Consider the following 102,385-nt stretch of genomic DNA (forward strand, 5'->3'; position numbering starts at 1 on the left):
ATGAGCCTATGAGCGCGTTGCTTGAGGCCGAGGATCTTTCCTATCGCACCGGCAACAGAACGCTCGTCGACGGCATCGACCTGTCGTTCGCCCGCGGCACCTTCAGCGTGGTGATCGGCCCCAACGGCGCCGGCAAGTCGACGCTCCTGCGCCTCCTCTGCGGCGAGCTTTCCCCCTCACACGGCACGGTGCGCTGGAACGGGGAGCCGCTGCGCGCGATCCCTGCCTGGCGTCTTGCCCATCGCAGGGCCGTGATGCCGCAGGCCTCCGATCTCGGCTTTCCCTTCACGGTCTTGGAGGTGGCGAGCCTCGGCACCGAGGGAATCGGCCGCGGCCTCTCCCGCCACGACCGGCAGCGCCTGGCGCGCGAGGCCCTGGAGCAGGCGGACGTGGCGCATCTTGCGCTGCGCAACTACCAGACCCTCTCGGGCGGCGAGCGGCAGCGGGTTCATTTCGCCAGGGTGCTGGCGCAGCTCGCGGCCGGGCGGACGGTGGAGGCGCGCCAGGTGCTGTTCCTCGACGAGCCCATCGCCAGCCTCGACCTGAAGCACCAGCTGACCCTGCTCGAGACCGCAAGAAGCCTCTCCCGCGACGGCCTCGCCATCATCGCGGTGCTGCACGACCTGCAGCTGGCGGCCGACCTCGCCGACGACCTGATCCTCCTGCATGGGGGCCGCCTCGCCGCCCGGGGAACGCCCGACGCCGTGCTCACCCCTGACCGCCTCGCCGGGATCTTCGGCGTGACCCTGGCCTTCCCTATCCTGCCGCCCAGCCCATGGAAGCTTGCAATGGCATAGGCGCGGCCCGACACGGAGGACCCGATCAGTCGGATGTGGAGGAAGTATCGCCGATCGATCAGTCGGGAGCTGCGGCGTACGCGCAGAAGCGATCCGCTGGAGCGGTCACGATTCTACGGTTTTCAGGAGTTTACAGATTAACCCTTCAAGAAGGGATGGTGCCCAGGAGAGGACTCGAACCTCCACGGTGTTACCCGCTGCTACCTGAAAGCAGTGCGTCTACCAATTCCGCCACCTGGGCCTGCCTGTTCGGCGAGGGTTCGTTTACGGTGCTTCTGGCGGCGCGTCAATCACCGAAAATGCGGCCGATGCGCTTTCTTCAGCCTGCACCTCCTCACAGGCCGGCGGCCTTTGACCGGCGCATGGTGCGAACCCGAAAGGCCGCGCTCGCGAAAAGCCGCTCCGGTCTTCACCCCCGAACGATGGGCCTCTTGAAGAATTAGAGCATCGGATGGGTCCCAAAAGTGGATTCCACTTTTGGGTTCGATGCTATAGAGACATTCAAAATTTCATACCCAAGCTCTGGACCGCATTCTTGTCCGGGCAGGAGAGTTTCATGATCGGTGCCCTTCGCACGCCTGAGCAGCAAATCGTCACCGTCTTCGGCGGATCGGGCTTCCTGGGTCGCTACGTGGTGAGCGGCCTGGCCCAGCGCGGCTACCGGGTGCTCGTGCCGACCCGGCAGCCGAACATGGCGAACTTCCTCCCCCTGGGGAAGGTCGGGCAGATCCACCCGATCCACGCCAACCTGCGCCACGAGGATTCGGTGGCCCACGCGGTGGCCCGCGCCGACCACGTGATCAACCTGGTCGGCATCCTGCAGGAGACGGGCCGCCAGCGCTTCGACGCGCTCCAGGCCCAGGCGCCCGCCATGATCGCGCGGCTTGCCAAGAAAGCCGTCTCCTTCACCCATGTGTCGGCCATCGGGGCCGACGCGGATTCCGAATCGGCCTATGCCCGCTCCAAGGCCGAGGGCGAGGTCGCCCTGCTCCGGGAGCGTCCGGATGCGGTGATCCTGCGGCCCTCTCTCCTGTTCGGCCCGGGCGACAGTTCCTTCAACCGCTTCGCCACGCTCGCCCGCATGCTGCCCATTCTGCCCCTGCCGGGCACCGAGACCCGGTTCCAGCCGGTCTATGCGGGCGATGTGGCATCGGCCATCGTGGCTGCGGTGGACGGCAGGGTGCCGGCGGGCCGCATCTACGAGCTCGGCGGGCCTGAGATCCGCACCATGCGCCAGATGATGGAGTTCGTGTTCGAGGTGACCGAGCGCAAGCGCGCGATCGTCTCGATGCCGAACAACATGGCCCGGGCCATGGGCGGCGTCCTGGGCATGCTCGACCGGCTGACGCTCGGCCTCATCCCGGACGAAATCGTGACCACCCGCGATCAGGCGATCCTGCTCGAGAGCGACAATGTGGTTTCGGAGAGCGCAACGGCAGATGGCCGCACGCTCCAGGGCTTGGGCATCACGCCCACCACCATCGAGGCGATCGTGCCGAGCTATCTGGTGCGCTTCCGCAAGACCGGCCAGTTCGACCTCAAGCGCAACGCGACGCAGACGATGCCGGACCTGCTCGCCCCGCGCTCAGGTGGGCCTGAATCCGACTTCCACCCGGAGCGGGCTTCCGGCCCGGCCATCGGCCAGCAGGCGAGCCGCTGAGGGCTTGAGCGGCCCGCCCGTCAGGTTTTCCCGATCGGGGCAGGGCTTTCCCGGCGCACCAGGGCTCCTTTCGCCGAGCCTCGGGTGAGCCTCTTGTGCAGGTGAACCATCATCACGGCACCGAAGACCGGCGTGATGAGGTTCAGAACCGGGATGAGCACGAGCCCTGCCACCACGGCGCCGGCGGCGAGCACCGTGCCCCGGTGCTCCGTGCGCAGGCGCGCCACGTCCTCCGCCGGCCAGAAGCGGCCCGCCGCCAGTTCGAAATACTCGCGCCCCAGGAGATAGGCATTGGCGACGAAGAACGCCCCGATGTTGACGCCCGGAATGAAGAACAGCAGCAGGGCGACGAGATTCACCAGAACCGATAGGCCAGCGAAGCGGATGCCGTAGAGGATCGCCTTGCCGAAGGGCAGAGCCCGGCCCGGCGGATCGGCTGGATAATCCTTGTGCTCCACCACCTCGGCGACGTCGTCGAGGAAGTAGCCCGCCACGATGGCCGAGACCGCCGGGAGAAGGTAGAACAGCGCCACGAAGAGCCCGAAGCCCGCGAGGAAGAACGCGAAGCTGTCGATGATCGGGTAGGTGGCGCTGAGATCATGATTGGTGAGGAAGATGTCGAAGAGCTTCGTCAGGCCGAGCCAGACCAGGACGAGCAGCGCCAGGGTCAGCCCGATCGATTTCCAGAGGATGCGCCGCAGCGCTGGCGAGAAAACCTCGCGGGCTGCCGCGAAAACCGATTGGATCAGCATCTGTCGTTCGTCTCCTGGCGGGGGATGAACCCCATGCTTTTCACGGTCGCGTGCGCATCGCCTGCTGCGGAAAGCCGAACCGGCTTTTCGCCGGCGCGGCCCTCCGGGTCCGCACGATGCACTCATGGCCACGCTTGATGCGCGGTGCGGAGCTTACTTATGAACGAAGCCGCCGCAAAGCGAGGGGTGGAGGAATCTGTGTCTTTGGAAACCGGATCGTCGATCGGCCCTGCGGCGGATCCAGACGTGATCATCGTCGGAGCGGGCAGCGCCGGCATCGCGGCTGCGCGGCATCTCCTCGCCCATGGGCTCACGGTCACGATCCTGGAGGCGCGACACCGCATCGGCGGGCGTACGCTCACGCGATCCTTCAGGGGGCATCCGCTCGATCTCGGCGCCCATTGGCTTCATGCAGGCCCGATCAACCCGCTGGTGAAGCTGGGCCGTCAGCGGCGCGAGCCCCTGCGCCGGGCGCCTGTGGAAGGGCACTTCTTCATGCGGGGTCGGCAGGGAAGCTGGGCCGAGGGCGCGGCCCTCGACCGGGCCTTCGCCACGGCCGACCGGGCCATGACGCAAGGAGCGAAGGCCAGCGAGGACCAGCCGGCCGCAAAGGTCCTGCCCCCCATGGGGCCGCAGGGACGGCGGGTCGCTTCCATCCACGGGCTCGTCTCGGGCCGGCCCCTCGGCGAGGTCAGCCTGCATGACTTCCCGAGCATGGAATATGCCGACAACCTCTTCATCGCCGGAGGGCTTGGGGCCTATATCGGCCGCCTGGCGAAAGGTCTGCCGATCCGTCTCGGCACCGCTGTGCGGCTCATCGACTGGTCGGGAGACGGCGTGCGGGTCGAGACCGCCGCCGGAACGCTGCGCGGGAAAGCCGTCATCGTGACCACGCCCATGGCGGTGCTGCAGCAGGACGCGATCCGCTTTGCACCCGCCCTGCCGAAGGCCGTCCAGGAGGCGATCCACGGCTTCACCCAGGGCGTCTACGAGCATGTGGTGCTGCACTGGCCGGATTCGCCCTTCCGCGGGGCGGATCGCCTGGCGACCCTCACCGGCAGGCACCGGGAGCCGCCGGGGCTCCTCACCCGCATCGACAACACCCCGCTCCATTTCTTCGAGCTCGACCAGCCCACCGCCGCCGACCTCGACCGGCGCGATGCTCACGCGCCGCATCGCTATGCACGCGCGGTGCTGGCGGAGCATTTCGGCCATCGGTCGATTCGAAATCTCGCAGCCCTGCACAGCACCGCCTGGCGCCACGATCCCCTGTCGCGCGCCTCCTGGGCGGTGGTGCCGCCGGGTCTCTATCCCATCCGCGACATCCTGAAGGCGCCGGTGGGTGAGCGGATCTGGTTTGGCGGCGAGGCGCTGTCGCGCGCGCAATGGGGCACGGCGGGGGGCGCCTGGGAGGAGGGCGAGCGGGCCGCCGGCGAGATCGTCGCGAAGCTTACCGGTCCTCGTTCTGCAGGCTGAGATAGGTGGAGGTGAACTCGCCCGTCTTCTTCAGCCGCTCCCAGTCGAGAATGGTGAGCGCATTGCCCTGAAAACGGATCAGCCCTTCCTTGCGCAGCTCCTGCAGCACCCGGTTCACGTGGACGGTCGAGAGCCCCAGCGTATCGCCGAGCTCCGCTTGGGTGATGGGAAACTGGACCGTGTCCCCCTCGGCGCGGCCGACGGCCTTGAGGCGCAGGTAAAGCTCGCAGACCAGATGCGCCATATGGGCCGTGGCGGAAAGACGGCCCATGGCGGTCAGCCACTCCCGGTGAATGGCCCCGTCGATCAGGGTGTTCAGCCAGAGCATCCGGGTCAGGTGCGGGTATTCGTCGGTGATCTTCTCGAGGGTCGCATGCGGGACGGCTGCGATGCGGCAGGTGGTGAGCGCCAGAACCCCGTGATCCATCGTCTTCAGGAGGAAGCTGTGCAGATCGAGAAAGTCGCCCGGCACGTGAAGGGCGGAGATCTGCCGCCGTCCGTTCGAGACGATCTTGTAGCGGGCGGCAAACCCGTCCAGGAGCAGGGAGCTCTCGGTCGGGCGGTCGCCCTCGCGCACGATATCCTCATCGGCTTCCACCACCCGAACGCGAGAAATCGCGTTGTCCAGCACTCTCTTCTCTTCATCGGAGAGCTGATCGCGCTGTTCGAGCTTCAGGATCAGGGGGTTGGTCATACGGGTCATTGCTGAGGATAGAAACAGCCCTGTTCTGGCCAAACTCCGTTCTTAGCCGCACTCACATATGTTTATGCTCAAGATGGTTTTCGGTTGCATCGGGAGGCCGCCCACACCTTCACATTCGGGAGAGGAATGGAGGCGCAAAGCCTTCCTGTCCGGCGTCAGGTCAGAAGGGCCTGGATCACAGCGGCCGGAGCCTTCTCGCCATAGGGTTTGGCAATGAACACGGTATCGTCCGGCAATTCATCGCACTCCGGCTTGAGATGCCCGGAGGTGATCACGACCAGGATGTGAGGCCACCGGCGCCGGACCAGGGCTGCGAGTTCGAGCCCGTCCATGGCGCCTGGCATCTTCACGTCGGTGAACAGGACCTGGATATCCGCGCGACGCGCGAGCATCTCCTGCGCGGCTTCCGCATTGACCGTCTCGATCACCTCGAACCCGGCATCCATGAGGGCATCGGCCGTTGCCATGCGGACGAAGAGCTCGTCCTCCACCAGGAGCACAACAGGTCGCAGGGGAGACGAAGGGGATTTCATCAGGACAGGTTTCTCGCGCCGGATGAAAGGGGTCGGAAGAATGCGGACCGACTCGCACCTCGTATTGATTAACATATGTTAGACTAACGCCGGAGCAAGAGCATCCGTTCGGAAATTCACGGATGTCCGGGCTTTCACCCCGGTTCTGCAGCGGGTTCAGAGCATGCTGGGCAGCACGCGGTCCGGCGGCTTGTGGCCGTCCACGAAGGCGCGGATGTTGACGATCACCTTCTCGCCCATGGCGACGCGCCCCTCGTGCGTCGCCGAGCCCATATGGGGCAGGAGCACCACCTTGCCCTGCTTGGCCAGCCGCACGAGGCGCGGATTGACGGCCGGCTCCTCCTCGAACACGTCGAGGCCCGCGCCCGCGATGGCGCCGGCTTCGATGAGCTTGGTGAGGGCTCCTTCGTCGATGATCTCGCCGCGGGCGGTGTTCACCAGGATCGCGTCGGGCTTCATGAGCTTGAGCCGCCGCGCCGAGAGCAGGTGATAGGTGGCGGGCGTATGCGGGCAGTTCACGGACACGATGTCCATGCGGGCCAGCATCTGGTCGAGGGATTCCCAATAGGTGGCCTCGAGCTCCGCCTCGATCCTCGGCGGCACGTGGCGGCGGTTGTGGTAGTGGATCGACAGGCCGAAGGCCCTGGCCCGGCGGGCGAGCGCCTGGCCGATGCGGCCCATGCCCACGATGCCCAGGCGCTTTCCGGTGATGCGCCGCCCCAGCATCCAGGTGGGCGACCAGCCGGCCCACTCCCCGTCGGGGATGACGCGCGCGCCCTCCGGAAGGCGGCGGGCCACCGCCAGGATCAGCGCCATGGTCATGTCCGCCGTGTCCTCGGTGAGGACCCCGGGGGTGTTGGTGACGGTGATGCCCTGGGCCACCGCCGCCGCCACGTCGATGTTGTCGACCCCGTTGCCGAAATTGGCGATGAGCTTCAGGTTGGGTCCGGCCTGCCCGATGACGGCCGCGTCGATCTCGTCGGTGATGGTGGGAACCAGCACGTCGGCCGTCTTGACCGCCTCCGCGAGTTCTTCGGCTGAGAGCGGCTTGTCCTCGAGATTGAGGCGGGTGTCGAACAATTCGCGCAGGCGCGTCTCGATCACGTCCGGCAGGCGGCGGGTGACAACGACCAAGGGTCTTTTTTTCATCGGCCTAAAAACCCTCAGCACTGAAAAAGCCGCGAAGTGGAAAGAGTTTCACGCTCTCTTAACCCCGTTTCGGCGATCAAAGGTGACGACCCGCCGCGTGGCGGCATTCGTCAAGCTTCTCTACCAGAGCCTGCCATCCAAGACAAAGTCATGATCGGGAAAACCATGCGCAAGACCGTCCTTGCCCTTGCTGTCGTGAGCCTGACCGCCGGAGCGGCTTTTGCCCAGCAGCAGCCTCCGGGCGGACGCCTGGGCACCGGCCTGCCCGTGCCCCGCTATGTCAGCCTCAAGACCGACCGGGTGAACCTGCGCGAGGGACCCTCCAAGGACCACCGGACCGCCTGGGTGTTCCAGCGCGCGGGGCTCCCCGTGGAGATCATCGCCGAGTACGAGACCTGGCGGCGCATCCGCGATTCGGAGGGCACCGAGGGCTGGGTTCTCCATTCGCTCCTCTCGGGGCGCCGCACGGCCCTCGTCATGCCCTGGGCCAAGGGCAACCAGCCTCCGATCAGCCTCTTCGACCAAGCCGACGAGAAGAGCGGCGTGGCGGCTCATCTCCAGCCGAGCGTGATCACCAACGTGAAGGGCTGCGACGGCAAGTGGTGCCGGGTGATGATCACCATGGAGGGCGCCCGCGACGTGGACGGCTACATCCAGCAGGAGAAGCTGTGGGGCGTCTATCCCAACGAGACGGTCGAATAAACTTTTACCGATTTCTCAAGAATTGCCGGGGTAGAAGGCAACAACGTAACCCGATCCGCGGAAGCCTCCTCCATGAGTCTGAACCTGAGTTTCAAGCTGCTCCCGATCCTTGCCATCGCGTTGGGCGTCGCCTCCCTGGTCGTTCCCCGTTTTCTCAACGTCTTCGTGGCGATCTTCCTGATCGTCTACGGCCTCGTGGGCTACGGCTTCATCCGCTGAAAAGTTAAGAGCCCGCTCTCCACACTGTCATTCCGGGGCGACCTTTGGTCGAGCCCGGAATCCATAAGCACGGCGTTTCAAGAAGGCGAACTGCGTTGCGCCAGTTTCTGCAGCGTTAGCGGTTATGGATTCCGGGCTCCGCTGCGCGGCCCCGGAATGACAGTGTGGCTCAAACGACCCGGCGCCCCAGGAGGCGCGGACCGAACACGTTGAAGGCGAGCCCGAGCACGATGATCGCCCCGCCGACGGCCTCGATCGGATGCATGGCCTCGCCCAGGATCAGGGTCGAGCCCAGGATCCCGGCAACCGGCACGAACAGGGCAAAGGGCGTCACGGTGGCGGCCGGGTGGCGGGAGAGCAGATAGGCCCAGATCCCGAAGGCAAACACCGTGGTGGGATAGGCGAGATAGGCTACCGCCGCGAACGTCCCGTCGTCCATCCGGGTCAGCGCGGCGATCACCGCGGCAGGACCGTCGAGCCATAACGACAGGCCCAGCAGCGGCAGCGGCGCGACCAGGCTCGACCAGACGATATAGCCCAGCATGTCGACCCGGCCGGCGCGCTTGGACACGATGTTGGCCACCCCCCAGCAGGCGGCGGCGATCACCGTCATGACGAAGGGTCCGGCGCCCCCGCCGGTCATGCGCGGCCAGGCGATGAGGACGAGGCCGAAACCGGCAACAACGCCGCCCATCAGCTGATGCGGCCCGGGCCGCTCGGCCATGAGGAGGGCCGCGAAGAGCACCGTGAAGAAGACCTGCGCCTGCATGACCACCGAGGCGAGGCTCGCCGGCATGCCGAACGCGATGGCGGCGAAGAGCAGCCCGAACTGGGCGACGCCGAGGAAGAAGCCGTAGGCCACCACGTTCTTCCAACTGGTCTTCGGGCGCGGAACGAAGAAGACGGCCGGGATCGCGGCGAAGAAGAAGCGAAGGGCCGCCAGCAGCAGGGGCGGCGTGGTGCCGACCCCGAGCTTGATGACCACGAAGCTCAGGCCCCAGATGGCCGTGACGAGAAGGGCGACGAGGATATGGCTGAGCGGCATCTGGAACATCGAACCCAAAAGTGGAAGGCACTTTTGGGATTGATCCTATGCTCAATCCCTTAAGCGGCGCCTCGTCTGAGGCGGACCCAGCGGGCCGCGCTAGCGAAAACCGGGGCCACTTTTTCGCCCGATGCGGTCAATCCCGGACGCCGCTTCAGGAGATGATGCTCAAGCACCCTTGCGGCGCAGGCGCACGATCACTTCGACGCCGGCCACTTCCATGCCGTCGGGCGGCTGCGGCAGGTCGGCGACGCTCAGGCCCGAGATCGGCATGTCCACGAGCTCGCCCTCGTCCTCGAGGAAGAAATGGTGGTGCTCGGTCGGGTTGGTGTCGAAGTAGGCCTTGGCGCCGTCCACCGCGAGCTGTCGCAGGAGGCCGGCTTCCGTGAACTGGTGCAGGGTGTTGTAGACGGTCGCAAGCGACACCGGCACGCGGGCGCGGGTCGCCTCGTCGAAGAGCATTTCGGCCGTGATGTGCCGGTCGCCCTTGCCGAACAGGAGCCAGCCCAGGGACACGCGCTGGCGGGTCGGGCGCAGGCCCACGCGCCGCAGCTTGTCCCGCAATTCGGACACGGGGCAGCCCTTCCGGTGAGCCGGAGCGGTGGTGGATGCGATGTAGGCGGACAAAGGATCGGTCATGTCACGGAACTGAATGGACGAATGCGCGCTTCTAACATCACGATAATAAGAAAGCGAGAGGGTTGCCGCAAGGCTAGCCCAAGGGCGACATTTGGAATGACAGGCTCTCGAGATGATCCTCGGGGATCGAAGAATCCGGCTCGGGTCCCTTTGATGGACGGCCAAGCCTGTGCTACCAGAGCCGCACCATGGCCCCGAGGCTTTCTTGAGGCCCATTCGAGACGCTAGGGAAAGGATCGGCACCCGGCATGGCCCGCCAGTCCAGCTTTAATTATGAAGAGCTCCTTGCCTGCGGGCGCGGAGAATTGTTCGGTCCCGGCAATGCGCAGTTGCCGCTCCCGCCCATGCTGATGTTCGACCGCATCACCTCCATCGGCGAGGATGGCGGCGCCTACGGCAAGGGCCATGTGGTGGCGGAACTCGACGTGCGGCCGGACCTCTGGTTCTTCCCCTGCCACTTCAAGGGCGATCCGGTGATGCCGGGCTGCCTCGGCCTCGACGCCCTCTGGCAGATGACCGGCTTCTTCCTCGGCTGGGGCGGCTCTCCGGGCCGCGGCCGGGCGCTCGGCGTCGGCGAGGTGAAGTTCTCCGACCAGGTGCTGCCCAGCGTCAAGAAGGTGGTCTACGGCGTCGATCTCAAGCGGGTCTTCCGGTCCAAGCTGGTGCTCGGCATCGCCGACGGCTGGCTCGAGGCCGACGGGCGCCGGATCTACGAGGCCAAGGATATGCGGGTCGGACTGTTCCAGGCCGAAGCCCCAGTCGGCGGCTAGCGCATCCCAAGAAGAAGCAATGGATGGATCCCGAAAGTGCAAATCCACTTTTGGGTCCGATGCTCTGGAATTCATCACGGCGTCGGCGATCGGGCCAACGCCGTGCCCACATCCTGTTGACAAAGCCTGCTTTTTTCGGAAAACCGGCCTCACTGCTCGGCGGCAGGGGCCTCTGGTTTTCGCATTGTGCCGTCAACCAATCGCAGGCTCACGGTTGAGATTGAGCAGGGTCGGCCTTACGTCTCCGGGACAGGCCGGCAGTGAAGGTCCTTAGAAGAGGTAGGCTATGAGGCGCGTCGTCGTCACCGGAATGGGCATCGTGTCGTCCATCGGCAACAACACGCAGGAGGTGCTGGCCTCTCTGCGGGAAGCGAGATCCGGCATCAGCAAGGCTGAGGATTTCGCGAAATACGGCTTCCGCTGCCAGGTGCAGGGCGCCCCGAGCCTGAACCCCGAGGAGATCGTCGACCGCCGCGCCATGCGGTTCCATGCCAAGGGCACGGCCTGGAACCATGTGGCCATGGACCAGGCGATCCGGGATGCCGGCCTCGAGGAGAACGAGATCTCCAACGAGCGCACGGGCATCATCATGGGCTCGGGCGGTCCCTCCACCCGCATCATCCTGGAAGCTGGCGACATCACCCGCGAGAAGGGCCCCAAGCGCATCGGTCCGTTCGCGGTGCCCAAGGCCATGTCCTCCACGGCTTCGGCGACGCTGGCGACCTGGTTCAAGATCAAGGGCGTGAACTATTCCATCTCGTCGGCCTGCGCGACCTCGAACCATTGCGTGGGCAATGCCTACGAGATGATCCAGTACGGCAAGCAGGACGTGATGTTCGCCGGGGGCTGCGAGGATCTGGACTGGTCCATGTCCAATCTCTTCGACGCCATGGGGGCCATGTCCACCAAGTACAACGACACCCCGGCGCGCGCCTCGCGCGCCTATGACGTCAACCGCGACGGCTTCGTCATCGCCGGCGGCGCAGGCGTGCTGGTGCTGGAGGAGCTGGAGCATGCCAAGGCCCGCGGCGCCCGCATCTACGGCGAGATCGTCGGCTACGGCATGACCTCGGACGGCTACGACATGGTGGCCCCCTCGGGCGAGGGCGCGATCCGCTGCATGCGCATGGCCCTGAAGGACGTACACAACCCGGTCGACTACATCAACCCGCACGCCACCTCGACTCCCGTGGGCGATCAGAAGGAGATCGAGGCGATCCGCACGGTCTTCGGCTCCGGCGACAAGTGCCCGCCGATTTCTGCTACGAAATCGCTCACCGGCCATTCGCTCGGCGCCACCGGCGTGCAGGAGGCGATCTATTCGCTGCTGATGATGAACAACGGCTTCATCTGCGAAAGCGCCCATATCGACGAGATCGATCCGGAATTCGCCGACATGAACATCGTGCGCAAGCGCGTCGACGACGCCAGGATCGACACCGTCCTGTCGAACTCCTTCGGCTTCGGCGGCACCAATGCCACACTCGTCTTCAGCCGCCACAACGGGTAAGGCTTAAGTCATCAACCTGAGACAGGTCCGTGCGATGTCCCGGTTCTTCCAAGGGGACGTCGCATGGACATGCCTGACCACACCACAATTTTCGGCTCGCGATGCACACTTTCATAACAATTGGCGTCGCACCCTGGAGCCGATGCAGAGGGGGATCCACGTGACCGGTCTGATGCAAGGAAAGCGCGGCCTCATCATGGGCGTCGCGAACGACCACTCCATCGCCTGGGGCATCGCCAAGGCGGTGGCGCAGCATGGGGCGGAGCTCGCCTTCACCTATCAGGGCGAGGCGCTCGGCAAGCGCGTGGCCCCGCTGGCGCAGTCGCTGGGCTCCAACCTTGTGGTCCCCTGCGACGTGGAGGATCTCGCCTCCGTGGACGCGGTGTTCGACACCCTCGACAAGCATTGGGACGGCCTCGACTTCGTGGTCCATGCCATCGGCTTCTCCGACAAGTCTCAGCTCAAGGGTCCTTACGTGGATGTCACCACCCGCGAGAACTTCTCGCGCACCATGGTGATCTCCTGCTTCTCCTTCACGGAGATCGCCCAGCGCGCCGCCAGGCGCATGCGGCAGGGCGGCTCGCTCCTGACGCTGACCTATGGCGGCTCCACCCGGGTCATGCCGAACTACAACGTGATGGGCGTGGCCAAGGCGGCGCTGGAGGCGAGCGTACGCTACATCGCCAACGATCTCGGGCCCGCCGGCATCCGCTGCAACGCCATCTCGGCCGGTCCCGTGCGGACGCTCGCGGGCGCGGGCATCGCCGACGCGCGCCTGATGTTCACCTATCAGAAGGCCCATTCGCCCCTGCGCCAGAACATCACCATCGAGGATGTGGGGGGTGCTGCCCTCTATATGCTGTCGGATCTTTCCCGCGGCGTGACCGGCGAGATCCACTACGTGGATTCCGGCTACAACATCATCTCCATGCCGCGGCCCGAGGTGCTCAAGGCCCAGGATGCCGCCGGCGTGACGGGCGAGGAAGACTGACGCCGGACCTTTCCCGCCGATCCCGGATCGATGCCCGAACATTTTTGAGGCCGACCGTCGCAAGACGGCCGGCCTTTCGACGTTCGGTCCGGCTGCCCTCCGAAACCCTATCAACATCCTTAACGAAGCTGCTTCGCGGCGGACAGCATCCGCGTTCCCTCCGCAAGCAAACGCAGCGAGGCTTCGGAAGCCGTAAAGGAAAGGTCGATTGCCTACTTAATTAACCCTTGCAACTGCAAGATATCCTGTGCCGCATGGACAGATGGACCCATGTCGGTCAAGATTTTCGTCTTCATCTTGCAGTATTATCAAGCTCGCTCAATGCATCGCAACCAATCCATCACTCCTTTCTCAGGAGGTCGTCTTCATCGCGAGACGGTATTCGATGCTGCCTGCAATGTTTTCTCTGAAAGGGAGAGTTTATACCGTTACGCGATCGAGCTGAGCCACCAGATCCCGTGGGTCTCCGACGCGGAGGGGAACATCCTTTATGTGGGGCCCGGCTGGGCGGAGACGATCGGCCATCCCCTGGAAGACCTGCTGGGGCATGGCTGGATGCAGTTCGTGCATCCGGACGACGCCGCCCGCCTGAAGCAGGCCCGGCGGGAAACCCTCACATCCGGTGCATCCTATGAATGCGAGTACCGGATCAGGACGACTGAGGGCAGCTATCGATGGTTTCGCTCCAGCGCCGGAGCACGCCGGAACGAGGACGGTGCGGTCATCCTCTGGTACGGCACCACCCAGGACATCCATGACCGCAAGCTTGCCGAACTGACCCACCAGGGACATACCCGGGTTCTGGAGATGATCGCCGCCGGACGGGCGCTCGGCGACGTGGTGACGGCGCTCTGCTGCCTGGCTGAGGACCAGATCTCCGGCGCGCGCTGTTCGATCCTTCTCTTCGATCCGTCGCGACAGAGGCTCCGGTATGGAGCAGGCCCCAACCTCCCTCCCGCCTACAACGCCGCCGTCGACAACCTCGCCATCGGGCCGGATGTCGGGTCATGCGGCACAGCCGCCTATCGCCGCAGCAGCGTGATCGTCTCCGATATCGCCAGCGATCCGCTCTGGGCCCCATGGCGCGATCTCGCCCTGCAGCACGGCCTGCGGGCCTGCTGGTCGAAGCCGATCCTCTCGCGCTCCGGCGAGGTGCTCGGCACCTTCGGCTTCTACTATGCCGAGCCGCGGGTCCCGACGCAGGCCGAGATGGAGAGCATCGACGCCGTGCCGTATCTGGCGGCCTTGGCCCTCGAGCGACAGCGGGGCGAGGCGGCCCTGCGCGAGAGCGAGGAGCACTACCGCTACTCGGTGGAGCTGAACCCCCAGATCCCCTGGACAGCGGACAGTCAGGGCAACATCCTCAGCACCTCCACCCGCTGGAACCAGCTGATGGGGATTCCAGCGGACGATACCGTGGGCTCCGGCTGGGCCCGGGTCGTGCACCCCGACGATCTGCCTTTGGTCCGACAGAAGTGGATCGAGGCCGTCCGCACGAGTGAGCCGCTGGACGTGGAATGCCGCGGCCGCCTGGTCGATGGAAGCTACCGCTGGTTCCGGAGCAGGGCGATCCCGCGCTTTTCCGAGGACGGCGCGGTGATCCGCTGGTACGGGACGGTCGAGGACATCCATGACCGCAAGCTCGCCGAGGAGCAGCTGCACCGGGCCGCCTATCACGACGATCTCACCGGCCTCGCCAACCGGCGGTTCTTCCGCGAACGCCTCAAGCAGGTCCTGGACGCGATTGCGGACAGGTCTCATACGGTCGGCCTCCTGGTCATGGACCTCGATCACCTCAAGCAGATCAACGACCGATTCGGCCATGATGCCGGTGACGATCTCCTGAAGGAGTTCGCCCAGCGCCTGCGGCAGGCGGTGGACACCACCGCGGTCGTGGCTCGCTTAGGAGGCGACGAGTTCGCCGTGATCCTGCCCGGCGCCGCCGGCGAGGAGGATGTGGCCGCAACCGCCCGGACCATCCTGTCGCGGATGCAGGCGCCGCTCAAGCGCGGCGGAAAGGCGCTGGACTGCCGCACCAGCATCGGCGGCGCGATCGCGCTCGGGTCCGGAACGAGCCCCGAGGAGCTTCAGAAGCAGGCGGATCTCGCCCTCTACCACAGCAAGACCTCCGGCCGCAGCGCGTTCAAGATGTTCGTCCCGGCCCTGCGCCAGGAGGCGCAGAAGACGGCCTCGGCTCTCGAGGTGGCGGCAAAGGCCCTGGGAGCCGACTGGATCATGCCGTTCTACCAGCCCAAGGTGGTGCTGGCCTCCGGCGCCCTCGGCGGATTCGAGGCCCTCCTGCGCTGGCGGCATCCGCGCGGCGGCATCCAGTCGCCGGAAAAGATCGCCCCGGCGTTCAACGACACGGAGCTCGGCACCGCCATCGGGGAGCGCATGCGCTCCTGCATCCTGAACGACATGCGCCGCTGGCTCGACGATGGCCTTCCCATCGGGCGGATCGCCATCAATGCCTCGGCCGCCGAGTTCCGCCGCGGCGATTATGCGGAGCGCGTGCTCGAAGAGCTGGACCGGACAGGGGTGCCGGCCCGATGTCTCGAGGTGGAGGTGACCGAGAGCGTGTTCCTCGGCTCCGGCGCCGAGTTCGTGGAACGGGCCCTGCGGACTCTCAGCCAGGAGGGCGTCACCATCGCGCTCGACGATTTCGGCACCGGCTACGCCTCCCTGTCCCACCTTAAGCGCTTTCCGGTGAACGCGATCAAGATCGACCGGACCTTCGTGGCCGGCCTTGAAACGGATGCGGGAGATGCCGCTATCGTGAGAGCCGTGCTGAGCCTCGGGCACAATCTCGGGATCGAAGTGGTGGCCGAGGGCGTGGAGACCGCCTTCCAGACCTCCCTCCTACAGCGCATGAGCTGCGATCTGGTCCAGGGCTATCACTTCGGACGCCCGATGCCGGCCGGCGACGTACCGTCCTTCATCACATCCTGGCAGGGGATGTAACTCCTGTCCCGTGCCGCTTAATCCGGCACCTCGTCATAGGACAGGGCCCAGCCCGATCCGGTGAAGCAGCACCGTCCGGGCGGGGCGCTCCCCCGCCAGATCAGGCTGCGCACGAATTCCATCCCGCCGCTCTCGAAGGCGGCCTGCAGCGCCTGTCTCTCCTCTCCCGGCTGCGACAGGCGGCCTTCCGCACAGACGAAGGAAACCTGGCCGAGCCACTGCACCGCAAGGCCGGCACTTTTCCGCGTCACGCACAATCCCGCCCCATGAAGCGAATGCGTCCCGCCCCCCGGACTCGGCCTCGGCCGCGGAACGCCGAGAGGGAAGATGAGCCGGCCATTCGGCTTGAGGTGATCGATCCAGGCCTCGGCCGGCCGCTCGACGGCGAAATTCACGTAGACCGCATCCACATCCTCGCGCGGCCATTCGGCACCGTCGCCCTGAACGACGGTGGCGTTGGATCGATCCGCCAGATTGTCCCCGGCGCGCTCGGCAAGAACGGGATCGAACTCGACCGCGAGCACATGTCCTTTTGCACCCACGAGTTGGGCCAGAAGCGCCGTGTAGTAGCCCGTTCCCGCACCGATATGAGCCACGCGCTCGCCCTCGCGCAGGGACAGGGCATGCAGGCAGCGGGCATGGAGGGACGGGCTGCCGTTGTTGACGCCGTTTTCCGACGCGAGGGCGAAGAGCGCGTCCTGATAGAGCACCGCCGGGTCGTGCGATGCGACGGTCTCGTAGCCTCTTGGCCCGCGCGACATCAGCCAGGGCGGCGCGCCGAGGAAGCGCTCGCGCGGAACGGCGGCGAAGGCCTCCTCGAGTCTGGGATCGTCCGCAATGCCTGAGAGCGCGAGAATCTGCTTGGCGTAGGCGCGCCGGATCACGGCCAGTTCGTCCTGGCTAAAAGCGGAAGTCATCGGGCATTCCTCATCTGCGGCGGCGATTGTCGGCGCAAGCAGCGCCAAGTGCAACTGAGTAGCCGGACATCATGATCAGGCCGATCTTTCACGAGTGTGCGAGACGGCAAACCTTGGCCTTGCCATCGCCACGATCCGGCGTCACGAGGGGCTTCCCTCCCGTCGAGTTGGTTTTGTCATGATCCTGTCCCGCCGCACCCTTCTGGCCGGTCTTGCCGTGTCCGGCACCGGCATTCCCGCCTTCGCGCAAGCCGCGCCGGAGCCGCAGCTCGTCCCCATCGAGCTGGTGGAGGACACCCTCGCGCTGCCGTGTGCCGTGCGGCTCGGCCACCCTCATGGCGACGTGATCATGATCGAATACTTCGACTACAACTGCCCCTGGTGCAAACGGTCGGCCCAGGATCTGCCACAGCTCCTGAAGGCGGAGCCGGACCTCTCCTACGTGCTGGTGAATTTCGCCGTGCTCGGCGTGCCCTCGGTGACGGCCCACAAGGCGGCGCTCGCCTATCTCCAGCTCCAGGGCCCCGAGCGCTATCTCGACCTGCACCTGGCGCTCTTTCGCCTGCGCGGCGCAGTGGACGGGGCACGGGCACTTTCGGAAGCGGAGCGCCTCGGCGGGGACCGCAAGCGCCTGGAAGAAACCGCCGATGCCGAGCGCACGACGCAGTGGATGAAGGACACCCTCAAACTCGGTGACTCGCTGGGCTTCGTCGCCACCCCGTCCTTTCTGGTCGCCACGCAATCCTACGTCGGCGGCATGACGCTTGCCCAGAAGCGCGAGGCGATCGCGCAGGCGAGGGGCTAACGCGCTCCCATCGAGCCGCCGTCATCACCGGCCCTGTGCCGGTGATCCCGATTGCATAAAGCGCTTCCGCCTCACATCATCGGAATGGCCGGGACGAGCCCGGCCATGACGGAAAGGTCTCACCCGGTCACCCTTATAAGGGAAAGTTGCGGCCTATCGGGCGACCCATTAAGCCTCGGAGCGCATGTCGCTCATCCGCTCCTCCCTCCTGGTCGGCCTCGGCTCCGTCGCCTCGCGCATCCTCGGCTTTGCGCGTGATGTGCTGTTCGCGCAGGCCTTGGGGGCAGGCCCTGTGGCGGATGCGTTTCTCGCAGCCTTCCGCCTGCCGAGCCTCGTGCGGCGCATCGTCGGCGAAGGCGGGCTCAACCCGGCGCTCGTGCCCGCCTTGAGCCGCCTGGAGCCGGACGAAGGGGCGAAGGTGGCCGGCGACGTGCTTGGCGTCTTCGCCCTTGCGCTGCTGGCGCTCACGGGACTGGTCGAGATCGGCGCAGGCCTGCTCGCCTTCCTCCTCGCGCCGGGCCTGCACGACGATGCCGGGACGCTGGCCCTGGTTGCGCTCTACACCCGCCTGTCCTTTCCGATCGTGATCTGCGTGACGCTCGCCTCCATCGGGGCGGCCGTTCTCAACTGGCGGGGGCGCTTCACCGCAACGGCGCTTGCGCCGCTGGCGGTGAACGGCGGTCTAATCCTGGCACTCGTGGTGCTTGAGACCGGATTCGAGCTTCCTCTCGCCCTGAAGGCTGCATGGCTCGCGGCCGCCTCGACCCTCGCCGGGCTGATCCAGCTCGCCCTCGTGGCCGCAGCGCTCCTGCGGGGCGGCCCACGCCTTGTCCGTTTTGGCCGTCCTCGCTGGTCGCCTCTCCTGAAGAGCCTGCTGCTTGCCGGGCTTCCCGTGCTGGCGGCGAGCGGCGCGGTGCAGATCTACTTTCTCGCCGCCACCCAGATCGCCTCGTTCTGGCCCTCCGGCGTGTCCTGGCTCTATTACGCCGAGCGGGTGATGCAGCTGCCGCTCGGCCTCATGGCGGGCCTGAGCGCGGGCCTGCTTCTGCCGGAGCTGGCCCGGCGCCACCAGGCCGGCGAGCGGCAGGCGCTCGTGAGGGCGCAGAACCGGGCCTTCGAGGTGGCACTTCTGCTGGCCCTGCCGGCCGGCGCCGCCCTGTTCATCCTCGCCCGCCCCGTCAGCACGGTTCTCTTCGAGCGCGGCGCCTTTGGGTCCGTCGACGCCGAGGGCACCGCCCTGGTGCTCATGGCCCTGAGCCTGGGCCTGCCCTTCGCCACCGTGGCGAAGGTCCTGAGCCAGACCCTCTTCGCCCTCGGCTCCCTGAGGACGGCTCTCGCAGCTGCCGGATTCGGCATGGCCGTGACCGTGGCCGCCTCCCTCCTCCTCGCCTGGCCGCTCGGCCCGACCGGGATTGCGCTGGGGGTCAGCCTCGGGTGCCTTGTTCACGCGGGCGCGGTGATCCTGGGACTGCTCCGATTCGGCCTCTGGGCGCCGGGGCGGCAGAGCCTGAGCCGCCTCGTGCGGATGAGTGCGGCAACGCTCCTCATGAGCCTGGGGCTCCTGGGCGCCAGAAGTGCGCTTCCCGAGGCGGAGCCCCTGGTGCTGGCGGCTTTCTGCCTCGGCGGCTTCACCCTTTATGCGCTGGCCGCCCTGGCGACCGGCGCCGTGACCCGCGATGACTGGGCCTCTCTCACGAAAAAATCGTCAGAACCCTTGCGTCCCGACGCGGGCCTGTCATAACCCGCGCCGCAGAGAAGCATGTTCCGGCAACGCGGGCTCACCGCCTTCGGGCAGGACGATGCATTGAAAAAGGATCTGGGGCAGATTGCGGGTTCATCCGGCTCGCATGCGCGCCCCATGGGAGTTCAAGGCGATGGCGCAGTTCAAGGAGCTGGTGTTCTCGGGCGTTCAGCCCACGGGAAACCTTCATCTCGGGAATTATCTCGGGGCCATCAAGCGCTTCGTGGCCATGCAGGAGAACTACGACTGCATCTACTGCGTCGTGGACATGCACGCGATCACCCTGCCGCAGAATCCTGCCGACCTCACCCGTCAGATTCGGGAGGTGACCGCCGCGTTCCTCGCCGCCGGGATCGACCCGAAACGCCACATCGTCTTCAACCAGTCGCAGGTGCCTCAGCACGCGGAGCTCGCCTGGGTGTTCAACTGTGTTGCGCGGCTGGGCTGGCTCAACCGCATGACCCAGTTCAAGGACAAGGCCGGCAAGGACCGGGAGAACGCCTCTGTCGGCCTCTACGCCTATCCGAACCTGATGGCCGCCGACATTCTGGTCTACCGCGCGACCCATGTGCCGGTGGGCGAGGACCAGAAGCAGCATCTGGAGCTCACCCGCGACATCGCCCAGAAGTTCAACAACGACTGGTCCGAGTCGATCGCCGCGCACGGCTTCGGCGATGCCTTCTTCCCGCTCACCGAGCCCATGATCCAGGGCCCGGCCACCCGGGTCATGTCGCTCCGCGACGGCTCGAAGAAGATGTCGAAGTCGGATCCGTCCGATTACTCGCGCATCAACCTCACGGACGATGCCGACACCATCGCCCAGAAGGTGCGCAAGGCGAAGACCGATCCCGAGCCGCTGCCCTCCGAGGTCGAGGGCCTCAAGACCCGGCCCGAAGCCGAGAACCTCGTGGCGATCTATGCGGCGCTCATGGACACCACTCCCGAAGAGGTGCTGCGCCAGCATGGGGGCGCGCAGTTCTCCGGCTTCAAGGCCGCGCTGGTCGACGTGGCCGTGACGAAGCTTTCGCCGGTCGCCGACGAGATGCGCCGCCTCATGGCCGATCCCGGCCATATCGACGCGGTCCTGGCCGACGGCTCCGCGCGGGCGCGGGCGCTGGCCTCCGTCACCATGGATGCGGTCAAAGATATCGTGGGATTCGTGCGCGCCCGCTGACCTCATGCGCTGCTTAAAAGAGCGTCATGCGACCCGCTTGCCGTTGACCCAAAGGCAGGGCAGCATCCGGGTTCATCAGGAGAGCGTTCCGTGAGCGACAAGCGCCGATCCTACGAATCGGGCCACAGGCCGAAATTCATGGTGGTGGTCGACAAGACCCCGGAATGCGCCCGGGCGGTGCACTTCGCCTCGCGCCGTGCGGCCCGCACCGGCGCCAGCATGGTGATGCTCGCCGTCGTCGACCCGCCCGACAATTTCGAATGGATCGGCGTGGGCGAGGCCATGATCGAGGAGGCAAGCGAGGAAGCCGAAAAGCTCCTCGATGCGGCCGCCCGCGAGGCCCGCAACGCGGCAGGCGTCGAGCCCGAGCAGATCATCCGCGTCGGCACCCGGGCGGACGAGATCATGAAGCTGATCCAGGAGGACGAGGACATCTCCTTCCTGGTGCTCGGCGCCGGCAGCAGCAAGGAGGGCCCCGGCCCCCTGGTGTCGACGCTGGGCGGCCGCGCCGCCGCCTCCTTCCCGGTCCCCATCGTCATCGTGCCCGGCGGCCTGTCGGACGAGGAGATCGACGCGTTGGCGGGGTGACTGATCTTCACGGCCCATGCACCGCAGCCCCGGGATGACGCGCCCGCATATGTTCTCCCCTTGGAATCCGACCCGATTCGATCCACATTGGGAGAGGAATCTGTTAGAACAATTCTAAATCCACCACTCGGCCGGCCTTGAACCGGCGCAGAGGACAAGCGACGATGTTCATCCAAACCGAAGCCACTCCCAATCCCGCCACCCTGAAGTTCCTGCCCGGCCGCGTGGTCATGCCGGAGGGCACCTTCGAGGCCAAGACCTCCGAGCAGGGTGAAGTCTCCCCCCTGGCCCAGCGCCTCTTCGCCGTGCCGGGCGTGACCGGCGTGTTCTTTGGCTACGACTTCGTCACCGTCACCAAGGCGGACGGCGAGTGGCAGCACCTGAAGCCGGCGATCCTCGGGGCGATCATGGAGCATTTCATGACCGGCGCGCCGCTCTTCGCCAACGGCTACGGCGCCACGCAGGAGGACAGCGAGGAGTTCTTCGACGAACAGGATGCCGCAACCGTCGAGACCATCAAGGAGCTGCTCGAGACCCGCATCCGCCCGGCGGTGGCGGGCGACGGCGGCGACATCACCTTCCGGGGCTTCAAGGACGGCACGGTCTACCTCGTCATGAAGGGCGCCTGCTCGGGCTGCCCGTCCTCGACCGCAACGCTCCGCCACGGCATCCAGAACCTGCTGCGCCACTTCCTGCCGGACGTGCGCGAGGTTCAGGCGGTCTGACGACCGTCCGATCCTGGACCGGATGCTCGGTTATCGAAGCGCGGCTTTTTCAGCCGCGCTTTTTCTTTGAGGACTTCCCTAGGCCGGGTGAGGTTCACAGGCTCCACTTGCCGATCGCGCTCAGGGCGATGGCCAGGGAGGCGATCTGCATCGCATTCGTCATGGTGCCGTCGGCGGCAAGCCGACCGGCTTCCTGAACCGGCACCCGCACCACCTTGATCTGCTCGGTCGGGTCGTTCAGCGTCCTGCCGGACAGGCGCACCCCTTGCGCCAGCACGGTATGGCAGAAGTTCGTATGGGTCGCGGGATTGGGCGAGTGCTTGCCGAAAAGGCGCCAGCGCTCGGCGACATATCCCGTCTCCTCTTCCAGCTCGCGGGCCGCCGCCGCGAGCGGGGACGGATCCTCCGGGTCGATCGCCCCCGCCGGCACCTCGAGGGAGACGCCCCCATAGGCATGGCGATATTGCTCGACCAGGATGAGGTGATCCTCGTCGTCGAGGGCCACCACGTGAACCCAATCGGGATAGTCGAGCACGTAATAGGGCGCCACCTCCACGCCCTCGGCGGTCACGCAATCGTCGGCGCGAAGCCTGACCCAGCGGTCGCGAATCACGTCCCGCGAGCTCCTCACGGTCCAAGGCCTGGGTTCAGCGGATGCGGGTTTGGGCGGGGTTGTCATGGATCGATCATGGCACCGGCCTTCCAGCCTGCTCAAGCTGAAATTCCCCGGCCGCATGACGCAAGCATGAAACCGGGTTTCCTCCGGTCCGCTTCATGCTCTAAAGGAATCTTTAGACCTGACGGAGACAGATGTTGCGCGTCCTTGCCATCGATACCGCCCTCGGCGCCTGCTCGGCCTGCATCGTCCAGGCCGGAGAGACCGTGCCGCTGGCCGCCGACACCATCCCGATGGAGCGCGGCCATGCGGAGGCCCTGATGCCGCTCCTCGACCGGCTCTCCGCCCAGGTGGACGGCGGCTTCGAGAGCCTCGACCGGGTTGCGGTGACGGTCGGGCCCGGCAGCTATACGGGCTTGAGGGTCGGGATCAGCGCCGCCCGCGGCATCGGCCTTGCGGCCGGCATCCCCGTCGTGGGCGTGGCCACCCTCTCGGCCTTCCTGGCGCCGCTCATGATCGGCGACAGGCGCGGGCTTTTCACCGCTGCCATCGATGCCAAGCACGGCCACCTCTACATCCAGGCCATTGCCCCTGGCGGGCGCGCCATCATCCCGCCGGGGCTGATGACCTATCGCGATGCGATCCGGCTTCTCGGCTCGGGGCCGATCATCGTGGCCGGATCGGCCGCCCCCATGCTGGCGGCCGAAGCCCGGATGCAGGGCGTCGAGGCCCAGATCAGCGACATGTCGGCTTTCCCCGACATCGCCTGGGTGGCGCGCCTCGGAGCGCTCGCCGATCCGGCCCAGGCCCTGCCGAAGCCGCTCTACCTGCGCGAACCCGACGCCAAGCCGCAGGATGGGGCGCGGATCGCCAGGCAATAAAAAATCTGGCGATGAGAATTCTCGAACGCTTCCTCCATCCGCCCGCCCCTCATGTGGGGCCCGTGGGCTCCGATGCCGCCGCGCGGCTCGCGGCGATCCACGCCTCGGCCTTCCCACGCCCCTGGAGCACCCTCGACTTCGAGCGCCTGCTCGGGGAGCGCGGCGTCATGGCGGATGGGCTCTTCCTCGGCCGCACCACCAAGCCGTCAGGCTTCGTCCTGTCGCGGATCGTGCTCGACGAGGCGGAGATCATCACGGTCGCCGTCGCGGCCGAGGCGCGCGGGAAGGGCCACGCACGCACCCTCCTCACGCACCATCTCGACGCCCTGTCCCGCCGCGGCGTCGCCCGGGTGCATCTGGAGGTCGAGGAGGGGAACGGACCGGCCGTCGCCCTCTACCGCCGGGCGGGATTCCGCGAGACCGGGCGGCGGGAGGGCTATTACCGCAAGGCCGACGGAGCGAAGGCCTCCGCCCTCACCATGGCGCTGGACCTATAGCCCCGTCCGCTCACCTACCGTATAAGGCTGCCCAAGGAGTCGCTTAACCTTGGCCACACGCAACAGCACATCCGCCAGAACGCGCCGGTCGGACGCCATCGAGCGCGCCTGCCGCAACAAGGGCCTGCGCATGACGGGTCAGCGCAAGATCATCGCGCAGGTTCTCGATGCGGCCGAGGATCATCCCGACGTGGTGGAGCTGCATCGCCGCGCGGCGCAGGTGGACGACCGCATCTCCCTGTCCACCGTCTATCGCACCGTGAAGCTGTTCGAGACGGAAGGCATTCTCGAGCGGCTCGATTTCCGCGACGGGCGCTCGCGCTACGAGCAGGCCGCCCGCGAGCACCACGACCACCTGATCAATCTCGAAACCGGGGACGTGATCGAGTTCCGCTCGGAGGAGATCGAGGCGCTGCAGAACGCCATCGCCAGGCGGCTCGGCTACAAGGTGGTCTATCACCGGCTCGAACTCTACGCGGTGCCCCTGGACAAGGACGACGCGTGACCAAAATCGCCGTCGCCTTCAGGCTGCTGCTGCTCGGCCTGTGCAGCCTGGTGCTCGTGCCGCTGCAGATGCTGGCGCTTCGCCTCGGCTGGTCCGCCACCCTGCACGTGCTGCCGGTGTGGTTTCACCGGGTGCTTGTGAGGATCTTCAACGTGCGCGTGATCGAGCGGGGCACGCCGCCGGGCAAGGCGCCGACCATCGTGGTGTCGAACCACGTCTCCTGGCTCGACATTCCGGTGATCGGCTCGCTGCACCCGCTCTCGTTCATTGCGAAATCCGAAATCGAGGGCTGGCCCGTGGTGGGCTTCATGGCAAGGCTCCAGCGCTCGGTCTTCATCGACCGCCAGCGCCGCAAGGCCACGGCGGAGGTGAACGATGCGCTGGCCCACCGGCTGGTCAAGGGCGAGGTGATCGTGCTGTTCGCGGAAGGCACCACGAGCGACGGCAACCGGCTCCTGCCGTTCCGTTCCTCCCTGGTGGGCGCGGCCCAGACGGCGCTCATGCACGACAGCGTCGAGCGCGTGCTCCTGCAGCCGCTCGCCATCACCTACACCCGCCGTCACGGCCTGCCCGTGACCCGGCGCGACCGCCCGTTCATCGCCTGGTACGGCGACATGGATCTCGCGTCCCACCTCAAGCTGTTCATCCGGGGCATTCCCCTCGACGTGGTGGTGACCTGGGGCGACCCGATGCCCTTCAACGGCAGCCGCAAGCAGGCGACCGCCTTCGCCGAGGCCGAGGTGCGGCGGGCGCTGAAGGCGGGGTGACGTCGGCAACGTCCCCCACGTCGTCAGCGGCCTTTGCCGGTGATCCACGTCTTCCTTTCCGCTTTACCCAACCTCATCCTGAGGAGGATTGCGCCAGCAATCCATCTCGAAGGAGGATCCAGTGCTCTCTGGAAGCTCCTTCGAGACGCCTGCTACGCAGGCTCCTCAGGATGAGGAAGAGGATGTGATGATGGGCCTTGAAGACATGGATGGCCGGAACAAGTCCGGCCATGACGATGTGGGTTTCATGACCGCGCCGCCTCCGCTGCCGATTGCGCCCTCGCCTCGTCCAGAAGCCAGGTCCTGAACGCCGCCAGGGCCGGCCGGTCCGCCGTGGCCTCGGGGCAGACCACGTAGTAGCGATAGGCGCCTTTCACCTGCTGCGGGAAAGGCTGCACCAGGCGGCCGGCCTGGAGATAGTCGCCGATGAGCACGCTGGTGGCCAGCGCGACGCCCTGGCCGGAGGCGGCCGCCTGCAGGCAGAGATAGGTATGGGTGAAGCGCGGACCGCGGGAGGTGTCGATCCCTTCGACGCCCAGCGCCTTCAGCCAGCGGTCCCAGGTGGTGTAGTCCGGCACGCCCCCGACGGCTTCGTGGATGAGGGTGTGATGGCGCAGGTCGGCGGGCTCGCGCAACGGCCGTTCCGGATGGCTGAGCAGGGCCGCGCTGCACACGGCGAAGAAGACCTCCTCCATCAGCAGGTCCGTGCGCAGGCCAGGGTAATCGCCGCGCCCGAAGCGGATCGCGATGTCCACGTCCTCGCGGGCGAAATCGGTGAGCTGCATGGAGACCGAGACGCGGACGTCGAATTCCGGATGGCGCTCGTGGAAGGTACCGAGCCGGGGGATGAGCCAGTTCGACACGAGGCTCGGCATGGCGCTGACCGTGATCACATGGGAGGCCTCCGGCCGCAGGGCCTGGGCGGTTGCTTCGTCGAGCCGGTCGAGGACGTCGGACAGGGAGGCGGCATAGCGCTCGCCCAAAGGCGTCAGCACCACGCCGCGGCTCGGCTGGCGCAGGAAGAGCGGCCGGCCGAGCCAGGCCTCGAGCGCTTTCACCTGCTGGCCCACGGCGCTTGCGGTCACGGCGATCTCGTCACCGGCCTTTTCGAAACTGAGGTGGCGGGCCGCGGCCTCGAAGGCGCGCAAGGCATTGAGCGGGGGAAGGCGACGGCGGGACATGGCGGACCCTTGAGGTGCTCTGCCCAAGTTCTGCTTGGGCAGGAGGCAAGAACTTCTCGTTTGCCCTGAGCCTATCACAGGAGCACATTCATCTCCAGTGAAGCGCCCTGAAGGAGAACCATCATGGCGATCGGATATGCCGCAGCAAATCTTGGGCTCCACACCACCCACCGCAACCATGGGAACACGATCATGAACCTGCTTCTGCGCTATGAGGCCTGGCTCGACCGGCGCAGGACCTCCAAGATCCTGTACGAACTCGACGATCACGCGCTTGCCGATATCGGGTTGTCGCGGGCCGACGTGGAGGGCTTGAATGAGGCCTCCTGGCAGGATCACCTGCCGCCCATGAGCCGGTAGTCTCACCCGGAAAGGTCCCCGATGAAGCTCTATTCAGGTCCCTTGAGCCTCTTCTCCCGCAAGGTCGAGATCGCCCTTTACGAGAAGGGGCTCGCCTTCGAGCGCATCGCGGTCGCCTTCAGCCAGACCAAGGGCTACGCTCCGAAGCACCCGGACGTGCTGGCCCTCAATCCCAAGGGGCAGGTCCCAGTCTTCGTCGACGGGGATCTGTCCCTCTACGACTCGACGGTCATCCTCGAATATCTGGAGGACGCCTATCCGGAGCCGGCGCTCTACCCGAAGGATCCGCGCGAGCGCGCCCGCTGCCGGCTGTTCGATCTCTTCGCCGACGAGGTGATGCTCGCGCCCCTGCGCTTCCTCATGCACCGGACCGAGCCGAAGCCGGATGATCTGGAGCGCTGGGACGCGAAGGAGCTGAAGGCCCGGGAGGCCGAGCCGGCGCTTGCAGGCCATTTCGCCGCGCTCGACGCCAAGCTCCGAGGCCGCGACTTTCTCTGCGGCGCCTTCTCGGCCGCGGACATCGCCGTGTTCATGACCGTGTTCTGGACCCGGCGTCTGGGCGGACCTTCCCTGAAGGGATATGAGACCCTGGCTGGTTGGTATGATCGGCTCAGCACGCGTCCGGCCTTTGCCAAGGTCGTGTCCGAAATCCTCGCAGCAGATGCGGAATTGTCGGCCCCGGTCGAGGGCGCGTTCCGGGAGTGAGAGACATTTTGAACATATCACTCCTCGTCATGGCCGGACTTGTTCCGGCCATCGACGTCTTAGAACCTCAACGCTGCAAGAGACGTGGATCCCCGGGACAAGCCCGGGGATGACGACAGAAGCTTTCTAAGGACTGGAGCAAACGAAAATCCTTGAGCCAAACGGCCGCTATTCTCTTGCGCGCGCAAAAGGCTTAAAAGGGCGCCACATCTTCGCCCGCCCGATTGTTTCAGCAGACAGGCCGACCTCGTGAAAAAAGTCTTCGTCAAATCCTATGGCTGCCAGATGAACGTCTATGACGCCGAGCGCATGGCCGACATGCTGGCGACGGAGGGCTACAGCGAAACCAAGGCCATGGAGGAGGCGGACCTCGTCATCCTCAACACCTGCCACATCCGCGAGAAGGCCGCCGAGAAGGTCTATTCCGAGCTCGGGCGTGTGCGAGAGCTTAAAAATGAGCGCGAGGCCGCAGGCTACGAGACCAAGGTCGTGGTGGCCGGCTGCGTCGCCCAGGCCGAAGGCAAGGAGATCCTGCGCCGGGCGCCCGCCGTCGATGTTGTGGTGGGACCTCAGAACTACCACAACCTGCCGGACCTGCTGAAGAGGCCGCGCTCGGAGCGCGTCGTCGACACGGAATTCCCGGTCGAGGACAAGTTCGACCACCTGCCCAAGCCCACGAAGACCGCCATCAGGAACCGGGGCGTGTCGGCGTTCCTGACGATCCAGGAGGGCTGCGACAAGTTCTGCACCTTCTGCGTGGTGCCCTATACCCGCGGCGCCGAGGTCTCGCGCCCGGTGGCCAAGATCCTGGACGAGGCCCTGCGTCTCGCCGATGCGGGCGTGTGCGAGCTGACGCTCATCGGTCAGAACGTGAACGCCTATCACGGCGAGGGACCTGACGGCGCCGTGTGGTCCCTGGGGAGGCTGCTGCATCGCCTGGCCGGGATCCCCGGCATCGCGCGGCTGCGCTACACCACCAGCCACCCGCGCGACATGGACGACGAGCTGATCGCCGCCCACCGCGATCTGCCGGCCCTGATGCCCTACCTGCACCTGCCGGTGCAGTCCGGCTCCGACCGCATTCTCGATGCCATGAACCGCCGGCATACGGGCGACGAATACCGCCGCCTGATCGAGCGCATCCGCAACGCCCAGCCCGATCTGGCGCTCTCCTCCGACTTCATCGTCGGCTTTCCCGGCGAGACGGATGCGGAATTCGAGGACACCATGCGGCTCGTGGCGGATGTGGGCTTCGCCAGCTCGTTCTCGTTCAAGTACAGCCCCCGCCCCGGAACGCCCGCTGCGGACATCGAAACCCAGGTCTCCGAGGCCGTGAAGGCCGAGCGCCTCGCGCGGCTGCAGAATCTTCTGGAAATGCAGCGGCAGGCCTTCAATCGCGGAACCGTTGGGCGGACTCTCGACGTTCTCTTGGAGAAGCCGGGTCGTCACCCGGGCCAGATGGCCGGCAAGTCGCCTTACCTGCAGCCCGTGCAGTTCGAGAGCGACCGCCATGCCGTCGGCGAGATCGTGACGGTGCGGATTGTTCAAGCAGGCTCGAACAGCCTGTTCGGGGAAGTTTCCGAGCCCGGCAGCCAAGCCGCGGCCTAGATCCTTGCCCAGGGAGGCCCCATATCCGTCTGCCGCAACGCCTGCGGCAGCGATTCAGAGGAGAGGCATTTGAGCCCAGCGGACAACGCGACCGCACGTGCACAAAAGGGACGCAACCCCGGCGGCTTGCATCCTGGCGTCGTCGAAGAGGCTGAAATCATCCTCACCTTCGACGACAACCGCCTGGCCAGCCTCGTTTTCGGACAATACGACCAGAACCTCGCTCATCTGGAGCGGCGCCTCGACGTGACCGCCATCGCCAATGGCAACCGGGTCACCGTGAAGGGAACGCCGGAAGCCTCCGAGATGGCGCGACGGGTCCTGGAAGGCCTGTACGAGCGCGCCCGCCAGGGCGGAGGGCTCGGCACCGGCGATGTGGACGGCGCCATCGAGGAGAGCACCCTCCAGGGCAGCCTCTTCCCGGCGGCCGAGGAGCAGCCCGCTCCAGGGCTCACGGCCTTCGACCAGATCTCCACGCGCCGTCGTGGGCCTGTTCGCGCCCGCAACGCCGCGCAGAACACCTACCTCAAGGCGCTCAAGACGAACGAGCTCGTCTTTGCCGAGGGCCCTGCGGGCACAGGCAAGACCTGGCTGGCGGTGGGCTATGCCGTGTCTCTGCTCGAAGCCGGGAAGGTCGACCGCCTGATCATCTCCCGGCCGGCCGTCGAGGCGGGCGAGCGGCTCGGCTTCCTGCCCGGTGACATGCGCGAGAAGGTCGATCCCTATCTGCGCCCCATCTACGACGCGCTCTACGACTTCATGGAGGCGCGCCACGTGGACCGGGGCCTGCAGACCGGCATGATCGAGATCGCGCCGCTCGCCTTCATGCGCGGCCGCACCCTCACCAACGCTCTGGTGCTGCTCGACGAGGCGCAGAACACCACGTCCATGCAGATGAAGATGTTTCTCACCCGCCTCGGCGAGGGCTCGCGGATGATCATTACCGGCGACCCGACGCAGATCGACCTGCCGCCGGGGCAGAAATCGGGTCTGGTCGAGGCCGTGCGCATCCTGAACGGGGTCGAGGGCATTGCCCGCGTGACCTTCAAGGAAGCGGACGTGGTGCGCCACGACCTCGTGCGCCGCATCGTCACGGCCTACGACAAGGCCGCCCGCGAAGCGCCGCCGGAGCCACCGCGCCAGGATTACCGGGACCGCAGGCCGTGATCTCCCTCGACATCATGATCGAGGCGGGCGACTGGGACCGCCTCGAGGACGTGGAGGCCCTGGCCCGGAAGGCGGCGCAAGCGGCGCTGGCCGTCACCTACGAGGCGGACGGCGAGTTCGAGGCGAGCGTCATGCTGGCCGACGACGCCCAGATCCGGGAGCTGAACCGCACCTGGCGGAACAAGGACAAGCCCACCAACGTGCTGTCCTTCCCGGCCCCGGAGCAGCCGGGCTCAGACGGTCCTCGCCATTTGGGCGATATTGCTTTAGCGTACGAAACCCTGGTGCGCGAATCCGAGGAGGAATCCAAGGAGCTCGCGCATCATTTCGCCCATTTGATCGTTCATGGAGTTCTGCATCTCCTCGGCTACGACCACGAGGTCGAGGCGGAGGCGGACATCATGGAAGGTCTCGAGGTCAAGGCGCTCGCCACCCTTGGCATCGCCGACCCCTATCGCGATATGGCGGCATAACCGGCTGACAACCCACGGCAATGAACGAAGATCGAAGTCGTAGCGAACGCCCTGTCCGAATCCTCACCGAGACAGACGACACACGCGACCACTGGTACGACCGGGTTCTGACCCGTCTCGGCCTGAAGCCCCGCGAATCCATCCGTCACGATCTTGAGGATGCTCTCGCGGAGACCGTCGAGGACACGGACTTCTCGCCCCAGGAGCGGGCGATGCTCAAGAACGTGCTCTCCTTCCACCGGATCCGGGTGGAGGACGTGATGGTGCCCCGGGCCGACATCGTGGCGGTGGCGTCCGAAACCAACCTCGGCGAACTCCTGAACCTCTTCCGCACGGCCGGCCACTCGCGCCTGCCGGTCTACGGCGACACCCTGGACGATCCCAAGGGCATGGTCCACATTCGGGACTTCCTCGATTTCATCGCCATGCGCGCTGATGGCGGCGCCTCGGAAGCAGGCGCCGGCGACGAGACGCCCCCGCCGAGCCTCGGCCAGATCGACCTGTCGATGACGCTGGCCTCCGCCAACATCCTGCGCCCGGTGCTGTTCGTGCCGCGCTCCATGCCGGCGATCGACCTGCTGGTGCGCATGCAGGCGACGCGCACCCACATGGCCCTGGTGATCGACGAATACGGCGGCACCGACGGTCTCGTGTCCATCGAGGATCTCGTCGAGATGGTGGTGGGCGACATCGAGGACGAGCATGACGAGGATGCGACCCTGACCATCATCGAGGCGGCCGACGGCACCTATGTCGCCGACGCCCGCGCGAGCCTCGACGAGGTCAAGGAGACCCTCGGCGTCGACCTCACCGAGGAGGAGGGCGCCGAGGACATCGACACCATCGGGGGCTTCATCGTGACCCTGGCCGGCCGCGTGCCGTCCCGCAGCGAGGTCATCGTGGGTCCGGCCGGTCTCGAATTCGAGGTTCTGGATGCGGATCCCCGGCGCGTGAAGCGGCTTCGCATCCTCCGCCGTACCGTGGCCTCCACGGAGGTGGAGATCTCTGAGGGCCAACCGGTCGCGCCGCGCCCTGAAAGCGCTGCCGCCGAATGAGGCTTGTGGCAAAGCGCGTCACCCTTACGCGTGGGTGGCGCCGCTGGCTCATGGCCTTTGCGGGCGGGGCCGTCGGCGCCCTGGCCATGCCGCCCTTCGGCTTTCTGCCGGCCCTCGTTCTGTCCCTCGTGCCGGCGATCTGGCTCCTGGACGGCACCGTCATGGACAGCCCGTCCCGCTGGGCTCCTCTCAAAGCCGCGGCGCTGCTGGGCTGGTGCTGGGGCTTCGGCTATTTCGTTGCCGGACTCTGGTGGCTCGGGGCCGCCTTCCTCGTAGAGGCCGACCAGTTCGCCTGGGCCATGCCCTTCGGGGTCCTGGGCCTGCCGGCGCTCCTGGCTTTCTTCCCGGCCTTCGGCTTTGCCCTCGCCCGCCTGCTCTGGCTCCCCGATGCCCGGCGCATCCTCGCCTTTGCCCTCGGCCTGACTGTCGCCGAGTGGCTGCGCGGGCATCTCTTCACCGGCTTTCCCTGGAACAGCCCCGGCATGGCGCTCGGCCAGAACCTCTGGCTGATGCAGTCGGCCTCGCTGGTCGGTCTCTACGGCCTGACGTTCCTAAGCCTCTGCATCGGCGCCGCTCCGGCCGTCCTGCCGACCGGATGGACGGCCCGTGCCCGCTGGACGGCGCCGGCCCTGGCGGCGGCAGCGCTTCTGGGCCTGGCAGGGTTCGGCTTCTGGCGGGTGCCGGCTCAGGCGTCCGCCACGGTTCCGGAGGTGCGGCTGCGCATCATGCAGCCGAACCTGCCCCAGGATGCCAAGTTCAACCCGCGCAACCGCGACGCCATCATGCGGCACTACCTGTCCCTGAGTGCGGGGCCGGGTCAGAATGGCACTGCACCGACGCACATCGTCTGGCCGGAATCGGCCTTTCCGTTCCTGCTCCACCGGGATGCGGGCTCGCTCGCGCAGATCGCGGCTCTTCTTGAGCCCGGCTCCGTTCTGATTACGGGTGCGGCCCGCATGGACGAACCGCTGCCCGGCGAGGCGGCGGGCAAGTTCTACAACGCGATCCAGGTCATCGACGATCAGGGCACGATCCTGGGCTCCTACGACAAGGTGCATCTGGTGCCCTTTGGCGAGTACGTGCCCCGGTTTCTCTATGCCCTGATCCGAGCCTTGGGCCTGCGCCAGTTCGTGCACATCCCGGGCGGCTTCGAGCCTGCCGGGAAGCGGATGGCGCTCGCCATTCCCGGTCTTCCGGCCGTGGCGGCAACGATCTGCTACGAGGCGATCTTTCCGGGAGAGATCCTGGGCGACGGCCCGCGTCCCGATCTCATCCTGAACGTGACCAACGATGCGTGGTTCGGACAAACCCCTGGGCCTCACCAGCATTTCGCCCAGGCCCGCCTGCGGGCCGTCGAGGAAGGCCTGCCGCTGCTGCGCGCAGCCAATACGGGGATCTCCGCCGTCATCGATCCGTTCGGACGAATAGTGGAGAAACTTCCACTGGCAGTTGAATCAGCTATAGACTCAACTCTTCCAGTTGCGGAACCTGCCACTGTTTACAGCAGATGGGGCAAGTTTTCTTTGACGGTTACGCTTCTCATCTGCTTAATGCTGCTGGTTGTACGTCGTGGGAAACATTCAACTTTTCCTTAAGTAACCCATGACCTTGCGTTGCATTGGATCCGGTGAGGAAGTGGGGCCATATGAAAAAGTCGACGGGCTCTATCGATAAGGAAGTGGGAAGCCGCGTGCGCATGCGCCGCGTGTCCATCGGCATGAGCCAGGAAAAGCTTGGCGACATGCTCGGGCTCACCTTCCAGCAGGTTCAGAAATACGAAAAGGGCATGAACCGCATCAGCGTGGCCCGTCTGATCGAAATCGCCAGGATCCTCGGCGTCGACATTCATTTCTTTCTCAACGGCGTCACGAGCACCAAATCCGCGCCCGGCTTCGCGGAAGAAAATCCTCCCGCCTATGTGGCCGATGTGATGTCGACCCCGGAGGGGCTGCAGCTCGTCAGGAATTTCACCGGCATCAAGAACCCCAAAGTCCGTAAAAGCATCGTCCAGCTCGTCGCCTCGCTGGCCGCACAGGACGAATCGGAACGTTCGTCATAAAGAACACGTTCGCTTGACCTTTCCCCAAGCCTGCGGCATGAGCATGGTTTCAGACCGGCGGGGATCCGCGGTCCCCGTTTTTCCATTGCCTGAAGGAATTCCGTCGTGCGGCGTTCGAGCTTTCTCTTTACCAGCGAATCAGTGTCCGAGGGGCATCCGGACAAGGTCTGCGACCGGATCTCCGATGCCGTGGTTGATGCCTACCTGGCTGCCGAGCCCGAGGCCCGCGTGGCCTGCGAGACGCTTGCCACCACCAACCGCGTGGTCATCGCCGGCGAGGTGCGCGGCCCCGAGTCGATCACCAAGGACAAGGTGATCGGCCTCGCCCGCGACGCCATCAAGGACATCGGCTACGAGCAGGACGGCTTCCACTGGAAGAACGCCGAAATCGACGTGTACCTGCACGCCCAGTCGGCCCATATCGCCCAGGGCGTCGATGCCTCCGGCAACAAGGACGAGGGCGCGGGCGACCAGGGCATCATGTTCGGCTATGCCTGCAACGAGACGCCCGAGCTGATGCCGGCGCCGATCTACTACGCCCACAAGATCCTCGAGAACCTCACCGCCGCCCGCAAGGGCAAGGTGGGCGATGCGGCGAAGCTCGGCCCCGATGCCAAGAGCCAGGTCACGGTGCGCTACGAGAATGGCCGGCCCGTCTCGGCCACCCAGATCGTGCTGTCCACCCAGCATCTCGACGAGAGCCTGTCCTCCGAGGACGTGCGCGCCATCGTCGAGCCCCATATCCGCCAGACCCTGCCCGAGGGCTGGATCTCGCCCGACACCATCTGGCACGTGAACCCCACCGGCAAGTTCGTGATCGGCGGCCCGGACGGCGATTGCGGCCTGACCGGCCGCAAGATCATCGTCGACACCTATGGTGGTGCGGCTCCCCACGGCGGCGGCGCCTTCTCCGGCAAGGACCCGACCAAGGTGGACCGCTCGGCGGCCTATGCCGCCCGCTATCTCGCCAAGAACGTGGTGGCTGCGGGTCTCGCCGACAACTGCACCCTGCAGCTCTCCTATGCCATTGGCGTGGCCAAGCCCCTGTCGATCTACGTGGATCTGCACGGCACCGGCAAGGTGGACGAGGGCAAGCTCGAAGCGGTGCTCATGGACGCCATGGACCTCTCGCCCCGCGGCATCCGCACCCATCTCGGCCTCAACCGGCCGATCTATGCCCGCACCTCGGCCTATGGCCATTTCGGCCGCAAGCCCGATGCGGACGGGGGCTTCTCCTGGGAGCGCACGGACCTCGCCGACCGCCTGAAGGCCGCGTTCCGCTAATCGCTGTTCTGGCAGGCCGAACACCCTTCGGCCCCTCTGAGACCCACCACAAAGAGCCGGTTCCCCGTCAGGCGGACCGGCTCTAAATGCATTGTCCGGCATAAAGACACCGGGTTTACCAACCCCTTCGTGCTGTCTTCAGGAGCATGTGTCCCATGAGCGAAGCCTCCGAACGCGCCGGTGCCTTCTTCGGGCGCCGAAAGGGCAAGAAGCTGCGCGCCGGACAGGACGAGCTCGTCCAGACCCTGCTGCCCGCGATCCGCGTGGTCCCGGGCAGCGACATTCCAGGCCAGTTTCCGAACCCGATGGCCCGCGAGACCTGGCTCGAGATCGGCTTCGGCGGCGGCGAGCACCTCGCCGCGCAGGCCCGCGCCCATCGCGACGTCAACATCATCGGCTGCGAGCCCTTCGTGAACGGCATGGCGAAGCTCCTGGCCGTGATCGAGCACGAGCGCCTCGACAACATCCGGGTCTGGGACGACGACGTCACCGACCTGCTGCCGACCCTGCCCGATGCCTCCTTCGATCGGGTCTACATCCTCTATCCCGACCCCTGGCCCAAGCGCCGGCAGCGCAAGCGCCGCCTCGTCTCGGACGAGACCCTGGAGATGCTCGCCCGCGTCATGAAGCCAGGCAGCCAGCTGCGCTTTGCCAGCGACATCGATGATTACATCGCCTGGGTGCTCGCCCGCGCCTTGCGCTCCCCGCATTTCCGCTGGACAGCCGCCCGCGCCGACGATTGGCGAGTTCCCTACGAGGGCTGGCCCGGCACCCGCTACGAGGCCAAGGCCATCCGGGAAGGCCGCGTGCCGAGCTATCTGACCCTCGTTCGGGTCTAAAGCGCGTCGCAGGACGTTAGCCTCTTCTTCCCTCCCCCTTGCGGGGAGGGGCAGGGGGGTGGTCAGACCGGGTGAAACCTTCCCGTCATGGCCGGGCTTGTCCCGGCCATCACAATCGGAAGCGAGCAGCGCTTTTCGGATCGGGATCACCGGCACAAGGCCGGTGATGACGAGGTGTGAAAGGCCTCGCCGATATCCATCGAGCGTATCACTCCGACTGTCCGACTCCCACCCGGCCGCTACGCGGCTGCCCCTCCCCACAAGGGGAGAGATGGGCGCCGAGCGTTCAAACATCTTCCTGAACCACGCGCTCGTCGCTCACCACTGCCCCATCGACGAGATGGATGCGTCGGTCGGCGCGGCCTGCGATGTCCATGTCGTGCGTGACGGCGATCACCGTCTTGCCGCGCTTCTTCACGAGGTCGCGCAGGATCTGGAACACCTGTTCGGAGCTCTTGCTGTCGAGGCTGCCGGTCGGCTCGTCGGCGAGCACCACATGGGGATCGTTGGCGAGCGCGCGGGCGACGGCGACCCGTTGTCGCTGGCCGCCGGAGAGCTGATCCGGCTTTTTTTCCAGATGTCCCGCAAGGCCCAGCTCCTCGAGCAGACCAGCGGCGCGGCCGCGCATTTCGTTCGAGGAGAGACGACCCGCCTTGCGCATGGGCAGCTTCACGTTCTCCAGAACCGAGAATTCCGGCAGCAGGAAGTGGAACTGGAACACGAAGCCCAGCATGTCCAGCCGCAGGCGGGCAAGCGCGTCATCGCCCAGGGACGGCGTATCCTGTCCGGCAACCCTCAAGGTTCCGCTCGTCGGGCGATCGAGGAGGCCGAGGAGATAGAGGAGCGACGACTTGCCCGACCCGGACGGGCCGGTGATCGCAATGAACTCGCGCTCGCCCACCGTGAGGGACACGTCCCGCACGAGGGTCACCGGCACCGTGGCGGGCAGGATGCGGGTGAGGTGCGCGGATTCGATGAGGGGGCTCATGTGGCCCCCCGGATGATGTCCACCGGATTGAGCCGCGCCGCCTGCCGGGCCGGGAGATAGCCGGCCACCCCGGACGAGATCAGCGCGAAGGCCGACGCGATGGCGTAGTGCCAGGGACTCCAGAACAGGGGCAGGCGGGTCATCTCGCGGCCGATGCCCGCGCCCGAGACCTTGAACTCCACCTGGGACAGGGCAAAGCACAGCAGGAAGCCGATGAGCCAGCCGGCCAGCGAGCCGGCCATCCCTAAGGCCAGCCCCTCGACGAGGAAGAGGCGGCGCATGTTGCCCTGCGTGAAGCCCAGCGACTTCAGGATGGCGATGTCGCGCGCCTTCTCGTGGGTGATGGTGGAGATGATGTTGAAGATGCCGAAGCCCGCCACCAGCAGGATCGCCCCCACCACCGTGTACATGACCACGTTGCGCACCACGAGCGCCTCCAGGATCGACTCGTTCGCCTCCTGCCAGGGCACGGCCTTGTAGCCGAGTTCGGCCTCGGCCTGGCGGGCCACACGGGGCGCCGCCTCCGGATCGTCGAGGCGCAGGCGGATGTCGTTGATGGCGTTGGGCCGTTCGGACAGGATCTGGGCGCTCTTCAGGAGCACATAGGCCTCGCCCTCGTCGCGGGCGCTGTTGCCGGTGTGAAACTGGCCGACGATGCGAAAGCCGCGGGACTGTCCGGTGGGTGCGACCACCTGGATCGTGGTGCCCGTGGAGGCGCCGATCCGGCGCGCAAGGCTGTCGCCCACCACGATGTTGTTGCCGCCGGCGCGCAGAGCCTCGAAGCTCCCCTCCACGAAATCACCCGCCACCGACGAGACCCTCGCCTCGGTCTCCGGCTCGACGCCGATGACGGACACGCCCACATCGCGGCCCGCATAGCGGATCACGCCCTGCGTGCGCAGGCTCTGGGCCATGCGGCCCGGCACCCAGGAGCGTAAGGAAGCGGTGGCGGCAGCGGGATTCAGGATGCCGCGGCGGTCCTCCTTCGGCCGCAGGCCCTCGAACTGGGCGGCGGCGAACAGGTCCTCCGCCGGCTGCCGGCGCGCCGTGCGGCGCTCGTCGGTGATCTGCACATGCGGCATGGTGTCGACGAGCTGGGCGATGAAGTCCTTCTCGGTGCCCTGCATCAGGGCCGCCATGGCGATGGAAAAGCCGACGCCAAGGGCCACTCCGAGGATCGCCACGATGGTCTGGCGGCCGCGTCCGGCGATGTGGGTGAGGGCGAGCTCGAGGATGAGGCGCATGTCTCACCTCTTTTCCGAAACCTTCGTCCCGTCCGCGAGATCGTCCGGGAAGGGAGCGATGATCCGGTCGGCCTCGCTCAGGCCCTCCAGAACCTGCGTATGGCCGGCTCCGCGGATGCCCAGCTTCAGGTCGCGCCGTCGGGCGACGCCGCCTTCCGCCACGAAGAGGCTTGTGCCGCGAAGAGCGCTGCTGGGCACGAGCAGAGCCTCGGACGCGACGCGGGCGATCACGTTCACCTCGACCGTCATGCCGATCCGCAGGGGCGTGTCATCCGGCAGGGCGAGATGGATCCGGTAGGTTTTGGCTACCGGATCGCCCTTCGGGGTGATCGAATCGACCTTCGCCTCCAGCACCTGGTCCGGAAAGGCATCGGCCTTGAGGACGGCGCGCTGCCCCACCGCAACGCGGGGGATGTCCTCCTCGTTCACGTCAGCCTCCACCTGCAGGGGCTTGGGCTCGCCCACCCAGAACAGAACCGCCCCGGGTTCGGCCACCTCCCCGACCTCCCCGTCCTGGCGCAGGACTACGCCGCTCACCGGTGCCCTCAAGGCGTAGGATTCGAGACGCGTTTCCTGGCCGGCGATGAGAGCCTCGATCTGCCCGAGTTCGCTGCGGGCCCGGTCCAGCGCCTGCTCGCTCGCCACCCGGCGCTCCATGAGGGCGGTGATCCGCTCGTATTCGGTCTGGGTGAATTTCTGCCGCGCCCGCAATTCGGCGAGCGCCGCCTCGGGCTGCCGGCTGTCGAGGCGGGCGAGCACGGCCCCGCGTTCCACCGCCTCGCCCTCGCAATTGCACAGCTCGACGATCCGCTCCCGCAGCAGCGGCGTCACCTTGGCCCAGGTGCGGGGCTCGACGATGCCTGTGGCATAGACGATCTCGGCGGCCTCGCCGCGCTTCGGCGATACGAGAGCGACCTCCGGCGGCCGGCTGAACCGCCAGAAACCGGCAGCGGCCGCCAGCAGCAGGGCGAGAAGGATGAGAAGGCGGGACAGCTTCACGACACGGTTCCCGAGCGACAGGTCCATCTATCACAATCGAAGCGTGGCGGCGATTGAGGAACTTTCCGGAGATGTCTGCCCGACCGGATCGAACCCAGCGGAAGGGCGAGCCGGGCAGGCTTGCTGCAGGACCCTTGCTTTTTTTGGCTTGAATCGCTATAAGTTCGCCGTCAGCTCTGGTTGCAGCGTCAAGCTGCTGGTCAAGAGTGGGCCCCACCGGGTCCGCTCTTTTTTATTGCTTGAACGCCGGAGCGTGCGGAGAGCCATGACGAACGAACGCGACAAGCGGCTGATTACCGAGAACGGCGTAGCCGCCCGAGTGGCGGCCATTGTCGAGCCCGTGATCGAGGATCTGGGCTTCAATCTCGTGCGGGTGCGGGTCACCCCCGCGAACGGATGCACCGTGCAGATCATGGCCGAGAGGCCGGACGGCACCATGTCGGTGAGCGATTGCGAGACCGTGAGCCGGGCGATTTCCCCGGTGCTGGACCTCGAAGACCCCATCGATACGGCCTATTACCTCGAGATCTCCTCGCCGGGGATCGACCGGCCCCTCGTGCGCGAGAGCGATTTCGTGCGCTGGAACGGCTATGACGCGAAGATCGAGATGGCCGTGCCCCTGGAGGGCCGCAAGCGTTTCCGGGGTTTTCTCCGCGGCGTCGAGAACGGGATGCTCGTTGTCGAGTTGCCGGACGTGAAGGAAGGCCTCGACCCCATCGCGCGCCTGCCCCTGACGGATCTGGGCGAGGCTCACCTCGTTCTGACCGATGACCTCATCCGTGAATCGCTGCGCCGGGGAACGGCGCCGACCACGGACGACCTTGATGAAGACACTGATGTGGTGGATGCGCCCGATGAGCCGCAGAACCCATCCAACGACGCATGATCCGGTGAAGCGGATCCCGGTTCGCCGGCAGGATCGTGCGATAGAACAAGAGAACAGGGGTGGGATGCGGGTATCGCAGCCACTCTGAGACGAAACCGAATGAAGGAGCGACCTCGATGGCTATCAGTGCCAACAGGCTTGAACTCTTGCAGATCGCCGATGCGGTCGCCCGCGAGAAGGTGATCGACAAGCAGATCGTCCTCGACGCCATGGCTGACGCCATCGCGAAGGCGGCCCGGTCCCGCTACGGCGCCGAGACCGACATCCATGCCGAGATCAACCCCAAGACCGGCGAGCTGCGCCTGGCCCGGCACCTGCTGGTGGTCGAGGACGGCGCGGTGGAGAACGACTCCCGCGAGATCACCCTGGCCGAGGCCCGCACCCGCCACAACCCGGCGGCCCAGGTGGGCGACGTGATCGCCGACACCCTGCCGCCCTTCGATTTCGGCCGCATCGCGGCGCAATCGGCCAAGCAGGTGATCGTCCAGAAGGTGCGCGACGCCGAGCGCGACCGCCAGTATCAGGAATACAAGGACCGGATCGGCGAGATCGTCAACGGCGCGGTCAAGCGCGTCGAGTACGGCAACGTGATCGTCGATCTCGGCCGCGGCGAGGCCATCATCCGCCGCGACGAGCTGATCCCCCGCGAGACCTTCCGCCCCGGCGACCGCATCCGCGCCTATCTCTTCGACGTGCGCCGCGAGGCGAGAGGCCCGCAGATCTTCCTGTCGCGCACCCATCCGCAGTTCATGACGAAGCTCTTCTCCTCCGAGGTGCCGGAGATCTATGACGGCATCGTCACGGTCCAGGCCGTTGCCCGTGATCCGGGCTCCCGCGCCAAGATCGCCGTGATCTCGCGCGATTCCTCCATCGATCCCGTCGGCGCCTGCGTCGGCATGCGCGGCTCCCGCGTCCAGGCGGTCGTCGGAGAGCTCCAGGGCGAGAAGATCGACATCATCCCGTGGTCGCCCGATCAGGCCACCTTCATCGTCAATGCGCTCCAGCCCGCGGAAGTGGTCAAGGTGGTGCTCGACGAGGAGGCCGACCGCATCGAGGTGGTGGTGCCCGACGACCAGTTGTCGCTGGCCATCGGCCGCCGAGGTCAGAACGTGCGCCTGGCTTCGCAGCTCACCGGCTGGGACATCGACATCCTGACCGAGGCCGAGGAATCGGAGCGCCGCCAGAAGGAATTCGCCGAGCGCACCGAGCTGTTCATGAACGCGCTCGACGTGGACGAGGTCGTAGGCCAGCTGCTGGCCTCGGAAGGCTTCCGCTCGGTCGAGGAAATCGCCTATGTGGATGCTGGCGAAGTGGCCAACATCGAGGGCTTCGACGAGGACACGGCCGCCGAGATCCAAAACCGCGCGCAGGAATATCTGGCCCGCATCGAGGCCGAGAACGACGCCCGCCGCCAGGAACTGGGCGTTTCCGAGGATCTGAAGGAGATCGACGGCATCACGACCGCCATGCTGGTGGCCCTGGGCGAGAACGACATCAAGAATGTCGAGGACCTGGCCGGCTGCGCCACCGACGATCTCGTCGGCTGGACCGAAGGGCGCGGCCCCGACGCCACCCGCTACAAGGGCGCCCTCGACGGCTTCGACCTGTCCCGCGCGGACGCCGAGAACATGATCATGGCCGCCCGCGTGAAGGCCGGCTGGATCGAGCAGCCCGAAGAGACGGTGGAGACCGAGGGATCGGCCGAAGAGGCCGAGACCGAGGCTCAGCCGTCCTAAAACGGCGATGAGGAAGCGAGGTCAGCACCCGTGCCGCGGCATGAACCGGAGCGCACCTGCATCGTCACCCGTGAGGCGAAAACGCCCGCGGGGCTGATCCGCTTTGTCCTCGGGCCCGACCATCAGGTCGTGCCCGATCTCAGGCACAAGCTGCCGGGCCGCGGCGTCTGGGTGACGGCGCGCCACGACATGGTGGAAGAGGCGGCCAAACGTCGCCTCTTCGCCCGGGCCTTCAAGGCCGAGGCCAAGGTTTCCGAGACCCTGGCCCAGGACATCGAGCGGCTTCTCCGGGACGATCTCCGCCAGGGCCTCTCTCTCGCCAACAAGGCAGGATCGGTGATCACCGGCTTCCATAAGGTCGAGTCGGCGATCACGGATAAGCCCATCGTTGCCCTTATTCATGCCGCAGAGGCGGCCGAAGATGGGCGAAGAAAATTGGCGAACCCGTTGCGAAAACGCCTCGGCGAGGCAATATCTAGCTTTCCGGTCATCCAAGAATTGTCGAACGACGAATTGGATTTGGCATTAGGCCGGTCAAATGTGATACATGCTGCCCTCGTCGCGGGCGCTGGGAGCGACGGCTTTCTGAACCGATGGCACCGTTACCGCGTCTTTCGCGGCATCGGCGCCGATCAAACTGGCCTCGGAGACGAGACCGGCGAACCCACGATTTTGAAACCCGCAGGAACTGAGGCGGAATGAGCGATACGAAAAACCAGGGCGACAAGACTCTCCATGTGTCGTCCAAGACGCTTTCTTTGAAGCGACCCGTCGAACAGGGCGTGGTGCGCCAAAGCTTCTCCCATGGCCGCTCGAAGGCAGTCGTGGTGGAGACGGTCAAGCGTCGCCCTGCTGTTGGCCCCGGCAGCGGAGCCAAGGAAGACAGACCCGCGCCGCAGCAGGCAGCGGCCCCTGCGCCTGCGCCCAAGCCAGCGGCTCCAGCGCCGAAGCCGGCAGCGCCCGCTCAGGGCGGCCGCCCGCAGCGGTCCGCTCCGAACACGCCCCGTTCCGGCGGCATGGTGCTTCAGACCCTCTCCGAGCAGGAGCGCGACGCGCGTATGAATGCGCTCGTCGATGCCCGTCGCCGTGACGAGGAAGACCGCAAGAGGCAGGCCGACGAGGCAGCCCGCCGCGCCGAGCGCGAGGCCGCCGAGGCCCAGGAGCGCGAAGCTGCCGAAGCCCGCAAGCGCGAGGAAGAGGAACGCCGTCGTCAGGACGAGGAGCGCAAGCGCCGCGCCGAGGACGAGGCTCGCCGCCGTCTCGGCGAAGAGGCCGCTCCGCGCGCTGCCCAAAGCCCCGCCCCGGCGGCCCGTTCCGGCGCCCCGCGCCAGGAGGGTGGCCGCTTCGAGGGTCCCCGTCCGGATCGTCCCCGTTCCGATGCACCGCGTCCCGCCGGCGCCCGGTCCGATGGTCCGCGCCCCAGCGGCCCGCGTTCGGATGGTCCCCGTCCGGGCGGCTATGGTGGTCCCCGCAGCGGCGGTGGCACCATGGGAGGCCGTCCGCCGAGCCTGAACCACATGGCGCGTCCTGCCGCTCCGGTCGTACCCGATCCGGAAACGGCAAAGCCGAATGTCCGCACGGCTCCTCCCGTTGCCGCCCGCGCTCCCATGGTGGATGACGAGGAGGGCGCACGCACCATCCGCCGTCCTGGCGTTCCCGCGAAGCCCGCCGCGCTGCCGAAGACTCCCAAGGCGGCTCCCGGCGAAGAGAAGCGCCGCGGCCGTCTGACGCTCGCCAACGCGACCTCGGGCGAGGACGAGCGCACCCGCTCGCTCGCCGCCTTCCGCCGCCGCAATCAGCGTCTCATGGGCCACCGCCAGGTGGAACAGAAGGAAAAGATCGCCCGCGAGGTGACGATCCCGGAGACGATCACCATCCAGGAGCTCGCCAACCGCATGTCGGAGCGCGCCGTGGACGTGATCAAGTTCCTGATGAAGCAGGGCGAGATGCACAAGATCACCGACGTGATCGATGCCGATACCGCGCAGCTTGTCGCGGAAGAGCTCGGTCATACGGTGAAGCGCGTTGCCGAATCTGACGTTGAGGAAGGCCTGTTCGACACCCCGGACGTGGACGAGAACCTCGTCACCCGTCCGCCGGTCGTCACCATCATGGGCCACGTCGATCACGGCAAGACCTCCCTGCTCGACGCGATCCGCAAGACCAACGTGGTGTCCGGCGAAGCCGGCGGCATCACGCAGCATATCGGTGCCTACCAGGTGACCTCGCCGCTCGGCGGCAGGATCACCTTCATCGACACCCCCGGTCACGCGGCCTTCACGGCCATGCGCGCCCGCGGCGCCAAGGTGACGGACATCGTCGTCCTGGTGGTGGCGGCCGATGACGGCGTCATGCCCCAGACCATCGAGGCGATCAATCACGCGCAGGCGGCCGGCGTGCCCCTGATCGTGGCGATCAACAAGGTGGACAAGCCCGACGCGAACCCGCAGCGGGTGCGCACCGAGCTGCTGCAGCACTCCATCGTGGTCGAATCCATGGGCGGCGAGACCCTCGAGTTCGAGGTGTCGGCCAAGACCGGCGACGGGCTCGAGACCCTTCTCGAAGGCCTTCAGCTGCAGGCTGAAATCCTCGAGCTCAAGGCCAATGCCGAACGCTCGGCGGAAGGCACCGTCATCGAGGCGAAGCTCGATCGCGGCCGCGGTCCCGTGGCCACCGTGCTCGTGCAGCGCGGAACCCTTCGCACCGGCGACATCGTCGTGGCCGGGGCCGAATGGGGTCGCGTGCGTGCCCTGATCAACGATCTCGGCGCCAACGTGAAGGAGGCTGGTCCCTCCGTCCCGGTCGAGGTTCTGGGCTTCAACGGCACGCCGGAAGCAGGCGATCGCGTCGCGGTGGTCGAGTCCGAGGCCCGTGCCCGCGAAGTCACCGAGTACCGCACCCGCCAGAAGCGCGAGCGTCAGGCGGCCCGCATGGGCTCCGCCGGACGGACGCTGGCCGACATGATGCGCGACCTCAAGGCCGGAGCCGGCCGCAAGGAGTTCCCGCTCGTGGTCCGCGCCGACGTGCAGGGCTCGGCGGAAGCGATCGTCGGCGCGCTCGAGAAGGTCGGCAACGAGGAAGTGGCGGCCCGCATCGTCCAGGCCGGCGTCGGCGGCATCTCGGAATCCGATGTCACCCTGGCGGAAGCCTCGGGCGCCATCATCCTGGCCTTCAACGTGCGTGCCCACAAGGAAGCGCGCGAGGCGGCCGAGCGCGCCGGCATCGAGATCCGCTACTACAACATCATCTACGACCTCGTGGATGACGTGAAGGCGGCGATGTCCGGTCTGCTCGCTCCGACGCTCCGCGAGGAGCGGCTCGGCGAGGCGCAGATCCTCGAGGTGTTCAACGTGTCCAAGGTGGGCAAGATCGCCGGCTGCCGCGTCCTCGACGGCGTGGTCCAGCGCGGCGCCCATGTCCGCCTGATCCGCGACAACGTGGTGATCCACGAAGGCAGGCTCTCGCAGCTGAAGCGCTTCAAGGACGACGCCCGCGAGGTCACCTCGGGTCAGGAATGCGGCATGTCCTTCGAGAGCTACCAGGACATGCGCGTCGGCGACCTCATCGAGTGCTACCGCGTGGAAGAGGTGAAGCGGTCGCTGTAAGGCCACCCTTCCCTGCTTCAGTGCCTGAACATTGCGAGATCACCGGGCTTGTCCCGGTGATCTCGCTTTGATGGGCGCAAGACCTACCCTCGCGCAAGTCTTACCCCCGCGAGAGGCCGGGACAGCCCGGCCGCACATCCCGCAATGGTCCGGTCCAACCCCGGAGATCAACGATGGCCAAACGTTTCGAACAATCCACTGGACCCTCCCAGCGCCAGCAGCGCGTGGCCGAGCTCGTGCGCCACGCCCTCGCCGAGGTCCTCTCCCGCGGCGACCTGCAGGACGACGTGCTGACGAAGAACGTCATCACGATCCCGGAGGTGCGCATGTCGCCGGACCTGAAACTGGCGACGGCTTACGTCATGCCGCTCGGGGGCCGCGAGCTGGATGCGGTTCTCAAGGCCCTGGAGAAGAACAGGAAGCTTCTGCGTCAGGAGGTGGCCCGCCGGGTCAACCTGAAATTCGCCCCCGACCTTCGCTTCCGCCGCGACGAGAGCTTCGACGAGGCCGCCCGGATCGACGCGCTGCTGCGCTCCGAGCGCGTGGCCCGGGACACGTCCAGGTCCGACACCGACATCTCCGACGACGACAGCGAGCAAGAGCGATGAGCGAGGAACGCCCGCAGCGCAGGCCTCACGGGGATCGCCCGAAGAAGCGCGACGTCAATGGATGGATCATCCTCGACAAGGGCGTGGGCATGACCTCGACCCATGCGGTTGCGGTGGTCAAGCGCAGCCTCTCGGCCAAGAAGGCCGGACATGCCGGCACCCTCGACCCGCTGGCCTCCGGCATCCTGCCGATCGCCTTGGGGGAAGCGACCAAGACCGTGCCCTTCGTCATGGACGGGCGCAAATCCTACGTGTTCACCGTGGCCTGGGGCGCTGAGACGAACACGGACGACACCGAGGGCGAGATCGTCGAGCGCACCGACAGGCTGCCGGATCCCGCCGAGATCGAGGCGCTCCTGCCCCGCTTCACCGGTCAGGTGCAGCAGGTGCCGCCGCGCTTTTCCGCCATCAAGATCGCGGGCGAGCGCGCCTACGACCTGGCGCGTGACGGCGAGGTGGTGGAGCTGCAGCCGCGCACGGTGGAGATCGACCGCCTGGCCCTCGTTCATCACGACGGCAACCGCTCGGTGATCGAGGCCGATTGCGGCAAGGGCACCTATGTGCGGGCCATCGCCCGCGACCTCGGCCGGACGCTCGGCTGCCTCGGGCACATCGCGGCGCTCAGGCGTACGCGGGTCGGTCCGTTCACGGAACACGACGCCGTCACCGTCGACGATGTCACCACCGACCCGGCGGCCCTGCGCCCGGTGGAGACCGCGCTCAACGAAATCCCGTCGATTGCCGTAAGCCGCGACATGGCCGCTCGCCTGATGCGTGGCCAGTCCATCATCCTGCGCGGACGCGAGGCGCCCCTGTCGGGCAAGGTCTACGCCACCTGCAACGGTGTGCTCATCGCCGTGGGCGACGTGGAGCGCGGCGAACTCGTGCCGCACCGGGTGTTCAATCTGGGCGGTTAGAAAAGACCTACCCACTGTCATTCCGCAGCGGCCAGAGGCCGAGCCCGGAACGACAGCGAAGCACTTTTCAGACATGGAAATGGCCGGGACAAGCCCGGCCATGACGTCGAAGGAAATTGATTGGCTTACCGGTCGGCCTTCAGCCCTTGAGCCGAGCGCGTCAGGAACTTCTGCGTGATGGGCTCGATCATGTCGTACACCGCCTGAGCGGTTTTCTCCTCTTCGCGCAGGCTCTCCTGGAGAGCCGGGATGAACTTCTGGTTCCCGGACGCTTCAGCCATGACGATCAGGGACTTGTACGACGCGATCTCGAAATTCTCGAAGGCGTGGTTCGCGAAGGTGTTCTTCAGAACCTCGTCGGCCATCGGCATGTGGCCGGCCGCCGCCAGGTTGGCCATGAACTGGGTGGCCATGTCCTTCAGGATCGAGCGATCCGCACCGAACGTGTGCAGCATCTCGTCGATACGGCGGATCTGGCCTTCGGTTTCGGTGATGTGCCTGCGCAGGAGGTCCGACATCTCCGGATAGTTCTCGAACCGCTCGACCTGCCGCTCCATGAGCTGAATGGCCTGTTTCTCGAGGGCGTGGGCGTTTTCCAGACCGGTGATGAAGATGTTCCGGATGTCTTCCGAGGACGTAAGGTCGGCCATGCCTGTAGTGGTGGCAGTCATGATGTCGGTTTCCTCTCTTGGGGGTGTCTGGTTCACCAACCGTGACCTGGAAAACTTGTTCCGCCGGACATTGCCTCAAAACGGCGCATCTTATTGCTCCGCTTGAGAAAAACGATTTCTCTGGCACTTGCCCGCATTTCGTGTATGGTGCGCCATCTTTTCTGAGGCTCTAGCCCAGAGAGACGCGTCCTGGTTCGGACCGCGCTGGACGACATCCCGGCCCGGCCCTTCCGGACGAACCGGACCTGAAGCCTTAAAAGTTCAAGGTCTCCTGACAAAACCAACCTGAAAGGACTGACGATGTCGATTACGGCTGAGCGCAAGAACGCGCTTGTGAAGGAATTCGCCCAGAAGGCTAGCGACACCGGCTCCCCCGAGGTGCAGGTCGCCATTCTGACCGAGCGGATCAACAACCTGACCGGTCACTTCAAGACCCACAACAAGGACAACCATTCCCGTCGTGGCCTCCTGAAGATGGTGTCGGCGCGCCGTTCGCTTCTCGACTACCTGAAGAAGAAGGACGAGAGCCGCTACCGCACCCTGATCGAGAAGCTCGGCATCCGCCGCTAAGCTTCGATCCAAGACTTCCGTCCGGAGCCCGGCTCCGGACGGCTTTCGGGCATGATCCGAAAAAGTGGAATCCGGTTTTTCGACCAGATCATGCCCAACACAAGAACAGAGCGGATGCTCAGACAAGGTCAGAGCGCTTCGCTCGACACTGGCGAGACCGCAAGGTCCCGGTGTTCTCTTAGGAGGCGGCAGACGCGATGACCATGGCAGGATCGCAAGAGGCTTATGCAGGCGGGTTTGGGCCGCAGCGGAGCCTCTTGCCGTCTTGCTCATGGCATCGAGCCCCCGCCCCTGCTGTCATGAAAGACGAAAAAGCATGTTCGATACCCAACGCGAAGAACTGATCTGGGCCGGCCGCAAGCTCGTGCTCGAAACGGGCAAGATGGCCCGCCAGGCCGACGGCGCCGTCGTCGCCACCTACGGTGAGACCACCGTTCTCGCCACCGTCGTGTCGGCCAAGGAGCCGAAGCCCGGTTTCGATTTCTTCCCGCTCACGGTGAACTACCAGGAGCGCACCTATGCCGCCGGCCGCATCCCGGGCGGCTATTTCAAGCGCGAAGGCCGTCCGACTGAGAAGGAGACCCTGGTCTCCCGCCTCATCGACCGCCCGATCCGTCCCCTCTTCGTCCAAGGCTACAAGAACGACACCCAGGTGGTCGTGACCGTGCTCTCGCACGATCTTGAGAACGATCCCGACATCGTGGGCCTCGTTGCCGCCTCCGCGGCCCTGACCCTCTCGGGCGTTCCCTTCATGGGTCCCGTGGGCGCGGCCCGCGTCGGCTATATCGGCGGCCAGTACCGGCTGAACCCGCCGCTGCAGGAGATGGACCAGACCTCCCTCGACCTCGTGGTCGCCGGCACGGCCGATGCCGTGCTCATGGTCGAATCCGAGGCCAAGGAACTGGCGGAAGACGTCATGCTCGGCGCCGTGATGTTCGGCCACAAGCACTTCCAGCCGGTGATCGAGGCCATCATCCGCCTCGCCGAGAAGGCCGCCAAGGAGCCGCGCGACTACCAGCCTGCGGATTCGTCCGAGGTTGAGCAAGCCGTTCTCGCCATCGCCGAGACCGATCTGCGCGAAGCCTACAAGATCACCAAGAAGCAGGACCGCTATGCCGCCGTCGACGCCGTGAAGGCGAAGGTGATGGCCGAGCTTCTCCCCGCCGACGGCGAGCCGAAGTTCGATCCCGAGAAGGTCAAGGCTGCCTTCAAGGAAGTGCAGGCCAAGGTCGTGCGCTGGAACATCCTCGACACCGGCTCGCGCATCGACGGCCGCGACCTCAAGACCGTTCGCCAGATCGTGTCCGAGGTCGGCGTTCTGCCGCGCACCCACGGCTCGGCCGTGTTCACCCGCGGCGAGACGCAGGCTCTCGTGGTGGCGACGCTCGGCACCGGCGAGGACGAGCAGTTCATCGACCAGCTCGAGGGCACCCGCAAGGAAACCTTCCTGCTGCACTACAACTTCCCGCCCTATTCCGTCGGTGAGACGGGCCGCATGGGCTCGCCCGGCCGCCGCGAAATCGGCCATGGCAAGCTCGCCTGGCGCGCCATCCACCCGATGCTGCCGGCCTCTCACGAGTTCCCCTACACCATCCGCGTCGTGTCGGAGATCACCGAGTCGAACGGCTCCTCGTCCATGGCCTCCGTCTGCGGCGCCTCGCTCGCCCTGATGGATGCGGGCGTGCCCCTGCGCCGTCCGGTGGCGGGCATCGCCATGGGCCTCATCCTCGAGGGTGAGCGCTATGCGGTCCTGTCCGACATCCTCGGCGACGAGGATCACCTCGGCGACATGGACTTCAAGGTGGCCGGAACGGAAGCCGGCATCACCTCGCTCCAGATGGACATCAAGATCGCCGGCATCACGGAAGAGATCATGCGCGTGGCGCTGGACCAGGCTCAGGCCGGCCGCACGCATATCCTCGCCGAGATGAACAAGGCGCTCACCGCACCGCGCGCCGAGCTCGGCGAGCATGCCCCGCGCATCGAGACCATGCAGATCCCGGTCGACAAGATCCGCGAAGTCATCGGTTCGGGCGGCAAGGTCATCCGCGAGATCGTGGAGAAGACCGGCGCGAAGATCGACATCAACGACGACGGGCTGATCAAGATCGCGTCCGCCGACGGCAAGTCGATCAAGGCGGCCTACAACTGGATCCGCTCCATCGTGGCCGAGCCCGAGATCAACACGATCTACGAGGGCACGGTCGTGAAGGTCATGGAGTTCGGCGCCTTCGTGAACTTCTTCGGTTCCCGCGACGGCCTCGTGCACATCTCGGAGCTCGCCAAGAACCGGGTCGGCAAGGTCACCGACGTGGTCAAGGAAGGCGACAAGGTGAAGGTGAAGTTCCTCGGCATGGACGAGCGCGGCAAGGTCCGCCTCTCCATGAAGGTGGTCAACCAGGAGACTGGCGAGGACATCACCGAGCAGCTCAAGGCCGAGCGGGACGCCGAGCGTGCCCAGCGCGACCAGCAGAAGGCTGCCGGCGAGTAAGATCGCCTCACGCTTCAGACGAAAAGAAAGCGCGGTGAAAGCCGCGCTTTTTTGTTGCTTCAGCCTGGACTCGACGAACTCATGATGAACGCACCAAACTCCCCACCTCCGGGATGATCCAGCTGCCCAGGGGCGCTGCCCGGCCGCGGATGGAGACGATCTGGCGATTGCGGCTGGAGAGGTCGAGGCCGGCGCGGGTGGCGAGATCCTCGGAGATCACCAGTTCCACGTCGAGTTCCTTGGCTAGCCCCTCCAGGCGGCTCGCCGCATTGATGGTGTCGCCCACCGCCGTGAGGCTGGTGGCCTGGCCGTAGCCCATCTGGCCGACGATGGCGGGACCCGCGTGGAGGCCCATGGCGATGCGCAAGGGATGCTCGAACTCGCTGGCGTAATCCTCGTTCAGGCGGGCGAGCCCCGCCTTGATCCTGAGCGCGGCATCGAGGGCCTGGCGTGCCGCCTCCTGCGGGGTCGTGCTGAGGCCGAACAGGGCCAGAACCCCGTCGCCGATGAACTTGTCGATGTAGCCGCCCGCATCCTCCACCGCCTCGCCCACCGCCTCGAAGTAGCGGTTGAGGATGAACACCGTGTCGAAGGGCAGGCGCGTCTCGGTGAGGCCCGTGAAGCCGCGCAGGTCGCAGAACAGCACCGCCACCTCCCTCTCCTGCCCCTGGGCCCGGCCGCCGCGCACCAGCGCCGTCACGCCGTTGCGGCCCGTGGACAGGATCGGCACCACGGTGACGTGATGGGTGGGCCGGAACTGGCAGGCGAGCCTCACATTGGGGCCTGCCTTGATGCGCGCCAGCGTGCCCCGCTCCTGCGCGGTGGGCGGCGGCTGGTCCTGCAGGCCGTCGATCACCCGCACCCGGCAGGTGGAGCAGCGGCCCCGCCCGCCGCAGACGGAGATGTGCGGGATCCCGGCGGTGCGGCTGGCCTCCAGAACGCTGAAGCCCTGCGGTACGGTGGCGATCTGATCGTTGGGGTAGCGGATGCGGACCCGCCGCGACCACAGATTGGCGCTGCGCATGATGCGGCCGGCGATCGTCAGGGCCAGGAGACCGCCGAAGACAGCGTAAAGGCCAGGACCGATCAGGGGCAGGAGATCGGACGCGGGAGCCGCGCGCCCGGTAAACCGCCCCGGCGCCGCGGCGATCTCCTGGCCGGCTTCCGCAAAGCCGAGCAGGGCCAGAAGAGGAACCAGGATGGCTCCCGTGTAGAGCAGCAGCGCCCAAGCGGGAAACCAGGGTTTCGGGCGCAGCCAGAAATAAACCCCCAGGCATCCATGCAGCCACGCGATGACGAGCGTGACCGCCTGCCGGGCTCCGGCCTCGGGGCTGAGAAGCCAGAGATTGCGCACCACCTCGGGATAGCCGGAATCATGGCCCGTCAGAGCCCATTCGATCCGGGTCCCGGTCACATGGGCGATCAGCAGGAAGGGCAGGCTCAGGCCCAGACCCAGCTGCGCCGCCTCGCGGACGGGCATGCGCAGGGTCCGGCGGCGGTAGAGCGCCTGCAGGGCGAGCAGGAAGTGCAGCACGAGGGAGCCGTAGAGCAGGACAGTGCCCACCGGGTTGCGCCACAGGCGGTTGAACCAGGCGCGCCCGGCCTCCATGGCGTCGATGGACACGAGCCCCAGGGCGTGGTTGCTGAAGTGGGTGAGCAGAAAGATCGCGAGCACGAGGCCCGACAGCAGCCGGATTTCCCGCCAGGGAATCGGGGCTCCGGGCAAAGCCGCCTCGGATGCCGGTCTTGTGCTGGTTTGCTTCATGGGCGGATGAGAGGTCCCGATCCTGGGTCGGCGGCATTGCGTGTGCTATGCAGGTGCAGCCCCTCGGGCCAAAGTCAAATCACCTTCCCTGGACTTGGCCTTGAATCGGTTTATTCCCAAGGCTGCCCAAACACGCCGCGAATCATGTCCCACATCATCACCAGCCTCAGCGACCTCGAAGCGCTGTATGGCGAGGTCAACAAGGCCTCGCTCCTGAAGGAGACGGACCGGCTCGTGCCGGAATACCGCGCCTTGATCGAGGCCGCGCCCTTCGCGGCGCTGGCGACCCGCGGGCCGGAGGGGCTCGACTGCTCGCCCCGCGGCGACGGGCCGGGCTTCGTGCGCATCCGGGACGACAAGACCCTCCTCCTGCCGGACCGGCGCGGCAACAACCGGATCGATTCGCTGAAGAACATCGTGCGCGACCCGAGCGTCGCCCTGCTCTTCCTGATCCCCGGCATCGGCGAGACCTTAAGGGTGAACGGGCAGGCCGTGATTTCCGTCGAGCCGGGCCTGCTGGAGAGTTTTGCCGTTGACGGCAAGCCGCCGAGATCCGTGATCGTGATCACCGTCGATACGGTGTTCTTCCAATGCGCCCGCGCGATCCTGCGGTCGGAGCTGTGGAATCCGGCCCGCCACGTGCCGCGTGGGAGCCTGCCGAGCGCCGGTCAGATCCTGGCCGCGCTCACGAACAACGAGGCGGGCGGCGAGGCCTACGACAAGGCTCTGCCCGAGCGGCAGCGCACAAGTCTTTACTGACGGTTTTGTTATCGCGGCAGCGTCGGGAGCGCACAACCGGGGCCACTTTTGCGCACGACGCGCTTGACCTCGCGTCCCCTGCCCCTGAAAAGGCAGGTCTCGTTTTTTTCGAAGTGAGGCTCAAGGACATTCCATGACGATCCAGCGCATCAAGCCCGGCCCGCGCATGAGCGGCGCCGTCGTTCACGGCAACACGGTCTATCTCGCAGGCCAGGTCGCCCACCAGAGTGCCGGCCAGAGCGTCACCGAGCAGACCAAGGAAATCCTGTCCATCATCGACAGCCTGCTGGCCGAGGCCGGCACCGACAAGTCGAAGATCCTGATGGCCAACATCTGGATCACCGACATGGGCACGTTCCAGGAGATGAACGCCGTGTGGGATGCCTGGGTGTCTCCCGGCAACACCCCGGCCCGCGCCACCGTCGAGGCGAAGCTCGCGACGCCCGCCTTCAAGGTCGAGATCGCCGTCATCGCGGCGAAGTAAGGTTTCCAGGCAAAAAAGAAGCGGGCCAAAAGGCCCGCTTTTTCGTTGAAGTCCTGTCGCGCTTACGGGCAGGGATGACGCAGGCCGTCATAGCCGAGATAGGTGCCCGAAGCCGGGTCATAGGACCGGTAGCGCTGGGCGCAGTAGGCAGCATTGCCGCCATAGACCGGAGCGGCCTGAGCCTGTGACTGAGCGATGGCACCGCCGATGATGGCGCCTGTGGCCAGACCGAGAGCACCGGCCGCAAGGGCATTGCCGCGGTCGCGACGGTAGTAACGACGGTCACCGTAATAGCGACGATCCCCGTAGTAGCGGCGATCGCCATAGTAGCGCCGCTCAACATAACGCGGGCTACCGCCGTAATAGCGACGGTACTGCACGTAGTCGGCGTTCACATCGCCCGTCTTGAAGGCGGCGGCGAGTTCGTTGATCGGCGCGGTCCGCGTCTCGGCGGCAGAAGCAGGAGCGGCAAGGCCGAAGGCGGCGAGAGCGGCCGTGGCGGCCGCAGCCATGAAGAATTTACGCATGGGATCTCCTCCAATGTTGGGAGGCGAACGCAAAAAGGCGCAAGGTCGTTCCGTATGTTGGGAATTTCGAGCTATCTCTCGCGGGAACGTGAGGAGCGCAGGTCACCGGATGAAGCCTCAGATCTGATCGGCGAAACCCGCCTTCCCTCCATTCTCCCCTGCCCGGTCGGACAGAGATCCAGGATCGCGCAGCGCTGACAGGCCGGGTTCTTGAAGAAGCAGCAGCGCTGGCCGTGCAGCATCATGACTTCGTGGTTGTCGTAGACCTGTTGCGCATCCCAATCCTCCGGCAGAAGCGCGGCGAGCACCGCATGGGACGGCCCCACCGCCGTCGATTGCGGGATGAGGGCCGTGCGCTGGGCAACGCGATGATGGTGGCTGTCCACGGGAAGGGCCGCCTTGCGCAGCACCGAGAACGAGAGCACCGCCGCGCTCGTCTTCGGACCGATGCCTGGAATGCTCTCGAGCCAGGCCCGCGCCTCCTCGACCGGCATGTCCTTCAGGAAATCGAGCGAGAGGCTGCCATGGCGCTCCTCGATGGCGTGCAGCACCGCCTGCAGGCGCGGCGCCTTCTGCTCGGGCCAGGTCACGCCTTCAATCGTCGCCTCCACCTCCTCGGTCGGCGCGTTCATGAGCGCGCGCCAATCCGCATAGCGTGCCCGCAGGGCCTTGAAGGCGCGGCCGGAATCCGCATTGCGGGTGCGGTGCGACAGAAGCGAGGAGACCAGCTCGCTTACCGGATCGAGGGTATGGAAGTAGGGAATCGGACAGCCATAGACCGCGCAGAGGCGCTCATGGATGACGAGCGCCTTCTCCTTCAGGTCCTGCAGGTCCGGATTCATCCCGAGGCAAGTCGCGAATCGGCGGGGCGGTTCCACAACGCTGTCATCACCGGCCCTGTGCCGGTGATCCCGAGCGGAGAGACGCCGCGCTTTATGTGATCGGGATGGCCGGGACAAGCCCGGCCATGACGTCGGAGTGTCATTCCCGGCCGGAGCGCAGCGGAGGGGAAGGGAATCCACGATTGAGCGCAAACGCTATGGATCCCCTTCCCGCACTTCGTGTGCCGGGGATGACAGCGTCGAGCTACAAAATAAACCGGCTCAGGTCCGTGTTCTTCGCCAGCTCCTCCACCTCGCCGCGCACATAGGCGGAGTCGATCTTCACCGTTTCGCCGGAGCGGTCGGGCGCCGTGTAGGATACGTCGTCGAGCACCCGCTCCAGCACGGTCTGCAGGCGGCGCGCGCCGATGTTCTCGACCGTGTTGTTCACCTCGACGGCCACTTCGGCCAGCGCATCGATGGCATCGTCCGTGAAGACGAGGTCGACGCCTTCCGTCTTCATCAGCGCGACGGATTGCTTGATCAGGCTTGCCTCCGTCTCGGTCAGGATGCGGCGGAAATCCTCGACGGTGAGCGGCGAGAGTTCCACGCGGATCGGCAGGCGGCCCTGCAGTTCCGGCAGCAGGTCGGACGGCTTCGACACGTGAAACGCACCGGACGCGATGAACAGGATGTGGTCCGTCTTCACCGATCCATACTTGGTCGACACGGTGGTGCCCTCGATCAGCGGCAGCAGGTCGCGCTGCACGCCCTCGCGGGAGACATCGGCACCGGTGCGTCCCTCGCGGCCGGCGATCTTGTCGATCTCGTCGAGGAACACGATGCCGTTGTTCTCCACCTGGCGCAGGGCCTCCTGCACGATGGCATCCTGGTCGAGCATCTTGTCGGCCTCTTCCATCACGAGCGGCTCGTAGGCCTCGCGCACGGTGGTGCGGCGCGTCTTGCGCTGTCCCCCGAAGGCCTTGCCGAACATGTCGGAAAGATTGATCGCGCCCACCGACGCGCCCGGCATGCCGGGGATCTCGAACATGGGCATCCCCTGCCCTCCGCCCGACTGCAGCTCGATCTCGATCTCCTTGTCGTCGAGCTCGTTGGCGCGCAGCTTGCGGCGGAAGGAGTCGCGGGTGACGGCGCTCGCCGTGGTGCCGACCAGCGCATCGAGCACGCGCTCCTCGGCCGCGATGTGGGCTTTGGCCTGCACCTGCCGGCGGCGCTCCTCCTTCACGAGGCCGATGCCGATCTCCACGAGGTCGCGCACGATCTGCTCCACGTCGCGGCCCACATAGCCCACCTCCGTGAACTTGGTCGCCTCGACCTTGAGGAAGGGCGCGCCCGCGAGCTTGGCGAGACGGCGCGAGATCTCGGTCTTGCCGCAGCCCGTGGGCCCGATCATGAGGATGTTCTTGGGCGCCACCTCTTCGCGCAACGAGCCTTCGAGCTGCTGCCGGCGCCAGCGGTTGCGCAGCGCAATGGCGACCGCGCGCTTGGCGTCGTTCTGGCCGACGATGTAGCGGTCGAGTTCGGAAACGATTTCGCGGGGGGAAAAGGTGGTCATGGGATCTCTTGGCTCTTTGTCGTCATCCCCGGACTTTGTCTGGGGATCCACGTCCTGTGACGTGGCGGTTCTCAAGACGTGGATGGCCGCAACACGTGCGGCCATGACGGGCGATCAGGCTTCCAACGATTCGATCACGATATTCGCGTTCGTGTAGACGCAGATCTCGGCCGCAATGCCGAGGGAGCGGCGCACGATGGCCTCCGGGTCCGTCTCGTATTCGGCCAGCGCCCGCGCGGCCGCGAGTGCGTAGTTGCCGCCTGAGCCGATGGCCATGATGCCGTTTTCCGGCTCCAGCACGTCGCCGGCGCCCGACAGCAGCAGGCCCACCTCCTTGTCGGCCACCAGCATCATCGCCTCAAGACGCCGCAGGTACCGGTCCGTGCGCCAATCCTTGGTGAGCTCGACGCAGGCGCGGGTGAGCTGGCCGGGATATTGCTCGAGCTTGGCCTCGAGCCGCTCGAACAGGGTGAAGGCATCGGCCGTGGAGCCGGCAAAGCCGCCGATCACCCCGCCCTTGGCGAGGCGGCGGACCTTTTTCGCATTGCCCTTCACCACGGTCTGGCCGAGGCTCACCTGCCCGTCGCCGCCAATGACGACGCGGCCGCCTCTCCGGACCATGAGGATCGTGGTGGCATGCATGCGGGGGGTGGCGTCTTCGGACAAGGCAGGGCTCCGGCAGGCGGAAAAGGGATGGTTACAAGCAACTCGCGCCTACCAAGGCCCACCGGCAGCCTCATCCTGAGGAGGACCGTCAGGTCCGTCTCGAAGGACGAGGCGTCTCCAGTGCTCTCTGGACCCTCCTTCGAGACGCCGCTGCGCGGCTCCTCAGGATGAGGGGGTGTTTGGTAGACGCCTGAACCCTGACTTAATCACTCGTCCGTCAAAAGCAACGCGGGTGGCATTTCTCCCCGCGGCTTGCTAGAACGCCCCGTCTCTTGTTCCGCAAAGGATTTTGATGATGCGCTCCGCGAGCGTCAGCCGTCGCACCGCCGAGACCGATGTCGCCCTGTCGATTGCCCTCGACGGCACCGGCAAGGCCGAGATCTCCACGGGGGTCGGCTTCCTCGACCACATGCTCGAACTGTTCGCCCGACACGGCCACTTCGACCTCTCCGTGACGGTGACCGGCGACCTGCATGTGGACCAGCATCATACCACCGAGGACACCGGGATCGCCTTGGGTCAGGCCATCCTGAAGGCGCTTGGCGATAAAAAGGGCATCACGCGCTATGCTGACATCCATCTGCCGATGGACGAGACCCTGACGCGCATCGCCCTCGACATCTCGGGCCGTCCCTTCCTGGTGTTCCGGACCACCTTCCCGACGGAGAAAATCGGCGTCTTCGACACCGAGCTGGTGCGCGAGTTCTTCCAGGCGTTCGCCATCCAGTCAGGCCTGACCCTGCACGTGGAGACGCTCTACGGCGAGAACAGCCACCATATCGCCGAAAGCTGCTTCAAGGGTCTGGCACGGGCCTTGCGTCAGGCCGTGGCACTGGACCCAAGGGAAGAGGGCCGCGTTCCCTCCACCAAGGGTACGCTCTAGATCCATCGGCGCATCGTGCGGAAAAGTGGTTCCGGTTTTCCGCTCCGAACGATGCGCCATCTTAGGAAGTGGAGCATCAGATGGATCTCAAAAGTGGTGTCCACTTTTGGGTTCGATGCTCGAAGAGACGCCTTGCCTGGCGAGATCATCGTCGTCACTTCATCGGGCAAGGCCTGAGGAAACGTCGCCATGACCACCTATACCCTGCACCTCCCGCGCGATGCGCGGCCAGGTGATCCGAGCGCTTTGGACGAATCCGAGCTCGTGAAGGATGCCTTCTCCTGGGGGGCCTTCTTCTTCACCTTCCTGTGGTTCTTCGTCCATCGCCTGTGGCTCGCGGGCCTTGCCGTGCTGCTCCTGGTGCTGACCTTCGGCGGCCTCATGGCCGTGCTGGACGTGCATCCCCTCGCCGGCTCCATCGCCCAGCTGCTGCTGCAGAGCCTGATCGGGCTCGAGGCCAACAGCCTCAGGCGCTGGACGCTCGCCCGCCGCGGCCGCCCGGCCGTCGATGCGGTGACGGCCGCCGATCAGGACGAGGCGGAGGCGAAAGCCTTTGCCCGCTGGCTCGATGCCAAGGCGGCGCCCCTGCCCCGCAGCCCGGCGCCGGTTCTGTCCACCCCCCGGCGGTCCGAGCCGGTGATCGGCCTCTTTCCCGATGCGGAGCGTCCCCGGTGAGCGTCGTCATCATCGATTACGGGTCCGGCAACCTGCACTCCGCCGCCAAAGCCTTCGAGCGGGCGGCGCGGGAGGCGGAGCTCGACCTGTCCATCACCGTGTCGTCCGACCCGAATGCTGTCGCCAAAGCCGACCGGATCGTGCTGCCGGGCGTCGGCGCCTTCGCCGATTGCCGCCGCGGCCTCGATTCCGTGCCCGGCATGGTGGAGGTGCTGCAGCGGCGCGTGCATGAGGACAAGCGTCCGTTCTTCGGCATCTGCGTGGGCATGCAGCTCATGTCCACGCGAGGCCTGGAGCATACGACCAGCTACGGCCTCGACTGGATCAAGGGCGACGTGAAGGCGATCACGCCGAGCGATCCTTCGCTCAAGATCCCGCATATGGGCTGGAACACGCTGACGCTGGCGAAGCCGCATCCGCTCCTCGACGGCATCCCCACCGGGCCTGACGGGCTGCATGCCTATTTCGTGCACTCCTATGCCCTGACGCCGGCGGACCCGACCGACGTGGTCGCCACCACCGATTACGGCGGGCCTGTCACCGCCATCGTCGGGCGCGACAATCTCGTCGGCGCCCAGTTCCACCCCGAAAAAAGCCAGGCCCTCGGCCTCAAGCTCATCGCCAATTTTTTGAGGTGGCGCCCGTGATCCTCTATCCTGCCATCGACCTCAAAGAGGGCCGCTGCGTCCGCCTCATCCAGGGCGACATGGACCAGGCCACCGTCTTCAACGACGATCCTGCCGACCAGGCCGCCACCTTCGAGGCTCAGGGCTTCGCGTGGCTGCACGTGGTCGACCTTGACGGGGCCTTCGCCGGCAAGCCGATGAATGCGGCGGCTGTCGAAGACATCCTCAGGCGCATAAACATTCCTGTGCAGCTCGGCGGCGGCATCCGCGACATGAAGACCGTCGAGGGCTGGCTTGCCAAGGGCGTGTCCCGGGTGATCATCGGCACGGCCGCCGTGCGCGACCCGGATTTCGTGCGCGAGGCCGCCCGGCTCCATCCCGGCAAGATCGCGGTGGGCATCGACGCCAAGGACGGGCTGGTGGCCGTGGAGGGCTGGGCCCAGACCTCGACCCTCTCGGCCGAAGAGCTCGGCCGCCGCTTCGAGGATGCGGGGGTCGCCGCCATCATCTACACGGACATCGCCCGCGACGGCATTCTCAAGGGCCTCAACTTCCCGATGACGCTGGGCCTCGCCCGTGCGGTCTCGATCCCGGTCATCGCCTCCGGGGGCCTCGCCTCCATGGCCGATATCGAGCGCCTCACCCAACCCGACTGCGCCGTGCTCAACGGCGCCATCTCCGGTCGCGCCCTCTATGACGGGCGCATCGACCCGGTCGAGGCGCTGGCGCTGCTGCGCTCCGTGCGCAAGGAACCCGCCTGATGCTGAAAGTGCGTCTCATTCCCTGCCTCGACGTGAAGGACGGGCGCGTCGTGAAGGGCGTCCAGTTCGTCGACCTTGTCGATGCGGGCGATCCGGTGGAAGCCGCGAAGGCCTATGACGCGGCCGGCGCCGACGAGCTCTGCTTTCTCGACATCACCGCCAGCCACGAGGCGAGGGGAATTCTGCTCGACGTGGTGAGGCGCACGGCGGAGGCCTGCTTCATGCCGCTCACCGTGGGCGGCGGCGTGCGCAGTGTCGAGGACATCCGCAACCTCCTGCTCGCCGGCGCCGACAAGGTGTCGATCAACACCGCCGCGGTGAAGAACCCGGATTTCGTGCGCGAGGCTTCGGAGAAATTCGGCAACCAGTGCATCGTCGTGGCCATCGATGCGAAGAAGGTCTCAGGGGAGGGTGAACCTCCACGCTGGGAGATCTTCACCCATGGCGGCCGCAATGCCACCGGCATCGACGCCATCGCGTTCGCCAGACAGGTGGCGGAGCTCGGGGCAGGGGAGTTGCTGGTCACCTCCATGGACCGGGACGGCACCAAGGGCGGCTACGATCTCGCGCTCGTGCGCGCCATCGCGGACGCGGTCTCGGTGCCCGTCATCGCCTCTGGCGGCGTCGGCAACCTCGATCACCTGGTCGACGGCGTCGAGAAGGGCCATGCCAGCGCGGTGCTCGCGGCTTCGATTTTCCACTTCGGCACGCATACGATTTCGGAGGCCAAGGGCTACATGGCTAATGCAGGACTGAAGATGCGGCTGGATGAGCCGGCGCACAGCGCTTCAAACCGGACAGCATGAAAGAACTCAGTCCATGACGGTCTCCAACGAGGACGATCTGAACAAGCTCCAGGAGATCGGCAGGATCGTCGCCAATACCCTCGAGGCCATGGCGGCGGCGCTCGAGCCGGGCATGACCACGGCGGAGCTCGACCTGATCGGGCGCAAGCTTCTCGAGAAGGCCGGCGCCCGGTCGGGCCCGGAGCTTGTCTACGATTTTCCCGGCGCCACCTGCATCAGCGTGAACGAGCAGGTCGCCCATGGCATTCCCGGCTCCCGTCGGATCGAGGCGGGGGATCTCGTCAACATCGACATCTCGGCGGAAAAGAACGGCGTGTTCGCCGATACCGGTGCGTCCTTCGCCGTTCCGCCGGTCACGAACGCCACCAAGCGGCTGTGCCGCGATGGTCGCCGCGCCATGTGGATCGGTCTGCGTCAGGTCGGGGCCAACAGGCCGATCGCCGGCATCGGCCAGGCCATCGGACAATTTGCCGAGAAGAACGGCTACACCCTCGTACGCAATCTCGCGAGCCACGGCATCGGCCATTCCCTGCACGAGGAGCCGAAGGAGATCGCCACCTGGCCGGACCGCTCGGAGCGCCGGATCATGAATGAGGGTCTCGTCTTCACCGTCGAGCCCTTCCTGTCCCTGGGGGCGGAATGGGCCCAGGACGGCGACGATCCCTGGACCCTGTTCAGCGAGCCGCGCGCGCCCACGGTCCAGTACGAACACACCGTCGTTGCCACCCGCAACGGCCCCCTTGTCGTGACCCTGCCCGGATGATGCGGCTATGACCACCTTCACCCTCGACGACCTCGCCCGCATCGTGGCCGAACGCGCCGCCGCGCCCGCGACCGAGTCCTATACGGCCAAGCTCATCGAGGGCGGCCCGGCGAAAGCCGCCAAGAAGCTGGGCGAGGAGGCGGTGGAAGCGGCCATTGCGGCCGTCGAGGGGGACCGCGAAAACCTCACGGCGGAGGCGGCCGATGTGCTGTATCATCTTTTGGTCGTGTTGCAGGGCGCAAACATTCCGCTAATTGACGTGATGGCCGAACTGGAGCGCCGCACGGCGCAGTCGGGTCTTGCAGAGAAGGCCGCGCGCAAGACCTAAAACTCGAGAGGTGGTTCGCATGGACCAGCCCAACGTGGTTTCTGCCCCAGAGACCGATGACGGCCTCTCGCCCTACCGGGTCTTTTCCCGCGACGAATGGGCGAAGCTGCGTGCCGACGCGCCGATGACCCTCACCGCCGACGAGGTGATGCAGCTGCAATCCCTCAACGACCCGATCTCCATCGACGAGGTGGCGGCGATCTACCTGCCCCTGTCGCGCCTGCTCTCCCTCTACGTCGCGGCAACCCAGGGCCTGTTCAAGGCGACCCAGCGCTTTCTCCTGGCCGAGAAGGACGCCAAGGTGCCCTACATCATCGGCGTGGCGGGCTCGGTGGCAGTGGGAAAATCCACCACGGCCCGCGTGCTCAAGGCGCTGCTCGCCCGCTGGCCCAACACCCCGAAGGTGGACCTCGTCACCACGGACGGCTTTCTCCTGCCCAACGCCGAGCTGACGCGGCTCGGGCTCATGGAGCGAAAAGGCTTTCCGGAGAGCTACGACACGGGCAAGCTCCTGCACTTCCTCGCCGACATCAAGGCCGGCAAGCGCAACGTGAAGGCGCCGCTTTATTCCCACCTCGTCTACGACGTGGTGCCCGGCGAGGAGACGACGGTCGACCGGCCGGACATCCTCATCGTCGAGGGGCTCAACGTGCTCCAGCCGGCGCGTATGCCCAAGGACGGCACGGCCATTCCCTTCGTGTCCGACTTCTTCGACTTCTCGGTCTATATCGACGCCGACGAGGCCGACCTGCACCGCTGGTACGTGAACCGCTTCCTGCGCCTGCGCCACACCGCCTTCCGCGATCCGCTGTCCTATTTCCGGCGCTATGCGGAGCTGCCCGAGGCGGAGGCGATGGCCATCGCCGATGGGTTGTGGAACCGCATCAACCTGCTGAACCTGCAGGAGAACATCGTGCCCACCCGCCAGCGCGCGAGCTTGATTCTCAAGAAAGGGGCGAGCCACCGGATCGAGACCGTGGCGCTGCGACGGTTGTGATCCGTGACTTCAAAACTTGAGCCATCGCAACAGCTGGAGATCCGGAAGGCCGCTCACGCGGACATGGCGGGTTTTCTCGTCCTCCTCCAACATCTCAACCCAAGCGATCCGTCACTTGCTCAAAACGATGCGGAAGTCATTTGGCAAGATCTCTTGGGGCGATCTGGTGTTACAATCTACGTGGCGGAACTGGCAGGCGAACTCGTCGGTACCTGCACGCTTGTTGTGGTGCCGAACCTCACGCGTGCCGGCCGCTCCTATGCTCTCATTGAGAATGTCGTCACGCATAATGCTTATCGTGGCTTTGGCATCGGACAGGCCGTTCTAGCCGCTGCCATTGATCATGCTTGGCGCGAAAACTGCTATAAGGTCATGCTCATGACAGGTCGGAAGGACGAAGCCGTCATGCGTTTCTATGAAAAAGCGGGTTTCAGGCGTGACACGAAGACGGGGTTTGATCTGCGACGGGATTGATCCTGACATGAAGCGTTTCGCCAAGGCACTGGCTGTTCTCAATATCTTGGCTCTCACCGCCACGTCAGCACTTGTCTTGCTCCTCGGCCAAAGCTCCATTGCCGAAATGGTCGACATCGCATCCTATGTAGGTCTTGGAATGGGAGCCATCGGAGCCCTCATGTTCTTCGGCTCGGCGCCCGGAGTGAATGCGTCGACAGGGATGGCCGCCAGTGCGGCGGATCAACCGAGCCGGATCATGGATGCGCTCTGGGGCGACAAGGCATCGAGCGTTTCGACGGGAGCCCTGTTCGTCCTCGGCGGCATCACCTGGCTCGCGGTCGCCTGGCTGCTGGCCGGGCTGTTCGGCACGAGCACCTGAAGCCAACCATTTCACAACCTTGAGCGTTGTATCTCCGAAAAGGAGGATGCATGGCCACGCAGCCCGTTGACGACAAGCTCAAACGCAGCGCCGAGCACGCGCAGGAAGCGGCCGAGCAGACCCAGGAGGCGGCGGAGAGCACGCAGGAGGCGGCGGAGCACACCCAGACCGCAGCCAAGACGACTGCCAAGGCCACCGTTCAGCTGAAGGACAGCGCCGACCGGCGCACGGAGCTTGCCGCCAACCGCACGGTCTTCGCCGCCGAGCGCACCTATGCCGCCTGGGTGCGCACCGGCCTTGCCGCGCTTGCCTCAGGCATCGGCGCGCAGAAGCTCCTCGCGGGCGTGGTGCCGGACTGGATGATCCTCTCGACGGGCTCGGTCCTGATCCTGTTCAGCGCCTTCTGCTTCGCGTCCGCCGTCTGGCGTCAGGTCTTCACGGGCTCGCAGCCGCCGCACCCGGACGTGCAGCGCCTCCCGCCCTTCCTGCTCGTGATCTTCAACGGCTTCCTGGCGCTCGTATCGCTGGCGGCCCTGTTCGGCCTGTGGTTCGGGCAGACGGGTGGGTGAGGCCGTCGAAATAGCCTCCGATGTCATCCCCGCGCAGGCGGGGATCCATAACCACGACGTCTCAGAAAGAGACGAGCAGCGTCGTGCATTGATTTTACAATGTCGGCGGTGATGGATCCCAGGCTCGGCTGTGCGGCCCCGGGATGACAGTGTGCATCAGCCCAGCAAGCCCTGCTGCTGCGCCAGCTCCTTGAGGCTCACCTGCGGGCGGGCGCCGAGATGGCTGATGATTTCGGCGGCAGCCAGGCCTCCGAGGCGGGCGCAGTCGGTCAGCTCCAGGTTCAGGGTGAGACCGGCCAGGAAGCCGGAGGCGAAGAGGTCGCCGGCGCCGGTGGTGTCGACCACGCGCTCCACGGGGAAGGCCGGCACGGCCCTGGTCTCGCCGCGGCTCACGATCAGGGCGCCGTCGGCCGAACGGGTGATGGCGCCGAGCACGTTCTCCTCGCGAAGCGCCGCGAGCGCGGTGTCGGCATCCGACGTGCCGTAGAGACTCTGCAGCTCGTGGATATTGGCGAAGAGGATGTCCAGGCTGCCGTCGCGCATGAGGCCCAGGAACTCGTCGCGGTAGCGGTCGACGCAGAAGGCGTCGGACAGGGTCAGCGCCACCTTGTTGCCGGCTTCATGCGCGATCTTCACCGCCTTCCGGAAAGCCTCCTTGGCGGCCGGCGGATCCCACAGATAGCCTTCGAGATAGACGATGCTGGACGCGCGCACCGTGTCCGGGTTCACGTCGTCGGGCGTGAGGTTCTGGCAGGCGCCGAGATAGGTGTTCATGGTGCGCTCGCCGTCCGGCGTCACCAGGATGAAGCTGCGGGCGGTGGCCGGGCCCTCCTCGGCGGGCTTCACGTCGTAATAGACGTCGATGGCCTTGAGGTCGTGGGCGAAGAGGCGGCCGGTCTCGTCGTTCTTCACCTTGCCGATGAAGCCCGCCTTCACGCCGAAGGACGCCGCGCCCGCGGCGGTGTTGGCGCCGGATCCCCCCGACACGATGATGGCCGGGCCCATGTCGCCGTAGAGCTCTTCGGCGCGTGCCTCGTCGATGAGCTGCATGGCGCCCTTGTGGACCTTCTTCTGGAGGAGGAAGGCCTCGTCCGTATGGGCGAGCACGTCAACGATGGCGTTGCCGAGGGTGAGGACGTCGATGCGGGTCTGGGACATGAGCCACCGGGTTTGAGACAAGACGGGGCGCTTTCGCATCCGGGGCAGGGGAGGTCAAGGGCTGGGTTTTCCCTCCCCCATGCGGGGAGGGTGGGCGCGGCAGCGCTCGGGTGGGGGTGGTGCGACCGGGTGAAACCTTCCTGTCATCACCGGCCCTGTGCCGGCCATCCCGATAAGAAGAGTCTTGCGCTCGAAGCATTCGGGATCACCGGCACAAGGCCGGTGATGACGTGTAGGACGAGTGTTGACGCTCTTGTCGAGCGCAGCGCTCCGACATTGCGACCCCACCCTCAATCCCTCCCCGCAAGGGGGAGGGAAGAGGCGTTTTCGCTTGTCACTTTGCGCTCCCGCTCCTGTGCCTGGTCGAGCAACGCGATCATCCGGTCGAGTTCGTCCTGTGTCAGGCCGCGGATCTCCCGCGCCAGACGATTGGCCAGCAGCGTGGCCTTGGGGTCGGTATTGGCCGTATCGATCTTCACCCGGGGATCGGAGAGGTCGGCGAGGCGCGTGAGTTCGTCGGCCTCGTCCCAGATGATGTGGAAGTACTGCAGCACGCCCTGGATGAGGGTCCAGGTCGGCTTGCCGCGCTCGCCGCGCTCCAGCGCCGAGAGATAGGCGCTCGAGACGCCCAGATGAGCGGCCATGTCCTTCAACATGCGCCCGCGCTCCCGGCGCAGCTGCCGCACCCGTTCACCGAAGGGAGTCATTGTCCTAACCCAGAGCGTTCCCACAAAAGTGGTTGCCGGTTGTGTGAGAGAAAGCGCAGCAGACCGACATCAGCCGGAGCCCCGCCGGCGGCGGAGCCTGACATAGAGTGCACCGGATCCGCCATGCTGGGGAGAGGCCTCCTCGAAGCCGATGACGAGGTGGCGCAGGTCGGGAAGCCGCAGCCAGTGCGGCACCATGCGGCGCAGGACGCCCCGTTCCTCGAACAGGCTGTTGCCGGCGGCAGCGCCGCCCTTGCCGGTGATCACGAGCACGAGGGCATGACCCGAGCTCTGCGCGCGCCGGAGGAAGCTCAGAAGGGCGAAATGCGCCTCCTCCTGGCGCATGCCGTGCAGGTCGATGACGCTGTCCACGTCCTTGCGGCCCCGGCGCAGGGCCTGGAGCGTTCTGCGCTCCACCGGGGCCAGCGGCGGCAGGGCGGGTGTCTGGGGCGGGAGAGGGGGCAGCACGGACACGGGAGCGGCTCTCTGCGGGGCAGGGGCGGCGGGGTTGTTCTCGGTCTCGGGCTCAGGCGGCAGAGCCTTGCCCTGCATGGGCTTCACGTGCCTGGCCACATGGGACCAGAGCCGCTTCTCCTCGGAGCTGAGCTGGCGGGTGCGGCTTTTTCGGGTCATGAACGGGGTTCGGGCTGCAGGACCACGAAGCCCACGGGATGGCGCAGGAGCCCGGCGCGGCGGCCCGCCTCCTCGCCGCTGCCGAAGAAGAAATCGCCCCGTGCCGGCCCGACGATGGCCGAGCCCGTATCCTGCGCGATCATGAGCCGCTGAAGCGGCTCCGCCCTGTCGAGGGTCACGGGCAGTTGACCGTCGAGCCAGACCGGCAGGCCGTAGGCCCAGAGCGATCGGTCGACGGCAAGGCTCCGGCCGGGCACGAGCGGATGGCCGGCGCCGCCGATGGGACCGTCCTCGGGCGCCAGCTCCGCGGCCTCGCGGAAGAAGATGTAGGACCGGTTCTGCCGCATCAGGGTCTTGGCCGGCTCCGGATGCTCCTTGAGCCAGCCCATGAGCTTTTCGAGGGTCATGGATTCCAGATCCATCTCGCCCTGCTGGACCAGAACCCGTCCGATGGAGGTGTAGGGACGCCCGTTGCGGCCGGCATAGGCCACCCGCATCACGGAGCCGTCGGTGAGGCGGATGCGGGCCGAGCCCTGCACATGGATGATGAAGGCTTCGCCCGGCTCGCTCAAGTACACGATGGGCTTGGAGAGGGCGCCCAGGGCACCGTCCTCGATGGCGGCGCGGTCCGGATAGGGCTCGTAGCCGTTGCCCGTACGCCGTGCCGCCTGAAGGCCCTTCTCGATTCCGGGCAGGGTCTCGCCTTGGGGAATGGTGACGAGGTCCTGCGGCCGGTCGAGCAGGGGAACCCGGTAGATGGCGTCCGGGGTGCGCGAGCCCTGGAATTCCGGTTCGTAATAGCCGGTGAGAAAGCCCCCGCCCGAATGGGGGACCACTCTATGAGGCCGGAAATGGGTCTCGAAAAAGCGCTTCGCCCCCGCCTTGTCGGCCTCGGGCCTCTTCAGGGCTTCGCGGCACACCGCGAGGAGATCTCCTTGAGGCGCTTGCGCCGGCCGCAGCTCGGCGGACGCGGCCTCAAGCGCCCGGCAGGAGCGCAGGAAAGCCCGGTAGGCGGCCGCGTGATCGTCCGACTCCCAGCCGGCGAGATCCCGGAAGGCGAGGGGCTCCAGGCGTGCGACGTTCTTCAGGGAAGGTCCGGCCGCGGCATCGGACATGCTCAGCGTCCAGGCGACCAGGCCGGCAAGGAGACAGACGAAGAGGACCCGCCCGGCATCTCTCATTGCCCCGCTTCGGTCGCCACGAGCAGCCAGTTGGGATCGCGGCTGCCGAGCGTCCGGGCGAAGGTCCACACGTCGGTGACGTCGGCCACGGTCTCGAGGCTGCCGTCCACGACAGTGCCGGAGGAATCGCGGGTGGCGGTGATCAGCTTGGAGAGGAAACGCACCACGATCTGGGCCGACTTGCCCTGAAGCTCGGCCCCGGCCATCTCGGCCTTGTCGATGGACACGAAGGTGGTTTCCACCGTCTCGCCCCGGCGCTCGCGCTCGGTGATGGCGCGCTCGAAGCCCTCATAGACCTCGCGGGAGAGAAGATCCTTGAGGGTATTGCGGTCGCCCTGCGCAAAAGCCGTGACGATCATTTCGTAGGCGGACTTGGCGCCTTCGAGAAATTCGGCGGCATCGAAGTTCGGCTCGATCCGCACGATGCCGTCCAGCGCCTGAGCCGTGGCCGTGCCGGGCTCGGCGATGCCCTTCCAGCGCTCCGCCGGAGGGATGTCGGCGGCAGGACGCGGGCCGTTGGCTCCGGGAAGGCGCACCACATTGTGATCGGGCTCCGCCGGCGCATTGCCCGGGCGCAGGGGGGCATCCCGGCGCGCCATCGGATCGAAGGGCGGCTGTTCGCTCCCGGTCTTCTGCCCCAGCACGGAGCGGAGGCGCCAGATCACGAACACGGCGAGAACGATGAAAATAAGGGTCGTGATGTCGAAGGAGTCCTGCATCGTCGATCCGTTGTGAGCCTGCCCGCGCCCGGTTGCTGCCGGGCGTTGTGTCGAGGAGGTGAAGGTGTCATCCTTCGCATATGGGGTCTTGAGGTCGTAACATCCACCTCTGCCCCGGACAAGCGAATGAGTTGGCTCAAAATCTTGCTTCGCGCATGAGAAGCATGGTAGCGCGAAGATCCATGGCCCGCCGCTAGCCGACGCCTCAGTTGACGAGGCGTTCCGCCCGGGCTCGACGAGACACCCCTAGGGAGCATGAACCCATGGCCGAGAATGCGGCAAACAACGCAGCGCCTTCGCTCAACGCCCTTGCGCAGTACTGCAAGGACTTCTCCTTCGAGAACCCCAACGCACCCCGCTCCCTGCAGCAGCAGGCGGAAGGCCCGCAGATCAACCTGCAGGTCAACGTGAACGCCAAGCAGCTCGCCGAGGCCGATTTCGAGATCGACCTGACCCTCGAGGGCGATGCCAAGATCGGCGGCAAGGACGTGCTGTTCGCCTTCGAGCTCACCTATTCGGGCGTGTTCCGGATCCAGAACATCCCGCAGGAGCAGCTGCACCCGGTGGTGATGATCGAGTGCCCGCGCCTGCTCTTCCCCTTCGCCCGCCAGATGGTGGCCGATGCGGTGCGCAACGGCGGCTTCCCGCCCCTCTACATCGACCCGATCGACTTCGTGGCCCTCTACCGCCAGCGCGCCGCCGAGGTGCAGGGGCAGGAGAACGGCGCAGGTCAGACGCTGTCGTAAGCGTCGGGCTCGACATCGCAGGTTCTAAGGGTCGGGCGAGGCGGGAGCTTCGCCCGATTTTTAGTTCATGCAGACCTGTTCAGGGACTGTCCGGCAATTCTTGACCTTCGTCATCACCGGCCTTGTGCCGGTGATCCCGATTGTAAAGGCTTAGCGCTCTTCAAAACGAGATGGCCGGGACAAGCCCGGCCATGACATCCAAAGTACTCACTGACAAAGTACTCACTGATGTGAGATTCTTTTCGCCTTACGAAGAAGCCTCCGGCTTCGTCTCGCCGAGGTACTCGCGCCAGATCGCGCTCGGCCCGATGGACTGGATGAAGGCCTCGTGGGCGGCGCGCTCGGCCTCCGTCAGGCGGGAGATCAGGATGCGTGGCTTCGCGTCGCGGGCGGCCCGTTCCGCCGCCGCGGCGCTCCGGCGGGCGGTCGGCTGCAGCGACAGGTCGAAGCCCACCTGCCGGCCGCCGATCAGCTCGATATAGACCTCGGCCAGGATTTCGGCGTCGAGGAGCGCCCCGTGCTTGGTGCGCCGGGAATTGTCGATGCCATAGCGGGCGCAGAGCGCATCGAGGTTGTTGGCCGCACCCGGATGCTTGCGCCGGGCCATGCTGAGCGTATCGACCGCGTCGGCCAGGCTGAACGGGGGGTGTCCGGTGCGGGCCAATTCCGCGTTGAGGAAGCCGATGTCGAAGGCGGCATTATGGATCACGAGGCGGGCATCGGCCACGAAGGCGGCGAACTCGTCCGCGATGGCCGCGAAGACGGGCTTGTCGGCCAGGAACTCGTCCGAGAGCCCGTGCACCGCGAAGGCTCCGGGGGAGACCGGACGTTCCGGGTTGATGTAGACGTGGTAGCTCTTGCCCGTCGGGATGTGGTTGAGCATCTCGACGCAGCCGATTTCGATCACCCGGTCGCCCTTGGCCGGGTCGGTGCCGGTGGTTTCGGTATCGAGAACGATTTCACGCAACATCACAAAAACTCTTCATCAAAAACGGTGACGCCGTCCGGGACGGCCGGCGAGACAGGCGAGGATCGAGCGAACCTGCGCCTCGGCGGAGGCGAAGCCGCGGCTGGTGTCGACCAGGAAATGCGACCGGGCGCGCTTGTCTGCGTCGGGCATCTGCCTGGCCAGGATGGCAGAAAACTTCTCCGCCGTCATGCCGGGACGGGCGAGCACCCGCTCCCGCTGCACGGGCGGCGGCGCCGTGACCACCAGGACGGCGTCGCAGCGCCCGTCGCCTCCGGTCTCGAAGAGCAGAGGAATGTCCAGGACGGCCAGGGGGGCGAGGGCGGAAACGGTCGCGAGAAAACTCTCCTCTTCCTCCCGCACCAGCGGATGCACGATGGCCTCCAGCGCCCGCATGCGCTCCGGATCGTTCAGGACGGCGGCGCCCAGCTTGATGCGATCGACGGCGCCGTTCGCCACCGTGCCGGGAAAGGCCTTTTCGATCAGCGGCGCGGCGCGGCCCCGATAGAGCCTGTGCACGGTGGCATCCGCATCGTGGACCGGCACGCCGAGGGTGCGGAAGAGATCGGCGGTGGCCGACTTGCCCATGCCGATCGAGCCGGTGAGGCCGAGGACGAAGGTCATGTGGAGCGCCCGATGTCGGCGAGGATCAAGGCCCGCAGATCGGGCGTGACCTCGGGCGTCACGCCGAACCAGCGCCGGAATCCGGGGACCGCCTGATGCAGCAGCATGCCGAGGCCGTCGACGGTTCGCAGGTTCTGTGCGGCGGCGGCGGCCAGGAGCGGCGTTTCCAGAGGCGCATAGACGATGTCCGCCACCACGGCGTTGCGGGGGGCGCGGGAGAGATCGAGGGCCAGGGGTGGCTGGCCCGCCATGCCCAGCGACGTGGTGTTGACGATGAGATGGGCGTGGGGGATCACCCGCCCGAGCGCCTCCCAGGCCGAGGTTTCGAGCGCGACCGGACTGCCCGGCCTGAGATCGCGGACGAGGTCTTCCGCCTTCGACAGGGTGCGGTTCGCCACGAAGATGCGCTTGAGGGGCCGATCCTGAAGGCCCGCCACCACGGCCCGGGCGGCACCGCCGCCGCCGAGCACGAGGGCGGTCTCCACATCCTGTTCCCAGCCTGTCCCCAGGCTGGCATCGAGATTGCCGATGAAGCCGAGCGCATCCGTGTTGTCGCCCCAGAGCACGCCGTCCTCGACCCAGAGCGTGTTGACGGCTCCCACCCGCTGCGCCCGCCCGGTCCGCCGGGCGACGGCGGCAAAGGCCGCCTCCTTGTGGGGCAGGGTGACATTCCCGCCGGCATAGCCCTGCGCGTGGAAGCCCGACAGAAAATCCCCGAAATTCACAGGCGCCACATCGACGCGCTCGTAGGAGCCGTCGAGACCATAGGTCTTCAGCCAGTGGCCGTGGATCAGCGGCGATCGGGAATGCTTGATCGGATGGCCGACGACGAAGGCCTTCGTCATGAATTCTAAGTCCTAAAGAGCAAGGCAGCCGAGACGGCGCAGGGCTGCAAGAAGCGGCAGAAGAGGGAGCCCCAGGATCGTCGATTGATCCCCTTCGACCGCTTCGAAGAGATGGATGCCAAACCCTTCGAGCTGGTAAACGCCGACGCTTTTGAGCACATCGGGACCGGCGAGGTCGAGATAGAGGCCGATAGCCTCGTCCGTCAGGGGCCGCAGGGTGAGGCGGGCGGCTTCCGAGAAGCGTTCGACCACCTGTCCGCCGATGGCGAGAGCGCCCGCCGCATGGAGGGTGTGCTGCCGCCCGGCGAGGCGCTTCAGCTGGAGACGGGCCGCGTCGCGATCGGCGGGCTTGTGAAACACCTCATCGTCGCAGGCGAGCACCTGATCGGCCCCGAGCACCACCCGCTCCGGGTGGCGCCGGCTGACCGCGAGGGCCTTTTCCGCCGCGAGGCGCCCGGCGAGCGCCGGCGGATCGAGGCACTCGTGCGCAGCGGCCTCTTCCACGGCTCTCTCATCGATGCCGGAGACCTGCGTCTCGACCGGGAGCCCGGCGCTCACGAGCAGGGTCAGGCGGGTGGCGCTGGTGGAGGCCAGCAGCAGCTTTTCCGAATGGGTCCAGAGCATGGGCATCGCCTACTCCGCGCGCTGGCGCTGGCGACGGTCGCGGTGAAGATCGATGATCGCAGCCGCCGTCTCCTCGATGGAGCGCCGCGTCACGTCGATCACGGGCCAGCCGTTGCGTGCGAAGAGCCGCCGGGAGGCCGCCAGTTCCTCGGCCACCGCCTCGCGGTCCACGTAGGAGGTGTCGTCATCGGCGTTCAGGCTCAAAAGCCGGTTCTGCCGGATCTGCACGATGCGCTCGGGCGTGGCCACGAGGCCGACGATCAGGGCCGTCTTGGCCGTCTCCAGGACGGCCGGCGGCGGCACGCCGGGGACGAGGGGGATGTTGGCGGTCTTGAGGCCCCGGTTGGCGAGATAGACCGAGGTCGGGGTCTTCGAGGTGCGGCTGACCCCCACCAGGATCACGTCCGCATCGTCGAGATCGTGCGGCAGATGCCCGTCATCGTGCATGAGCGTGAAGTTCATGGCGTCGATGCGCTTGAAATATTCGGCGTTCAGCATGTGCTGTGCGCCGGGACGGGCGGTCGAATGGGTACCGAGATAGGAGGAGAGGAGGGCGTGGACGGGCTCGAGCACGGAGAGATGCGGCGAGCCGGTGGCGCGGCAGACCTCCTCCAGGCGGCTGGCGAGGTCCTGCTCCACGAGGGTATAGAGCACGATGCCGGGCGCGGTCTCGATCTCGTGGATCACCCGTTCGAGCTGCGTGGTGGAGCGCACGAGCGGGTAGACGTGCTCGATGGCGGCCACGCCTTCATATTGCGCCACCACCGCGCGGGCGACGGTGATCAGGGTTTCGCCCGTCGAGTCGGAGACGAGATGGAGATGGAAGTAGCTGCGTCCCACGGCCCTGGTTCCCCGCGTCTGGCGCATCGTGCGGAAAAGTGAATCCGGTTTTCCGCTTAGGACGATGCGCCGTAAAAAATAGAGCATCGGATGGGACCCAAAAGTGCAAATCCACTTTTGGGTCCGATGCTCGACAAGGAGTCGATCAGTGTGGATAAAGCGCCGGGGCCGGGAGGTCCAGCGCAGGGGGCTGTGGGATACGCCGCAAACCATCAACAAGGCTCGTCCATGTGCGAGTCTCGGGACGGCCATTTGGGAGAATCCGGCACGAATCACCCCCCAAGGTCCATCTTCAGTTTTGGTTAACCTTCGTTAACGGGCTGTTAAGCTTTAAGATTCCGGAAAGGATTGTGGCGGGCCTGGCCCCATCCCTTAACGAACCATTAAATCCCGTCCCGTGTGGACCGCCTGTGGACGGGGTTGCGGCTTTGTGATTCACGGCCCAAGAGAAACAACAGATTCTAAGATTCAAAGATTCTTCTTTTAAGAGAGGCCCTGTGAGCACACGTTCCACCAAGGCGATTTTGCGCGTGCTGAACGGCGAGCCGGTCTGGCCTCTGCCGATCTGGATCATGCGTCAGGCCGGCCGATATCTGCCGGAATACCGGGAGACCCGGAAACAGGCAGGATCCTTCCTGGATCTCTGCTACAACCCGAGGCTCGCCGAGGAGGTGACGCTTCAGCCGATCCGCCGCTACGGCTTCGATGCCTCGATCCTGTTCTCCGACATCCTGGTCATCCCCCATGCCCTGGGCCAGGAGGTGCGCTTCGTCGAGAACGAAGGGCCGAAGCTCGATCCGGTCACCGAGGCGAAGGATTTTTCCAGGCTCGCCGACGAGCTGCCGCTGGAGCGGCTGGGTCCCGTTTTCGAGACCCTCGATCGTCTGAGCAAGAGCCTGCCGAAGGAGACCACGCTTCTCGGCTTCTGCGGCGCGCCCTGGACCGTGGCGAGCTACATGATCGCCGGCAAGGGCACTCCCGACCAGGCGCCCGCCCGGATCACCGCCTATCGCGACCCGGCCTTCATGGACGCGCTCATCGACCGGCTGGTGCGCGCCTCCACGGCCTATCTTGTCCGCCAGATCGATGCGGGCGCGGAAGCCGTGCAGATCTTCGAGAGCTTCGGCTCCGCCCTGCCGCCGGCTCTTTTCGATCGGCTGTCTGTCAACCCGATCCGCCGCATGGTCGAAGGCCTCAAAAGCGCACGGCCCGACGCCAAGGTGATCGTGTTCGTGCGCGGCGGCGGGGCGAACCTCCATCGCTTCGCATCCGCCGGAATCGGCGATGCGCTCGCGCTCGACTGGACGCTCGATCCGGCCCTTGTGCTCCCGACCCTGCCGAACACCCTCGCCACGCAGGGCAACCTCGATCCCCTGGCGCTCATTGCCGGCGGGCAGCCGCTGGAACAGGGGATCGATCACATCCTCAGCGCGGCCCGCGGCCGCCCGCATATCTTCAATCTCGGGCACGGCATCCTGCCGGAGACACCGACCGAGCACGTGGGGCAGATGATCGCCCGCGTGCGGGGGGCTTGATGTAAAATGCTGTATCTGTGGCTCAAGGCGTTTCACGTGATCGCCGTCATCGCCTGGATGGCCGGCATGCTCTACCTGCCGCGCCTCTTCGTCTATCACAGCGAGACCCCCAAGGGCTCGATCCAGTCCGAGACCTTCAAGATGATGGAGCGGCGCCTGCTCAAGGCGATCATCAACCCGGCGATGATCGTCACCTGGGTGCTCGGCCTCTATCTCGTCTGGGACGGCGGCTGGTACACCTCCGGCTGGCTGCACGGGAAGCTGCTGCTGGTGCTGATCCTGTCCGGCCTGCACGGCGTCTATGTGCGCCGGCTGAAGGAGTTCGCCGCCGACAGGAACACCCGTCCGGCGAAGTACTATCGCATCCTCAACGAGGTGCCGACGGTTCTGATGATCGGCATCGTGATCCTGGTGATCGTGAAGCCTTTCTCATCCTGACGATGTCAACCCTGGGGCTGCGCAGCAGAGCCCGGGATCGCTGGACGCGCATGGCGCTGGTTCACCTCTCCCTCAGGGAGAGGTTGCGCCTGAAGGCGCAGGTGAGGGGTTACAGCCGCATTCCGCACCCGATCCCGGATCTTCGCTGCGCCCCGTCAGGGATGATGCTCAAGAGGTCGTGTTCCAAAGCCTCTTGAGATTCTCGTCGAAAAAGGCTAAATAAGAATTCTCTTCCTCAAAGACAGGTGCGCTGCACGGGCCCTCAGGGCTCTTCAGTCACGGTTCGTGAACCCGGCGGCCCTGTCGAACGTTTCCCGATCTCCTTCCGCGTCCAGCCCAACCTGCCCGCGACCTTACCCCGAGAGTGTTCCCCGATGAGGGAAATCAAGCTTCAAGACCTGAAATCCAAGACACCGACCGAACTCATCGCCTTCGCCGAGGAGCTCGAGGTGGAGAACGCGAGCACCATGCGCAAGCAGGAGCTCATGTTCGCCATCCTCAAGCAGCTGGCGGCGCGCGAGGTGGAGATCATCGGCGCTGGCGTCGTCGAGGTGCTGCAGGACGGCTTCGGCTTCCTGCGCTCGGCCGATTCGAACTACCTGCCCGGACCCGACGACATCTACGTCAGCCCAAGCCAGATCCGAAAGTTCGGCCTGCGCACCGGCGACACGGTGGACGGCCCGATCCGCGGTCCCAAGGAAGGCGAGCGCTACTTCGCCCTGCTGAAAGTGAACACGATCAATTTCGAGGATCCCGAGAAGATCCGGCACAAGGTTCACTTCGACAACCTGACGCCGCTCTTCCCGCACGACCGCTTCAAGCTCGAAATCGACGATCCGACGCGCAAGGATTTCTCGCCGCGCATCATCGACATCGTGTCGCCCATCGGCAAAGGCCAGCGCGCCCTCATCGTGGCGCCGCCGCGCACGGGCAAGACCGTGCTGATGCAGAACGTGGCGCAGTCGATCACCACCAACCATCCCGAGTGCTACCTCATCGTGCTGCTCATCGACGAGCGCCCGGAGGAGGTCACCGACATGCAGCGCTCCGTGAAGGGCGAGGTCGTGGCCTCCACCTTCGACGAGCCGGCGACCCGCCACGTGCAGGTGGCCGAAATGGTGATCGAGAAGGCCAAGCGCCTCGTGGAGCACGGCCGCGACGTGGTGATCCTGCTCGACTCGATCACCCGTCTGGGCCGCGCCTACAACACGGTGGTGCCGTCCTCAGGCAAGGTGCTCACCGGCGGTGTGGACGCCAACGCCCTGCAGCGCCCGAAGCGCTTCTTCGGTGCGGCGCGCAACATCGAGGAGGGCGGTTCGCTCACCATCATCGCGACCGCGCTCATCGACACCGGCTCGCGCATGGACGAGGTGATCTTCGAGGAGTTCAAGGGCACCGGCAACTCGGAGATCATCCTGGACCGCAAGGTCGCCGACAAGCGCACCTTCCCGGCCATCGACATCACCCGGTCCGGCACCCGCAAGGAAGAGCTGCTGGTCCCGTCGGACACGCTCAAGAAGATGTACGTGCTGCGCCGCATCCTCAATCCCATGGGCACGGTGGACGCCATCGAGTTCCTGCTCGACAAGCTCCGTCAGACCAAGTCGAACGGCGATTTCTTCGACTCCATGAACACCTGAGGCGGACCATCCGGCTGCGAATTCCGGCCCCATCCTCCTCAAGGAGGGTGGGGTTTTTTGTTTTGGAGCTTCCGGTGCACTCTGGACCATCCTTCGAGACGCAGACATGTCTGCTCCTCAGGATGAGGTGAGAGTTCGTGACTCAGGAAGATCACGTGGGGCAGGGCTTCTGGTTTCATATCCTGCGTTGCTTTGACGGCAGCTACTATGTCGGCACGAGCCGGTTGGATGCTCTGGAGACATGGGTCAGCCAGCATCATTCGGGCTTGTCCGGGGCTATACGGCCAAGCGCAGGCCGGCGAGGCTCGCGTAGTTCATGCGTTTCGACCGCATCACCGATGTCACCGCACATTAGCGTTGAGTGAAACGCTGGACGCGTGCCGAGAAGGAAGCCGTGATCCGTGGGGACTTCGACCTGCTCCATGAGTTGGCGAAGAGACCACCTATCCACCATCATAAAATCACCGCCCTCATCCTGAGGAGGTCGCTTAAGCGACCGTCTTAGGATGAGGGTACAGGGAACGCCGGAAAGCTCCTTTCCGGGATTTGACTTCAGAACACCCCCATGAGCGCCAGCACGATCAGGGTCAGCACGGCTGAGATCAGGAGCGAGCCTGCGCAGCCCAGTCGGTTCGAGAAGAAAAAGAACATCGGCGCTCCAGCAATGGCGAAACCTTGCGCATGGTCATCCTTCAGGGCGCGAGGAGCCCCGGCCGATGATGCCGCTTGCGAGCACAACGCCTGACGTCGCCAGAATTATCCCGATCCAGGCTGCGGGACTTGGGATTTCGTTCAGGGCCGGAATGGCGAGCAGGGCCGCCAGCACGATGGACAGGGGCGGTACGGCTGCCGCCCGCGAGGCGCCGAGACGGTCGATGGCGATGCCATAGAGCACGATCCCGGCGACGCCCGCGACGAGACCCTGGAGCACCGCCTGGAGAAGAACGGGGCCCGCCAGGCCATCGCGGAATGCCTGGAGCAGCGACGGCGCGCCGAAAGGCAGAAGGATCAGGAAGGACCAGAGGGCGATCAGAGCTGCGGCCTGAAACGCCGACAAGCCAGAGCGGCGATAGGCATGAGTGTAGATGCCCCACAGGAAGGCGCCGGTGAGCAGCAGGAGATGGCCCCGCCAGGCCCCGCTGCCCGCCACGAGCACCCCGTATCCCCCGATGCCGGCAATGCCGATCAGGATCAGAGCGAAGCCGAGGATCCGCACGCCTGCGAGCCGCTCGCCGAAAACCAGCCAGCCGATGAGGGCCACGAAGAACGGCATGGTGCCCGGCAGAAGCGGACCGATCTCCGCCGCCGGGGCGAACTGCATCCCTAAGGCGACGATGAGGAAGAACGGGGCGCCCGAGCCGAGAAGGCCGATGCCTTTCAGCAGACCCAGGCCTTCGGGAAAGATGCCGATGCGCCAGGCAACGGGCGCCAGCACCAGAGCCGGCACTCCGAAGCGCAGCAGGCCCACGGCGGCGGGTGGCAGGTCGTGCGTGACCGCATGGCGGGTGGCAACGGCCCAGAGCGCCCATATGGTCACCGTGGCCAAGGCCGCCAGCCAGCCGACCAGCACAGGCCGGGCAGACGGACGCGATGATGCGGAGGCGAGATCGGACATGAAGAGACTCCTTCCATGGTCACGAGCATAGACTTGCGGGGCAGGGCATGTCCTTGCGAAGTTTGGCTTGCGGTGGGCCCGATCTTGGCAGAATATTGCGCTTGAACGATCCTGAGTGAGCTTATGCCCTATATCGATCTCGACGGCATCGATCTGCGGATCCTGTCCGCTCTGCAGGCCGACGGCCGTCTGACCAACCAGGAACTGGCCGATCAGGTCGGGCTCTCACCCTCGCCATGTCTGCGCCGGGTGCGGCGTCTGGAGCGCGAGGGCTTCATCCGGGGCTACCGGGCCGTGCTCGATCGGGAATCGGTTGGCCTGGGGCTCACCGTTTTCGTCGAGATCAAGGTCGAGAAGCACTCCCGCGACAATGCGCAGGCCCTGCAGGAGGCGCTCCTGGCCATGCCCGAAGTGGTGGCGTGCCACATGGTCTCGGGCTCAGCCGATTTCATCGCCGAGATCGTAGTGGCCAACCTCAAGGCCTATGAGCGGCTGCTCACGGAAAAGCTCCTGACCCTGCCGATGATCGGCGACATCCGCTCCAACTTCGCGCTCACCCGGGTGAAATCCGATGCCGCCCTGCCGCTGACCCATCTGAAGCGGGAGGCGGAGAAGCGGGAGCCGGATTGCTGAGGCGGCCTTCTATCCGGCGCTGCCGGGCTCCGACGCCAGCATCTCCCGCACCCGCACCTTCAACCCCTCCGCATCCGTCACTGGCAGCGAACAGCGCTGGCCGGCGCAGACGAGGGCCTGGGCCTGAGCACCCGAGGCGGCAAGCGCTTTCGCCGGATGGTTCTCATCGAGCGCTTCGTCCGGCTGCAGCCAGCGGACGCTGCGGTCGGGATAGGGCACCTGCAGGGCCGCCTCGTGCAGGGCTCCTGCGTCGTTTCCCGTGACGAGGATGCTCAAGCCCCGCAGGTGCAGGTCGAGGGCGTTGAGGATCGAGGTATGGCCGAGGGGCGAAGCGCGGGCTACGCTCACGAGCGCCCCGAGGGTGTCGGTGGCCCTCTGGATGTCGCCCTCGGCCTCCGTGAGCTGCGCCAGCCGCACGAGGGCCTCGGCGAAGACGCCATTGGCGTTCCGCACCGCCTCGTCATGGGTCGGCTGGGGCCGCACCACCAGGGGGTCGGCGCCCTGGGCGGTCATGGCAAGGCAGCCGGTCTCCTCCACCCTGAACTCCGTCAGCAGCACGTCGCGCCAGGTTTCAGCATCCCGCAGATAGGCTGCATCCGACGTGGCCTCGAAGAGGGCGAGGGCGGCCCGCATCATGGCGGCGTGGTCGAGGGCGAAGCCCGGGAAGATGAGCGCGCCGCCGCGCCAGGAATGGCCGAGCTGGCCGTTCCGGCTCATCGATCCGGCCACGAATCGATAGGCTCGGGCCGCGAGGGCGATCCAGTCGGGCCGGCCGAGGAGGGGAGCGGCCCGCACCAGGGCGCCGATCATCAGCCCGTTCCAGTCGGCCAGCACCTTGTCGTCGAGGCCGGGCCGCACCCGGGCCTCGCGCCGCTCTAGGAGCTTCGTCCTCAGGGCGGCCAGACGCTGTTCCACGTGATCAGGTGCCTCGCCGGAGATCAGCCGGTTGGGGATGTTGTGGCCCTCGAAATTTCCCGCTTCCGTGATGTCGTAGACTTTTGCGAAGAACGCCGCGTCCTCCTCACCCAGGGCCTCGCGGATTTCGCTAAGGCTCCAGACGTAGAAGCGGCCCTCCTCGCCCTCCGAATCCGCATCGAGGCTGGACGCGAAGCCGCCCTCCGGCGTGGTCATCTCGCGCTCGAGCCAGGTGACGATGCCCTCGGCCGCCTGCCGGAAGAGGGGGCGGCCGGTTTCCGCAAAGCCCAGGGCGTAGAGCTCCAGGAGCTGGGCGTTGTCGTAGAGCATCTTCTCGAAATGCGGCACGAGCCAGCGCTCGTCCACGGAATAGCGGGCGAAGCCCCCGCCGAGATGATCCTGGATGCCGCCGAGCGCCATGCGCTCCAGGGTCAGGAGGAAGCGATGCCGCGCCGCGCCGTCGTTGCTGCGGCCGGCGTAGCGCAGGAGATATTCGAGGATCGGCGGGTTCGGAAACTTCGGGGCTCCCTTGAGCCCGCCATGCTCCGTGTCGATCAGCTCCGTCAGCCGCAATCCCATCCGGTCGAGATCGGCAAGACCGAGCACGCCGCCGTCGCCCGCCTCCACCTTGGCCAGATGCTGCTTGATGGCATCGCGGTTCTTGGAGATTCGCTCGGGCTCCGCATGATAGAGGCGGCTGATCTCGCGCAGCACCTGGGGGAAGCCAGGGCGGCCGAAGCGCGGCTCCTTCGGGAAATAGGTGCCGCCCCAGAACGGCTCGCCCTCCGGGGTCAGGAACATGGTGAGCGGCCAGCCGCCGGGCTCGCCCAGGAGGTGCAGCGCGCTCATGTAGACATGGTCCACGTCGGGCCGTTCCTCCCGGTCGACCTTGATATTCATATAGAGCTCGTTCATGACCTCCGCGACGGCCGGATCCTCGAAGCTCTCGTGCGCCATCACATGGCACCAGTGGCAGGCGGCATAGCCGATGGAGATCAGGATCGGCTTGCCCTGCCGCTTGGCCTCGGCCAGGGCCTCGGGGCCCCACTCCCACCAATGGACAGGATTGTCCCGGTGCTGCAGGAGATAGGGGGAACTGGCCGCTTCAAGACGATTCATCGGTCCTGCTCCTGATTCCGGGGTAACCCGGCGGGGATGATCGATCCGGGTTGAACCGGACCCGGGTGCTCTTTTGTTTTAGGGCTCCGCCAGGGTTAAATCCTCTTCTCTTCAGGAGTTTCACGCGCATGCGGTCCGACGACACGATCTTCGCCATTGCTTCCGGCCACGGCCGGGCTGCCGTGTGCCTGATCCGGATCAGCGGGCCGGGCTGCCGGGGCCTCCTGGAGCAGATCACAGGCGGGGTGCCGGAGCCCCGCAGGGCGGTGGTGCGGACCTTGCGCAGCCCCCAAACCGGCGACCCCCTCGACCAGGCCCTCGTGCTCTGGATGCCGGGGCCGGGGAGCTTTACCGGCGAGGACCAGGCCGAGCTGCATATCCATGGCGGCCTCGCCACCCGTGCGGCCGTGCTGCGGGCCCTCTCGTCCGTCGAGGGCTGCCGCCCGGCGGAGGCCGGCGAGTTCACCCGCCGGGCCTTTCTCAACGGGCGGATGGACCTGTCCCAAGTCGAAGGCCTTGCCGACATCATCGATGCCGAGACGGAGGCTCAGCGCCGGCAGGCCATGCTCCAGCTCGGCGGACATCTCGGGAATGCCGCCGAGGGCTGGCGCGAGAGCATCCTGCAGGTTCTGGCGCTGCTCGAGGCAAGCCTGGACTTTTCCGACGAAGGCGACGTGCCGGAGGATCTTGAGGCCGACATCGTCCGCATGATCGACCGGGTCCGGGGGGAGATCGGCCTTGCGCTCGCCAACCGCAGCGGAGAGCGGCTGCGGGAGGGTCTGACCGTCGTGCTCGCGGGCCCGCCCAATGCGGGCAAGTCGACCCTGCTCAACGCCCTCGCCCGGCGAGACGTGGCGATTGTGTCGCCCATTGCCGGAACGACGCGCGACGTCATCGAGGTCCATTGCGACCTCGGCGGGTTGCCGGTGGTCATCGTCGACACCGCGGGCCTGAGAGAGAGTAGCGACCTCATCGAGCAGGAGGGTGTCTCCCGGGCCTGGGCCCGGGCGCAGGATGCAGACCTCGTCCTCTGGCTCATGCCTCCGGACGAGGAGGAAGGCGCGCCTCCGCCCGCCCGGCGCCTGTTGAAAGTGGGGACGAAAGCGGACCTCAGCCGGACGCGGCCCGATTGCGACCTGACGATCGCGGCAGCGACCGGGGAGGGGCTGCCGGAACTGATCGCCCGTCTCGAAGCGGAGGCGGCAAGCCTCATGGGGCAGGGTGATCCGGTCATCACCCGTGAGCGCCATCGAAAGGCCTTGGAAAGGGCCCATGCATCCCTGGACCGGGCCGACGCCCTGCTGATCGGGCGCGGGCCTTTGGAGCTCGCCGCCGAGGAGGTGAGGCTCGCAGCCCGCTCCATCGGCGAGATCACCGGCCGGGTGGATGTGGAGGACGTGCTCGGCCGCCTGTTCTCCAGTTTCTGCATCGGAAAATAGCCAGGCTGGCGACGGGGGCCGATAACCATCCGGAAAATCGACCAGGCTCCTGATTTCGACTGTTCACGAATCGGTGGAACGGTGCTGAATCCGCTCTGGACGGCCTGTGGAAAGGTTGTGCGGAGCTGGGGATCGCCCGGAATGTTTCACGTGAAACATTTTGCCCTTTTGACCTTCGACCCGCCGCCTCGTAGACCCCGATGATGGAAAGCGTCATGAGTACTGTATTCGATGTGATCGTCGTAGGCGGCGGCCATGCCGGGGCCGAAGCGGCTGCGGCGGCCGCGCGCATGGGAGCGAAGACCGCGCTTGTGACGCATAAGCTGTCGACGGTGGGCGCCATGTCGTGCAACCCGGCCATCGGCGGCCTGGGCAAGGGCCATCTCGTGCGCGAGATCGATGCCCTCGACGGCATCATGGGCCGCATCGCCGACAGGGCCGGCATTCAGTTCCGGCTTCTCAACCGCCGCAAGGGACCTGCCGTGCGCGGACCCCGCACCCAGGCCGACCGCAAGCTTTACGCCCGCGCCATGCAGGCGGAGCTCCTGAATACGCCGAACCTGACCATCGTCGAGGGGGAGGCCGACGACCTCATCGTCCGCGCGGACCGGATCGCCGGCCTGCTGCTCACGGACGACCGTGAGCTTGGAGCCGGTGCCGTGGTCATCACCACCGGCACCTTCCTGTCAGGCCTGATCCATATCGGCGAGAGGAAGATCCCGGCCGGCCGCATGGGCGAGCGGCCATCCCTCGGTCTGCCCAAGACCTTTGCCAGGCTCGGCTTCGCGCTGGGCCGCCTCAAGACCGGCACCCCGCCCCGCCTCGACGGCCGCACCATCGACTGGGCCGGCGTCGACAAGCAGGCGGCGGATGACGAGCCGGTGCCGTTCTCGCTGCTCACCAGCCGCATCGACAATCCGCAGATCGAGTGCGGCGTCACCCGCACAACGGCCAAGGTGCACGACCTGATCCGGGCCAACCTGCACCGCTCGGCCATGTATTCGGGCGAGATCCAGGGGACGGGTCCACGCTACTGCCCGTCCATCGAGGACAAGGTGGTGCGCTTCGGCGACCGGGACGGGCACCAGATCTTCCTGGAGCCGGAGGGCCTCGACGACACCACGGTCTATCCCAACGGGATCTCCACCTCCCTGCCGGAGGACGTGCAGCTCGCGTTCCTGCAGCACATCCCAGGCTTGGAGAAGGTGCGCATGCTCCAGCCGGCCTATGCCATCGAGTACGACTATGTCGATCCGCGAAACCTGACGTTCGGGCTCGAGACCAAGGCCGTGCAGGGGCTCTTCCTCGCCGGCCAGATCAACGGCACCACCGGCTACGAGGAGGCGGCAGCCCAGGGTCTTGTGGCCGGCCTGAATGCCGCCCGCCGGGCTGCCGGCCAGGACGGCATCGTGTTCGACCGGGCCGAATCCTACATCGGCGTGCTCGTCGACGACCTGATCACCCGCGGGGTGAGCGAGCCCTACCGCATGTTCACCTCCCGGTCCGAGTACCGGCTCAGCCTGCGCATCGACAACGTGGACGAGCGGCTGACCGGCAAGGGGGTGGAGATCGGCTGTGTCGGGTCGCAGCGCGAAGAGCATTTTCGTCGTTCTCAAGAGGATATTCGCGAGACCCGGCAGCGACTTCAGACGCTGGCCGTGACCCCCCAGGAGGCGGCGCGGCACGGGCTCGAGCTCAACCAGGACGGCATCCGCCGCTCGGCCTATCAGCTTCTCTCCTATCCCAATATCGGCTGGTCCCACCTGCTGCGGATCTGGCCGGATCTCGGCTCGGTCAGCGCTCCCGTTCGTGAGCGCCTGGAGACGGACGCCACCTACGCGGTCTATCTCGATCGGCAGCAGGCGGACATTGCCGCCTACCGCCGCGACGAGAGCGTTGTGCTGGAGGAGAGCATCGACTTCCAGGAGCTGCCTGGACTGTCGAACGAGATCAAGGCCAAGCTCGATCTGGTCCGGCCGAAGACCCTCGGGCAGGCCGCCCGCATCGAGGGGATCACGCCCGCAGCCCTGACCCTTCTGGCCGCCCATGCCCGCAAGGCGCCGGGCCGCTCTGCTCGTTCCGTCGGAGCGGGGCAGGCATGAGCTCGGCAGCCAGGACTGCATCCGACCTCAATGTTTCACGTGAAACATTCGAGAAGCTAGAGCTGCTCGAGCGGGAGCTTCGCCGCTGGCAGGCGATCAAGAACCTCGTCGGTCCGGCCACGCTCGACCAGATCTGGGAGCGCCACATCGTCGATTCGCTCCAGCTCCTCGACCTCGCGCCCGACGCCAAAACGTGGCTCGACCTCGGCTCAGGCGCCGGTTTTCCCGGCCTCGTTCTTGCCATCGCAGGGGCGGAGAGGGGGCTGAGGGTCCATCTGGTTGAGAGCAATTCGCGCAAATGCGCCTTCCTTCGGCACATCTCCCGGCTGACCGGCTCAGCCGCGACCGTGCACGAAGCGCGATTGGAGACAGTGATTCCCGGCTTCGTCGGCAAGGCCGATGTGGTCTCGGCCCGCGCCCTGGCGGCACTGCCACAGCTCCTGGACTGGACCGCGCCGGTGTTGAAAGCGGGGACTATGGGCCTCTTCCCCAAGGGCCGCGACGTCGAGATCGAATTGACCGAGGCCCGGAAAAAGTGGACATTCGAGGCGGAGACCCTGCCGAGCTTGACCGATTCCAACGCCAGGATTCTTCGCATAACCTCCATCGAGAGCCATTCATGATGACCGACCGCAACGGACCCGAAGCAGGCGCGCGTGGGGTGAAGCCGCGCGTTCTCGTGCTCGCCAATCAGAAGGGCGGCGTCGGCAAGACCACGACGGCGATTAATCTGGGTACGGCACTCGCGGCCATCGGCGAGAAGGTGCTGATCATCGATCTCGACCCGCAGGGCAATGCTTCGACGGGTCTCGGCATCGACCGCAAGAACCGACAGATCTCGACCTACCATGTACTGGCCGGCGAGGCGTCCCTGGACGAGAGCATCACCGAGACGGTGGTTCCCGGATTGTCCGTCGCGCCCTCCACTCTCGACCTCCTGGGTGTCGAGTTGGAGATCGCCCATGAGCGAAATCGGGCCCATCGCCTCCGCTCGGCTATTCAAGAGCTTTCGGCCTCCGAGGTAAGCGAACCTTTTACCTATATTTTGATCGATTGCCCGCCATCGCTCAATCTCCTGACCATCAACGCCTTGACCGCAGCTGACGCGGTTCTGGTACCGCTCCAATGCGAATTTTTTGCTCTGGAAGGTCTCAGCCAGCTGCTCAAGACGGTCGAACAGGTCCGTTCGGCCCTGAACCCGGACCTGACCATCCATGGGGTCGTGCTGACCATGTTCGACCCGCGCAACAACCTCTCGGGGCAGGTGGTGGCGGATGTGCGCCAGTTCATGGGCGCCAAGGTCTATGAGACCATGATCCCGCGCAATGTGCGCGTGTCGGAGGCGCCGTCCCACGGCAAGCCGGTTCTGCTCTACGATCTGAAATGCGCCGGCTCGCAGGCCTATCTGCGGCTGGCCTCCGAAGTCATCCAGCGCGAACGCGCGCTGCGCGCCGCCTGAGAGTATTGAGAGACGACAATGGCTGAAGAAGGAAAGTCGCGCCTTGGCCGTGGATTGGCCGCTCTGATCGGCGAGGTCGGGGAGGAGATCGGCACCCTCGAGCGCAAGGGCTACACGCCGAAATCCGTACCGGTTGAGTTCCTGCGCGCGAACCCGCGCAATCCGCGCAAAGTGTTCGACGACACGGATCTGAGCGAGTTGACCCAGTCCATCAAGGATCGCGGCATCATCCAGCCCATCGTCGTGCGGCCCCTGCCCAACCACAGGGACGAATACGAGATCGTCGCCGGCGAGCGCCGCTGGCGCGCCGCCCAGAAGGCGGGGCTGCACCGGGTGCCGGTGGTGGTCGTCCAGATCGACGACAAGACCTCGCTCGAATACGCGATCCTTGAGAACGTCCAGCGTGCCGATCTCAACCCCATCGAGGAGGCGGAGGGCTACTCGCGCCTGATGGCCGAGTTCTCCTACACCCAGGAGAACCTGTCGAAGATCATCGGCAAGAGCCGCAGCCACATCGCGAACATGCTGCGCCTCACGGAGTTGCCTGCCCCGGTGCGCAAGCTGCTGATCGAGCGCAAGCTCACGGCTGGCCACGGCCGCGCCCTGCTTTCCGTCGGCGACCCGGTCCAGGTGGCCAAGCGCGTCCTCGACGAGGGCATGAGCGTGCGCCAGGTGGAGGAGATCGCTCAGAACGATTCAGGGAACCCGTCGAAGGGGGCGGCTAAAGCCGCCAAGCCAGGACCGGTGGAGAAGGACCCCGACACCCGCGCCCTGGAAAAGGCCCTGCAGGACGTGCTCGGCCTCACCGTCAGCATCGACCACAAGGGCCATGGCGGCGAATTGCGCATCAAGTACAAGACCTTGGACCAGCTGGACGGCCTGTGCCGTCGGTTGAACCCCTAAGAAGACCAGCCCGGTCCGCCGAGTTCCGGCCAGGTCACGGCTCAATAACCTGTTCCTTCAGTTGATCGGATATTGTTACAGTCTGGCTGAATGCTAGCATTCCCTGAACCGATCATCTTCAGGGGGACGCATGCTCAAAGCGGTCAGCAGAAACGAAGTTGAGACCGTCAGAAATCTGGTATTTTCAGAGTTCAGTCGGTCAAACCATAAGATCAAGAGGCGTCGGATCAGCTCTCCTGGCGGAGTCATTGCAGCCGATCTGTACTGGCTCCCTCAGTTGGGCCTGTGGGGTCATTTTAGTGACAGGGCTTATGGACAATTAGGCCAATGGAACTGCGCCTTCGGAACGTCAGTCGGATCCGACAACGACACCTTGTATTCAAGCATCGAGATCAATCTCGCTGTCGATCCCCTGGACCGTGTGATCGCCGGCCGGGCCATCAAGGACAATGCGAAGGGCTATTATCTGGGCCATAAGGGTCTGCTCGGCGGAGGGCGAGGTGGGCAAATGTCCATGCAGAGCTTCCGCAACTCCATCAAGGGGTGGGTCCCAGAAGCGATCGAGCTGGAGAGCGGCAAGGAAGAATATGTCTTCGTCATTGGTCAACCAGGTCAGGTCGGGTTCCTGCAGAGGCTAAAAGCCTTTGTCGATGAAGCCGAACGTCTGCGGGCTTATGCCCGAACTCTCAAGGGAGCAGGCTCGCAAATCAGCACCAAGCCTGAATCGAGCTCCGGTTCCCAATCGGGACACTTCCGTTCTGAAAACGCTCAGGATGGGACCGGCACCGGCCGTCCTTACACTTCCGTTGAGATCAGGAGATTGCACGGGCGGGTCGTCAACGCCTTACAGGAAAAGCTTGGTCGGAGAGCCATCAACAGCACCTACAACGACATGCGCCCGGATCTTTATATCAAGAACGCTTCAGGCGAGATGGAAGTGTTGTTCGAGGTGAAAGCGTCTTCAGACACGCAAAGCTGGTTTACGGCTCTGGGCCAGCTCCTGGTTTATGGAGCATCTCAGTCGAAGACACCCCAGCGTATTCTGGTTTGTCCAGCCGTGCGAAGCGATCCGAATTTCAGAAGGGCTCTGCAGGATCAAAAGATATCGGTGATGACCTTTCAGGAGAGCAAAGAGGGCATTGTCTTCAATGGCATCGAAGATCTGAAGAAGAAACTGAGAGCGACCTGAAGCGACTTACCGCCGCGCCGCCCGGGCTATGTCGAGCAGGGTCTTGGCTGCGATCGTATCGGCGAGATCGGCCATGCGGCGGGTCTGCAGGAGGCTCGTCTGCAGGAGCGCGATGGCGCCCTGCAGGCTGTCGCCGGTCCAGCGCTGGAGATGACGCTCGACCAGGGGTTTTCTCCGGAAGTGCAGGCTGCGCAGGGTCTCCATGACGGCCGGTATCGGGCGCCCTTCCTCGACGGAGAGGCGGGCGGTGAGCAGCATCAGGGCGTGGCGCAAAGCGGCGCCGAGCAGCACGCTGGCATTCACCCCCTCGGCGGCGAGACGCCGGGAGCCGGTCTCGAGGCCCGTGCCCTCGCCGGCAAAGGCGGCGTCCACCACCGCATCCATGGCGAGGCTGGAGACGTCGCTCATGATCGCGTCCACGTCGGCGAGCGTGATCTCCCGCTGGCCATGGGCATAGAGCATCAGCTTGGCGAGCTCCCCGCGGGTGGCGAGCCGGTCGCCGCCGAGGCTCGCGATCAGGGCCGTGCGCGCGTCGCGCTGGATCGAGAAGCCGTTGGCCTTCAGGGCTTCGTCGACCACCGTGCCGAGGTCGCGCCCGGTATCCGCATAGCAGGGCAGGGCCAGGGCCTTCTGCGAGCGCTCGCAGAGGGTGCGCAGGGGCGAGGATTTCTGCAGGTCGCCGCCCTCGATGACGATCACCGTATCCTGCAACTCGCCCTTCAGGACGGCATCCACGGCCGGGGCGATGTTGCGCGAGGTGGACTTGATCCAGATCGCGCGCTTGCCACCGAACAACCCCATGGTGCCGGCTTCGTCCGCCAAGCGTCCGGGATCCGCCGCGATGTCGTCGCCATCGATGCGGATCAGCTGAAACGGGTCGGCCGCATCATCCACGGACCGCTCGGCGACCAGGCGGGCGCGCTCGTTGATGAGGCCCATATCGGGCCCGTAGAACAGGAATACGCCGATGCGCGGATCGGGACGCCGCAGCGCCCCCTCCACGTCGCCGGCTTTGACCGCCACCATGGCGTCAGCTTCGGGTGGCGAGCACCGCCGACAGCCGGGTTCTCACCTGATCGGCCAGATCCTTGGCGAGCCTGATCTCGGCGTCCCGTGCCGCCCGGATATTGGCGAAGCGCTGCGGGAACCGGTCGAAGCTCGCCGTGGAGGTCGCCGTGCCCTGGGAGATGGCCGTCTTGCCGTCCAGGCTGGTCAGCGTGTAACGCAGCGTGCCGCCGACGATCACGGAACTCGCCGTGCCGAATTCCGAGTCGACAATCGGGCTGGTCTGAGACTCCGTGAAGGCCAGAGCCAGCCTATAGCGCTTCCGCGTCGCCGATCCCGAGCCGTTCAGCGCGTAGATCAGCTCGCTGCGCAGGTAATGGCCCGCATTCGCCAACCGAGGCGTCCAATCCACCTCCGGCACCTCGATGGAGGCAAGCTCCGTCTGGAGCGATTGCCCAGAGGTCGTCGGGCCATGGAGAGGCCTGAAGCAGGCGGACAGACCCAGAGAGAGGCCTGCCACGAAGACAACGCGGGCAAGGCCCTTCAGGTTAAGCGACGACATTCACGATCCTCTGGGGAACGACGATGATCTTGCGGGCGGGCTTTCCGTCCATGGCCTTCTGCACGGCCTCGAGGGAAAGCACGGCTGCCTCGACTGTAGCCTGATCCGCGTCGCGGGCAACCGTCACGTCGGCACGCTTCTTGCCGTTGACCTGCACCGGCAGGGTGACCGTGTCTTCGATCAGGAGCGAGCGGTCCACCTCCGGCCAGGGAGCGTCGGCGACCAGCCCGGATTGACCCAGAGACTCCCAGCACTCCTCGGCCAGATGCGGCATCATGGGGGCGAGCAGCTGCACGAAGACGCGCCCGGCCTCGGCAAAGGCCGTGCCGACGCCCGGCTCGTCGGTGCTTTTCGCCTGGTTCGCCAGGTCCTGCAGGGCGTTGGCGAGCTCGTAGAGATGGGCGACGCAGCGGTTGAAGCGCAGGCGCTCCACATCCTCCTCGACGGCGGCCAGCGCCTTGTGGGCGGCCTTGCGCACGGCAAGGGCGATCGGACCCTCGGCGGACGCGCCGTTGGGGCCTGCCATCCGGTCCGCGATCTCGCCGATCAGACGCCACACGCGCTGGACGAAGCGGCCTGCGCCCTGCACGCCTTCTTCCGTCCAGATCACGTCGCGCTCCGGGGGCGAGTCGGAGAGCATGAACCAGCGGGCGGTGTCGGCGCCATAAGAAGCGATGATCTCGTCCGGATCGACCGTGTTCTTCTTCGACTTCGACATCTTCTCGATGGAGCCGATCTCGATCGGAGCGCTGGTCTCCACATGGAAGGCCTTGCGCACATTGCCCTCGGATTCGAAGCACACATCGGAGGGCAGCACCCAGCCGCCGCTCTGGTCCTTGTAAGTCTCGTGCACCACCATGCCCTGCGTGAACAGGCCGGCAAACGGCTCGTCGAGGCCCGCATGGCCCGTCTTCGTCATCGCGCGGGTGAAGAAGCGCGAATAGAGCAGGTGCAGGATCGCGTGCTCGATGCCGCCGATATACTGGTCCACCGGCAGCCAGGAATCCACGGTCTCGCGGTCGGTGGGCTGATCGGTCAGAGTCGGGTCGGTGAAGCGCGCGAAGTACCAGGACGAATCCACGAAGGTGTCCATGGTGTCCGTTTCACGGCGCGCCTTGGCGCCGCATTGCGGGCAGTCCACATTCTTCCAGCTTGCATGACGATCGAGCGGATTGCCCGGCACGTCGAAGGACACGTCCTCCGGCAGCACCACCGGCAGCTGGTCCTTTGGCACCGGCACCACGCCGCAGGCGTCGCAATGGATCACCGGGATCGGGCAGCCCCAGTAGCGCTGGCGCGAGATGCCCCAGTCGCGCAGGCGGAAATTCACCTTGCGCTCGGCCACAGGACGGTTGCCGCGGGTCTCGGCTTCCAGACGGCGGGCGACCTCTTCTTTCGCTTCCGCGATGGTCATGCCGTCGAGGAAGCGGGAATTGATCATCCGGCCCTCGCCGTCATAGGCCTCGTCGGTGATGATGAAGGCAGCCGGGTCCTGGTCCGGCGGACAGACCACGGGCGTGTTGCCCAGGCCGTACTTGTTGACGAAGTCCAGGTCGCGCTGGTCATGCGCCGGGCAGCCGAAGATGGCGCCGGTGCCGTATTCCATCAGGATGAAGTTCGCGACGTAAACCGGCAGGGTCCAGCTCGGGTCGAACGGATGCTCGGCCCGGATGCCGGTGTCGAAGCCGAGCTTCTCCGCCTTGTCGATGGCCTCCTGGGCCGTGCCGACGCGCTTGCACTCCTCGATGAAGGCGGCCAGTTCCGTATTCTTCTCGGCCGCGGCCCTGGCCAGCGGATGATCGGGCGCAACCGCCATGAACTTGGCGCCGAACAGGGTGTCCGGACGCGTGGTGTAGATCTGCAGCTCGGTCTCGCCGCCCGGCACGGTCTCAGGCTTCAGGGCAAAGCGCACCAGCAGGCCTTCCGAGCGGCCGATCCAGTTGCGCTGCATCAGGCGCACCTTCTCGGGCCAGCGGTCCAGGGTGTCGAGCCGGTCGTCCAAATCCTGGGCGAAATCGGTGATCTTCAAAAACCACTGGGTCAGCTCGCGCTGCTCCACCAGGGCGCCGGAGCGCCAGCCGCGCCCGTCGATCACCTGCTCGTTGGCGAGCACCGTGTGGTCGACCGGGTCCCAGTTCACCTTGGCGGTCTTGCGGTCGACGAGGCCGGCCTCCAGGAAGTCCAGGAACATGCGCTGCTGATGCCGGTAATAGCTCGGATCGCAGGTGGCGATCTCGCGGCTCCAGTCGATGGCCAGCCCCATGCTTTGCAGCTGCGCGCGCATGGTGGCAATGTTGGCGTAGGTCCATTCCTTCGGGTGGACCTTGTTCTGCATGGCGGCGTTCTCCGCCGGCATGCCGAAGGCGTCCCAGCCCATCGGGTGGAGCACGTTGAAGCCGCGGGCGCGCTTGTAGCGCGCCACCACGTCGCCCATGGTGTAGTTGCGCACGTGGCCCATATGGATGCGCCCCGACGGATACGGGAACATCTCGAGCACGTAGTATTTCGGACGCGGGTCGTCGTTGTTGGTCCTGAACAGGTCGCGGTCGTTCCAGACCTTCCGCCATTTCAGCTCGGCTTCCTTGGCGTTGTAGCGCTCGGGCCTCATTTTTCTCTAGTATCCGTCGTTTGAAAGGGTCAGGCGGCTTGCGCCGCCATGGTGCGGCGGACTAGGACACAGCTCTCCCGCGCGGTCAACGGGTTCGCGTGGGAGATCGTGATGATCAGCTTGGTGTGCTTTCCCTCCCCCTTGCGGGGAGGGGTAGGGGTGGGGGTCGTAAAGTCGGAGCGCTGCTCTTCAGCGATTAAGCTGCAGGGTTGATACAGCGCCTGATCTTTAAGCCATTCACCTGGTCGAACCACCCCCACCCTTTGTCCCTCCCCGCAAGGGGGAGGGGGGAGAGGCGGGACCATATAGAGCGAAAGAAGACTCCATGAGCGAGAACGACGCCGTCGGTGGCCTGAGGCAAGTGCAGGAGAGCATCCAGCGCGCGGCGTCGGACTATGGGCGGGACCCGTCCTCCATCACCCTGGTGGCGGTCTCGAAGACATTTCCCGCAGAGGACATTGAGCCGGTGCTTGCCGCAGGCCAGCGGGTCTTCGGCGAGAACTACGTGCAGGAGGCGAAAGCCAAGTGGCCGCTCTTGCGCGAGCGCTATGCCGACGTGGAGCTGCACATGATCGGCCCGCTCCAGTCCAACAAGGCGCGTGAGGCGGTGGAACTCTTCGACGTGATCCACACCCTCGACCGGCCGTCGGTGGCGGAGGCGCTGGCCAAGGAGATCGCCCGGCAGGGGAGGACGCCGCGCCTGTTCGTTCAGGTGAACACCGGCGAGGAGCCGCAGAAGGGCGGGGTGGTCCCCACCGAGGTCGATGGCTTCCTTGAGGCCTGCCGCACGAAGCATGGTCTGACAATCGAGGGCCTCATGTGCATCCCGCCGGCCGAAGACCCGCCGTCGCCGCATTTCGCGCTCCTCAACACCATCGCCCGGCGGCATGGGCTGAAGGCGCTCTCCATGGGCATGAGCGCCGATTTCGACGCTGCGATCCAGTTAGGCGCCACCCATGTGCGGGTGGGCAGCGCGATCTTTGGGAGCCGCACGAAGGTGTAACGTACCGACTTCGCTATGCGTGGCATTGCATCTGCATGCCATCGCGGTTAAGCTTACGGCCTTGATCCACCATTCGAACCGGGGAGGGCTGCATGTTGGAAGCGATGCATCAACGCAAGTTCGGCCCCTGGAACGCCCTGCAGCAGCTTGTTGCAGGGCCGGCCATCGAACGGATCTGACGGTTTTTCAAACCGCCTTCATCTCATTCTGGTCAGCTCTGAACGGCTTTTCGTGCCGCGGTTCCGCAAGGAAGCGGCGCGTCTGACACGTTCAAGACTTCAGCGCGCTCCCAGGGCTTCGGACCCCGAGCGCCGCACCGGTGAGATCCTCCTATGACTTCCCTGAGCCTTCGCAATGTCGGCGTCGTTGCCCACACGCCCCTGTTCCAGAACCTGAACCTCGTCATCGGCGAGGGCGACCGCCTCGGCCTTGTCGCGGCCAACGGCGCCGGCAAATCCACCCTCCTGAAATGCCTTGCCGGTCTGACCGAGCCCACCCACGGGGACATCATCCGCTCACGCGGTTTGCGTGTCGCGCTGGTGGAGCAGGACGTTCCAGCCGGTCTCCTCGACCTGTCGTTCCATGACGTGCTGCGCGGGGCGCTTCCCGCGGACGAGCGGGAGAGCCAGGAATGGCGCGTGGACATGGTGCTCGACGAGTTCGAGACACCTGCCGATCTGCGCAACCTCCCGCTGTGGGCGCTCAGCGGCGGCTGGCAGCGCCTTGCGCTGATCGCGCGGGCTTGGATCGCGCAGCCGGACATGCTGCTGCTGGATGAGCCCACCAACCATCTCGATCTCGAGAAGCTCTTCAAGCTGGAGGCGTGGATCAACAATGCGAGCTACACCGCGCCCATCGTGGTGGCGAGCCACGACCGCGACTTTCTCGACGCCTGCACGAGCAGGACGCTCTTCCTGCGCCCTGAGGAATCCATCTCCTTCGCGCATCCCTACCGGCGCGCCCGCGATCTGCTGGAGGCGCACGATGCGGCGGCTCAAGTGCAGCGGGAGAAGACCCTGCGCGAGGTGAAGCGCCTGCGCGAGAGCGCCTCGGCCTTGCGCAATGTTGGCATCAACAGCGGCAGCGACGCCGCGCAGATCAAGTCGGCGCAGATCAAGCGCCGGGCCGACGCCTTGGAGCAAAGCGCGCGTTCCCTGCACAGGGAACGGCCGGGCGAGATCCGGCTCGGCAACCGCGGCACCCATGCGCGCGTGCTGGTCTTGCTGGAGAACGTGACGGTGGAGGCGCCGGACGGGCGCAGGCTCTTTTCGATCCCCAAGCTCGAGGTGGCGCAGGGCGACCGCATCGTGGTGCTGGGCCGCAACGGCGCGGGCAAGTCGCAGCTCATCGGCCTGCTGCACCGGTCGATGCTTGCGCCCGAAGGCCTGCCCTGCATCCGGGTGAGCCCGAGCCTCGCTCTCGGCTATGTGGATCAGGACATGCGCCAGCTGCCCGACACGGCAACGGCGCACGACTTCATCCTGTCGGGGTTCCGACTGGGCGATCAGCGCAGCCGCGCGGTTCTGGCAGAGGCGGGCTTTTCCATCGAGCGGCAGGGGCTGCCGATCGCAAGGCTGTCGCCGGGCCAGAAGGCGCGGCTCGGGCTTCTGGCGCTGCGCCTCTCCGAGCCGAACTTCTACCTCATGGACGAGCCCACCAACCACGTGGACATTCCGGGCCGGGAGCAGCTGGAAGCGGAGATCCTTGACGCGGAGGCAACCTGCATCGTGGTCTCCCACGACCGGAGCTTCGTGACCGCCATCGGCACCCGCTTCCTGCTCATCGACAAGGGAAAGCTGCGGGAGATCGACGGGCCGGAGGCGTTTTACGAGAGCATTCTCGGATAAACGGTGCTTGCCGCACTGGAACACGTCATGCCCGGCATGACGTGTTCCTCCGCGTTATGAATCGCAACCCTCATCCTGAGGATGATTGCGCCAGCAATCCGTCTCGAAGGAGGCTCCAGTGCTCTCTGGACAATCCTTCGAGACGCCGCTTTCAGCGGCTCCTCAGGATGAGGGCTGAGGGAGACGCGATGGTTTGAAAACGTGGACGGTTATGACGGCGGATGGTTAGCCAAGCCGCTGAAGCACAGCCCGCGCCATCACGTCGGCGCTGCCGGGGGCGAATTCGAGGTAGAGATACGGATCGATCAGCTCCAGCTCCATCAGCATGAAGCCGGTGGAGCGAACGAGTCCGTCGACGCGGGCGTAAAGCGGCGTCTGCGGCAGACAATCGACGTAAGCCTGCGCGGTGTCGATCACGGCCCGGCTCACCTCCACGCGCTCATAGGTGATACCGTATTGCGGATTGGCCCGCCACTCGCCGGCTTTGAGCACACGGCGGACGGCGTGGGAGAATGCGCCGTCGATGAAGGTCATGGTGGTCTCGCCGAGGGCGCCGATATCCTCCTGGAATTCCTGCACCAGCATGTCGCCCGTTGCGCCTTCAACGGGCCATTGGGCACGATCCGCCCATTCCAGCTTCTGGATGCCATGCCCGTTCTGGCTCGAAACCGGCTTGAGCACGGCCGTTCTCCAACCCTCCTGCTCCATCACCTGCGCAACGGCTTTCCGGCTCGCGTCGGCCAAGCGGATGGTTCTGGGAACGGCCAGTCCTGCGGCGGCCATCTCGAGCAGGTAGGTCTTGCGGAAGTTCCAGCGCAGAAGCCCGGGAGGATTGAGGAGGCGCGTGTTCCTGGCCTCGATCGCATCGATCCAGGCGAGGAAGCGGCCGGGATCATCGTAATAGTCCCAGCAGCACAGGGGCAGCACCGCGTCGGCGGCCGCGAAGGTTTCCAGCGATGTCGTCTTCCAGGGCAGATAAGCCGCTTCCATGCCTTGAGCCTTCAAGGCGCCGAGCAGGGCCTCCAGGTTCGGCGTCGGGTGCGGATACTCGGAGCAGGTGGCGATCAGGATCATGCGGTCAGCCCAGGATCTCGATGCGCGTGTTCGGCCCGATCCGCTCCAGAAGGCGGCGGATCATGCGGCGATCCACGGCGACGCAGCCTTCCGTGGGCAGGAAGCCGGGGCGGGCGAGGTGGAGGAAGATGGCGCTGCCGCGACCCCGTCTGATGGGGCCCCGGTTCCAGGCGATGTCGAGCACCACGTCGTAGAGATGGTCGTCGCGCCACATCTTCTCGTGGCCCGTGGGACAGGGCAGGGGCACGAGGCGGTTGTAGCGGCGGTCCCGCACGTCGTCGGACCAGCCGTCGCCGGGGCGGATCGCCCGCAAGGGCAGGCCGGTGCGCGGACGCGGGCTGTGGTCGGCCCGGTAGAAGGCCTGCAGGATCCTGAAGCGCCCGACCGGGGTGGCGCCGTCGCCCTCGCGCTTGGCATGGGAGGTGCCGGAGCGGCCGAGCGCGCACGGCATCACGAGATTGCCCGCCTGGAGGCGCCCGCGCCGGTGATCGAGCGGGGAGCGGAAAACACGGATAACATTGACGCGAGAGTGTTCCATCGGCAGTGGAAGGGCCCGAGGCCCCCCTTGTTGTCAAGCTGGGAATGACTACTCTTATGCGTCGAGCATGATCCGAGGCTCAAGGCTCGCGCCGGCATTCAGCTTGAGCCGGCGATGTTCGATCCGGATCATGAGCGGCGACAAGGGGTGAACGAACCGGATCGGGACTTGACGGTTTTTCGCTTTCGGAATGCCGCTTCTGCCAATTTGCGGTTCATCGTGTGAAGGGTTTGAGATGTCGAATGCCAGCCGCCTCCTCGTCGTCGATGACGATCAGGATCTGCGCGACACCCTAGCCGAACAGCTCGGATTCCATGACGAGTTCCAGGTCACCACGGCCGAGACGGCCAATGGCGCCATCGAGGCGGTGAAGGGCGACCGAATCGATCTGGCCATCATGGATGTGGGCCTGCCCGACATGGATGGGCGCGAGGCCGTGAAGGTCATGCGCCAGAACGGCTTTCGCAGCCCGATCATCATGCTCACCGCCCAAGGGTCCGAAACCGATACCGTCATGGGGCTGGAGGCGGGCGCCAACGACTATGTGGTGAAGCCCTTCAAGTTCGCCGTGCTGCTTGCCCGCATCCGGGCGCAGCTGCGCCAATACGAGGCGAGCGAGGACGCGGTGTTCCAGATCGGCCCCTACATCTTCCGTCCGGGCTCCAAGATGCTCACCACCGAGAAGGGCTCCAAGCTCAAGCTGACGGAAAAGGAGACGGCTATCCTGCGCTATCTCTACCGGGCCGGCCAGGCCGTGGTCGGGCGCGACACCCTGCTGACCGAGGTGTGGGGCTACAATTCCAACGTCACCACCCATACCCTCGAGACGCACATCTACCGCCTGCGCCAGAAGATCGAAACCGATCCGTCGAACGCCAGCATCCTTGTGACGGAGCCGGGCGGCTACAAGCTGATCCCGTAAAACCAGCATCATGGCCCTCGATGACGACATCGCCACTTTGAGCCAGGCTCCCCTGTTCAACCTGCTGGAGAAGGACGCCCTGCGGCTTGTGGCCTTCGCGTCGGAGACGCGCAGCTACCGCGAGGGCGACGTGCTGTTCCGGAGGGGCGACCGTTCCGACGGCGGCTACGTGGTGACCCGCGGGTCCATCGCGCTCGATGCCACTGATGACGGCTCGCCGGCCGCCTTCGTGGCCGGCACCGGCGCGCTGATCGGGCAGGCGGCCCTGTTCGCCCGCATCGAGCGCCGCGCCACGGCCACGGCGCAGGAGCCCTCCGGTATCATCCGCGTGACCCCCAGCCTCATGCGCCGGGTGCTGGAGGAGTTCCCGGATGCCGCTGCGGCCATCCACGAGGCCATGACCGAGGAGCTGACCCGCCTCACGGAGGGCCTGGAGCGCGTGCGCCAGCAGCTCATCGCCATCGACGGCGAGGAAGTTCCGGCCACGTCACCGGACGACGGCAAGGCTCAGGATTGATGCTGGGTTTCGCCAGGCTTATGCGGACGCCTGATCGAGCGGAATCGAGATCGTGCACGTCACGCCGGACGGGTTGAAGCTGATCTCGACGGATCCGCCGAGCTCCTGCGCGAGACCGCGCTGAATCAGGCGGGTGCCGAACCCGCGCTCGGACGGCGGGCGGACGGCGGGGCCGTCGTTCTCGCTCCAGCGCAACGACAGGGTCCGGCCATCGCCGGCATGATTCCACCGGATGGCAACCCACCCGGCCGGTTCCGAGAGTGCCCCGTATTTCAGCGCATTCGTGAGCAGCTCGTGAATGGCCATGGACAGGGGCAGCACCTGATGCGGCGGGAGCCGGACCGGGGGGCCGGACAGGCGGAAACGCTGCAGCCCAACCCCCTCGAAGGGCAGGATCGCCTTCTGCACGATCGTCTCCAGCTCGGCGCTGTCCCATCGTTCCTGGGTCAGAACGTCGTGAACGCGCGCAAGGGCCATGAGACGGCTCTCAAGCCTCTCGTGAGCGTGGGCCAGGGATTGAGCATTCTTGAGCGACTGGAAGGCGATGGACTGCACGGTCGCCAGGGTGTTCTTCACCCGGTGGTTCAGCTCGTTGATCAGGAGAGTCTGATGGCTGATCGCCTTCCGCTGATCGGCCAGGGTGTCGTCGAGCTCCAGCTGCGAGCCGATCAGCTCGGCGAAGAGCTGCAGGGTCTTCAGGGTCTTGGGGTCGGAAAGTTTGGCCGGCTTCGGGTCGAGGGCGCAGATGGTGCCGAAGACCTCCCCCGAGCGCAGGATGATCGGCACCGCGATGTAGCTCTCGAAGCCGTACATCTTAGGCGTCCGGTGGGTGCTGTAGAACGGGTCCGTGCTGGCCTGCTCGATCACGATGGGGGTGGTGGAGGCGCAAATCTCCGAGCAGAAGGTGGTTGCGACTTGAAGCGTCCCGCCCACCGGGAGCCTGAAGCCGATGCGGTCGAGCACCGCGCAGGCCGTCCATGAGGTTTCTGTCACGCGGGCAACGGCCCCGAATCCAAGGCCCGTGCTGTCGAGCAGGAGTTCCAGAATGGAGGAGACGGCCCCGATGCGGCCGACGGCCTCGACAGCCGCGCTGTCGTCCTGGACTGCGCCCGGTTCATCGCGGGCGGCGGCATTCCCCTGTGTCATGGGGAAAACCATAACAGAGTTTTCCCATGATGAAACAGCCGCGCCGCAAAGCTTTTTTGGCCTGGGAGCCTCAAAGCTCCAGCACCGCCGTCACGGGCGCGTGGTCGGAGGGGCGGTCCCAGCCGCGGGTGTCGCGGGTGACGTCGATGGTGCGAAGCGTGTCCTTGAGGCCCTTTGACAGCCAGATATGGTCGAGCCGGCGGCCCTTGTCGGCAGAGGCCCAGTCCGGCGAGCGGTAGCTCCACCAGGAATAGATCTTCTCCGGCTCCGGGCGCATATGCCGCATGGCGTCGATCCACTCCGCCTCCTGGCGCAGCTCCTCGAGCGCCTGCGTCTCCACCGGGGTATGGCTCACCACGTCGAGGAGCTGCTTGTGGCTCCATACGTCGTGCTCGTATGGCGCCACGTTGAGGTCGCCGACGAGGATCGCAGGACCCGCGGCGGGCCTGGACCTGCTGCCCCAGCTGCGCATCTCGGCCATGAAGTCGAGCTTGTGCCGGAATTTCTCGTTGAGCGCGGGATCGGGAATGTCGCCGCCGGCCGGAACGTAGAAGTTATGGATCGTGAGACCTGCCGCGGCCTTCGCCTCCCGGCTCAAGGTGACGCTGATGTGGCGGGCGTCCTGGCGGCCGCACATCTCCATCACGCCGGTCTCGGAGAACGGATAGCGGGACAGGATGGCGACGCCGTTGTAGCCCTTCTGGCCCATATGGACCACGAAGGGATAGCCGAAGGCCTGCAGGTCCTTCAGGGGCAGCTTGTCGTTCGGGCATTTGGTCTCCTGCAGGCACAGGATGTCCGGGCGGCGCTCCTTCAGGAAGCGGCCCACCTGATCGATGCGCAGGCGAACGGAATTGATGTTCCAGGTCGAGACGGTCAGTTGCACGGGGAAAGGCCCTTCGGACGAAGACCCTTTCCGGCTACGACAGAATTCGCCCGGAGGGAAGGGCACCCCGTGTCATCCCCGGCGGTCCGCAGGACCGGGAAGGGGATCCACCCGCGTCCACAGCACTATGGATTCCCTTCCCCTCCGCTGCGCTCCGGCCGGGAATGACGCCCGGTCTCACCAGTTGAGACCGTGGCTACCGGTTGTTGCCGGTGCCGATGACGGCCTCGTACTGGATCTTGAACAGGTCCTGGTCGATCCGGCGGCCCCGCTCGACCTTGTCGAGCACCACCATGGTCTGGAAGCCCTGGGCATCGATGATGCGCCACTGGTTCAGGCTCTCCACCTGAGGGTCGAAATAGAGCGTGATGCGCGAGGTGCCGCCGAGCGTCGAGGAATCCTCCAGGTTGATCCGCACCGCATCGCCGTCATGGGCGATGCCGGTGATCTTGATGTCCTGGCCGAGATTGACCCGCTCGCGCAGGAGGAATTTCAGGGGCGTCTGCGAGATGGAATAGAGATCCTGGGTGGCGAGCTTGCGGTCGCGCACCGCCACCGAGCGGCCGTCGGCGATCACTTGGAGGGTGGCCGGCGGATCGTACTCGAAGCGCACCCTGCCGGGACGCTGGAGATAGAGCGTGCCGCCCTGCCGGCGCCCGTCGCCGCCCACTTGCGTGAAATCCGCCACCATGGTGCTCAGGTTCGTGAAGAAGGCGTTGGCCCGCTCCACCACCACGCTGCCGGGCAGCGGCTGGTTGAGGGCCACCGGAACGGCCGAGGCGGTGACGATGGGCCTGGGCGCGATCGCAATGGGCTCGGGAGTCGCTTCGCGCTCCTCCACGGCCGGGCGGCTCGGCGGAAGGGGAGCCGTCGCGGCGAGCACCTGCTCCCCATTGGCGGGTCTCGCGATCACGGGCCGGGCCGGCTGTGCTGCATGGTGCGGGGATCCCGCCTGACGGAAGGAGGCGGTCGGCAGGGGAACGGAGGATCGGCTGAAGACGTGGAGGGCCGGTCGTACAGGGGGAAGGATCATCTCGATCGGCAGCGTCTGTCCCACGGCCGGCAGGATGCCCGCACAAGCGGACAGGGCCGTGACCAAGGCGACGAGGGGGAGGGGACGCATCCGAAGGATCTCCTGACCGGAACGATTATGACCGCTGCTTGGCCATTGCACATGGCTCAACAATGACGCAGGGCCGCGGCCAAGGTTCCAGCGAGCATCGGACCCATGAGTGGATTTGCACTTTTGGGATCCATCCGATGCTCCTTCTCTTAGCTGGCGCATCGTTCAACGCGGAAAACCGGTTCCCACTTTTCCGCACGATGCGCTTTAGGAGTTTAATCGTCTCCTGCTCCCGGAGATTCAAGCAGAATCTCTCGTTTTCCGGCGTGGTTTGCGGGTCCGACGATGCCCTCCTGCTCCATGCGCTCCATGAGCGAGGCGGCCCGGTTGTAGCCGATCTGCAGGCGACGCTGGATGTAGCTCGTGGACGCCTTCTTGTCCCGCAGCACCACCGCCACCGCCTGGTCGTACAGGTCGCCGCCCGGCGCCCCGAACTCGCCCTGGTCGAACACCGCCGCGTCGGGAGCAGCCCCGCCCTCGTCCTCATCGGCCGTCACCGCCTCGAGATACTGCGGCCGCCCCTGGCGCTTCAGGTGCGCCACCACCTTCTCCACCTCCTCGTCGGAGCAGAACGGCCCGTGCACCCGCGTAATCCGCCCGCCGCCCGCCATGTACAGCATGTCGCCCTGGCCTAAGAGCTGCTCGGCGCCCATCTCGCCCAAGATCGTGCGGCTGTCGATCTTGGACGTGACCTGGAACGAGATCCGGGTCGG

104 protein-coding genes and 1 tRNA gene (1 of these 105 only partly in view) are annotated in these 102,385 nt (G+C 66.0%); 65 read left to right on the forward strand and 40 right to left on the reverse strand.

Annotated elements, in window-relative coordinates; translation table 11 throughout:
- Together AC0QTX_RS07945 and AC0QTX_RS07950 are read left to right on the forward strand one after the other, a co-directional pair.
- A protein-coding gene (locus AC0QTX_RS07945; RefSeq protein WP_474603285.1) for a FecCD family ABC transporter permease crosses the window boundary here: on the forward strand, positions 1–12 show its 3' end. Its footprint begins 1,071 nt before the window's first position; 12 of the gene's 1,083 nt are visible here — the last part of the coding sequence; its start codon lies beyond the left edge, outside the window; its stop codon occupies positions 10–12.
- The gene (locus AC0QTX_RS07950) at positions 9–797 is read left to right on the forward strand and encodes a heme ABC transporter ATP-binding protein (RefSeq protein ID WP_474603286.1); all 789 of its coding nucleotides are present in this window, start codon (positions 9–11) and stop codon (positions 795–797) included. Before AC0QTX_RS07945 ends, AC0QTX_RS07950 begins: the two co-directional genes overlap by 4 nt.
- A 156-nt stretch (positions 798–953) precedes the next feature.
- Here the strand turns inward: AC0QTX_RS07950 and AC0QTX_RS07955 are convergent.
- A tRNA-Leu gene (locus tag AC0QTX_RS07955) sits at positions 954–1,038 on the reverse strand.
- 315 nt (positions 1,039–1,353) lie between these two features.
- Here AC0QTX_RS07955 and AC0QTX_RS07960 point away from each other — a divergent pair.
- Positions 1,354–2,457 (forward strand): complex I NDUFA9 subunit family protein, encoded by a 1,104-nt coding sequence (locus tag AC0QTX_RS07960; protein ID WP_474603287.1) that lies wholly within the window; start codon positions 1,354–1,356, stop codon positions 2,455–2,457.
- A 20-nt stretch (positions 2,458–2,477) separates the two neighbouring features.
- On the opposite strand, the gene AC0QTX_RS07965 is transcribed toward AC0QTX_RS07960, so the two are convergent.
- Entirely contained in the window at positions 2,478–3,209 is a 732-nt protein-coding gene (locus AC0QTX_RS07965) for a sulfate transporter family protein (protein WP_474603288.1), read from the reverse strand.
- 159 nt (positions 3,210–3,368) lie between these two features.
- On the opposite strand from AC0QTX_RS07965, the gene AC0QTX_RS07970 reads away from it, so the two are divergent.
- On the forward strand, positions 3,369–4,685 hold the full coding sequence (locus AC0QTX_RS07970) for a flavin monoamine oxidase family protein (RefSeq protein WP_474603289.1): 1,317 nt from the start codon (positions 3,369–3,371) through the stop codon (positions 4,683–4,685).
- Here AC0QTX_RS07970 and AC0QTX_RS07975 read toward each other — a convergent pair.
- The 3 genes from AC0QTX_RS07975 to AC0QTX_RS07985 form a co-directional block, all read right to left on the reverse strand.
- On the reverse strand, positions 4,660–5,379 hold the full coding sequence (locus AC0QTX_RS07975) for a Crp/Fnr family transcriptional regulator (protein ID WP_474603290.1): 720 nt from the start codon (positions 5,377–5,379) through the stop codon (positions 4,660–4,662). The two genes, AC0QTX_RS07970 and AC0QTX_RS07975, sit on opposite strands and share 26 nt — an antisense overlap.
- A gap of 164 nt (positions 5,380–5,543) precedes the next feature.
- Positions 5,544–5,921 (reverse strand): response regulator, encoded by a 378-nt coding sequence (locus AC0QTX_RS07980; protein ID WP_474603291.1) that lies wholly within the window; start codon positions 5,919–5,921, stop codon positions 5,544–5,546.
- 156 nt (positions 5,922–6,077) lie between these two features.
- A complete protein-coding gene (locus tag AC0QTX_RS07985) occupies positions 6,078–7,070 on the reverse strand; it encodes a 2-hydroxyacid dehydrogenase (protein WP_474603292.1) in 993 nt (330 codons plus the stop codon).
- A gap of 165 nt (positions 7,071–7,235) precedes the next feature.
- Here AC0QTX_RS07985 and AC0QTX_RS07990 point away from each other — a divergent pair, with 165 nt between their 5' ends.
- Together AC0QTX_RS07990 and AC0QTX_RS07995 are read left to right on the forward strand one after the other, a co-directional pair.
- Positions 7,236–7,772: an SH3 domain-containing protein gene (locus tag AC0QTX_RS07990; protein ID WP_474603386.1), complete on the forward strand. Its 537-nt coding sequence runs from the start codon at positions 7,236–7,238 to the stop codon at positions 7,770–7,772.
- Between the two features lie 72 nt (positions 7,773–7,844).
- Positions 7,845–7,991, forward strand: coding sequence for a DUF3096 domain-containing protein (locus AC0QTX_RS07995; protein ID WP_474603293.1), 147 nt, complete (start codon positions 7,845–7,847; stop codon positions 7,989–7,991).
- 169 nt (positions 7,992–8,160) lie between these two features.
- On the opposite strand, the gene AC0QTX_RS08000 is transcribed toward AC0QTX_RS07995, so the two are convergent.
- Positions 8,161–9,036: an EamA family transporter gene (locus AC0QTX_RS08000; protein ID WP_474603294.1), complete on the reverse strand. Its 876-nt coding sequence runs from the start codon at positions 9,034–9,036 to the stop codon at positions 8,161–8,163.
- Positions 9,037–9,204: 168 nt separating this feature from the next.
- Entirely contained in the window at positions 9,205–9,675 is a 471-nt protein-coding gene (irrA, locus tag AC0QTX_RS08005; RefSeq protein ID WP_474603295.1) for an iron response transcriptional regulator IrrA, read from the reverse strand.
- Between the two features lie 248 nt (positions 9,676–9,923).
- Between irrA and fabA the strand changes: the two genes are divergently transcribed.
- The 4 genes from fabA (at position 9,924) to AC0QTX_RS08025 (ending at position 15,907) form a co-directional block, all read left to right on the forward strand.
- Entirely contained in the window at positions 9,924–10,445 is a 522-nt protein-coding gene (gene fabA, locus AC0QTX_RS08010; RefSeq protein ID WP_474603296.1) for a 3-hydroxyacyl-[acyl-carrier-protein] dehydratase FabA, read from the forward strand.
- Between the two features lie 286 nt (positions 10,446–10,731).
- Entirely contained in the window at positions 10,732–11,955 is a 1,224-nt protein-coding gene (fabB, locus tag AC0QTX_RS08015) for a beta-ketoacyl-ACP synthase I (RefSeq protein ID WP_474603297.1), read from the forward strand.
- Between the two features lie 160 nt (positions 11,956–12,115).
- On the forward strand, positions 12,116–12,946 hold the full coding sequence (fabI, locus tag AC0QTX_RS08020; RefSeq protein WP_474603298.1) for an enoyl-ACP reductase FabI: 831 nt from the start codon (positions 12,116–12,118) through the stop codon (positions 12,944–12,946).
- 270 nt (positions 12,947–13,216) lie between these two features.
- Positions 13,217–15,907, forward strand: a complete 2,691-nt coding sequence (locus tag AC0QTX_RS08025) for a bifunctional diguanylate cyclase/phosphodiesterase (RefSeq protein WP_474603299.1) — start codon at positions 13,217–13,219, stop codon at positions 15,905–15,907.
- Between the two features lie 17 nt (positions 15,908–15,924).
- Here AC0QTX_RS08025 and AC0QTX_RS08030 read toward each other — a convergent pair whose 3' ends face one another.
- The gene (locus AC0QTX_RS08030; protein ID WP_474603300.1) at positions 15,925–16,824 is read right to left on the reverse strand and encodes a protein-L-isoaspartate O-methyltransferase family protein; all 900 of its coding nucleotides are present in this window, start codon (positions 16,822–16,824) and stop codon (positions 15,925–15,927) included.
- Between the two features lie 94 nt (positions 16,825–16,918).
- On the opposite strand from AC0QTX_RS08030, the gene AC0QTX_RS08035 reads away from it, so the two are divergent.
- The 5 genes from AC0QTX_RS08035 (at position 16,919) to AC0QTX_RS08055 (ending at position 21,857) form a co-directional block, all read left to right on the forward strand.
- On the forward strand, positions 16,919–17,629 hold the full coding sequence (locus AC0QTX_RS08035; RefSeq protein ID WP_474603301.1) for a DsbA family protein: 711 nt from the start codon (positions 16,919–16,921) through the stop codon (positions 17,627–17,629).
- Between the two features lie 184 nt (positions 17,630–17,813).
- Positions 17,814–19,370, forward strand: a complete 1,557-nt coding sequence (gene murJ, locus AC0QTX_RS08040) for a murein biosynthesis integral membrane protein MurJ (protein ID WP_474603302.1) — start codon at positions 17,814–17,816, stop codon at positions 19,368–19,370.
- A 133-nt stretch (positions 19,371–19,503) separates the two neighbouring features.
- Positions 19,504–20,544, forward strand: coding sequence for a tryptophan--tRNA ligase (trpS, locus tag AC0QTX_RS08045; protein ID WP_474603303.1), 1,041 nt, complete (start codon positions 19,504–19,506; stop codon positions 20,542–20,544).
- Between the two features lie 90 nt (positions 20,545–20,634).
- Positions 20,635–21,132 (forward strand): universal stress protein, encoded by a 498-nt coding sequence (locus AC0QTX_RS08050; protein WP_474603304.1) that lies wholly within the window; start codon positions 20,635–20,637, stop codon positions 21,130–21,132.
- Positions 21,133–21,296: 164 nt separating this feature from the next.
- Positions 21,297–21,857, forward strand: a complete 561-nt coding sequence (locus AC0QTX_RS08055) for a NifU family protein (protein ID WP_474603305.1) — start codon at positions 21,297–21,299, stop codon at positions 21,855–21,857.
- A gap of 94 nt (positions 21,858–21,951) precedes the next feature.
- Here AC0QTX_RS08055 and AC0QTX_RS08060 read toward each other — a convergent pair whose 3' ends face one another.
- On the reverse strand, positions 21,952–22,470 hold the full coding sequence (locus AC0QTX_RS08060; protein WP_474603306.1) for an NUDIX hydrolase: 519 nt from the start codon (positions 22,468–22,470) through the stop codon (positions 21,952–21,954).
- 200 nt (positions 22,471–22,670) lie between these two features.
- On the opposite strand from AC0QTX_RS08060, the gene tsaB reads away from it, so the two are divergent.
- From tsaB to olsA, 4 genes are all read left to right on the forward strand, one after another.
- Positions 22,671–23,354: a tRNA (adenosine(37)-N6)-threonylcarbamoyltransferase complex dimerization subunit type 1 TsaB gene (gene tsaB / locus AC0QTX_RS08065; protein ID WP_474603387.1), complete on the forward strand. Its 684-nt coding sequence runs from the start codon at positions 22,671–22,673 to the stop codon at positions 23,352–23,354.
- A gap of 11 nt (positions 23,355–23,365) precedes the next feature.
- Positions 23,366–23,851 (forward strand): GNAT family N-acetyltransferase, encoded by a 486-nt coding sequence (locus AC0QTX_RS08070; RefSeq protein WP_474603307.1) that lies wholly within the window; start codon positions 23,366–23,368, stop codon positions 23,849–23,851.
- Positions 23,852–23,981: 130 nt separating this feature from the next.
- Positions 23,982–24,356, forward strand: a complete 375-nt coding sequence (locus AC0QTX_RS08075; protein WP_474603388.1) for a Fur family transcriptional regulator — start codon at positions 23,982–23,984, stop codon at positions 24,354–24,356.
- Complete coding sequence (olsA, locus tag AC0QTX_RS08080) at positions 24,353–25,123, forward strand: lyso-ornithine lipid O-acyltransferase (protein WP_474603308.1); 771 nt, start codon at positions 24,353–24,355, stop codon at positions 25,121–25,123. The genes AC0QTX_RS08075 and olsA overlap by 4 nt, the downstream gene beginning before the upstream one ends.
- A 245-nt stretch (positions 25,124–25,368) precedes the next feature.
- On the opposite strand, the gene AC0QTX_RS08085 is transcribed toward olsA, so the two are convergent.
- On the reverse strand, positions 25,369–26,304 hold the full coding sequence (locus AC0QTX_RS08085) for a transcriptional regulator GcvA (protein ID WP_474603309.1): 936 nt from the start codon (positions 26,302–26,304) through the stop codon (positions 25,369–25,371).
- A 123-nt stretch (positions 26,305–26,427) separates the two neighbouring features.
- Between AC0QTX_RS08085 and AC0QTX_RS08090 the strand changes: the two genes are divergently transcribed.
- The 10 genes from AC0QTX_RS08090 to trmB all read left to right on the forward strand — a co-directional run bounded on the left by AC0QTX_RS08090 (position 26,428) and on the right by trmB (position 35,854).
- Positions 26,428–26,664: a DUF1127 domain-containing protein gene (locus AC0QTX_RS08090; RefSeq protein WP_474603310.1), complete on the forward strand. Its 237-nt coding sequence runs from the start codon at positions 26,428–26,430 to the stop codon at positions 26,662–26,664.
- A gap of 21 nt (positions 26,665–26,685) precedes the next feature.
- Positions 26,686–27,369 (forward strand): glutathione S-transferase family protein, encoded by a 684-nt coding sequence (locus AC0QTX_RS08095; RefSeq protein ID WP_474603311.1) that lies wholly within the window; start codon positions 26,686–26,688, stop codon positions 27,367–27,369.
- 249 nt (positions 27,370–27,618) lie between these two features.
- Positions 27,619–28,977: a tRNA (N6-isopentenyl adenosine(37)-C2)-methylthiotransferase MiaB gene (miaB, locus tag AC0QTX_RS08100; protein ID WP_474603312.1), complete on the forward strand. Its 1,359-nt coding sequence runs from the start codon at positions 27,619–27,621 to the stop codon at positions 28,975–28,977.
- 69 nt (positions 28,978–29,046) lie between these two features.
- Complete coding sequence (locus AC0QTX_RS08105; RefSeq protein ID WP_474603313.1) at positions 29,047–30,144, forward strand: PhoH family protein; 1,098 nt, start codon at positions 29,047–29,049, stop codon at positions 30,142–30,144.
- 14 nt (positions 30,145–30,158) lie between these two features.
- The gene (gene ybeY / locus AC0QTX_RS08110) at positions 30,159–30,617 is read left to right on the forward strand and encodes an rRNA maturation RNase YbeY (RefSeq protein WP_474603389.1); all 459 of its coding nucleotides are present in this window, start codon (positions 30,159–30,161) and stop codon (positions 30,615–30,617) included.
- Positions 30,618–30,637: 20 nt separating this feature from the next.
- Positions 30,638–31,672 (forward strand): hemolysin family protein, encoded by a 1,035-nt coding sequence (locus tag AC0QTX_RS08115; RefSeq protein WP_474603314.1) that lies wholly within the window; start codon positions 30,638–30,640, stop codon positions 31,670–31,672.
- Positions 31,669–33,267, forward strand: a complete 1,599-nt coding sequence (gene lnt, locus AC0QTX_RS08120; RefSeq protein WP_474603315.1) for an apolipoprotein N-acyltransferase — start codon at positions 31,669–31,671, stop codon at positions 33,265–33,267. Before AC0QTX_RS08115 ends, lnt begins: the two co-directional genes overlap by 4 nt.
- 50 nt (positions 33,268–33,317) lie before the next feature.
- Entirely contained in the window at positions 33,318–33,731 is a 414-nt protein-coding gene (locus AC0QTX_RS08125; RefSeq protein WP_474603316.1) for a helix-turn-helix domain-containing protein, read from the forward strand.
- 105 nt (positions 33,732–33,836) lie between these two features.
- Complete coding sequence (gene metK, locus AC0QTX_RS08130; protein ID WP_474603317.1) at positions 33,837–35,015, forward strand: methionine adenosyltransferase; 1,179 nt, start codon at positions 33,837–33,839, stop codon at positions 35,013–35,015.
- A 155-nt stretch (positions 35,016–35,170) separates the two neighbouring features.
- Positions 35,171–35,854 (forward strand): tRNA (guanine(46)-N(7))-methyltransferase TrmB, encoded by a 684-nt coding sequence (gene trmB, locus AC0QTX_RS08135; protein WP_474603318.1) that lies wholly within the window; start codon positions 35,171–35,173, stop codon positions 35,852–35,854.
- Positions 35,855–36,140: 286 nt separating this feature from the next.
- Here trmB and AC0QTX_RS08140 read toward each other — a convergent pair whose 3' ends face one another.
- From AC0QTX_RS08140 to AC0QTX_RS08150, 3 genes are read right to left on the reverse strand one after another with little or no spacing between them, the layout of a single operon-like run.
- Positions 36,141–36,842, reverse strand: coding sequence for an ABC transporter ATP-binding protein (locus AC0QTX_RS08140; protein WP_474603319.1), 702 nt, complete (start codon positions 36,840–36,842; stop codon positions 36,141–36,143).
- The gene (locus tag AC0QTX_RS08145) at positions 36,839–38,086 is read right to left on the reverse strand and encodes an ABC transporter permease (RefSeq protein ID WP_474603320.1); all 1,248 of its coding nucleotides are present in this window, start codon (positions 38,084–38,086) and stop codon (positions 36,839–36,841) included. Before AC0QTX_RS08145 ends, AC0QTX_RS08140 begins: the two co-directional genes overlap by 4 nt.
- Positions 38,087–38,089: 3 nt before the next feature.
- Positions 38,090–39,112 (reverse strand): efflux RND transporter periplasmic adaptor subunit, encoded by a 1,023-nt coding sequence (locus AC0QTX_RS08150; protein ID WP_474603321.1) that lies wholly within the window; start codon positions 39,110–39,112, stop codon positions 38,090–38,092.
- A gap of 238 nt (positions 39,113–39,350) precedes the next feature.
- Between AC0QTX_RS08150 and rimP the strand changes: the two genes are divergently transcribed.
- The 6 genes from rimP to truB all read left to right on the forward strand — a co-directional run bounded on the left by rimP (position 39,351) and on the right by truB (position 46,837).
- Positions 39,351–39,971, forward strand: a complete 621-nt coding sequence (gene rimP, locus AC0QTX_RS08155) for a ribosome maturation factor RimP (RefSeq protein ID WP_474603322.1) — start codon at positions 39,351–39,353, stop codon at positions 39,969–39,971.
- A 116-nt stretch (positions 39,972–40,087) separates the two neighbouring features.
- A complete protein-coding gene (nusA, locus tag AC0QTX_RS08160) occupies positions 40,088–41,707 on the forward strand; it encodes a transcription termination factor NusA (RefSeq protein WP_474603323.1) in 1,620 nt (539 codons plus the stop codon).
- 30 nt (positions 41,708–41,737) lie between these two features.
- Positions 41,738–42,409 (forward strand): RNA-binding protein, encoded by a 672-nt coding sequence (locus tag AC0QTX_RS08165; RefSeq protein WP_474603324.1) that lies wholly within the window; start codon positions 41,738–41,740, stop codon positions 42,407–42,409.
- Positions 42,406–45,312, forward strand: a complete 2,907-nt coding sequence (gene infB / locus AC0QTX_RS08170; protein ID WP_474603325.1) for a translation initiation factor IF-2 — start codon at positions 42,406–42,408, stop codon at positions 45,310–45,312. The genes AC0QTX_RS08165 and infB overlap by 4 nt, the downstream gene beginning before the upstream one ends.
- 173 nt (positions 45,313–45,485) lie before the next feature.
- Entirely contained in the window at positions 45,486–45,920 is a 435-nt protein-coding gene (gene rbfA / locus AC0QTX_RS08175; protein WP_474603326.1) for a 30S ribosome-binding factor RbfA, read from the forward strand.
- Entirely contained in the window at positions 45,917–46,837 is a 921-nt protein-coding gene (truB, locus tag AC0QTX_RS08180) for a tRNA pseudouridine(55) synthase TruB (RefSeq protein ID WP_474603327.1), read from the forward strand. The genes rbfA and truB overlap by 4 nt, the downstream gene beginning before the upstream one ends.
- A gap of 125 nt (positions 46,838–46,962) precedes the next feature.
- Here truB and AC0QTX_RS08185 read toward each other — a convergent pair whose 3' ends face one another.
- Entirely contained in the window at positions 46,963–47,508 is a 546-nt protein-coding gene (locus AC0QTX_RS08185; protein ID WP_474603328.1) for a ferritin-like domain-containing protein, read from the reverse strand.
- A gap of 300 nt (positions 47,509–47,808) precedes the next feature.
- Here AC0QTX_RS08185 and rpsO point away from each other — a divergent pair, with 300 nt between their 5' ends.
- Positions 47,809–48,078: a 30S ribosomal protein S15 gene (gene rpsO, locus AC0QTX_RS08190; protein ID WP_474603329.1), complete on the forward strand. Its 270-nt coding sequence runs from the start codon at positions 47,809–47,811 to the stop codon at positions 48,076–48,078.
- Positions 48,079–48,394: 316 nt separating this feature from the next.
- Positions 48,395–50,569: a polyribonucleotide nucleotidyltransferase gene (pnp, locus tag AC0QTX_RS08195; protein ID WP_474603330.1), complete on the forward strand. Its 2,175-nt coding sequence runs from the start codon at positions 48,395–48,397 to the stop codon at positions 50,567–50,569.
- Positions 50,570–50,648: 79 nt separating this feature from the next.
- Here pnp and AC0QTX_RS08200 read toward each other — a convergent pair whose 3' ends face one another.
- Entirely contained in the window at positions 50,649–52,334 is a 1,686-nt protein-coding gene (locus tag AC0QTX_RS08200) for an adenylate/guanylate cyclase domain-containing protein (protein WP_474603331.1), read from the reverse strand.
- A gap of 144 nt (positions 52,335–52,478) precedes the next feature.
- On the opposite strand from AC0QTX_RS08200, the gene AC0QTX_RS08205 reads away from it, so the two are divergent.
- Both AC0QTX_RS08205 and AC0QTX_RS08210 read left to right on the forward strand, forming a co-directional pair.
- The gene (locus AC0QTX_RS08205; protein WP_474603332.1) at positions 52,479–53,093 is read left to right on the forward strand and encodes a pyridoxamine 5'-phosphate oxidase family protein; all 615 of its coding nucleotides are present in this window, start codon (positions 52,479–52,481) and stop codon (positions 53,091–53,093) included.
- Positions 53,094–53,226: 133 nt separating this feature from the next.
- Positions 53,227–53,577: a RidA family protein gene (locus AC0QTX_RS08210; RefSeq protein ID WP_474603333.1), complete on the forward strand. Its 351-nt coding sequence runs from the start codon at positions 53,227–53,229 to the stop codon at positions 53,575–53,577.
- Between the two features lie 62 nt (positions 53,578–53,639).
- On the opposite strand, the gene AC0QTX_RS08215 is transcribed toward AC0QTX_RS08210, so the two are convergent.
- The 4 genes from AC0QTX_RS08215 to hslV form a co-directional block, all read right to left on the reverse strand.
- The gene (locus AC0QTX_RS08215) at positions 53,640–54,104 is read right to left on the reverse strand and encodes a BA14K family protein (RefSeq protein WP_474603334.1); all 465 of its coding nucleotides are present in this window, start codon (positions 54,102–54,104) and stop codon (positions 53,640–53,642) included.
- A gap of 71 nt (positions 54,105–54,175) precedes the next feature.
- Positions 54,176–54,946 carry an endonuclease III domain-containing protein gene (locus AC0QTX_RS08220; protein ID WP_474603335.1) on the reverse strand — a complete coding sequence of 257 codons (771 nt, stop codon included), beginning with the start codon at positions 54,944–54,946 and terminating at the stop codon, positions 54,176–54,178.
- Positions 54,947–55,190: 244 nt separating this feature from the next.
- Positions 55,191–56,501, reverse strand: coding sequence for an ATP-dependent protease ATPase subunit HslU (gene hslU, locus AC0QTX_RS08225; RefSeq protein ID WP_474603336.1), 1,311 nt, complete (start codon positions 56,499–56,501; stop codon positions 55,191–55,193).
- A 114-nt stretch (positions 56,502–56,615) separates the two neighbouring features.
- On the reverse strand, positions 56,616–57,143 hold the full coding sequence (hslV, locus tag AC0QTX_RS08230; RefSeq protein WP_474603390.1) for an ATP-dependent protease subunit HslV: 528 nt from the start codon (positions 57,141–57,143) through the stop codon (positions 56,616–56,618).
- Between the two features lie 319 nt (positions 57,144–57,462).
- On the opposite strand from hslV, the gene hisB reads away from it, so the two are divergent.
- From hisB to AC0QTX_RS08285, 11 genes are all read left to right on the forward strand, one after another.
- Positions 57,463–58,050 carry an imidazoleglycerol-phosphate dehydratase HisB gene (gene hisB, locus AC0QTX_RS08235; protein ID WP_474603391.1) on the forward strand — a complete coding sequence of 196 codons (588 nt, stop codon included), beginning with the start codon at positions 57,463–57,465 and terminating at the stop codon, positions 58,048–58,050.
- 189 nt (positions 58,051–58,239) lie between these two features.
- Entirely contained in the window at positions 58,240–58,725 is a 486-nt protein-coding gene (locus tag AC0QTX_RS08240; RefSeq protein ID WP_474603337.1) for a DUF2628 domain-containing protein, read from the forward strand.
- Positions 58,722–59,372, forward strand: coding sequence for an imidazole glycerol phosphate synthase subunit HisH (hisH, locus tag AC0QTX_RS08245; protein ID WP_474603338.1), 651 nt, complete (start codon positions 58,722–58,724; stop codon positions 59,370–59,372). The genes AC0QTX_RS08240 and hisH overlap by 4 nt, the downstream gene beginning before the upstream one ends.
- Entirely contained in the window at positions 59,360–60,112 is a 753-nt protein-coding gene (gene hisA / locus AC0QTX_RS08250) for a 1-(5-phosphoribosyl)-5-[(5-phosphoribosylamino)methylideneamino]imidazole-4-carboxamide isomerase (RefSeq protein WP_474603339.1), read from the forward strand. The genes hisH and hisA overlap by 13 nt, the downstream gene beginning before the upstream one ends.
- Positions 60,112–60,918 carry an imidazole glycerol phosphate synthase subunit HisF gene (gene hisF, locus AC0QTX_RS08255; protein WP_474603340.1) on the forward strand — a complete coding sequence of 269 codons (807 nt, stop codon included), beginning with the start codon at positions 60,112–60,114 and terminating at the stop codon, positions 60,916–60,918. The genes hisA and hisF overlap by 1 nt, the downstream gene beginning before the upstream one ends.
- A gap of 13 nt (positions 60,919–60,931) precedes the next feature.
- A complete protein-coding gene (gene map, locus AC0QTX_RS08260; RefSeq protein WP_474603341.1) occupies positions 60,932–61,681 on the forward strand; it encodes a type I methionyl aminopeptidase in 750 nt (249 codons plus the stop codon).
- Between the two features lie 7 nt (positions 61,682–61,688).
- Positions 61,689–62,009, forward strand: coding sequence for a phosphoribosyl-ATP diphosphatase (locus AC0QTX_RS08265; RefSeq protein ID WP_474603342.1), 321 nt, complete (start codon positions 61,689–61,691; stop codon positions 62,007–62,009).
- Positions 62,010–62,028: 19 nt separating this feature from the next.
- On the forward strand, positions 62,029–63,006 hold the full coding sequence (gene coaA / locus AC0QTX_RS08270) for a type I pantothenate kinase (RefSeq protein ID WP_474603343.1): 978 nt from the start codon (positions 62,029–62,031) through the stop codon (positions 63,004–63,006).
- Positions 63,007–63,009: 3 nt separating this feature from the next.
- Positions 63,010–63,480 (forward strand): GNAT family N-acetyltransferase, encoded by a 471-nt coding sequence (locus AC0QTX_RS08275; protein WP_474603344.1) that lies wholly within the window; start codon positions 63,010–63,012, stop codon positions 63,478–63,480.
- Between the two features lie 7 nt (positions 63,481–63,487).
- Entirely contained in the window at positions 63,488–63,841 is a 354-nt protein-coding gene (locus tag AC0QTX_RS08280) for a hypothetical protein (protein WP_474603345.1), read from the forward strand.
- Between the two features lie 50 nt (positions 63,842–63,891).
- Positions 63,892–64,410 carry a YidH family protein gene (locus AC0QTX_RS08285; RefSeq protein ID WP_474603346.1) on the forward strand — a complete coding sequence of 173 codons (519 nt, stop codon included), beginning with the start codon at positions 63,892–63,894 and terminating at the stop codon, positions 64,408–64,410.
- Positions 64,411–64,566: 156 nt separating this feature from the next.
- Here AC0QTX_RS08285 and AC0QTX_RS08290 read toward each other — a convergent pair whose 3' ends face one another.
- The 5 genes from AC0QTX_RS08290 to AC0QTX_RS08310 form a co-directional block, all read right to left on the reverse strand.
- Positions 64,567–65,568, reverse strand: a complete 1,002-nt coding sequence (locus tag AC0QTX_RS08290; RefSeq protein WP_474603347.1) for an adenosine kinase — start codon at positions 65,566–65,568, stop codon at positions 64,567–64,569.
- 290 nt (positions 65,569–65,858) lie between these two features.
- Positions 65,859–66,275 carry a helix-turn-helix domain-containing protein gene (locus tag AC0QTX_RS08295; protein ID WP_474603348.1) on the reverse strand — a complete coding sequence of 139 codons (417 nt, stop codon included), beginning with the start codon at positions 66,273–66,275 and terminating at the stop codon, positions 65,859–65,861.
- A 69-nt stretch (positions 66,276–66,344) separates the two neighbouring features.
- On the reverse strand, positions 66,345–66,908 hold the full coding sequence (locus AC0QTX_RS08300) for a Smr/MutS family protein (protein ID WP_474603349.1): 564 nt from the start codon (positions 66,906–66,908) through the stop codon (positions 66,345–66,347).
- A complete protein-coding gene (gene mltA, locus AC0QTX_RS08305; protein ID WP_474603350.1) occupies positions 66,905–68,089 on the reverse strand; it encodes a murein transglycosylase A in 1,185 nt (394 codons plus the stop codon). Before mltA ends, AC0QTX_RS08300 begins: the two co-directional genes overlap by 4 nt.
- Complete coding sequence (locus AC0QTX_RS08310) at positions 68,086–68,808, reverse strand: Tim44/TimA family putative adaptor protein (RefSeq protein ID WP_474603351.1); 723 nt, start codon at positions 68,806–68,808, stop codon at positions 68,086–68,088. The genes mltA and AC0QTX_RS08310 overlap by 4 nt, the downstream gene beginning before the upstream one ends.
- A gap of 263 nt (positions 68,809–69,071) precedes the next feature.
- Here AC0QTX_RS08310 and secB point away from each other — a divergent pair, with 263 nt between their 5' ends.
- Positions 69,072–69,554 (forward strand): protein-export chaperone SecB, encoded by a 483-nt coding sequence (secB, locus tag AC0QTX_RS08315; RefSeq protein WP_474603352.1) that lies wholly within the window; start codon positions 69,072–69,074, stop codon positions 69,552–69,554.
- Positions 69,555–69,801: 247 nt separating this feature from the next.
- Here secB and dnaQ read toward each other — a convergent pair whose 3' ends face one another.
- From dnaQ to AC0QTX_RS08340, 5 genes are read right to left on the reverse strand one after another with little or no spacing between them, the layout of a single operon-like run.
- Positions 69,802–70,524: a DNA polymerase III subunit epsilon gene (dnaQ, locus tag AC0QTX_RS08320; protein ID WP_474603353.1), complete on the reverse strand. Its 723-nt coding sequence runs from the start codon at positions 70,522–70,524 to the stop codon at positions 69,802–69,804.
- A 15-nt stretch (positions 70,525–70,539) separates the two neighbouring features.
- The gene (gene coaE / locus AC0QTX_RS08325; protein ID WP_474603354.1) at positions 70,540–71,145 is read right to left on the reverse strand and encodes a dephospho-CoA kinase; all 606 of its coding nucleotides are present in this window, start codon (positions 71,143–71,145) and stop codon (positions 70,540–70,542) included.
- Positions 71,142–71,990 carry a shikimate dehydrogenase gene (locus AC0QTX_RS08330; RefSeq protein ID WP_474603355.1) on the reverse strand — a complete coding sequence of 283 codons (849 nt, stop codon included), beginning with the start codon at positions 71,988–71,990 and terminating at the stop codon, positions 71,142–71,144. Before AC0QTX_RS08330 ends, coaE begins: the two co-directional genes overlap by 4 nt.
- A gap of 12 nt (positions 71,991–72,002) precedes the next feature.
- On the reverse strand, positions 72,003–72,620 hold the full coding sequence (locus tag AC0QTX_RS08335) for a Maf family protein (protein ID WP_474603356.1): 618 nt from the start codon (positions 72,618–72,620) through the stop codon (positions 72,003–72,005).
- A gap of 3 nt (positions 72,621–72,623) precedes the next feature.
- Positions 72,624–73,454: a pyruvate, water dikinase regulatory protein gene (locus tag AC0QTX_RS08340; protein ID WP_474603357.1), complete on the reverse strand. Its 831-nt coding sequence runs from the start codon at positions 73,452–73,454 to the stop codon at positions 72,624–72,626.
- Positions 73,455–73,951: 497 nt separating this feature from the next.
- On the opposite strand from AC0QTX_RS08340, the gene hemE reads away from it, so the two are divergent.
- The 3 genes from hemE (at position 73,952) to rho (ending at position 77,067) form a co-directional block, all read left to right on the forward strand.
- Entirely contained in the window at positions 73,952–74,989 is a 1,038-nt protein-coding gene (hemE, locus tag AC0QTX_RS08345) for a uroporphyrinogen decarboxylase (RefSeq protein WP_474603358.1), read from the forward strand.
- 9 nt (positions 74,990–74,998) lie between these two features.
- Entirely contained in the window at positions 74,999–75,427 is a 429-nt protein-coding gene (hemJ, locus tag AC0QTX_RS08350) for a protoporphyrinogen oxidase HemJ (protein WP_474603392.1), read from the forward strand.
- Positions 75,428–75,801: 374 nt separating this feature from the next.
- Positions 75,802–77,067, forward strand: coding sequence for a transcription termination factor Rho (gene rho / locus AC0QTX_RS08355; RefSeq protein WP_474603359.1), 1,266 nt, complete (start codon positions 75,802–75,804; stop codon positions 77,065–77,067).
- Positions 77,068–77,752: 685 nt separating this feature from the next.
- On the opposite strand, the gene AC0QTX_RS08360 is transcribed toward rho, so the two are convergent.
- A complete protein-coding gene (locus tag AC0QTX_RS08360; RefSeq protein ID WP_474603360.1) occupies positions 77,753–78,682 on the reverse strand; it encodes a DMT family transporter in 930 nt (309 codons plus the stop codon).
- A 123-nt stretch (positions 78,683–78,805) separates the two neighbouring features.
- Between AC0QTX_RS08360 and AC0QTX_RS08365 the strand changes: the two genes are divergently transcribed.
- Positions 78,806–79,315 carry an Lrp/AsnC family transcriptional regulator gene (locus AC0QTX_RS08365; RefSeq protein ID WP_474603361.1) on the forward strand — a complete coding sequence of 170 codons (510 nt, stop codon included), beginning with the start codon at positions 78,806–78,808 and terminating at the stop codon, positions 79,313–79,315.
- A 9-nt stretch (positions 79,316–79,324) separates the two neighbouring features.
- Here AC0QTX_RS08365 and AC0QTX_RS08370 read toward each other — a convergent pair whose 3' ends face one another.
- Positions 79,325–81,349: a thioredoxin domain-containing protein gene (locus AC0QTX_RS08370; protein WP_474603362.1), complete on the reverse strand. Its 2,025-nt coding sequence runs from the start codon at positions 81,347–81,349 to the stop codon at positions 79,325–79,327.
- Between the two features lie 128 nt (positions 81,350–81,477).
- Here AC0QTX_RS08370 and mnmE point away from each other — a divergent pair, with 128 nt between their 5' ends.
- The 6 genes from mnmE to AC0QTX_RS08400 all read left to right on the forward strand — a co-directional run bounded on the left by mnmE (position 81,478) and on the right by AC0QTX_RS08400 (position 88,441).
- Entirely contained in the window at positions 81,478–82,788 is a 1,311-nt protein-coding gene (gene mnmE, locus AC0QTX_RS08375) for a tRNA uridine-5-carboxymethylaminomethyl(34) synthesis GTPase MnmE (protein WP_474603363.1), read from the forward strand.
- 215 nt (positions 82,789–83,003) lie between these two features.
- Positions 83,004–84,890: a tRNA uridine-5-carboxymethylaminomethyl(34) synthesis enzyme MnmG gene (gene mnmG, locus AC0QTX_RS08380; RefSeq protein WP_474603364.1), complete on the forward strand. Its 1,887-nt coding sequence runs from the start codon at positions 83,004–83,006 to the stop codon at positions 84,888–84,890.
- Complete coding sequence (gene rsmG / locus AC0QTX_RS08385; protein WP_474603365.1) at positions 84,887–85,513, forward strand: 16S rRNA (guanine(527)-N(7))-methyltransferase RsmG; 627 nt, start codon at positions 84,887–84,889, stop codon at positions 85,511–85,513. The genes mnmG and rsmG overlap by 4 nt, the downstream gene beginning before the upstream one ends.
- Positions 85,510–86,349 (forward strand): ParA family protein, encoded by an 840-nt coding sequence (locus tag AC0QTX_RS08390; RefSeq protein WP_474603366.1) that lies wholly within the window; start codon positions 85,510–85,512, stop codon positions 86,347–86,349. Before rsmG ends, AC0QTX_RS08390 begins: the two co-directional genes overlap by 4 nt.
- An 18-nt stretch (positions 86,350–86,367) precedes the next feature.
- Positions 86,368–87,252, forward strand: coding sequence for a ParB/RepB/Spo0J family partition protein (locus tag AC0QTX_RS08395; RefSeq protein WP_474603367.1), 885 nt, complete (start codon positions 86,368–86,370; stop codon positions 87,250–87,252).
- A gap of 130 nt (positions 87,253–87,382) precedes the next feature.
- The gene (locus AC0QTX_RS08400; RefSeq protein WP_474603368.1) at positions 87,383–88,441 is read left to right on the forward strand and encodes a hypothetical protein; all 1,059 of its coding nucleotides are present in this window, start codon (positions 87,383–87,385) and stop codon (positions 88,439–88,441) included.
- Between the two features lie 6 nt (positions 88,442–88,447).
- Here the strand turns inward: AC0QTX_RS08400 and holA are convergent, their stop codons facing one another.
- Genes holA through leuS form a run of 3 tightly spaced genes read right to left on the reverse strand, consistent with a single transcriptional unit; the run spans position 88,448 to position 92,616 of the window.
- Positions 88,448–89,467 (reverse strand): DNA polymerase III subunit delta, encoded by a 1,020-nt coding sequence (gene holA / locus AC0QTX_RS08405; protein WP_474603369.1) that lies wholly within the window; start codon positions 89,465–89,467, stop codon positions 88,448–88,450.
- A gap of 4 nt (positions 89,468–89,471) precedes the next feature.
- Positions 89,472–90,008 carry an LPS assembly lipoprotein LptE gene (lptE, locus tag AC0QTX_RS08410; RefSeq protein ID WP_474603370.1) on the reverse strand — a complete coding sequence of 179 codons (537 nt, stop codon included), beginning with the start codon at positions 90,006–90,008 and terminating at the stop codon, positions 89,472–89,474.
- Entirely contained in the window at positions 89,995–92,616 is a 2,622-nt protein-coding gene (gene leuS, locus AC0QTX_RS08415) for a leucine--tRNA ligase (RefSeq protein WP_474603371.1), read from the reverse strand. The genes lptE and leuS overlap by 14 nt, the downstream gene beginning before the upstream one ends.
- A gap of 325 nt (positions 92,617–92,941) precedes the next feature.
- Between leuS and AC0QTX_RS08420 the strand changes: the two genes are divergently transcribed.
- Both AC0QTX_RS08420 and AC0QTX_RS08425 read left to right on the forward strand, forming a co-directional pair.
- Positions 92,942–93,619, forward strand: coding sequence for a YggS family pyridoxal phosphate-dependent enzyme (locus AC0QTX_RS08420; protein WP_474603372.1), 678 nt, complete (start codon positions 92,942–92,944; stop codon positions 93,617–93,619).
- Between the two features lie 332 nt (positions 93,620–93,951).
- Positions 93,952–95,466, forward strand: a complete 1,515-nt coding sequence (locus tag AC0QTX_RS08425) for an ABC-F family ATP-binding cassette domain-containing protein (protein ID WP_474603373.1) — start codon at positions 93,952–93,954, stop codon at positions 95,464–95,466.
- 225 nt (positions 95,467–95,691) lie between these two features.
- Here AC0QTX_RS08425 and AC0QTX_RS08430 read toward each other — a convergent pair whose 3' ends face one another.
- Both AC0QTX_RS08430 and AC0QTX_RS08435 read right to left on the reverse strand, forming a co-directional pair.
- Positions 95,692–96,540: an ATP-grasp domain-containing protein gene (locus AC0QTX_RS08430; protein WP_474603374.1), complete on the reverse strand. Its 849-nt coding sequence runs from the start codon at positions 96,538–96,540 to the stop codon at positions 95,692–95,694.
- Between the two features lie 4 nt (positions 96,541–96,544).
- A complete protein-coding gene (locus tag AC0QTX_RS08435; RefSeq protein ID WP_474603375.1) occupies positions 96,545–97,078 on the reverse strand; it encodes a L,D-transpeptidase family protein in 534 nt (177 codons plus the stop codon).
- 235 nt (positions 97,079–97,313) lie between these two features.
- Between AC0QTX_RS08435 and AC0QTX_RS08440 the strand changes: the two genes are divergently transcribed.
- Both AC0QTX_RS08440 and AC0QTX_RS08445 read left to right on the forward strand, forming a co-directional pair.
- Complete coding sequence (locus AC0QTX_RS08440; RefSeq protein WP_474603376.1) at positions 97,314–98,000, forward strand: response regulator transcription factor; 687 nt, start codon at positions 97,314–97,316, stop codon at positions 97,998–98,000.
- Positions 98,001–98,010: 10 nt separating this feature from the next.
- Positions 98,011–98,517, forward strand: a complete 507-nt coding sequence (locus AC0QTX_RS08445) for a cyclic nucleotide-binding domain-containing protein (protein ID WP_474603377.1) — start codon at positions 98,011–98,013, stop codon at positions 98,515–98,517.
- An 18-nt stretch (positions 98,518–98,535) separates the two neighbouring features.
- Here AC0QTX_RS08445 and AC0QTX_RS08450 read toward each other — a convergent pair whose 3' ends face one another.
- From AC0QTX_RS08450 to AC0QTX_RS08465, 4 genes are all read right to left on the reverse strand, one after another.
- The gene (locus AC0QTX_RS08450; RefSeq protein ID WP_474603378.1) at positions 98,536–99,663 is read right to left on the reverse strand and encodes an HWE histidine kinase domain-containing protein; all 1,128 of its coding nucleotides are present in this window, start codon (positions 99,661–99,663) and stop codon (positions 98,536–98,538) included.
- A gap of 70 nt (positions 99,664–99,733) precedes the next feature.
- Entirely contained in the window at positions 99,734–100,549 is an 816-nt protein-coding gene (xth, locus tag AC0QTX_RS08455) for an exodeoxyribonuclease III (protein WP_474603379.1), read from the reverse strand.
- Between the two features lie 196 nt (positions 100,550–100,745).
- A complete protein-coding gene (locus AC0QTX_RS08460; protein WP_474603380.1) occupies positions 100,746–101,672 on the reverse strand; it encodes an outer-membrane lipoprotein carrier protein LolA in 927 nt (308 codons plus the stop codon).
- Between the two features lie 215 nt (positions 101,673–101,887).
- A partial coding sequence (locus tag AC0QTX_RS08465) for a DNA translocase FtsK (RefSeq protein WP_474603381.1) occupies positions 101,888–102,385 on the reverse strand: 498 nt, incomplete at its 5' end.

The organism is Microvirga sp. jy35 (assembly GCF_056148915.1).

Bases quoted from the DNA above. Each gene is read 5' to 3' on its own strand.
- AC0QTX_RS07950 (WP_474603286.1), top strand. From the start codon at position 9: ATGAGCGCGTTGCTTGAGGCCGAGGATCTTTCCTATCGCACCGGCAAC.
- AC0QTX_RS07960 (WP_474603287.1), top strand. From the start codon at position 1,354: ATGATCGGTGCCCTTCGCACGCCTGAGCAGCAAATCGTCACCGTCTTC.
- AC0QTX_RS07965 (WP_474603288.1), bottom strand. From the start codon at position 3,209: ATGCTGATCCAATCGGTTTTCGCGGCAGCCCGCGAGGTTTTCTCGCCA.
- AC0QTX_RS07970 (WP_474603289.1), top strand. From the start codon at position 3,369: ATGAACGAAGCCGCCGCAAAGCGAGGGGTGGAGGAATCTGTGTCTTTG.
- AC0QTX_RS07975 (WP_474603290.1), bottom strand. From the start codon at position 5,379: ATGACCAACCCCCTGATCCTGAAGCTCGAACAGCGCGATCAGCTCTCC.
- AC0QTX_RS07980 (WP_474603291.1), bottom strand. From the start codon at position 5,921: ATGAAATCCCCTTCGTCTCCCCTGCGACCTGTTGTGCTCCTGGTGGAG.
- AC0QTX_RS07985 (WP_474603292.1), bottom strand. From the start codon at position 7,070: ATGAAAAAAAGACCCTTGGTCGTTGTCACCCGCCGCCTGCCGGACGTG.
- AC0QTX_RS07990 (WP_474603386.1), top strand. From the start codon at position 7,236: ATGCGCAAGACCGTCCTTGCCCTTGCTGTCGTGAGCCTGACCGCCGGA.
- AC0QTX_RS07995 (WP_474603293.1), top strand. From the start codon at position 7,845: ATGAGTCTGAACCTGAGTTTCAAGCTGCTCCCGATCCTTGCCATCGCG.
- AC0QTX_RS08000 (WP_474603294.1), bottom strand. From the start codon at position 9,036: ATGCCGCTCAGCCATATCCTCGTCGCCCTTCTCGTCACGGCCATCTGG.
- irrA (WP_474603295.1), bottom strand. From the start codon at position 9,675: ATGACCGATCCTTTGTCCGCCTACATCGCATCCACCACCGCTCCGGCT.
- fabA (WP_474603296.1), top strand. From the start codon at position 9,924: ATGGCCCGCCAGTCCAGCTTTAATTATGAAGAGCTCCTTGCCTGCGGG.
- fabB (WP_474603297.1), top strand. From the start codon at position 10,732: ATGAGGCGCGTCGTCGTCACCGGAATGGGCATCGTGTCGTCCATCGGC.
- AC0QTX_RS08025 (WP_474603299.1), top strand. From the start codon at position 13,217: ATGTCGGTCAAGATTTTCGTCTTCATCTTGCAGTATTATCAAGCTCGC.
- AC0QTX_RS08030 (WP_474603300.1), bottom strand. From the start codon at position 16,824: ATGACTTCCGCTTTTAGCCAGGACGAACTGGCCGTGATCCGGCGCGCC.
- murJ (WP_474603302.1), top strand. From the start codon at position 17,814: ATGTCGCTCATCCGCTCCTCCCTCCTGGTCGGCCTCGGCTCCGTCGCC.
- trpS (WP_474603303.1), top strand. From the start codon at position 19,504: ATGGCGCAGTTCAAGGAGCTGGTGTTCTCGGGCGTTCAGCCCACGGGA.
- AC0QTX_RS08055 (WP_474603305.1), top strand. From the start codon at position 21,297: ATGTTCATCCAAACCGAAGCCACTCCCAATCCCGCCACCCTGAAGTTC.
- AC0QTX_RS08070 (WP_474603307.1), top strand. From the start codon at position 23,366: ATGAGAATTCTCGAACGCTTCCTCCATCCGCCCGCCCCTCATGTGGGG.
- AC0QTX_RS08075 (WP_474603388.1), top strand. From the start codon at position 23,982: ATGACGGGTCAGCGCAAGATCATCGCGCAGGTTCTCGATGCGGCCGAG.
- AC0QTX_RS08085 (WP_474603309.1), bottom strand. From the start codon at position 26,304: ATGTCCCGCCGTCGCCTTCCCCCGCTCAATGCCTTGCGCGCCTTCGAG.
- AC0QTX_RS08090 (WP_474603310.1), top strand. From the start codon at position 26,428: ATGGCGATCGGATATGCCGCAGCAAATCTTGGGCTCCACACCACCCAC.
- AC0QTX_RS08095 (WP_474603311.1), top strand. From the start codon at position 26,686: ATGAAGCTCTATTCAGGTCCCTTGAGCCTCTTCTCCCGCAAGGTCGAG.
- ybeY (WP_474603389.1), top strand. From the start codon at position 30,159: ATGATCGAGGCGGGCGACTGGGACCGCCTCGAGGACGTGGAGGCCCTG.
- AC0QTX_RS08115 (WP_474603314.1), top strand. From the start codon at position 30,638: ATGAACGAAGATCGAAGTCGTAGCGAACGCCCTGTCCGAATCCTCACC.
- lnt (WP_474603315.1), top strand. From the start codon at position 31,669: ATGAGGCTTGTGGCAAAGCGCGTCACCCTTACGCGTGGGTGGCGCCGC.
- AC0QTX_RS08125 (WP_474603316.1), top strand. From the start codon at position 33,318: ATGAAAAAGTCGACGGGCTCTATCGATAAGGAAGTGGGAAGCCGCGTG.
- trmB (WP_474603318.1), top strand. From the start codon at position 35,171: ATGAGCGAAGCCTCCGAACGCGCCGGTGCCTTCTTCGGGCGCCGAAAG.
- AC0QTX_RS08140 (WP_474603319.1), bottom strand. From the start codon at position 36,842: ATGAGCCCCCTCATCGAATCCGCGCACCTCACCCGCATCCTGCCCGCC.
- AC0QTX_RS08145 (WP_474603320.1), bottom strand. From the start codon at position 38,086: ATGCGCCTCATCCTCGAGCTCGCCCTCACCCACATCGCCGGACGCGGC.
- AC0QTX_RS08150 (WP_474603321.1), bottom strand. From the start codon at position 39,112: ATGGACCTGTCGCTCGGGAACCGTGTCGTGAAGCTGTCCCGCCTTCTC.
- rimP (WP_474603322.1), top strand. From the start codon at position 39,351: ATGACGAACGAACGCGACAAGCGGCTGATTACCGAGAACGGCGTAGCC.
- nusA (WP_474603323.1), top strand. From the start codon at position 40,088: ATGGCTATCAGTGCCAACAGGCTTGAACTCTTGCAGATCGCCGATGCG.
- infB (WP_474603325.1), top strand. From the start codon at position 42,406: ATGAGCGATACGAAAAACCAGGGCGACAAGACTCTCCATGTGTCGTCC.
- rbfA (WP_474603326.1), top strand. From the start codon at position 45,486: ATGGCCAAACGTTTCGAACAATCCACTGGACCCTCCCAGCGCCAGCAG.
- truB (WP_474603327.1), top strand. From the start codon at position 45,917: ATGAGCGAGGAACGCCCGCAGCGCAGGCCTCACGGGGATCGCCCGAAG.
- AC0QTX_RS08185 (WP_474603328.1), bottom strand. From the start codon at position 47,508: ATGACTGCCACCACTACAGGCATGGCCGACCTTACGTCCTCGGAAGAC.
- rpsO (WP_474603329.1), top strand. From the start codon at position 47,809: ATGTCGATTACGGCTGAGCGCAAGAACGCGCTTGTGAAGGAATTCGCC.
- pnp (WP_474603330.1), top strand. From the start codon at position 48,395: ATGTTCGATACCCAACGCGAAGAACTGATCTGGGCCGGCCGCAAGCTC.
- AC0QTX_RS08200 (WP_474603331.1), bottom strand. From the start codon at position 52,334: ATGAAGCAAACCAGCACAAGACCGGCATCCGAGGCGGCTTTGCCCGGA.
- AC0QTX_RS08205 (WP_474603332.1), top strand. From the start codon at position 52,479: ATGTCCCACATCATCACCAGCCTCAGCGACCTCGAAGCGCTGTATGGC.
- AC0QTX_RS08210 (WP_474603333.1), top strand. From the start codon at position 53,227: ATGACGATCCAGCGCATCAAGCCCGGCCCGCGCATGAGCGGCGCCGTC.
- AC0QTX_RS08215 (WP_474603334.1), bottom strand. From the start codon at position 54,104: ATGCGTAAATTCTTCATGGCTGCGGCCGCCACGGCCGCTCTCGCCGCC.
- AC0QTX_RS08220 (WP_474603335.1), bottom strand. From the start codon at position 54,946: ATGAATCCGGACCTGCAGGACCTGAAGGAGAAGGCGCTCGTCATCCAT.
- hslU (WP_474603336.1), bottom strand. From the start codon at position 56,501: ATGACCACCTTTTCCCCCCGCGAAATCGTTTCCGAACTCGACCGCTAC.
- hslV (WP_474603390.1), bottom strand. From the start codon at position 57,143: ATGCATGCCACCACGATCCTCATGGTCCGGAGAGGCGGCCGCGTCGTC.
- hisB (WP_474603391.1), top strand. From the start codon at position 57,463: ATGCGCTCCGCGAGCGTCAGCCGTCGCACCGCCGAGACCGATGTCGCC.
- AC0QTX_RS08240 (WP_474603337.1), top strand. From the start codon at position 58,240: ATGACCACCTATACCCTGCACCTCCCGCGCGATGCGCGGCCAGGTGAT.
- hisF (WP_474603340.1), top strand. From the start codon at position 60,112: ATGCTGAAAGTGCGTCTCATTCCCTGCCTCGACGTGAAGGACGGGCGC.
- map (WP_474603341.1), top strand. From the start codon at position 60,932: ATGACGGTCTCCAACGAGGACGATCTGAACAAGCTCCAGGAGATCGGC.
- AC0QTX_RS08265 (WP_474603342.1), top strand. From the start codon at position 61,689: ATGACCACCTTCACCCTCGACGACCTCGCCCGCATCGTGGCCGAACGC.
- coaA (WP_474603343.1), top strand. From the start codon at position 62,029: ATGGACCAGCCCAACGTGGTTTCTGCCCCAGAGACCGATGACGGCCTC.
- AC0QTX_RS08280 (WP_474603345.1), top strand. From the start codon at position 63,488: ATGAAGCGTTTCGCCAAGGCACTGGCTGTTCTCAATATCTTGGCTCTC.
- AC0QTX_RS08285 (WP_474603346.1), top strand. From the start codon at position 63,892: ATGGCCACGCAGCCCGTTGACGACAAGCTCAAACGCAGCGCCGAGCAC.
- AC0QTX_RS08290 (WP_474603347.1), bottom strand. From the start codon at position 65,568: ATGTCCCAGACCCGCATCGACGTCCTCACCCTCGGCAACGCCATCGTT.
- AC0QTX_RS08295 (WP_474603348.1), bottom strand. From the start codon at position 66,275: ATGACTCCCTTCGGTGAACGGGTGCGGCAGCTGCGCCGGGAGCGCGGG.
- AC0QTX_RS08300 (WP_474603349.1), bottom strand. From the start codon at position 66,908: ATGACCCGAAAAAGCCGCACCCGCCAGCTCAGCTCCGAGGAGAAGCGG.
- mltA (WP_474603350.1), bottom strand. From the start codon at position 68,089: ATGAGAGATGCCGGGCGGGTCCTCTTCGTCTGTCTCCTTGCCGGCCTG.
- AC0QTX_RS08310 (WP_474603351.1), bottom strand. From the start codon at position 68,808: ATGCAGGACTCCTTCGACATCACGACCCTTATTTTCATCGTTCTCGCC.
- secB (WP_474603352.1), top strand. From the start codon at position 69,072: ATGGCCGAGAATGCGGCAAACAACGCAGCGCCTTCGCTCAACGCCCTT.
- dnaQ (WP_474603353.1), bottom strand. From the start codon at position 70,524: ATGTTGCGTGAAATCGTTCTCGATACCGAAACCACCGGCACCGACCCG.
- coaE (WP_474603354.1), bottom strand. From the start codon at position 71,145: ATGACCTTCGTCCTCGGCCTCACCGGCTCGATCGGCATGGGCAAGTCG.
- AC0QTX_RS08330 (WP_474603355.1), bottom strand. From the start codon at position 71,990: ATGACGAAGGCCTTCGTCGTCGGCCATCCGATCAAGCATTCCCGATCG.
- AC0QTX_RS08335 (WP_474603356.1), bottom strand. From the start codon at position 72,620: ATGCCCATGCTCTGGACCCATTCGGAAAAGCTGCTGCTGGCCTCCACC.
- rho (WP_474603359.1), top strand. From the start codon at position 75,802: ATGAGGGAAATCAAGCTTCAAGACCTGAAATCCAAGACACCGACCGAA.
- AC0QTX_RS08360 (WP_474603360.1), bottom strand. From the start codon at position 78,682: ATGTCCGATCTCGCCTCCGCATCATCGCGTCCGTCTGCCCGGCCTGTG.
- AC0QTX_RS08365 (WP_474603361.1), top strand. From the start codon at position 78,806: ATGCCCTATATCGATCTCGACGGCATCGATCTGCGGATCCTGTCCGCT.
- AC0QTX_RS08370 (WP_474603362.1), bottom strand. From the start codon at position 81,349: ATGAATCGTCTTGAAGCGGCCAGTTCCCCCTATCTCCTGCAGCACCGG.
- mnmE (WP_474603363.1), top strand. From the start codon at position 81,478: ATGCGGTCCGACGACACGATCTTCGCCATTGCTTCCGGCCACGGCCGG.
- mnmG (WP_474603364.1), top strand. From the start codon at position 83,004: ATGAGTACTGTATTCGATGTGATCGTCGTAGGCGGCGGCCATGCCGGG.
- rsmG (WP_474603365.1), top strand. From the start codon at position 84,887: ATGAGCTCGGCAGCCAGGACTGCATCCGACCTCAATGTTTCACGTGAA.
- AC0QTX_RS08390 (WP_474603366.1), top strand. From the start codon at position 85,510: ATGATGACCGACCGCAACGGACCCGAAGCAGGCGCGCGTGGGGTGAAG.
- AC0QTX_RS08395 (WP_474603367.1), top strand. From the start codon at position 86,368: ATGGCTGAAGAAGGAAAGTCGCGCCTTGGCCGTGGATTGGCCGCTCTG.
- AC0QTX_RS08400 (WP_474603368.1), top strand. From the start codon at position 87,383: ATGCTCAAAGCGGTCAGCAGAAACGAAGTTGAGACCGTCAGAAATCTG.
- holA (WP_474603369.1), bottom strand. From the start codon at position 89,467: ATGGTGGCGGTCAAAGCCGGCGACGTGGAGGGGGCGCTGCGGCGTCCC.
- lptE (WP_474603370.1), bottom strand. From the start codon at position 90,008: ATGTCGTCGCTTAACCTGAAGGGCCTTGCCCGCGTTGTCTTCGTGGCA.
- leuS (WP_474603371.1), bottom strand. From the start codon at position 92,616: ATGAGGCCCGAGCGCTACAACGCCAAGGAAGCCGAGCTGAAATGGCGG.
- AC0QTX_RS08420 (WP_474603372.1), top strand. From the start codon at position 92,942: ATGAGCGAGAACGACGCCGTCGGTGGCCTGAGGCAAGTGCAGGAGAGC.
- AC0QTX_RS08425 (WP_474603373.1), top strand. From the start codon at position 93,952: ATGACTTCCCTGAGCCTTCGCAATGTCGGCGTCGTTGCCCACACGCCC.
- AC0QTX_RS08430 (WP_474603374.1), bottom strand. From the start codon at position 96,540: ATGATCCTGATCGCCACCTGCTCCGAGTATCCGCACCCGACGCCGAAC.
- AC0QTX_RS08435 (WP_474603375.1), bottom strand. From the start codon at position 97,078: ATGGAACACTCTCGCGTCAATGTTATCCGTGTTTTCCGCTCCCCGCTC.
- AC0QTX_RS08440 (WP_474603376.1), top strand. From the start codon at position 97,314: ATGTCGAATGCCAGCCGCCTCCTCGTCGTCGATGACGATCAGGATCTG.
- AC0QTX_RS08445 (WP_474603377.1), top strand. From the start codon at position 98,011: ATGGCCCTCGATGACGACATCGCCACTTTGAGCCAGGCTCCCCTGTTC.
- AC0QTX_RS08450 (WP_474603378.1), bottom strand. From the start codon at position 99,663: ATGACACAGGGGAATGCCGCCGCCCGCGATGAACCGGGCGCAGTCCAG.
- AC0QTX_RS08460 (WP_474603380.1), bottom strand. From the start codon at position 101,672: ATGCGTCCCCTCCCCCTCGTCGCCTTGGTCACGGCCCTGTCCGCTTGT.